Raw genomic sequence first — 111,986 nt, forward strand, 5'->3', positions numbered from 1 at the left:
GGAACGGGGAGGGACCGGGCGGCGGGCGCCCGATCCCTCCCCGGAGGCGGAGGCTAGGCCTCCTGATCCTCGCGGCGACGGCTGCGGGCGATCAGGAGCGAGCCGAGGCCGAGGGCGACAGCACCTCCCGAGAGCAGCAGCCAGGAGCCGGTCTCCACTCCGGTGGAGGGGAGGCCGCCGGGGCCGGTCGGTGCGGTGATCGGCGCGGCCGTGGCGGTCGGTCCGGCCGTCGGCACGACGGTGGGCTCCGGGGTCGACGTGGGCTCCGGGGTCGACGTGGGCTCGGGGGTCGACGTGGGCTCGGGGCTCACGGTCGGCTCGGGCGTCGCGGTGGGCTCGGGCGTCGCCGTCGGCTCGGGAGTCGCCGTCGGCTCGGGAGTCGCGGTCGGCTCAGGCGAGCCGGTCGGCTCCGGCGTCGGCGTGGGCTCCGGGGTCCCCGGCAGCTCGACGGCGGCGCCCTCCGGCGCCACGGCGAGCAGCGCCCGGGCGACGTCGCTGAACGCTCCGACCGGGTGGTTGCGGAACACCGGCGAGGTGCCGAAGAGGAAGCCCTCGGTGCCCGACTCCGTCGAGAACGAGACGGCCGAGGCCTGCCCGGCCGCGTCGCTCCGGGACTGCCCGTCGGAGTCGACCCAGTGCCCGGCGACGAACGTGCCGTCCTCCGAGTAGCTCTGCTCGACCGCGACCGACTCGTCGAAGCCGGCGAACCACAGTGCCGGCGAGACGAACGCGGTGTCCTGCGGGTAGTCGCCGAGGACTCCGCCGCCGGGCGTCTCGACCGAGACGATGCCGTTGGAGCCGCTCGTGCCGGTCTGCGCAGTCAGCTCGGCCAGGCCGAAGTCGGACACGAAGGCCGCTCCAGCGCCACCGCGGCCGACGACGTCGCCGCCCGCCGCGAGGAACTCCTCGACCACGGTGCGGCCTGCGGCCTGCTCCGGGGTGAAGGAGAGGGCGCGTCCCACGTAGAGCACGTCGGCGCTCTCGAGGGTCGCGGTGCCCGCGGTGAGCGCGGCCGCGTCGACGGCGACCGCGTCGGCGAAGCCGAGCTTGGCCAGCGCGTCGCGGTCCTCGTTCGTGCCGGAGTAGGCGACGCGGAGGGCGTCGAGCGCCTTCCCGTCCTCGGCGCGCACGCGGTCGGCGGTGGTCGCCGTGAAGTCGACGCCGAAGGCGGCGGCGGCTCCCTCGGCGGCCGCGAGCCCGGCGGCGTCTGCACGGAGGGCGATCGTGCCGTCCTCGAACTGCTCGAGGGCGACGCCGTCGGCCAGCAGCGCGTTGACGGCCTGGTACTCCAGGACGCCGCGCGGCTCGAAGGCGAGGTAGTCGGCGCCTGCCGGGACGGAGCCGACCGGAGCCACGGCGGTCACCGGCTCCAGGCCGACGGCCGGGAGGGCGTCGGTGGTGGAGCCGATCGCCTGCACGTCGGCGCCCCAGAGGAGCGAGAGGCTCCAGGCCGAGACGTCGTACATCTCGGGCACGCGGCTCGAGATGTCGCTGCCGTCGGCGAGGAGGACGTTGGCGAGGCCGCGGACCGACTGGTGCATGTCGACCAGGTAGGTGCCCGCGGGGTAGGAGACTCCTCCGACGCTCGTGGCGGCCGTGGTCCGCGACACCTCGACGCCGTGGGCGAGCAGCTGCGCGACGAGGGTCTCTGCGTCCGAGACGGAGCGCTGCGTGCCGTCGACGGGGATGACGTAGGCGCGCGGGTACTCGGTCGTGTAGACGTCGGTCTCGTCCCAGATCTCGGTCCACTCGGTCGGCACGCCCGCGGGCAGGTCGGCCGCGGAGACGTCGGCGGGGATCTCGATGGCGGGGGCGCCGGTGACGCCGCGCTCGAAGATGGCGACCTGGTTGCTCAGGAGCGCGTCGCGGTTGGCCTCGATGTAGTCGACGGAGGCGTCCATGACGATCCCGGCGACCTCGACGTCGATGTCCGCGTTGGCCTGGCCCTGGGCGATCTCCTCCGGAGTGCTGTTGGCCGTGCGGCCGAGCGGAAGCTCCACCGTGTTGGTGATCGCGCCCTGGAAGGCGACGTACTGCGGGGCGAAGATGGGGGGCCAGTCGTCCCAGCCCGCGCGGATGTCGCGGTAGGGGATGAGGATCTTCCCGGTGTTGTCCGTGGTGGCGCTGCCGTCCTCGGCGAGGTAGGTGTTGCCGGGCACGTCGGCCTCGACGACGCGGCGCTCGATCTCGAGCGCGGTCGCGTAGGCGTGCGGGAGGAAGAGGTCGTACTCGTAGTTCTCGCCGTGCGGCGGGCCGCAGGGCTCGACCTGGAGGATCCCGGTGTAGCCGTGGATGTCGATGAAGTACGTGGGCTGGAGCACGCTCGAGAGGTCGCGGATCACGGCCGCCTCGCTGGTGGCTCCGGTGATCATGTCGCGGTTCGGGTCGTAGCCCGCGGCGACGGCGCGCTGGCCGAGGGCGCGGCCGTCGGGGTTGTTGGTGACGGTGAAGTAGAGGCGGTTGCCCTCGAGCAGCGCCTCGGTCTCCGCGTCCTCGGCGGTGGCGACGCCCTCGATGTACTCGAGGATCGCGTCGCTGCCCTCCCACTCGTTGCCGTGGATGTTGCCGTTGAACCAGACCGGCACCTTGTAGCCGTCCATCAGGTCGGCGTCGGCGGCCGCGGCGGCGGGCTCGTACTTGAGCTGGTCGCGCCACTCGGCCTGCTGCGCCGTCTCGGCCTCGGTCTCGGGGGCGGTGACGGTGACCAGGTAGATGTCGCGGCCGAGGCCGGACTTCCCGACCACCTGGGTCGAGACCCGGTCGGAGCGGGCGGCGAGCGCGTTCAGCTGCGGCGCGATGGCGTCGTAGGGGGTGACTCCGCGCAGGAGCGAGGCGTCGGTCGGGTCGACGGGCACCTCGGTCAGCGGGGTCTGCTGCGGGTAGCTGGTCGGCACCGCGATCGGAGCGGACGGCGGACGCACGATGTCCACGCGGGTGTAGTCGGCGGGTGCTGCGGTCGTGGCGGTCGCCGGCGGGGCGACCAGGAGGCCGCCAGCGGCGAGCGCGAGCGCGGCGCATCCGGAGGCGAGGGCGGTTCGAGATCTCAAGCGGAGTTCTTCCCTTGTCGAGGCGTGACGGAACGGATCGGGCCCCCGTCGGCGTCTGGATCTCCGAATCGGATGTGAACCCTCTCAGGAAGATAGAGGCTCCATGTTTCCGTCACGTGTCGGCCGGGTCAGCTCCGCGAGATGCCTCTTCGGTACGCCTCGCCCGGCGACTCGAGTGCCCGAGTGGCATCCGGCGAGAGGAGGAAGGAGGGCCCGGTCAGAGGAAGAGGGAGAGGACGAGCGTGGCGCCGAGCGCGAGGACGGAGGCGAGGGAGACGCCGACGGTCACGGACTTGAGGGCGCCGCGGACCGACTGGCCGAGGAAGCTCTGCAGCAGCCAGAAGGTGTTCGAGGTGACGTGGATGCAGAACAGCGCGCCGGAGCCCGCAGCGAGTGCGATCAGCAGCGGGTCGAGGCCGAGTGTCGCGGCGACCGGCGCGACGACTCCGGCCGCCGTGATCGCCGAGAGGGTGACCGAGCCGACCGCGATGTGCAGCACGGCCGCCATCACCCAGACGAGCAGCAGCGGCGCGGTCGCCGAGGTCGAGAAGTAGCCCTTCAGGATCTCGCCGAGGTCGCCCTGCGCGATCACCGCGGCGAGCGCCCCGCCGACGCCGGTGAGCAGGAAGATCTGCCCGCCGTCCTGGAAGCCCTTGGCGACCGCCTTCTCCATCCGCGCGGTTCCCACGGTCGACCGGCCGACCACTCCGGTGCCGATCACGGCGAGGAGGAGCGCGATGACGGGGTTCCCGAGGAACTGCAGCACCGGCAGCTCGATCCCGGAGACGGTGAGCACCGCCTGCGCGGCGATGAGCAGGAGGGCGAGGAGCATGGGCGCGAAGAGGAGCAGGAGCGGGCGCTCGCGGGCGGCGTGGGCGTCCTGCGCCTCGGCGGGACCCGCCGCGTCCTCGACGGACGAGCCGGACGAGCCGCCCGATGCCGCTCCGGCTCCGCTCGAGGACGCCCCGCCGCTCCCCCGCGCTCCGAACGACGGCAGCCGTCCGCCGTCCGCGGCGGGCGACGCCCCCACCGTCGCGAGCCCGGTCGTGTCGTCGCGCACGACCAGCTGCTCGTCGCGCGCCGGGTCCCAGAAGCCGAGGCGGAACGCGAGCGACATCAGCAGGATCGTGACCACGACCGTCGGCGCCACCACCGCGAATCCGCCGAGCATCATCACGCCCAGCGGCACTCCGAGCAGCCCCGCGAGCGCGACCGCGGCGAAGCCGGGCACCATCATCACGATGCCCGTCTCGAGCCCGACGGCGAAGGTCACGGCGACGATGCCGGTGCCCGCGCGCCCCAGCCGCGGCGCGATCCGGCGCGCGAGCGGGGCCGCGATCACGATCAGCGCGTCGACGAAGATCGTCTGCAGGTAGGTGGCGAAGGAGAGGCCCAGCGCGTAGGGGATCCCGCGGCGGCCGAAGACGCGCAGCAGGCCCTCGACGAGCCGGACGACGGCGCCCATCTCGTTGAGCATCGCGCCGATGAGCACGCCCCAGCCGATCAGGAGGCCCGCCTCCATCATCACCTCGCCGAAGCCGGTGGTCATCGTGGAGACGGTGTCGACGGGGCCGAGCCCGGTGAGCAGGCCGATCGCGGCGGCTCCGACGGCCAGCGCCAGCACCGGGTTGAATCGGAAGCGCACGATCGCGACGACCACCACGACGATCACGAGGGCGACGACGCCCAGGGTGTACCACTCGGGCATGACGTCCTCCTCCGCCCGCGACTGCGCGTGCCGTCACACCTTAGGGGACCGCCGCGCACCCCCTCGCCCCCGCCGGGCACGGGGCCCTAGCGTGGACGCATGGCACTGACGCTCCCCGAGCCCCGACTCCCCTCCCTCCTCGACTCCCCCGTCCTGCGCTGGGGGGTGATCGCGCCCGGCTCGATCGCAGGCTCGTTCGTCGAGGCGCTGCAGAAGCACACCCGGCAGCGCGTGGTCTCGGTGGGCTCCCGCTCGCTGGAGCGCGCGGAGCGGTTCGCGAGCCGGTTCGGGATCGAGCGGGCCTCGGCCGGCTACGAGGCCGTGGTCGAGGATCCGGAGGTCGACGTGGTCTACATCGCCTCCCCGCACTCGGAGCACGCCCGCCAGGCACTGCTCGCCATCGCCGCGGGCAAGCACATCCTGGTCGAGAAGCCGTTCGCGCCGACCCCGGGCGAGGCCGAGATGATCGTGCACGCCGCGCGCGACGCCGGAGTCTTCGCGATGGAGGCGATGTGGATGCGCTACCTGCCGCACATGGACGTCGTACGGCAGCTGCTCGCCGACGGGGCGGTCGGCGCGCCGGCCGTCGTCTCGGCCGACTTCGGCGCCGCCTTCGACTTCGACCCCTCCAGCCGCATCTTCGACCCGGCGCTCGCGGGCGGCGGCCTGCTGGACGTCGGCGTCTACGCCTCCTCCTTCGTCTCGATGGTGGCGGGCACCCCGCAGAGCACCGTCGTCGCCGGCAGCATGACCTCGACGGGCGTCGACGCGACCGCGACGATCGTCGGCAGCCACGCGCACGGGGTGCAGTCGGTGGCCACCTCGACCGTGCTGGCCGACACCCGCCACGCGGCGAGCGTCGCGGGGCGGGCGGGGCGGATCGACGTGCACCCGTCGTTCTGGACGCCGGGCGGCGTGACGCTCACCCGCGGCTCCGAGAGCGGGTTGTGGATCGACGAGACGCCGCTCCAGGGCGGCGAGGGCCTCGCCTGGGAGGCGCTGCACGTCGCGCAGTACGTGACGGAGGGGCGCACCGAGTCGCCGCTGCACCCGCTCGACGAGGTGGTCGCCGTGGTGCGGACCCTCGACGACGCGCGCCGCCGGCTGGGCGTCTCGGTGTAGGGCGGGCGGCGGGAGACCGCCGCCCCGGCCCTCAGCCCGCCAGCAGCTCGACGCGGAAGCTCGTGCGCCCCGGCTCGGACGCGACGAGGACGCGCCCGCCGTGGGCGTCGACGACCGCCGCCACGATCGCCAGGCCCAGCCCCGTCGATCCGGTCGTGCGCGCTCGGGAGGAGTCGCCGCGGGCGAAGCGCTCGAACAGCACCGGCACCAGCTCCGGCGCGATGCCCGGGCCGGAATCGGTGACCGTCACGACCGCGATCGGCCGCCCCTCCGACACCTCCTCGGCGAGCGCCGCCACGACCCGGGTGCCGGGGGGCGTGTGCACGGTCGCGTTCCGCAGCAGATTGGCGACCACCTGGTGCAGCCGGAAGCCGTCGCCGCGGATCTCGATCGGCTCCTCGGGGAGCTCGAGGTCCCACTCGTGGTCGGGGCCCGCGGCGTGCGCGTCCGACAGCGCCTCGATCACGAGCAGCGTCAGGTCGACGGGCTCCTTCTCGAGGTCGCGGCCCTCGTCGAGGCGGGCGAGCAGGAGGAGGTCCTCGACCAGCGAGGTCATCCGGGTGGCGGCGGACTCGATCCGATCGAGGGAGTAGGCCGCCGACTCCGGCAGCTCGGTCCCGCCGCGCCGGGGCAGCTCCGCGTAGCCGCGGATCGCCGCGAGGGGGGTCCGCAGCTCGTGCGAGGCGTCGGCGACGAACTGCCGCACCTTGTCCTCGCTCGCCTGCCGCGACTCCAGAGCACCGGTGACGTGGTCGAGCATGCGGTTGAAGGCGGCGCCGACGCGGCCGACCTCGGTGCGGGTGTCGGCGTCCTCCTCCGGGACCCGCTCGACCAGCTCGACGGCGCCGCGGTCCAGCGGCAGCTCGGCCACGCGGGTCGCCGTCGCCTCCACCCGCTCCAGGGGCCGCAGGGCCACGCGGATGATCGCGGTGGCGACGAGGGCGACCAGCAGCATCGCCAGCAGCACCACCACGACGACCACCCAGGTGAGGGAGGCGAGCGTCTCGGCGACCTCGCCCAGGGGGACGCCGACGACGACGACGGAGCCCTCGACCGCCGCCGCGCGCACGCGGTAGGTCCCGAGGCTCCCGGGCAGCTCGATGGTCGCCTCCTCGCCCCCTGCGGCGACGGCTGCCGCGAGCACCGAGTCGGCCGGGTCCGAGAACTGCCGGCAGACCCCGTCGGCGTCGACGTAGGCGCCGATGAAGGAGCCGTCCGAGCCCTGGACGGCGGTGATGGTGCTGAGGTTCTGGCTCGGGCCGCCGCCGAAGGATCCGCTCGGGCAGGTCGTGGCCTGCTCGATCGCGCTCGACCCGCCGAAGCGGCTCGGCCCGTCGAAGTCCTGGAGGCGCGTGACCGACTGGCTGAGCGACGCGTCCGTGCTGCCGTAGAGGATCGAGCGGGCGGAGAGCACGCTGACCGCTCCCACGACGCCCGCCGTCACCGCGACGAGCGCGACCACGGCGACGACCATCCGCCGCCGCAGAGTCCACGGCGCGCGCCGGCCGCGGCGGGAGCTGCGGAGGGCGGAGCGGGTCGCGAAGTCGCCGAGCGACGGGCGGCCGGTGCGGCTCACTGGTCGGCGGGCTTCAGGAGGTAGCCGGCGCCGCGCACGGTGTGGATCATCGGCGAGCGGCCGGCGTCGATCTTCTTGCGCAGGTACGAGATGTAGATCTCGACCACGCTCGACTTGCCGCCGAAGTCGTACGACCAGACCCGGTCGAGGATCTGGGCCTTGCTGAGCACGCGGCGCGGATTGCGCATCAGGAAGCGCAGCAGCTCGAACTCGGTGGCGGTCAGCTCGATCTCGTCGCCGCCCCGGCGGACCTCGTGGCTGTCCTCGTTCAGCACCAGGTCCCCCACGACGACCTCGGGGTCGTCCGCGTCGTTGGCGAGCAGGGTGCTGCGGCGGATGAGTCCGCGCATCCGGGCGACCAGCTCCTCGAGGGAGAAGGGCTTGGTGACGTAGTCGTCGCCGCCGGCGGTGAGCCCGGCGATCCGGTCGTCGAGCGCGTCCTTCGCGGTGAGGAAGAGGACCGGGGTCTCGCTGCCGTCCGCGCGGACCCGCTGCAGGACCTGGAGGCCGTCGATGTCGGGGAGCATCACGTCGAGCACGATCACGTCCGGTCGGAACTCGCGGGTGATCGTGATCGCGGCGCGGCCCTCGGCGGCGGTGCGCACCTCCCAGCCCTCGTAGCGCAGAGCCATCTGGAGCAGGTCGGTGAGGGTGCTCTCGTCGTCGACGACGAGGACGCGGATCGGCGTCCCGTCGGCCCGCTTCAGGCGGGTGCGCTGCGCGGGGGCGAGGTGCTTCGAGGGGGCCGGGGTGCTCATGACTCCAGTATCGGGAGTTCCCTATGGATCGGCTATGACCGGCCGATGCCGTCGCTGTGCGCTCCCGATGCGTCCTCCGCGGGATCGGCGTCGAGCTCCTCCGGAGCGATCGCCGCGGTGCGCGCGTAGCCGCGGACCCGCCGGTCGATGAAGGTCGCCACCCAGAGCAGGACGCCGATCACGAGCAGCACCCCCGCGATGCCGTACTGGGCGGTGTCGCGTCCCGAGGTGATCGGCAGCACCAGGTAGACGCAGGCGATCGTGCCCAGCACCGGCAGCACGGTGGGGGTCCGGAAGTGACGGTGCTCGACCGGCTGCCGCCGCAGCACCAGCACGGAGACGTTGACGACGGCGAAGACCGCCAGCAGGAGGAGCGACGTGGTCCCGCCCAGGAGCACCGCGATGGGGTCGGAGGGGTCGCGCGACACGTAGGCGGTGAGGAGCAGGGCGATCACCGTCGTGAAGAGGATCGCGGCCCACGGCGTGCGCCGTCCGCGCAGCACGTTCTGCAGGAACGGCGGCAGCACGCCCTGGCGGCTCATCCCGTAGAGCAGGCGGCTGGCCATCATCATGTTGATCAGCGCGCTGTTGGCCACGGCGAAGAGCGAGATGAAGGGCAGGAGCGTCGAGATCGGGAAGTCGGGCGCCGCGGCCTCGACGACCGTGACGAGCGGAGTGTCGTTGCCGGCCAGCTCCCCCACGGGGACGATCGCGACGGCGAGCGTGGATACGAGCACGTAGACCACGGCGGTGATGCCGAGACCCGTGAGCATCACGCGCGGGAAGATGCGGCTGGGCTCCTTCGTCTCCTCCGCCATGTTCACGGAGTCCTCGAATCCGACCATCGCGAAGAACGCCAGCGAGGTCGCGGTGCTCACCGCGAGCAGCAGCGACTTGTCCTCCGGCGCCTCGAACGCGACCACCCGCGAGAAGTCGGCCTGCCCGCCGAACACCGCGAAGAAGCACACGAAGATCACCAGCAGCAGGCCCGAGAGCTCGATCAGGGTGAGCACCACGTTCAGCCCGACGCTCTCGGCGACACCGCGCAGGTTCACCAGGGCGATGCAGACCATGAACACCAGCGCGATGCTCAGCCGCGTCCCCGCGCCGTCCCCGAGCCCGAAGCCGATCGCGAAGTTGCTCGCGAAGGCGCCCGAGGCGGCGGAGGCCGAGGTGATCCCGCTCGCCATCACGGTGAAGCAGACGAGGAACGTGACGAAGTGGATCCCGAACGCCTTGTGCGCGTAGAGCGCGGCGCCCGCCGCCTGCGGGTACTTCGTCACCAGCTCCAGGTAGGAGCAGGCGGTGAGCGTGGCGACGACGAACGCGATCACGAAGGGGAGCCACGCGGCCCCGCCCACCTCGGCCGCGACCTGCCCGGTGAGGGCGTAGATCCCGGTCCCGAGGATGTCGCCGACCACGAACAGCAGCAGCAGCTTGGGGCCGAGCACCCGCTTGAGCTCGGGCGGGGCGGACGTCTCTCTCGTGGCGGTCATCGTCGGCCCCTCCCGTTGCGGATGAGCGCGAGCCTACGACCGCGGGCACCGCCCCGGGAAGAGCGGGCTCCCGGGGAGCAGGAGCCGACGACACCCACCACTCCGCTGTCGCGCCGTGCGCAGCGCAGCCTCCACCTCGCCGGCGGGAGGCTGCGCGAGGCCGGCTGACCGGATGCTGCCACGGCCGGAGCCTGTCCGGACGTCCCGTGGGCCCCCGACCCTCCGCCCCGCGCGGAGCCGGGGGTCCGCCGCATGTCCGGATGCTGCCGTGCCCGGATGCTGATCTGGTTCCGCCGACGGGCCTCCGCGAGGCTCTGAGGACCACGACGAGAGGACGCACCATGACCGCCACTGCACCCGCCGCCACCCCGCACCTCGGCCCCGTCGCCGCCGGAGGCGCCCTCGCCTGGGCCGCGCTGGCCGCGCTGCTCCTGCTCGGGGAGCCGCACCCCGCGGCTGTCCTCGTGCTCGTGCTCGCGGCCGCCGCCGCGACCTCGCTGAGCGTCGTCGCCGTCGCCCGCCGGCAGCCCCCCGCCCGCCGCACCGGCGTCGTGATCGGTCTCCTCGCCCCCCTCCTCGCGAACGCCGGTCTCACTCCGCTCGCCGCGCTGGTCGGCCCGGCCGTGTTCGGAGCGGTGGCGCTGGTCCTCGCCGGTGAGCTCGCCGTCATCGCGGTTCTCGCGCGGCGGCGCTGAGTGCGCGCCTCCTACACTCGGGAGGGTCGGGAGAACGGGGGGCCGCCGGTGCTGAGCGAGAACGCGATCGCGCTGTACCTGCACGCGTCCGTGCGCGGAGACTGGTCGCTCGAGAGCGCGTCGGACGAGCTCGGCGTCACCGTCGACGGCCTCCGCGAGGCGCGCGACGAGCTGATCGGGCTCCGGCTGCTCGCTCCGCTGCACGCGGGGGCGGAGTCGCTCGCCACGGCCGCGCCGGACATCGCCCTGGCCGAGCTGATCGCCGACGACGAGCGGCGCCTCCTTGAGCTGCAGACCGGGATCACCCGCCGCCGCAGCGAGCTGATGGCCCTCGTCCCCGCCTACCGGAGCGCCCGCAGCGCCCTCGCCGCCGCGGAGCAGGTGGAGGTGATCGAGGACCCGGCGACCGTCCTCCGGCTGCTCCTCGACCTGCAGCGCGGAGCCTCGGAGGAGGTGCTGATCGCCGCTCCCGGCACCAGCAGCGTGGAGCGGCACGAGGCGAGCGACGCCGTCGACCGCGAGCTGCTCGGGCGCGGCATCGCGAGGCGGACGCTGTACCACGACCGCCGCCGCGACAACGCGGCTCTCCGGCGCTCGGTCGCGGAGCTCGAGCCGCTGGGCGCGCGGTTCCGGACCCTCCCGACGCTGCCCTTCCGGCTGGTGGTCTTCGACCGCTCCCTCGCGATCGTCGCCCGCTCCCGCGACGAGGACGACCGCGCCGCCCTGGTCGTCCGCTCCCCCGAGCTCGCGGCGACCCTGGCGCGCGTGTTCGACGCGGCGTGGGAGTTCGCAGCGCCCCTGCACGCGGCAGGTGCCGAGGAGGAGCCCTCCCTCTCCGCGGTGCAGCGGTCGATCCTGCAGGGCCTCGCCGCCGGGCTCACCGACGAGGCGCTCGCGGCACGGCTGGACCTCAGCGTGCGCACCTGCCGTCGGCACATCGCCGGTCTCTTCGAGCTGCTCGGCGCCGAGAGCCGCTTCCAGGCGGGCGTGCTCGCGGCCCGGCGGGGCTGGCTGCCGGTCCGACCGCGCTGACGCCGGCCGTCGGCGAGCTCAGCGCCGCGGAGCCGCAGTGTCGGAACGGGGTGTCCGCTAGCGGACACGTCCTCTTCCGGCTCTTGTCCCGGCACTCTCCCAGGTCGAACATGGGGACCGCCGCCGACATCCCCGATGACGGGCGGCCTCCGCACCGCGACCCCGTACCCGACGGGACCGCGGCCCCGACGCCCGCGCCGTACCCGACGGACCGCGGCGCATCAGCGACCTGAGCCGAACGCGCGCACAGGCGCTCCTCCGGCGCGCCGTCCGGCACCCCCGACCGACGACGCTCCGGGCCCCCGCTTCCACCTACCCGAAGAGCTCACCCGTGAACCCCAGCACCCCCGCCCGCCCTGGTCCTCCCGCTCCACCCGAGATCCGCCCGCTCCTGACGCGCCAGCAACGCGTCGCCAGCCCCCGTGCCGTCACCAGCCGCGCCAAGCAGCAGTCGCCCTCGCTCATCATGATCGTGCTCCTCTCCGGCGCCGGCGCTCTGCTCTACGGCGCCTTCCTGCTCAACCCGCGCAACATCGGCGACCCCCTCCCGTTCGCCATCGTCATCATCTGCGAGCTGTACCTGATCGGCCAGGCCGCGCTCACGATGTGGACCGCCCTGTCGAGCACCTACGACCCGCGCGACTCCGCCTTCCACTCCGTTCGAGCGACGCTCTACGGGAGCCCGGTCGACGGCATCCCGATCGGCGAGGACCTCTACCTCGGCCGCCGCCGCATCACCGTCGACGTCTTCATCACGACCTACAGGGAGGACCCCGCGATCATCGAGGAGACGGCCCGTGCGGCCCGCGACATGCGCGGCACCCACGTGACGTGGCTCCTCGACGACGGGGACGACCCGCAGGTCGCCGCGATCGCCGAGCGCCTGGGCGTCCGCTACGTGGTGCGCGAGGACCGCGCGGGTGCCAAGGCCGGCAACGTGAACCACGCGCTCCGTCTGACCGACTCGGACTTCGCCGTGATGATCGACGCCGACTTCGTGACCGTGCCGGAGTTCCTGGAGGAGACTCTCCCCTTCTTCGCCCACGACGACGTCGCCTTCGTGCAGGCCCCGCAGGTCTACGGGAACGCGCACAACTTCATCTCGCGCGGCTCCGCCTACATGCAGATCGTCTTCTACGCCCTCACCCAGCCGGGCAAGAACAAGTACAACTCCGCCTTCTGCGTGGGCACCAACGCCGTCTTCCGCCGCAAGGCCCTCGACGACATCGGCGGGATGTACGAGGGCTCGCAGTCCGAGGACATCTGGACGTCGATCTTCGTGCACGAGCGCGGCTGGCGCTCGATCTTCGTGCCGATGACCCTCGCGGTCGGGCGCACGCCCGAGACGATCGAGGCCTTCGTCCGACAGCAGGTCCGCTGGGCCGTCGGCGGGTTCGAGATCCTGCTCAAGCACAACCCGTTCTCGCCGAAGCGCCGGCTCACGACCGACCAGCGCGTGCAGTACTTCATGACCGTCACGTTCTACTTCACCGGGATCGTGCCGCTGGGCCTGATCGTGCTGCCCCCGCTGCAGATCTACCTGAACATCACGCCGGTCAGCCTGGAGGTGCCGCTCGTCGAGTGGATCCTCTTCTACTGCGGGTTCTACGTGCTGCAGATCGGGCTCGCGCTGTTCATCATCGGCTCGTTCCGGTGGGAGACGCTGCTGCTGTCGACCGTCACCTTCCCGATGTACACGAAGGCGTTCTTCCTCGCTCTCGCGGGCCGGAAGCCGGCCTGGACCTCGACGGGCGCGACCGGGCAGGCCGCCTCGCCCTTCAACTTCATCAAGGTGCAGATGGTCTTCCTGGTGTTCCTGGCCGCGACCTCCGTCGTCGGCTTCCTCAAGGCGGAGTGGACCGCGGAGTACTCGGTGGCGCTCGCCTGGAACGTCCTGAACACCCTCACGCTCGGAGCGTTCGCGGTGATCGCGGCGCGCGAGCACGTCCTCCTGAAGCGCGCCGCCCGGGCCGAGGTGGTCGCTCCGAGCGGCCCCGCCGCCGCGGGACGCCACGGACTCGCCGTGGGTGCGGCATGACCGCGCTGCGCTGGCTCGGCTTCCTCGCCTCGTGCGCCCTCGCGCTCGGCGTCGCCGCCGCCGGCCTGGTCTACGCGAACAACTCCTCGCTCACCGTGCGGGCGGCGAGCGCTCAGCTCGTCACCGACGAGTACTCGCTGGGGACGCCCTACGCGGGCACGATCCAGGACCTCACGATCTCCCGCGGCGACGCGGTGGAGAAGGGCGACGTGCTCTTCAGCCTGCAGAGCACCGTCCTCGAGTCCGACATGCAGACGAAGACGTTCACCAGCGCCGATGTCGGCTACCGGATCGAGGAGGGCGGCCTGATGGTCTTCACGGCGGCGCTGGACGGCGTGGTCACATCGGTCGACGCCGAGATCGGCTCCTTCGTCGAGGAGGACCAGATGATCGCGGTCGTCGCGATCTCGGACTCGATCCACCTCGAGAGCGAGTTCGTGCTCGGCGCCCGGGACTACTCGCGGGTCCCGATCGGCGGCACCGTCGCCGTGGCGATGCCGGACGGGACGACCGTCGACGCCGAGATCTACGACGTCGAGGTGGAGCGGTTCCACGAGGGGCGGGCGACGACCGTCATCCGCGCGCGCACCGACGAGATCACGACGCAGGACTACACCGTGGTCGGAGCTCCCGTCGCGGCGGAGGTGCGGCTCCGCGACGACGGCGACGGCTTCGGCGGCTGGCTGGTCGCCCAGCTCGGCAGGCTCTTCACGCCGGGCGGATTCGCGCGGTGAGGCGCGGGGCGGGGGCGGCCCTCGCTCTCGCCCTCGCGATCGCAGGCCTCACCGGATGCACGTCCGACGGCTCCGCGTCCGACTGGGCCGTGGCAGCGTCCGTGCACGCGCGGGAGCTGCCGCAGGTCCCCGGCCCCTACGCGGGGACGGCGCGGCTTGCCGAAGGGGTGCGGCCGCCGACGAACTCGTGGGTGTCCGGACCGGTGTTCGGGGAGGATCTCCCGCTCTACTCAGGGATCCTCACCGTCACGCCGCGCGCCGACGGCTTCACCGTGGGCCTCCCGATCGTGGAGGCGGCTCCGCGGACCGTCTACGCCCTCGCCCGGGACGATCTCACCGTGACGGTCCCCTCGAGCGCGGTGGCGCTCTCCGCGTTCGACGACCTCGTCGCGCACTGGAGCCTCGCGGGTGCCGGTGAGCTCGTCGCAGCCGAGGGCTGGCCCTACGCCTCCTACCGGACCGAGAGCGCCCAGACGGTGCTGATCGGAGGCGCCACCGCTCCCGAGCGCGCGGCCGGCGGCCTGCTCCTGGTCACCGCGGGCGGACAGCGGTACGGGCTGGTGGCGCCCGCCGCCGCCCTCGATACGTTCCCCCGGATGACGCTGGACGGCACGCTGCTCCTCTTCGCGGTGCCTCCGGGAGCGAGCAGGGCGCGGATCGACGAGCTTCGGCGTCGTGCAGTGCCCCTCGAGGGCGCGAGCGTCTCCCACGACGTCACGGCGAGCACCACCACCACGACCTACGCGCTGCGGACCGAGGGCGGCGCCGAGACGTTCTTCGGCCTCGGGGCCGAGGGGGCGATCGGCTACGACACGCTCTACGGCCGGGTGGGGCTCCGTGCGGGAACGTCGTTCTCCCGCACCGCCCCCACTATCGTCGAGTCGGGGGCGCTCGATCTCGGCTCCCTCACGGCCGAGGAGAAGACGACGCTCCGGACGCAGGTGCCACTCGACGCCGCGGCCACCCGCTTCGCCGCGCCCGACACCTACGGAGCCGGCAAGGAGCTCTACCGCGCCGCTGCTCTGCACCGTCTCGCCGTCGACCTCGGCCTGGAGGAGGTGGCGGCCGACCTGCACGACCGGATCGCCGCCGAGCTCGACCAGTGGCTCGACCCGCGCGGCTGCGCACCGGGTGCCGTGAAGTGCGTCGTCTACGACCCCGTGCTCGGAGGCGTCGTCGGCTCCGCGCCGTCGTTCGGGTCCGACGCGTTCAACGACCACCACTTCCACTACGGCTACCTGCTCTCCGCCGTCGGGATGCTGGCCGCCGAGGACCCGTCCCTCCTCGAGCGGTACCGGACCGTCGCGGACCTGCTCGCCCTGGATCTCGCCTCTCCCGTCGACACCGCCGAGTTCCCGCGGCTGCGCGTGTTCGACGCGTACCGCGGCCACTCCTGGGCCTCGGGGCTCGCGCCGGCCCGGGACGGCAACGACCAGGAGTCGGTGTCCGAGGCGGTCAACGCCTGGAACGGCCTCGCCCTCTGGGCCGCCGCCTCCGGGAACGCGCCGCTGCTCGAGGAGGCGCGCTGGCTGCTCTCCCTCGAGACGCAGGCGGCCGCAGACCTCTGGCTGAGCCCGGAGACGCCGGTCGGCTTCGAAGCGCCGTTCGTCGCGATCAACTGGGGCGGCAAGCGCGACTACGCCACCTTCTTCGACGCGACACCCTCGGCGCTGCTGGGGATCGAGCTGATCCCGATGCCGCCGTCGACCGCGTTCCTCCCCGACCCCTCGCGGGTCGACGAGCTCGTGGCCGGAGCCCCAGGCGCGCCGCTCACCGACTACGTGCTGATGCTGCAGGCGACCAGCGACCCGGCCGCGGCTCTCGCGCGGGCGGAGCGCCTGCCGGACTCCTCGATCGACAGCGCCGACTCGCGCAGCTACCTGGTGGCGTGGATCCTCACCCGCTGATCCCGCACAGCCCGCTCAGCCCGCGTGCGCTCCGAGGAAGGCGAGCGCCCGCGGCCAGGCGTCGGTCGCCGCCTCGGCCTGGTAGGTCTGCTCGTTCGCGTCGTTGAAGAAGGCGTGGCCCGCTCCCGGGTAGACGACGACCTCGACGTCCTTGCCCTCGGTCGCCTCGCGGATGCGCGGCACCTGTTCGACGAGGGGAGCGTCCTGATCGCCCAGGAACGCCAGCACCGGCACCTGCAGCGCGCCGAGCTCCTCGGCGGACGCGGTGACGTGCCCGTAGAACGGCACGGCCGCCGCCAGCCGCGGCTCGGCCAGCGCGAGCGCCCACGAGAAGGTGCCGCCGTAGCAGAACCCGGTGACGGAGACGCTGGTCGCGCCCTCCTGGCGCAGGAGCCGCTCGACGAGGGCGCGGAGGATCGCGACGGTGCGCGTCGCGTGCTCCGGAGTGAAGACGGGGGCGAAGAAGGTGCGCAACTCGACCTGGCGCGGCAGGCGCCGCACCGGGTGGTCGTAGTCGGCGCGCTGCTCCTCGTCGAGCTGCTCGAGCAGGCCGCTGTCGGCCAGGAGCTCGGGGGCGACGACGCTGTAGCCCTCGGCCGCGTAGCGGTCGGCGACCGAGCGGATGTGCCCGTCGACCCCCCAGACCTCGTGGATCAGGATCAGCGCGCGGCCGCCCTCACCGCTGCGGTACACCGGTACGTCGTGCTCGGCCAGGGTCCAGGTCTCATCGCTCGTGGGCATGCTCGCACCCTAGCCCCGGACCCCGGGAGCACGCGTCGTCAGAAGTCGTACTCGCAGTTGCGGAGGTTCGCCACGTCCTCGGTGAGCGTCGGCTCCCCGCCGAGCAGGAACGCGTAGTTCTTCGAGTTGGAGGCCAGGAAGCGCAGCGTCGAGTCGTGCACGCAGTCGCGCTCGGTCAGCAGCACGGACGAGCCCAGGGCCGCCGCCGTCGTCGCTCCCGAGAGGGCGTCGGCGAAGGAGGACCCCGCGGCGAGGAAGACGCTGTCCTGCAGCAGCGACTGGGGGTAGGCGCTGTTCAGCTCGACGCTGGTCTCGTAGCGGTCGCGGCCGGCGATCCTCGAGACCGAGGGGGCGAGGCCGCGACGCTCGAAGTCCGCCACGTACGCGTCCCGGATCGAGGGGTCGCCGCCGAGGAACTCCACGTGCTCCGGCGCCAGATCGCGCACCGCGGTCGCGGTCGCGGAGTCGGCGCCCGAGGTCGCACCGTCGACCAGCAGCACGGGCTGCGCACGCCAGCCGGCGATCGGCGCGGCCGACAGGGCGTCGGGGAAGTTCGTGCCGGTCGCGACGAACATGTTCGAGTAGGGGCCGCTGCCGAAGGCGTCTGCGACGATCCGGCGGGAGGTGTCGTAGCGGTCCGTCCCGCCGATGCGCTCGGTGCCGCCGACGATCGAGCGGATCGCGGACAGGACCCCGGGGCTCACGCTCAGCTCGCTGCCGACGACCACGACCCGCTCCGGGCGGAGGCGGCGGATCTCGTCGGAGACGACCCGAGGCAGGCGGTCGGGATCGGTGAGCAGGAGCGCGCCTCCGAGGGCGGCGGCGGCCGGGCCGGCGCTCAGCGCATCCGGCCAGTTCGCCCCGCTGGCCACGTAGAGCACCGGGATGCCCGGGGAGAAGTAGCCCGTCGCCTCCACCGAGGTCGCGTAGCGGTCCGATCCGGCGAGGCGGCCGGTGTACTGCTGGTAGTCGCTGCTCAGCGAGAGGTCGATCCCGGCGGCCGATCCGCCCACCGGGACGCGCACGTCGCCCGCGTCGCCCGAGCGGAGGACGTGGTCCCAGTAGCTGTCGTCGATCACGTCGTCGCGGCTCGACGCCCGGACGAGGTAGTCGCCGGGGACGACCTGCTGGAACGAGTACGGGTTGTCGCCGCCCGTGATCAGGTCGAGCTCGCCGGTGCGGAAGTAGCCGTCGGTTCCCGGGTCGCGGTACCAGATGTCGACGCGCTGGTCGCCCGCGACGCCGCTCAGGCGTCCCTCGAGCGACCCCAGCCGTGCGGTGCGCAGCTGCACGCCGGCCGCCGGGGCCTGAAGCGGCTCGGCGCTGCGGGCGACGGCGCTGCCGCCGGACCAGAGGTCGGCGTACAGGTCGGCGTTGTCCTTGATCAGCAGGTAGTAGGTCTGCCCGGCGGTGAGCCCGTCGATGCTGAAGGTGAGGTCGCCGGCGACGGAGTGGTTCCCGAGGAGCCCCGCCTCGCTCGACCAGACCTCGACGTTCAGGAGGGCGCCGCGGGGAGTGGTGGTCGCGATCGAGCCGTCGGCCTCCTCGACCACGACACGGCCGCTGATCGACGCCGCAGCGCTCGCACGGGCGGCGCTCGGCGCCTCGTCCGGCACGGCGGGCAGGGGGGACTCGGCGCTGGGCTGCCAGAGAGGCTGCCCCTCGGGGAGCACGATCGAGCGGGGCGCGTCGGAGGCGGCGCCGAATGCGGCGACGGGGGCGGCCGATGGCGCGGCCGCCGATGCGGCGGAGGCGAGCGGGCTGGAGGTGATCGCCAGGGCGGCGACGAGGACCGCGGAGGCGGCGGACCTCAGAACGAGCGGGGACACGGCGGAGTGCCTGCTTCCAGGAGGAGGTCGCCCTGCGGCCGACCCGGCGGAGGGGATCGCGCTCATGCTAGCGGCGGCCCGCGCCCCGTCGTCCTCCCCGATCAGGGGTCAGGAGACAGGCGGCGCGACGAGGATGTCGTCCCACTCCAGAGCACGCTCGAACAGGAAGCCGTGCCGCTCGTAGAGGCGGCGGGCGTCGCTGCGCTTCAGCACGTCGAGCCGGAAGGGCAGACCCGGCCGCGCCTCCTCCGCCATCACCCGGCGCAGGACGGCGCCGCCGACTCCGCGTCCCTGTGCGTGCGGCGCCAGGTAGAAGTGCTCGATCCAGACCGCGTCCGGCTCGACCCGCGCGGCGATGCTCCCGGCGAAGGCGCCGTCGAGCTCGATCACCCGGGTGAGCTCGGGCCGGTAGCCGTCGAGGAAGCGGTGCCGCACGCGGTGCTCGTCGTAGCGGTCGAGCGTCTCGAGCGACGGGCGCATGACGACCGCGCGCAGCTCGGCGATCGCCGCGGCGTCCTCCGCGGTGGCGGGGCGGAGCGACCAGCCGGCGTCGTCGGCCACGGTCAGCGGCCGCGGGGCTTGCGGGTGCGCCGCACCGCCGGCGCCGACGCCTTGGCGCGGGCCGGCTTCTTCTTGCCGCCGCCGGCCCTCTCCGCCTTCTCGCGCGCCTCCCGCGCCTTCGCCTTGGCGGCCTTCGCCCGCGACTCGACCTTCGGCGTCGCGGCGGTGCCGCGCGTGGTGTTCGCGCTGCGGCCGCGGACGACTCCGATGAAGTCCTCGACGTCGTCGCCCTTGTCGTCCGTCACCCAGGCGAGGCGGACGGAGGAGGGAGCGACGCCGGTCACCGGCACCGCGGTGACGTCCTTGCGGCTGTGCACGCGCGCCACCGACTGCGGCACGATCAGCACGCCCACGCCGGCCGCGACCTGCTCGACCGCGTCGTCGAGGCCGGCCATGCGCGGCAGCGGGCGCCGCGAGCCGTCCGCGAGCTCCTCGGCGACCGCGGCCCACTCCGGCACGTCCTCCGGATCCTGGAGGAGGTGCTCGCCGGCCAGCTCGGCGACGTCGAGCTCGTCCGCGGCGGCCAGGGCGTGCTCGCGGCCGACGACGGCGACGGGCTGCTCGTCATAGAGATGGATGGAGCTGAGGGCGGAGGAGGAGACGTCGCCGCGGACGAACGACAGCTGCGCGCGGCCGTCGAGCAGCGCCTGCTCCTGATCGCGCTCGGCGACGACGGTGATGCGCAGCGGGAGATCGGAGCGGCGCTGGCCCCAGACGCGGGTCCACTTGGTGGGGGTGACGCCGGGCACGAGGGCGACGGCGAGCACGGGGCCGGCGGGGACGGCGTCCTCGGCGTCGGAGTCGGCGTCGTCGACATCGCTGTCCCCGGCGTCGCTGTCCTCGGAGTCGAGGTCGTCGGAGTCGCCGTCCTCGGAGGCGCCGTCCGTGTCGTCCGACTCGGTTCCGGCTCCGGCGCCGACCGCGCCCGATCCGGCCGACGCGTCGACAGCCGCCGCGTCCGCCCCGCCCTCCGGACGCCCCTTCGCCTCGGGAGCGGCCTGCGGGTCGACGGTCTCGGGCTGCTCGCTCATCCCCTCAGGGTAGGTGGTCCGCGCCGCGCCGGTAGGGTTGCCGCATGGCCAAGGCGACACAGACGATGAAGGCTGCGACCGCGGCGAAGAAGCTGCAGGTCTACCTGCCCGCGACCCCGGAGGAGTTCCAGGAGTCGGCGATCACGCGCGAGCAGTACGACGAGCTCGCCGCGAACCCGCCCGCCTGGCTCGTGCAGCTGCGCGAGGAGGGGCCGCACCCCCGCTCCGTCATCGCCTCCCGGCTGAACGTCTCCATCTCGGGGCTCGCCCGCGGCGGCGTCACCGAGGCGCTGACCACTCCCGAGATCCAGGCCCTGCTCGACGAGGTCCCCGAGTGGCTGCGCGTCGAGCAGAACCGCTACGCGGAGGTCCGCCGCGAGCAGGCCCGCATCAAGTCCGAGCGCGCCGCCAAGGCCGCCGACTGACCCCACCCCCGCCTGCGGGACCCCTATCCGGCGCGCGCGACGTGCGCTGCGGGCCGGAGCGGGATCCCGCCGAGGAGAGCCGCGCGGCTACTGGTTCGAGAACGCGGCGTCGAACGACGCGGTCGGGGTCCTCCAGAGCAGCGAGCGGATGAAGCCGACGGCCTCCTTCGCGCCGTGGAGGCGGTCCATCCCGGCGTCCTCCCACTCGATGGAGATCGGGCCGGAGTAGCCGATCGACTCCAGCGCGCGGAACGCGTCCTCCCACGGGACGTCGCCGTGCCCCGTCGAGACGAAGTCCCAGCCGCGGCGCGGGTCGCCCCACGGCAGGTGCGAGCCGAGCACGCCGGCGCGGCCGTTCTTCGGGCGCAGGCGGGTGTCCTTGCAGTCGACGTGGTAGATCCGGTCCTTGAAGTCGACGATGAAGCCGACCGGGTCGATGTCCTGCCACATCATGTGCGACGGGTCCCAGTTGAAGCCGAAGGCCGGGCGGTGCCCGATCGCCTCGAGGGTGCGCACGCTCGACCAGTAGTCGTAGGCGATCTCGGACGGGTGCACCTCGTGCGCGTAGACCACGCCGTTCGCGTCGAACTCGTCGAGGATCGGGTTCCAGCGGGTCGCGAAGTCCTCGTACCCCTCGTCGATCACGGAGGCCGGCACCGGCGGGAACTGCGCCACGTAGGGCCAGATCTTCGAGCCGGTGAAGCCGACGACCACGTCCACGCCGAGCTTGCGGGCGACCCGCGCCGAGCGCTTCATGTCCTCGGCGGCGCGCTGACGCACCCCCTCCGCGTCGCCGTCGCCCCAGGTGTAGTCGCGCACGAGTGCCTTGTGGCGGAAGTCGATCGGGTCGTCGCAGACGGCCTGGCCGGTGAGGTGGTTCGAGATGGCGAAGACCTCGAGGCCGTAGCGGTCGAGGATCTCCAGGCGCGAGGCTGCGTAGGCGTCGTCCTCGTCCGCGCGCTTGAGGTCGAGATGGTCGCCCGAGGCCGCGATCTCGAGTCCGTCGTAGCCCCACTCGGCGGCGAGTCGGGCGACCTCCTCGAAGGGCAGATCGGCCCACTGGCCGGTGAACAGCGTCACGGGGTGGGTGGCGGGGTAGGTCTTCTCGTCGCTCATGCGGCGATCTCCGTCCGGTCGTCGGCGGCGGGCACGGTCACCCAGGCGCCTGTCTCGGCCGCGTCGAGCACGGCCTCGGTGATGCGCGCCGCGCGGAGGCCGTCGGCGAAGGTCGGCAGACCCTCCACGTCGGCGCCCGCCACGGCGGCGTAGGTGTCGCGGGCGAACGCCGTGAAGGCGTCCTGGTAGCCCATCGGATGACCGCTCGGCACGATCGAGAGCCGGGCCGCATCGGGCGCGAGGATCGAGGCGTCGCGCGGCACCAGCAGGGCGCTGTCGCGCCGGCCGACCCACAGCGTCTCGGGGAGCTCCTGCTCGAAGCGCAGCGACTCCTCCAGCCCGGACACCTCGAGCACCAGCTCGTTGCGGTGGCCCGCGGTGACCTGCGAGACGAGGAGCGTGCCGACGGCGCCGCCCTCGAGCCGGACGATCAGGCCGGCCACGTCCTCGGTGCTCACCGGGCGGCCGCCGCGCTCGGCGTGGACGGTGCTCGTGATCGCGGCGAGCGAGTCGATCCGGTCGCCGGTGACGAACTCCAGCAGGTCGACCAGGTGCGAGCCGATGTCGCCGAAGGCGCGCGAGCGGCCGCCGGCGGCCGGGTCGACGCGCCAGTTGTCGTCGGAGGCGCCCAGCAGCCAGTCCTGGAGGTAGCTCCCGCGGACGGTGACCAGGCGGCCGGTCTCGCCGGAGGCGACGCGGGCACGGGCCTCGCGCACCATCGGGTGGAAGCGGTAGGCGAACGGGACGGTCGCCACCACGCCGGCGGAGGACGCGGCCGCAGCGAGCGACTCCGCCTCCCGCAGCGTCGCGGCGAGCGGCTTCTCGCACACCACGTGCTTGCCCGCCTCGATCGCCGCGAGCGCGAGTGCGGCGTGCGTGGCGTTCGGGGTGCAGACGTGCACGAGGTCGATGCTCTCGTCCTCGATCAGGGCCCGGGCGTCCGGGTAGGCGCGCTCGACGCCGAGCTCGGCCGCCGCCCGCTCGCCCTTCTCCGGGGTGGAGGAGGCGACTCCGGCGAGCACCGCTCCGGCGCTGCGAGCCGCGCGGCTGTGCACGGCCGCCATGAAGCCGCCGCCGAGCACGCCGACGCGCAGGGGCGCGGGCATCAGGAGAGGGTCGCTTCGGTCGGGTCCCAGCTCTCGGGCAGTGCGGGGCGGGGCGTCACGGAGCTCGTGACGAGGACCTTCTCGCCGGTCTCGGCGGCCTCGAGGAGCGAGAGCATCACGTCGGTGACGTGGTACGCGAGGTCTCCGGAGGCGGCCTCGGGGCGGTCGGCCCGGATCGCACGGGCGAGCTCGAGCACGCCGGTGCCGCGGGAGGCGGTCGAGCCGACCGCCTCGATGACCTCCGGCTCGGCGGACCCGCGGCGGTGCAGGGTGATCTCTCCGTCGTGCTGGTTCGGGTCGGGGAGGACGAGGGTGCCCTCGGAGCCGTTGATCTCGACGAAGCCGGTGCGCGGCAGGCTCGACTCGAAGCTCCACACGCCCTGGGCCGAGGCCCCGGACTCGAAGCGGAGCAGCCCGCCGATGTGCGTCGGGATGGTCACCGGGAACTCGGTGCCCTCCTTCGGGCCGGAGCCCACGACGCGGGTGGCGCGGGCCTGGGACGAGACGGCGGTGACGCTCTCGACGGGGCCGAGGTTCTGCACGAGGGTGGTGATGTAGTACGGGCCCATGTCCAGCAGCGGTCCGCCGCCCTCGGCGAAGAAGAACTCCGGGTTCGGGTGCCACGACTCGGGGCCGGGGCCCTGGAAGAGGGTGAGGGCGGAGAGCGGCGTGCCGATGGCTCCGCTCTCGATCACGCGCTGCGCCGTCTGGAGGCCCGCGCCCAGGAAGGTGTCGGGAGCGGTCGCGACGCGCAGCCCCTTGTCCTTCGCCAGCGCGAGCAGCTCGATCCCGCTGTCGCGGTCGAGCGAGAAGGGCTTCTCGGTCCACACGTGCTTGCCCGCCTCGACCGCGCGGCGCGCGACCTCGACGTGCGCGGCCGGGATCGTGAGGTTCACGACGATCTCGATGCCCTCGTGCGCGAGGAGCTCCTCGACGGTGCCGGAGGCGGGGACGCCGAAGGCCTCGGCCTGGGTCCTCGCCCGCTCGAGGTCGATGTCGGCGACGAAGAGCACCTCGAGGTCGGGGAAGACGGTGAGGTTGGTCAGGTACTGGGTGCTGATGTTGCCGGCGCCGATGACGCCGACGCCCACGCGGCCGGCGCCGCTCATGCGCCGAGCCCCGAGACGTAGCGGTGGGCCGACTCCAGGCCCTCGAAGATGTCGCCGGCGTAGGCGTCGAACTCCAGCACGGGCAGGGCCTGCGGAGCGGCGGCGAGGATCGACGGGACGTCCATCGCGCCCTCGCCCGCGGGCAGCTGCTCCTGGGTGTCGGCCGAGATCGGGCCGTCCTTCACGTGCAGGAAGCGCACCTGGTCGCCGAGGCGTCCGAGCACCTCGACCGGGTCGTCGCCGCCGACGGCCGCCCAGTAGGTGTCGAGCTCGAGGACCATGCGCGGGTCGAGCAGGCCCGCGAGGTGCTCGAAGGCGCTGCGGCCGTCGACGCGGTTCTCGAACTCGAAGGCGCTGCGGCCGTCGACGCGGTTCTCGAACTCGAAGGCGTGGTTGTGGTAGCCGAGCACCAGGCCGCGGGCGGCGGCGGAGTCGACCAGCGCGTTCAGCTCGTCGGCGATGCGGGCGACGTCGTCCGCGGTGGTCCAGCGGGTCGGGTCGACGAAGGGGTCGATCACGGTCTCGACGCCGAGCGAGGCGGCCGTGTCGAGGATCTCGTCGACGGTGGCGTCGCCCTGCGGGCCGAGGAGGCGCGCGTGGGCGCTGGGAGCGCGCAGTCCGCTGGCCGGGAGCGCCGCGCGGTAGGCGTCGGCCAGGTCGACGAACCCGAAGAGCTCGACCGTGGTGAAGCCGATCGCCGCGAGGCGGTCGAGGGTGGCGGGCAGATCGGCCGCGAGCGGCTCGCGCACCGAGTACAGCTGGACAGAGAGGTCTGGGGGTGTGGCCACCGGTGGGGCTCCTGATCGCATCGGAAGGTGTGCCTCGAACCCTACGCGGACTTTTGCTCACGGACAAGCAAAACTAGCCCTGCGCGCCCGCCAAGTCGGGCACCCGCCGCACAGAAGCACGGGCGCTGTGGTTGACTCTGGCCATGTCCCCGCGCCGCCGCATCACCGTCAGCGCGGTCGGCGAGCTGCTGCTCCTGCTGGCCGACGGGGCGCCCCGGACGCGGGCCGACGTGGTCGCCGAGACGGGCCTGCCGCGTGCGGCCGTCTCCGCCCAGCTCGACGTCCTCACCGCCTCCGGCCTGGTCGCCCGGCAGGACGACGCCCCCTCCTCCGGCGGCCGTCCCGCCGCCCGCGTGGCCTTCGACCCCCGGGCGCGCAGCCTCCTCGCCGTCGACCTGGGCGCCGCGCACGCCGTCGTCGCCCTGACCGACCTCGACGGCACGGTCCTCGCCCGCCGCCGCGAGAGCATCGCCATCGCCGACGGCCCCCTCGCCGTCCTCGGCCACGCCCTCGACGTCGCCGCGGCCCTGCTCGGCCGGACTCCGGCGGCCGGCCCGCTCGCGGGAGTCGGCGTCGGCGTCCCCGGACCCGTCGAGCACGCGACGGGCCGCCCGGTGAAGCCGCCGATCATGCCCGGCTGGGACCGCTTCGACATCCCGGAGTTCGTCGGCCGCCGCCTCCCCGTGCCCGTCCTCGTCGACAACGACGTGAACCTGCTGGCGCTCGGCGAGCACGCCGACCACTACGCCGACGTCGACGACCTCCTCTACGTGAAGGTCTCCACCGGCATCGGAGCCGGGATCGTCAGCGGCGGGGCCCTGCAGCGCGGAGCCCTCGGAGCCGCGGGCGACCTGGGCCACGTGCAGGTCCCCGGCGACCGCGGCGAGGCCGACCTCGAGGCGATCGCGAGCGGCTCGGCGATCGCCCGCCGCCTGACCGAGTCCGGGATCGACGCCGCCAGCACCTCCGACGTCGTCACCCTGCTGACCGGCGGGGACCCCACCACCGTCGAGCTCACGCGCGCCGCGGGCCGCGACATCGGCGAGGTGCTCGCCACCTGCGTGAACCTCCTGAACCCGTCCGTCATCGTCGTCGGCGGCAGCATCGCCCAGGCCAGCCACGAGGTCCTCGCCGGGGTCCGCGAGGTCGTCTACCGCCGCTCCCTCCCCCTGGCGACCCGCGCGCTCGACATCGTGCAGGCCGCGGCCCAGGGCGGAGGCGTCCGCGGTGCCGCCCTGATGGTCCGGCGCCACCTCCTCTCCCCCGCGCACGTCGACGCCTTCCTCGACGCCTGAGCCGCCGGCGCGAGCCGTCCCGCCCCGGTGAGACGCCGCGGGTCGGCGTGCCGATTCGACCGGGCGCCGCAGGGGGCAGAGAATGAATCGGTGCCCGACCTGCAGCTCTCCTTCCCCTGGGAGACGCAGCCCGTCTTCACGGACGCCGAGCCCCCGCACCTCCGGAGGGTCGTCGCCGACTCCTCGGACCGCGTCGCCTGGCTCCGCGCCCGCTCGCGCGGCATCACGGCGACCGACGTCGCCCGCCTCTCCTCCCCCGCCGCGATCGGCAAGGCAGCGCTCGACAAGCTCTACGGCACCGGCTTCGGCGGCAACGCCTTCACCGACCACGGCCGCGCCCGCGAGCCCGAGATCGCCGCCTGGGTGCGGAGCGAGCACGCGATCGAGCCCAGCAGCACCCTCTTCCACGCGAGCCAGGAGCGGCGGCACCTCGCCACGCCCGACGGCATCGGCCTCCGCGAGGACGGCCGGCTCGAGCTCTGCGAGATCAAGACCACGACGAAGCCGTGGCGGAGCATCCCGCGCCACTACCTGCGGCAGGTCTTCTGGCAGCAGTACGTCCTCGGCGCCGAGCGCACGCTCGTCGTCTGGGAGCAGCACCGCGACTTCGTGCCGATCGAGGGCGAGCCGAACTCCCGCTGGGTCGACCGCGACGAGGACGAGATCCACATCCTCGTGCGGCTGGCGGGGATGCTGATGGCCGAGCTGCACGAGCGGACGCGCGCCCGGTGACGGTCCTCCTCCTGCACGGCCTGGGCGGCGACCGCTCCCAGCCGCTGGGGCTGCTGCGCTCCGCCCTCCCCGCCGGCAGCGAGGTCATCGCTCCGGACGTCCGCGCCCACGGCGCCTCCGAGCTGCTCGGCGCGCCCGGCGACTTCGCCCTCGAGGCGCTCGCCGACGAGGTGACGGAGGAGATCGTGCGCTCCGGAGCCGCGCACAAGCCGCTCACGGTGCTCGGCATCTCGATGGGCGCGGCGATCGCCCTGCGCCTCGCCGTCCGACGCGTGCTGCCGATCGACCGCGCCGTCTTCGTGCGTCCCGCCTTCACCGCCGAGCCGCTGCCCGAGAACCTCACCGTGTTCCCCGTCATCGCGCAGCTGCTGCACGACCACGGCGCGAAGCGCGGCGAGCGGATGTTCCGCGCCTCGGGCCTGTTCGCGCGCGCCGCTGAGGTGTCCCCCGCGTCGGCGGAGGCGCTGACGCTGCAGTTCCGCTCCCCGCGCGCGGCCGAGCGCGCCGTCCGGCTCGCCCAGATCCCGCGGAACGCCGCCTACCGCGATTCCGGAGAGCTGGGCGAGGTCATCGCGCGCACCCTGGTGATCGCGGCCGAGCGCGACCCCGTGCACCCGGTCGAGGTCGCGGAGGCGTGGGCTAGGGCTCTTCCGGATGCGGACTGCGAGCGGGTGCCGTCGCGGGACGAGGGGTTCGCCGCTCAGCAGGACCGGATCCGCGGGCACGTCCGCGGCTGGCTCGCTCGGCGCTGAGGTCCTCGAGCGCGAGCACCAGGCCGACGAACGCGAGCCAGAGCACTGCGATCGCCGTCGCCACGAACTCGAGCGTGCCGCCGAGCCGCAGCCACACGCGCAGGAGCGACAGGATCCCACCCGTCCCGGCGACGACCGCCACCGAGATCCCGGCGGCGAGCGAGAGCCGCGCGACCGCAGGGCGCCCCCGCACGGTCGCCAGCTGGAGCATCGCGGCGCAGGCAGCCCCGAAGCCGAGCACGGCGGCCGAGGTGTGGATGAGGTCCTGCCAGCGGAAGGCCGGCCCGACCGGCAGCGGGCAGCCCGCCGTGCAGGTCACCTGCGAGGCGAGCGCGAAGCAGGCGGCCGCCAGGAGGATCGCGCCCGCCGGGCGGAGGGCGGGGAGCAGGCGGGCGCGCACCGGCCAGGCGCCCGCGGCGATCAGCGCGCCGCCGGCCGCCACGAGCAGAAGAGCGGCCTCGAAGGCGCCCGCCGTCGGCAGGTCCGGCGCGCCCATCTCGCTGACGTAGACCCAGCGGCTGGTGCCGATGCTGATCCGGGCGGCCAGGAGGACCACGAGCCCGGCCAGGACCAGGAGGGCACCGCCGACCAGCAGGGTACGTCGGCGTCGCATCCCCTCATCGTGCCAGACCGGGCGCCCGCGGCTCCGCGCGCCAATCTTCTCCCGAGGGTGACACCCCCGTAACAGCGCCGACTCATTGCCTCGATTGACTGGTCGCGGCGTCGGATGCGGGGATCGGGGGCGACGTCCTCGGCACGCTCCACCCGCACGCCTCAGCGACAGGAAAGGCGACGATGCACACCAGCGCGCTCGGGCACGGCCTCGCGATCGGCGAGATCCCGGAGGAGGTCGTCCTCCCCGACACGATGACGGCGGCGGTGATCGACGCGCCGGGCGACGCCTCCGCCCTGCACCTGGCGACCGTGCCGACACCCTCCGCCATCAACGCCGAGTTCACCGTGAAGGTGGTCGCGGCCGGCGTGAACCCGCTCGACGCGAAGACGCGCGCGGGCCAGGGGGTCGCCTCGCAGATCGCCTCCTACCCTGCGGTCCTCGGCCACGACTTCTCGGGCGTCGTCGTCTCGAGCCCCTACCCGGCGCATCCGCTGCGGCCGGGCGACGAGGTCTACGGCTTCGTCATGGTGCCGCGCTACTCGGGCTCCTACGCGGAGTACGTCAGCGTGCCGAGCGTCTCCATCGCGCGGAAGCCGTCGACGCTCTCGCACGTCGAAGCGGCCGGCGTCCCGCTCGCGGCGCTCACCGCCTGGGGCATGGTCGTCGAACTCGCCAAGGCGCACGAGGGTCAGCGGATCCTCATCCACGCCGGGTCGGGCGGAGTCGGCCACTTCGCGGTGCAGTTCGCCGCCTACTTCGGCGCCTCGGTGATCGCGACCGGCTCGACCCGCAACCTGCAGTGGCTGCACGAGCTCGGCGCCGCGCAGGTGATCGACCACACCGCCGAGCGCTTCGACGAGCTGCTGTCCGGCGTCGACGTGGTCATCGATCTGGTCGGCAACGTCCACGACGACACGGGCTCGCGCTCGCTGAGGGTCCTCCGCCCCGGGGGCCTGATCGTGAACGCGCCCACCGGGAGCTGGCCCGGGTTCTTCGAGGAGGGGGCCGCTGCGGGCGTGCGCGCCTCCACCTACCGCGTCGCTCCCGACGGGGCGACCCTCGGCGTGGTCTCGCGCCTTCTCGAGTCGGGCGACGTCCGCGTCTTCATCGACGGCATCTTCCCCCTCGCCCGCGCCTGCGAGGCGCACGAGCAGCTCGAGACGGGCCACACCCGCGGCAAGATCGTCCTCACCGTCTCCGAGGGCTGACCTCGGCGAGAGGCCACTCGGATACGCCGCGCGGAGCGGGTCGCGTACCCGGGTGGCGTCTCGCGGGGAGGGTCAGGCGAGAGAGCGCTCGAGGACGAAGTCGTCCTCCCAGCGGTCGCCGACGAGGAAGCGCTTGCGGCCGACGACCGCGAAGCCGTGCTTGGAGTAGAACCGTTGAGCACGCGCGTTCTGCTCGTTGACGCCGAGCCAGACGCCCGCGGCACCGTGATCCAGCGCCTCCTCGAGGGTCGCGGCCATCAGCGCGGCCGCCGCTCCGGAGCCGTGCCGGCCGGGCAGGAGGTAGAACTTGCTGAGCTCGACGGTCGGACGCAGCCGGATCACCGCGACGACTTCGGCGTCGGCGGGCTCCCCGCGCACGAGCATCGCGTAGCCGGTCAGCGCGCCGGAGTCGTCGTCGACCAGGAGCGAGCGGAGCGGATCGGCGAGGTGGTCGCGGAAGCGCTCGACCGAGAGCACGGTGCGCACGAATTCGGCCTTCGCCTCCGCGGTGGTGTGCGGCGGGCAGGCCAGTGGGAAGGTCGCGGCGGCCAGCTCGGCCAGGGCGTCGGCGTCGGCGGGGGACGCCCGGCGGACGGTCACGGGAGGCGCGACGGAGCGGAGCGGCGGATCACCGGTCCAGTATGCCGGGACGACGAAGGAGGGGGCCCGCCGAAGCGGACCCCCTCCTCACGTCAGTGCGTGCTCGGCTCAGGCCAGGACGTTGACGTCCAGCGGGATGCCGGGGCCGAAGGTCGTCGAGACGGCGGCCTTCTGGATGTAGCGGCCCTTCGAGGAGGACGGCTTGAGGCGGAGGATCTCGTCGAGCGCGGTCTTGAAGTTCTCCTGGAGCTGCTCCTCGGTGAACGCGGCCTTGCCCACGACGAGGTGCACGTTGGCGTGCTTGTCGACGCGGAACTCGATCTTTCCGCCCTTGATCTCGGTCACGGCCTTCGCCACGTCCGGGGTCACGGTGCCGGTCTTCGGGTTGGGCATGAGGCCGCGGGGGCCGAGCACCTTTCCGAGACGGCCGACCTGGCCCATGAGCTCCGGGGTCGAGACGGCGGAGTCGAACGAGGTGTACCCGCCCGCGACCTTCTCGATGAGCTCGGCGCCGCCGACCTCATCGGCACCGGCGGCCAGCGCGGCCTCGGCGGCCGGACCGGTCGCGAACACGATGACGCGGGCGGTCTTGCCCGTGCCGTGGGGCAGGATGACCGTGCCGCGGACCATCTGGTCGGCCTTGCGGGGGTCGACACCGAGCTTGAGGGCGACCTCGACGGTGCTGTTGAACTTGGCGGAACCGGTCTCGCGGGCGAGCGCGACGGCCTCGTCGGCCGTGTAGAACTTGCCCTCTTCGAGCTTGGCCGCGGCGGCCCGGTAGGCCTTCGACTTCTGTGCCATGTTGTTTCTCCTTGAAACGAGAATGTGGTTCTAGAGCCTGGCGGGCTCTCCCACGGGGGTGATGGAGTTCTGGTGGTGCCGCGATCGCGGCCGTGACTGCTGCTCGCGGGAGGCGGAGAGGTCGTGCGGAGGCGTTTCCGGACCGGGCGTGCGACCCCGCTGAGGGGCCGCCGTCGGGTTCTCGAGGCTTCCGCGGTGGGTCCGCGCCGGTGGGCGCGTCGCTCCCGCCGTCGAGCAGCGCGTCGCGCTACTCGACCGTGATGCCCATCGAGCGGGCGGTGCCGGCGATGATCTTCGCGGCGGCGTCGATGTCGTTGGCGTTCAGGTCGACCTGCTTCGCCTCGGCGATCTCGCGGACCTGCGCCTGGGTGAGCTTCGCGACCTTCACGGTGTGCGGGGTCGAGGAGCCCTTGGCGACGCCGGCGGCCTTCTTGATGAGCTCCGCCGCGGGCGGGGTCTTCAGCACGAAGGTGAACGAGCGGTCCTCGTAGACGGTGATCTCGACGGGGATGACGTTGCCGCGCTGCGACTCGGTCTGCGCGTTGTACGCCTTGCAGAACTCCATGATGTTGACGCCGTGCTGACCGAGCGCCGGACCGATCGGGGGCGCGGGGTTGGCCGCGCCGGCCTTGATCTGGAGCTTGATCAGGCCGGTGACCTTCTTCTTGGGGGCCATTCTGATTCCTTTTCTCAGGGTTCGAGCGGTCGGGGGCTCCCGGCCGCTCTCCCGCGCATCCGACGGTGCCGGATCGCGGTGGAGGAGGGTCGTCCGGCGCGCACAGAGGCGGGCGCCGACACGAAAACCCGTACGAGCTTACACGAGCGGGGCCACCCCCGACAGGGCGGAGGAGGGGCCGACGCTCGGGGGCGCGTGGGGCGGTGCCGGAGGGGGCGCCGCCCGGAACGGCGAACGCCCCCTCCGACGTGCGGAGGGGGCGTTCACGCGGCGCGGAGGCGACGCGTCAGAGCTTGGTGACCTGGTCGAACGACAGCTCGACCGGGGTCTCGCGCTCGAAGAGCGAGACGAGCACGGTGAGCTTGCCGCTCTCGGGCTTGATCTCGCTGATCGAGCCGGGAAGACCCGCGAACGAGCCCTCCTTGATGGTGATGGTCTCGCCGATCTCGAAGTCGACCTCGGCGGGCAGCACGCGCTGGGCCTGCTTCTGGCCCTTGGCACCGGAGGTCTTCGAGGGGGCGACATCCTTGATCTCGACGAGGCTCTTCAGCATCGTGAAGGCCTCCTCGAAGCGCAGCGGGGTCGGGTTGTGGGCGTTGCCCACGAAGCCGGTGACGCCCGGGGTGTGGCGGACGACCGACCACGAGTCCTCGTTGAGGTCCATGCGCACCAGCACGTAGCCGGGGATGCGCACCCGGGTGACCATCTTGCGCTGGCCGTTCTTGATCTCGACCACGTCCTCCATCGGGACCTGGACCTCGAAGATGTAGTCCTCGGCCTCGAGCGAGACCTTGCGGTTCTCGATGTTCGACTTCACGCGCTTCTCGAAGCCGGCGTAGGAGTGGATGACGTACCACTTGCCCGGCTTGCCGCGCAGCTCGGTGCGGAAGGCCTCGTACGGGTCGATGTCGGCGAGGTCCTCACCGGCGGACTCGGCGTCCTCGGCGGCGACCTCGGCCTCGTCCTCGACGGCCTCGAGGGCCGCTTCGGCCTCCTCGACGGTGTCGATGTGCGCGGCCTCGTCGACGGCGGAGTCGGCCTCGGGGTCATCGACGGAGCCGATGGCGTCCAGCGCTGCCTCGAGGTCGGAGGCGAGGTCGTCCTCGGACTCGTTCTCGTCGATGATGCTCAGCGCACCCTGCTCGGCGGGCTCGACGGCGTCCTCAGCCTGCGACTGGACGTCGCCCTCCTGCTCCTCCTCGACCTCCGACGACTGCTCGGCAGCCGTCGCCCAGTCGACGTCGTCGCGGTTTCTGTCAGACACTCGTCACAACTCTCTCTCGATCGATCGGTCGCGCCCCTCGGGGCGCGTCCCGCTGTCGCCGGCACCCTCCGCTCGCGCGGCCCGGATGCTCTCGGGTCAGGCGGCGGGTGTGCCGAACACGTACGTCACGGCCAGGGCGAAGACCCAGTCGAGGAAGGACACCAGCGCCATCATGATGACGACGAAGATCAGCACGACCACGACGTAGTTGCCCAGCTCCTTGCGGGTGGGCGTCACGACCTTCTTCAGCTCGGCGATGACCTGCCGGATGAAGAGGGCGATGCGCGCGAACGGGTTGCGCCGCGCGGCTCGCTGCTGATTGGCGATCGCGACGACGTCCTCGCTCGGCTCGTCGACTGCTTTCCCGGCCACCTGCACGCACCTTTCCCGCACCGGAACCTCCGGTGTGGCCGACCGCCCGTCATGGGCGGCCCTGGACCGATGACCGCAGCGTCGCGGGGACCGCGTGCGACGGGCATCGATGTGCAGGGCGGACAGGGCTCGAACCTGCAACCTGCGGTTTTGGAGACCGCTGCTCTACCAATTGAGCCACCGCCCTATGGATGCCGTTGCGAGCATCCGAGGAGGAGACCGACCCGCCGCCCCACCGCCGCGACCCTCGCGGGCGCTGCGGATGAGGGCAGAGATCGACTACCTCGGACGAGTGTACGTGGACCCGAAGGGCGTGTCCAGCCGAGCGGCGGGGGGCCTCGGAGCCCCGTGTGCGCGCAGGATACGCTGGCCGTCGTGTCCTCCACCACGCGCATCTCCGCCCGCATCGCCGCCATCGCCGAGTCCGCCACTCTGAAGGTCGACGCCAAGGCGAAGGCCCTCCAGGCCCAGGGCCGCCCGGTCGTCTCCTACGCCGCCGGCGAGCCCGACTTCCTCACTCCCGAGCACATCGTCGAGGCCGCCTCGGCCGCCGTGCTCGACCCGAGGAACTACCGCTACACCCCCGCGGCGGGCCTCCCCGACCTCCGCGCGGCCATCGCGGAGAAGACGGCGCGCGACTCCGGATGGGCCGTCGACCCCTCGCAGGTCGTGGTCACCAACGGCGGCAAGCAGGCCGTCTACCAGGCCTTCCAGACCCTCCTCGACGACGGCGACGAGGTGCTGGTGCCGACCCCGTACTGGACCACCTACCCCGAGGCGATCAAGCTCGCCGGCGGCGTGCAGGTGGACGTGTTCGCGGGCGCCGACCAGGGCTACCTGGTCACGGTCGAGCAGCTGGAGGCCGCGCGCACCGAGCGCACCAAGGTGCTCCTGTTCGTCTCCCCCTCCAACCCCACCGGCGCCGTCTACTCGGCCGAGCAGACCCGCGAGATCGGCGAGTGGGCCGAGGAGCACGGCCTCTGGATCATCGCCGACGAGATCTACCAGAACCTCGTCTACTCCACCGGCGACCAGGACGACGCGAGCCCGCTCGAGCACGCGACCTCGATCGTCGAGGCGGTGCCGGCCCTGCGCGACCGGACGATCCTCGTCAACGGCGTCGCGAAGACCTACGCGATGACCGGCTGGCGCGTCGGATGGATGGTCGGCCCGGCCGACGCGATCAAGGGCGCCTCGAACCTCCAGTCGCACCTCTCGAGCAACGTCTCGAACATCTCGCAGCGCGCCGCGATCGCCGCCCTCACCGGTCCGCAGGAGCCGGCCGAGGAGATGCGCCTGGCCTTCGACCGCCGCCGCCGCACCATCGTCGCCGAGCTGAACGCGATCGACGGGATCGAGTGCCCCACCCCCGGCGGCGCGTTCTACGTCTACCCCGACGTGAACGGGCTGCTGAACCGCGAGTGGAACGGCACCACCCCGACGACCTCCCTCGAGCTCGCCGACCTCATCCTCGAGCAGGCCGAGGTCGCCACCGTCCCCGGCGAGGCCTTCGGACCGAGCGGCTACCTCCGCCTGTCCTACGCCCTCGGCGACGACGCGCTCCTCGAGGGCGTGCGCCGCTTGCAGCGGCTCTTCGGCACCGTTTAGCCCTCCTCCGCCTGCGCCGTCGATCGGCAGCGGCGGCTCGACGACGGGGGTGCGTCGCAGAGAGCGGGGTGCGCAGCGCGGACGACGATCCGTGACACGCGGACCGCCGATCGCCGCTCGACCGTGCCGCACGGTGACGGCGGGTACTGCGACGGGCCTGTCCGACAGGTGAGGGGTGCCTGGCATCTCGGGGCGGGGAGGGCAAGAGGGAGGCGGAAATCGGGGATCACTGTCGCCGGAGGGGTGCGACAGGGCACGCTGTGACGATGAGCGAAGACCACGCCGTCCGAGTCCGCGACCTGCGGAAGGACTACGGGGGCGCTCCGGCGGTCGCGGGAGTCTCCTTCGACATCCACCGGGGCGAGACCTTCGCGCTCCTCGGCCCGAACGGCGCCGGGAAGTCGACGACCATCGAGATCCTCGAGGGCTACCGCGACCGCTCCGGCGGCGAGGTGTCGGTGCTCGGGGTCGACCCGCGCCACGGCGACCTGGCGTGGAAGGCGCGTCTGGGGATCGTCCTGCAGTCCAGCGGCGAGTCCGGCAACGCGACGGTCCGCGAGCAGATCGCGCACTTCGCCAGCCTCTATCCGCGACCGCGCGACGTCGACGAGACCATCGAGGCCGTCGGGCTGACGTCCAAGGCCCGCTCGCGCATCGGGCGCCTCTCGGGCGGCCAGCGCCGCCGCGTCGACGTCGCCCTCGGCATCATCGGCCGTCCCGAGCTGGTGTTCCTCGACGAGCCCACCACGGGATTCGACCCCGAGGCCCGCCACTCCTTCTGGGACCTGATCGCCCTGCTCAAGAGCGAGGGCACGACCATCCTCCTCACCACCCACTACCTCGACGAGGCCGCCCGCCTCGGCGACCGCGCCGCCGTGATCTCCGGCGGGCGGCTCCTGGCCATCGGCCCGATGAGCGCGATCGGAGGGGACGAGGCGCGCGTCCCGATCGTGCAGTGGCGCGAGGACGGCGTGCTGCACCGGCTGCGCACCACCGAGCCCGCCCGGACCGTCGCCGAGCTGCACTCCCGGATCGGTGAGCCGACGGCCCTCGAGGTCGTCCGCCCCAGCCTCGAGGACATCTACCTCGACCTCATCCGCGAGGACCGCGACGCGGTCGACCTGATCGGAGAGCCCGCGTGACCGCCGTCGCCACCCGCCCCCGCACTCTCTCCACCGGCCCGGGACGCACCGTCCGCCTCGGACTCGCCCGGGCCCGCTACGAGATCCGCTCGTACTTCCGCGCTCCGGACCAGGTGTTCTTCACCTTCCTCTTCCCGGTGCTGCTCCTGACGATCTTCTCGGTCGCGTTCGGCGACACCGCGGTGATGCAGGCGAACCCGCAGGACCCGGGCATCCCGATGGCGGAGTACTACGTGCCGGGCCTGGCCGCGGCCGGGATCCTGCTCTCGGGCGTCCAGAACCTGGGCGTCGACATCGCGGTCGAGCGCGGCGACGGCACGCTCAAGCGCCTCGCGGGAGCACCGCTGCCGGTCTTCAGCTACTTCATCGGCAAGTTCGGCCAGGTGCTCGTGACGAGCCTCGCGCAGACGGCCCTGCTGCTCCTCGTCGCGGCGACGGTGTTCTCGGTCGAGCTGCCCACCGACAGCGGACGCTGGGCGACCTTCGCCTGGGTCTACCTGGCAGGAGTCGCGACGTCGGCCATCCTCGGCATCGCCGTCTCCGCGCTGCCCCGCTCGGGCAAGAGCGCGACCGCCGTGATCGTGCCGCCGCTGCTCGTGCTGCAGTTCATCTCGGGGTCGTACCTGTCGTTCACGACGCTGCCGGACTGGCTGCAGAACACGGCGAGCGTCTTCCCGCTCAAGTGGATCGCGCAGGGCATGCGCGCCGTGTTCCTGCCGAGCGGGTTCGAGGAGGCGGAGGTGAACGGGTCGTGGGACCTCGGCGGCGTCGCGCTGGTGCTCGGTATCTGGCTCGTCGTGGGGCTCGTCGCCTGCCGCTTCGGCTTCCGCTGGATCCGCCGCGACAGCTGAGCCGGAGGAGGCCGCGGCCGGAGGGCGCGCGTCCCCGCGAGCGCGGGGCCTGCGCGCGCAGACCGCGCGGACTCAGACCGCGGTGCCGACCACGACGGGCTCGGGGTGCAGCAGCACGCCGAACTCCGCCAGGACGCGGCCCTGGACGTACCGGGCGAGCTCGGCGACCTGTTCGGCCGTCGCTCCTCCGCGGTTGGTCAGGGCGAGGGTGTGCTTGCTCGACACGGCGGCCCGCGAGCCGGGCAGGGCGAAACCGCGCGAGACGCCGGCGTGCTCGATCAGCCACGCGGCGCTGAGCTTCACCAGGCCGTCGGCGCGGGGAGGCACGGGCAGCCCGACGGGCGCTCCTGCCTCGACCGCGGCGAGCGGGGTGATGACGGGCGCCTCCGCCGTCGGCTCGACCGGCCAGCGCGGCGCCTCGGGCGGCAGGGAGTCGGCGAACGCGCTCGTGACGAGGGGGTTGGTGAAGAAGGAGCCGGCGCTCGCGGTGTCCGGGTCCTCCGGATCGAGGACCATGCCCTTGCCCGCACGCAGCGCCAGCACGGTCTCGCGCACCCGCGCGAGCGGTACGCGGTCGCCGAGCGCGACTCCGAGCGCCGACGCCAGCTGACCGTAGGCGACGGGAGTGCCGTCGCCCTCGGCGCCGACCTCCTCGAGCGCGAACTCGACGGCCAGCACCGCGCCCCGGCGGCCCTGCTTGATCACGGAGGTGCGGTAGGCGAACTGCAGCTCCTCCGCCGTCAGCCGGACGGGCTCGCGGGCGCCCTCGTCGAGGAAGTCGACCGCGACCAGCGTGTCCGAGAGCTCCTGGCCGTAGGCGCCGATGTTCTGCACGGGCGACGCACCGACCGTGCCGGGGATGCCGCTGAGGGCCTCGAGGCCCGCCCAGCCGCGCTCCACGGTCGTCGCGACGAGGCCGTCCCACGACTCGCCCGCCTGGACCCGCAGGAGCACGCGCCCCGGCTCGTCGGAGGGGAGCCGCTCGACGCCGGTGGTGCGCACGCGCACGACCGTGCCCTCGACCCCGTCGTCGCCCACGAGGAGGTTGGAGCCGCCGCCGAGCAGCAGCCACGGCTCGTCGTCCGACCACAGGCCGATGAGCGTCTCGACCAGCTCCGCCTCGGTGGCGGGCTCGACGAGGCGCTCGGCGGGTCCGCCGACGCGGAGGGTGGTCAGGGCGGAGAGCAGCGGCGCGGAGGTCACGCGAGTCGGACCCGTGCCTGGGCCTTGCCGAGGACGGACTGGCCCTCGACCGAGACGGCGAGGTCGACGCGGACCCAGCCCTCCTCGGCGTTCACAGCACCGATCCTGGCGACCACGTCGATCGCGGCGCCGTCGCGCGGGTCCACCACGACGGGGCGGGTGAAGCGCACCTGGTAGTCGACCACGCGTCCGGGGTCGCCGACCCAGTCGACGACGACCTGCACCGCGGTGCCCATCGTGAGCATGCCGTGCGCGAGTACGCCGGGCAGGCCGACCTCGGCGGCGACGTCGTCGCGGTAGTGGATGGGGTTGAAGTCGCCCGAGGCGCCCGCATAGCGCACCAGGGTGCCGCGGTCGATCGGGAAGCGGCTCTCGGCGACGACCTGGCCGACGCTCAGCTCGGCGAGAGCGGGCAGTGCGGTGCTCATTCGTCTCCCCTGACCACGAGGGTCGAGATCGCGGTGACGACGTGCTCGCCGCTCGCGTCGACCATGCGGGACTCGGTGGTGACCATCGAGTGGGCGCCGAGCTTCTTGATGGCGGCGACCGAGAGGGTCGCGGTCAGCTCGTCGCCGGCCACGACCGGACGGGACAGCACGAAGCGCTGGTCTCCGTGCACGACGCGGCTGAAGTCGATCCCGCCGTCGGGCTCGGCGAGCAGCTGCTGGAGCGTGAACTCCTGCACGACGACGGCGAAGGTGGGCGGAGCGACGAGGTCGGGGTGCCCGGCGGCGCGGGCGGCTTCGACGTCGTGGTGCAGGGGGGAGGTCGCGGAGACGGCGCGGGCGAACTCGCGCACCTTCTCGCGCCCCACCTGATAGGGCTCCGTGGGCGCGAAGACGCGCCCGACGAGTTCGGGGTTCACTGGCACCCGGCCATACTAGGCGCTGCCGTCGCGGGGCCCTCGGGGCTCCGGAGGCGCCGCCTGTGGTCACCCGGGTATGACCACCGGGAATTTCCCATCCGTGTATGGCTGACCCGCGGCCGAACTTCTCCGAAGCTGGCGGGCATGTCGACACCCACTCCCGAGCGCGACTGGGCGACCTACGCCCGCGAGCTCGGCACCAACATGCACCGGGCCCGCATCGCCAAGGGCGCCAGCCAGGAGCGGATCGCCCACGCGGCCGGGCTCGCGGGCTACACCTACCAGAAGTTCGAGAAGGGCGAGTCGAAGCCCGGCTCGCCCGCGAACCCCACGCTGCACACCCTCCTCGCGCTCTGCGAGGCGCTCGAGATCGAGCTGACGGACCTCCTGCCGCCCGATCCGCCGCGCACCTCACGCGGCGCCGAGTAGCCGGAGCACCGCGCCGGCCAGCCGCGACCCCGAGCTGAGATCGAGGTCGACCTCGCCGAGCCCGTCGGCCTCCAGGCGGAGCCTGTCCTCCCCCGACTCCCCCGGGCGGCACAGGGAGACGTGCACCGTCGCGCCCGCGGCCCCGTCTCGGCCCGCCCAGAGCACCACCGGGAGCGAGCTCGCCGCGGAGCGGTGCAGCCGCTCCCCCGCCGCGACCAGCTCGTCGTGCTCGCCCGCGCACCAGCGCGGGCACCCCTCGTCGTTCCTGCCGTCCATCCGCTCCTCCACGTTCCGCACCCCTCGGTCGAGGAGACCAGCCCACCAGGCGGTACCGACACCGAGGGCCCGCCGCGCCCCGATCCCGACCGGGGTGTGGACAGGAGACGGTCGTCCGCCCGTTGTGGAGGAGCGAGGACCAGGGTCCCATACGCAGGTGGTGCCGCCAGGGGTCCGGCACGAAGCACCGGCGCGGTGTCAGCGGTGGACGATCAGCCAGGTCGCGATCGCCGTGGTCGAGCCCGTGTTGACCATGCGGTGCGGCCGCTCGCACGGGAACGTGATGGCGTCGCCCGGCCCGAGGACGACCGACTCGTCCTCGAACTCGACCGTCAGCTCTCCGAGCGTCACCGTCCCCATCTCGAACCCGTCGTGGCGGAGCAGCTGCCGGTGCGCCGTCGAGGTCGAGCCCGGCGGGTAGGTCGACTCGAAGAAGTCGACGGCGTCCAGCGGACGCGGCGCCAGACGGCGGAACAGCACTCCGCCCTCGAGCGCCACGGGCGCCGACTCGCGCGCCCGGACGACCGCGGTCTCGACCGGCGCCGACGCGCCCTGGTCGAACACGGCGGACAGCGGGACCCCCAGCGCGTCCACGAGGGCGATCAGCCGGCCGACCGAGGGCTGCATGGCTCCGCGCTCGATCTGCGAGACGGCGCTCACGGAGATGCCGAGTCGCCCGGCGAGTGCCTTCAGCGACAGGCCCGCCGAGAGCCGCAGCTCCCGCAGCCGGGCGCCGAGTCCGGCCCCGTCCGCGATCGCCCGGGCGGCCGCCTCGTCGGGCGCGGTGTCGTCGGAGGGCATGGCCCGTCCCCTCTCGCGGATCGTCACACAGCCGTAACGGAGCCGAAACGAGCGGCGGCCTCCCGACTCGTAGCGTGGCCCGCGTGAAGTGATCACTTCACTCGGAACGCTCTCCGCGACGCCCAGCCTCCTCGGCCGGACGTCCCGACCACCCTGACACATCCGCTCCGTGCCGCTCTGCGCACGACCGCCCGAGAGGTGGATCCACCCATGTCCGACCGCGTCACCGCACCCCGAGTCACCGCTCCCCCCGTCGATCCGGATCCCGCCGCCGCGGCGAGCGCCGGCTACGACGACCGCCTCTCCAACGAGGACCTCGCCCCGCTCCGGAAGCAGCGCTGGTCGAGCTACAACATCTTCGCGTTCTGGATGTCGGACGTGCACAGCGTCGGCGGGTACGTGACCGCGGGCTCGCTCTTCGCGCTGGGCCTGGCCGGCTGGCAGGTGCTCGTCGCCCTGGTGGTGGGCATCGTGATCGTGCAGGTCTTCTGCAACCTCGTCGCCAAGCCCAGCCAGGTCACCGGCGTGCCCTACCCCGTCATCAACCGCGCGATCTTCGGCATCCGCGGCGCGAACATCCCGGCGATCATCCGCGGACTGATCGCGATCGCCTGGTACGGCGTGCAGACCTACCTGGCGGCGCAGTCGCTGAACATCGTCTTCCTCAAGTTCTTCCCGGGCATGGCCGCCCTGAACACGCCCGAGGCGTCGTTCCTCGGCCTCTCGGCCCTGGGCTACCTCTCCTACGCGATCCTCTGGGTCGCGCAGGCCGCGCTGTTCTGGCGGGGCATGGAGTCGATCCGCCGCTTCATCGACTGGGCGGGACCGGCGGTCTACGTGGTGATGCTCGTGCTGGCCGTCTACCTGGTGTCGCAGGCGGGCTGGGAGAACATCTCGCTCACCCTCGGCTCCGGCGAGCCGCTCGACCTCGCCGCCGCGGTGCCGGTGATGATCTCGGCCGTCGCCCTGGTCGTCTCCTACTTCTCGGGCCCGATGCTCAACTTCGGCGACTTCTCCCGGTACGCCCGCAGCTACGGCGCCGTGAAGCGCGGCAACCTGCTCGGCCTCCCGATCAACTTCCTCTTCTTCTCCCTCCTCACCGTGATCACCGCCTCGGCGACCGTGCCGGTCTTCGGCGAGCTGATCACCGACCCGATCGAGACCGTCGAGCGGATCGACACCTGGTTCGCCGTGCTCCTCGGCGGGCTCACCTTCGTCATCGCGACGATCGGCATCAACATCGTCGCCAACTTCATCTCCCCCGCGTTCGACTTCTCGAACGTCAACCCGAAGAAGATCAGCTGGCGGATGGGCGGCATGATCGCCGCCGTCGGCTCGGTGCTGCTCACCCCGTGGAACTGGTACTCGAACGACACCGCCATCCACTACACGCTCGGCATCCTCGGCGCGCTGATCGGACCGCTGTTCGGCGTCCTCATCGCGGGCTACTACCTGATCAGCCGCCAGCGCGTCTGGGTGGACGACCTCTACACGATGAGCGAGAAGGGCCGCTACTGGTTCTCGCGCGGCTTCAACCCCAACGCCGTCTGGGCGACCGTGATCGGCGGAGTCCCCTCCGTCGCCTCGGTGCTCGTGCCGCGCTGGATCGCGGAGGCGGGAGGCGCGGAGTTCACCTGGCTCGGCGACTACAGCTGGTTCCTCGGCTGCGGGCTCGGGTTCGTCGCGATGGCCGTGCTCGAGCGGCGCGCGCCGCGGATCGGGCGCCTCGACGAGGACCTCGAGCACGTCAGCGACGGCTCGACCGTCTGATCCGGCCGGCACGGAGGAGGGATCCGCCCCGGCCGCTCCGCATCCCGCGGACCGGCGGCCGGGCGGGTCCCTCCCCCTCCCGGCACCCGAACCGAGGAACCACCATGCGCATCACCGTCGTCAACCCGAACACCAGCACTGCGATGACCGCGGCGATCGGCCGGGCCGCCCGCTCCGTCGCCTCGCTCGGCACCGAGATCACGGCCGTCACCCCGCCGATGGGTCCGGCGTCGATCGAGAGCCACTACGACGAGGCGCTCGCCGTGCCCGGCGTCCTGCACGAGATCGCCCGGGCGGAGGCGGCCGGCTGCGACGGCGCGGTCATCGCGTGCTTCGGCGACCCGGGCGTCGACGCCGCGCGCGAGATCGCGAGCGGCCCGGTCGTGGGGATCGCCGAGGCCGCCATGCACATGGCCGCGCTCGTCGGCCGGGGCTTCAGCGTGGTCACCACGCTCTCGCGCACGAGCGGCCGCGCCTGGGACATCGCCCGCCGCGCCGGGTTCGGCGACGCCTGCCGCCAGGTGCGCGCCTGCGACATCCCGGTGCTCGAGCTCGACGACCCCCGCTCCGACGCCCGCCGCGCGATCCTGGCGGAGTGCGCCGAGGCGCTGACCGTGGACGGATCCGACTCGATCGTGCTGGGCTGCGCGGGCATGGCCGACCTGTGCCGCGACCTCTCACAGGAGCTGGGCGTGCCCGTGATCGACGGCGTCGCCTCGGCGGTGCGCCTCGTGGAGGGGCTCGTCGCGATGGGCGTCAGCACCTCGCGGCGCGACGAGTACGCCGCGCCGCGGACGAAGGCGATGGCGGGGCTGCTCGCTCCGTTCGAGCGGGTCTGAGGCTCCGCACCCCGCACGGTCGGGTGTTCTACCGGACCGCCGGGCCGGACCCACCTGCGAGGATCGGGGGATGAGCGTCCTCCGCGATCTCGGCCTCGGTGCCCGGCTCTTCCTCCGCGGCTTCCGCACCTGGGTCCGCTCGCCGCGGGCGATGCTCCTCGGCGCGATCCCGCCCCTGATCGTCGGCCTGGTCTTCGTCGGCGTGCTGGTCCTGGTGCTCACGCGGGTGCAGGACGCGGTGACCGCGCTCACCCCGTTCGCCGGCGGCTGGGACGAGGGCACGGCCGCCACCGTCCGCCTGGTGCTCTCGATCGCGGTGGTCGGCGCCGTGCTCGCCCTCGGCGTGGTCCTCTTCGCCGCGGTGACCCTGCTGGTCGGCGACCCCTTCTACGAGCGGATCTGGCGGCGGGTCGAGGACGACCTCGGCGGCGTGCCCGACGAGCGCGAGAGCACCTTCTGGCAGGGGGTCGGCCGCGGCCTCCGCGACTCCGCCGTGCTGGTCGCCACCTCCCTCGGGATCGGCGTGGTCCTGGTGCTGCTGGGCCTGGTGCCGCTGGTCGGCTCGATCGTCGGCCTCGTCGCCGGCGCCCTGGTCGGCGGGAGGGCCCTCGCGCTCGAGCTGACCGGGTTCGCGGGCGACGCCCGGGGGCTCTCCCTCCGCGACCGCCGCCGCCTCCTCGGCGAGCACCGCGCGGTCTCGCTCGGCTTCGGCATCGCCGTCTACCTGGCGTTCCTCGTCCCCGGGGGCGCGGTCGTCGCCACCCCCGCCGCGACGGCCGGCGCGACCCTCCTGCTCCGGACCCTGCGGGGCGAGCCGACCGAGCGGCCGGCCGCCTGACACCGCTTGGCCGCCGCCCGGCTCTCCCCTAGACTCGCCGCGTGCGCACGTCGATCCGAAGCCCCTGGTGGCCCGCCTCCTAGGCGGACCGACGCGCAGACCCCTCGCACGCGACCGCCTCCTCCGGGCGGTCGTTCTGCATGTCAGGGCCCGGGTGGGGCACGACCCGATTCAAGGACCACGATGACCTCGCTCCTCTCCCGCATCCTCGCCTCCGACGGGACGCTGCCGTTCGCGGTGGTCCTCCGCCAGGGCCGCGACGCCGTCGACGTGTTCACGGGCGACGTGCTCGACGTCGAGGGCCTGGCCGACATCCCGCTCGACGGCGACGACGTGCTGACCCTCGTGCCCTACCGGCAGGTGCGCGAGCGCGGCTTCGCGGCGAAGGACGACGGAGCCCCGCTGCGCAACCTCGTGGTGCGCGAGCGCGAGAGCGTCCCCCTGGCGGAGGTGCTGCGGCTCCTGCCCGAGCGGGAGATCCCGGTCGAGGAGCGCGGCTTCGACGTGCCGGACGACGAGTACGCCGACATCGTCCGCCGGGTGATCGAGGACGAGATCGGCCGCGGCGAGGGCGCCAACTTCGTCATCAACCGCGCCTTCGTCGCGCAGACCGACGCGCCGCCCGTCGAGGCGGTCCTGGCCTGGTTCCGCCGCCTGCTCACCGACGAGTCCGGCGCGTACTGGACCTTCGCGATCCACACCCCCGGCGTCGACGGCGCGCAGACGGTCACCGCCGTCGGCGCGACCCCCGAGCGCCACGTCTCGGTGCGCGACGGCGTCGCGATGATGAACCCGATCAGCGGCACCTTCCGCCACCCCGCGGCCGGACCCACCGGGGAGGAGGTGCTCGCGTTCCTCGCCGACGTCAAGGAGAGCGAGGAGCTCTTCATGGTCGTGGACGAGGAGATGAAGATGATGAGCGCGGTCTGCCCGGACGGCGGCCGCATCCTCGGGCCGTTCCTCAAGCAGATGTCGCGGCTCAGCCACACCGAGTACCTGCTCGAGGGCCGCACCGGACTCGACGTGCGCGAGGTCCTGCGGCTGACGATGTTCGCGCCCACGGTCACCGGCTCGCCGATGGAGAACGCGTGCGCCGTGATCGCCGAGTACGAGAAGGAGCCGCGCGGCTACTACTCCGGCGTGCTCGCCCTCTTCGAGCCGGAGGAGCACGGCTACACGGTCGACGCCCCCATCCTCATCCGCACCGCCTACCTCCGCGCGGACGGCCGCCTCACCGTGCCGGCCGGCGCGACGCTCGTGCGCCACTCCACCCCCGAGGGCGAGGTCGCCGAGACGCGGGCGAAGGCGTCGGGCGTCCTCTCCGCCCTGGGCCTGCTGCCGCACCGCGAGGTGCCGCCGGCCATCGACCTGAACGCGCAGCCGGGCGTGCAGGAGGCGCTCGAGGCGCGCAACGAGCGGCTCGCCTCGTTCTGGCTCCGGCCCCAGGCGCCCGAGCACATCGCCGGCCTCGCCGGGCACACCGCGCTGATCGTCGACAACGAGGACCAGTTCACGACGATGCTCGCCCACCAGCTGCGCCACCTCGGGATGGACGCCCGGGTCGAGCGCTGGTCGGAGGTCGCCGACGTGCTGAGCGACGACCTCGTCGTCTTCGGCCCCGGCCCGGGCGACCCCCGCGACGACTCCGACCCGCGGATCGCGCACCTGCGCTCGCTGATGACCACCCGCCTCGAGGCGGAGCGGCCGATGCTCGCCGTCTGCCTCAGCCACCAGATGCTCTCACTGCTGGCGGGCCTCCCGGTCGAGCCGCTGCCCGCGCCCCGCCAGGGCGTGCGCCTGGCGGTGGACGTGTTCGGCGAGGACGCCGCGATCGGCTTCTACAACACCTTCTCCTCCGTCGCCCCCGGCGTCGCGCGCACGCCCCGGCTGGGGCTCGAGGTCTCGGTCGACCCGGAGACGGGAGTGGTCAACGCCCTCCGCGGCGAGCACGTCGCGTCGGTGCAGGGGCACCTGGAGTCGGTGCTCTCCTCCGACGGCCTGCGCACCCTGGAGCGGCTGGTCCGCACCGCGACCGCTCAGCCCGCGCGCGCATGAGCGGCCTGCGGCTGATCGCGTCGCCCGCCTACCCGGCCGAGCTGCAGGAGGCGGTGGCCGCCGCCGTGCGCGCGGCGGCCGAGGCGGCGCGCGGCTGGTACGGGCGCGGCGACAAGATCGCGGCGGACGAGGCGTCGGTCGCGGCGATGCGCGCCGTGCTGGCCGACGCTCCGTTCGACGGCGTCGTCGTGATCGGCGAGGGCGAGAAGGACGAGGCCCCGATGCTCGCGAACGGCGAGCGCCTCGGCCGCGCCTCCGCTCCCTCCTGCGACGTGGCGGTCGATCCGCTCGACGGCACCCGGCTCACGGCGGAGGGGCTCCCCGGCTCGGTGAGCGTGATCGCGCTCGCCCCGCGCGGCACGCTGTTCGACCCGCGCGACGTGTTCTACATGGACAAGCTGGTCTGCTCTGCAGCGGGCCGGGGCGCCGTCTCGCTCGACCTCCCTCCCGCCGAGAACGCCGCACGGCTGGCGGCGGCGCTCGGGAAGCCCGTCGCGGAGCTGGTCGTCGTCGTGCTCGACAAGCCGCGTCACTCCGGGCTGATCGCGGCCCTGCGCGCGGTCGGGGTCGCGCTCGAGCTGCGCGGCGAGGGCGACGTGTCGGTCGCGATCGAGGCGGCCGATCCCGCGGGCCGCGTCGACCTCGTCCTCGGCATCGGCGGCACCCCGGAGGGAGTGGTCGCCGCCTGCGCCGTCCGCGCCCTCGGCGGGGTCATGGAGGGGCGCCTCGCCCCCCAGACCGCACCGGAGCGCGCCAACGCCCTGGCCGCCGGCCACGACCTCGACCGCCTGCTGACCCTGGAGGACCTGGTCTCCTCGGACGACGTGCTCTTCGCGGGCTGCGCGGTCTGAGACCTCTCCCACGGGCAGGACCTCGCCCGGGAAAGCCGAAGGCCCCGGCTCGACGCGCGAACCGGGGCCTTCTCGCTGTAGCGGGAGCGGGACTTGAACCCGCGACACCACGATTATGAGCCGTGTGCTCTAACCACCTGAGCTACCCCGCCGCGCGTTCTTCGCAGGTCTGGCCTGCGGGGAACGGAGCCCCCTGTGGGAATCGGACCCACTACCTCTTCCTTACCAAGGAAGTGCTCTACCAATGAGCTAAGGGGGCGCACCTGCGGGTCTGACAGCCCCTCTCGGGGCGTGCCCGCGATTTGGCACCGTTAGACGATAGCACCTCCGCGGAGCGTCGATGACCGCGGGGGACGCGCCCCCGCGGCCGCCCGTCTGCGGCTACGCCCGGCTCGCCTCGTCGAGCGCGGCGAGCTCCTCGGCGCTCAGCTCGAGGGAGGCCGAGGCGATCAGCGCCGGCAGCTGCTCCATCACGCGGGCGCTGGCGATCGGCGCGACCACTCCGGGCTGCGAGCGGAGCCACGCGAGGGCCACCGTCGCCACCTCGGCGCCGTGCGCCTCCGCCGCCGCGTCGAGCGCCGCCAGCACCCGGCGGCCGCGGCCGTCGAGGTAGCGGGAGGCGCCGTCGGCGCGCGGACCCTCGGGCGTCGATCCGTCGCGGTACTTGCCGGTCAGGAATCCTGACGCCAGGGCGGAGTAGGGGACGACGGCCAGCCCCGCCTCGCGGGCGAGGGGCAGCAGGTCGGCCTCGATCCCGCGCTCCACGAGGTTGTAGTGCGGCTGCAGCGCGACGGGCGCGTGCAGGCCCTCCTCGCCCGCGATGCGCAGCCACTCCGCGACGCGATCGGCGCTGAAGTTCGACACTCCGATCGCGCGGACCAGGCCCTGGTCCACGAGCTCCGAGAACACGGCGGCGATGTCGGCCATCGGCACGGCCTCGTCGTCGAAGTGGGCGTAGTAGAGGTCGATCCGGTCGGTCGCGAGGCGCTCGAGGGAGGCGCGGGCGGCCGCGCGCACGGTGTCGGGCGCGAGGCCGGTGAACTGCGGGTGGCGGCCCGCCTTCGTCGCGATCACCACGTCGTCCCGGTCCCCCGAGCGATGCGCGAGCCACTCGCCGATGATCGTCTCGGACTCGCCGCCCGTGTTGCCCGGGACCCAGGCGGAGTAGGCGTCGGCGGTGTCGATGAAGTCGCCGCCCGCGGCCGTGTAGCCGTCGAGGACGTCGAAGGAGGTCTGCCGCCCCGCGGTCCAGCCGAAGACGTTGCCGCCGAGCGAGAGCGGGAAGACGTCGATGCCGGAGTCGCCGAGCGGCGAGCGGGTGACGGAGGAGGATGCTGCGCTGTCGATGCTCATCCCCCGATTCAAGACCCGCTCCCCGCCGTGATCGATCCCCCTCCCGCGCATGCGCGGCAAGGACTCAGGCTCTCAGCGCCGCGGGTAGTCGGCGTAGGCGAAGCGCGTCGAGTCCGGCGCCCAGCCGGAGACGTTGATCGTCCCCTGCCCGCCGTGGAGGCGCTCCAGCACGCGGCCGGGCTCGAGCGTCGCGCGCCCGGGGAGGTCGAGCAGCCGCAGCTCGACGTCGACGTTCTCGGGGTGCCCGGCTGTCCCCTCCGGATAGGCGAGGTAGAGCAGGTGCGCGCCGTCGGGCGACTCGTGCGGGAACCAGTCGACCGTGTCCGACTCGACCAGGCGGGAGAGCGCGGAGCCGTCGAGACCGATGCGGAACAGCTGCGCCCCGCCTCCGGCCCGCTCGGAGTTGAAGACGAGGGTGCGGCCGTCGGCCGAGACGTCGACGCCGTCGTCGGCCGGCTCGTCGTCGGTCAGGGCGGTGAGCGCGCCTCCTCCGGCTGGCATCGTGTAGACGTCGGTCCGCCACCGCCCGGAGGCGTCGCCGCCGCCGATCAGCGCGAGGGTCGCGCCGTCGGGCGAGACGCCGTGCAGGTAGTGCTTGAAGCGCGCGCCCTCGCGCTCGGCGGTCAGGCGGCGGGCGGGGGCGGAGCCGTCGAGCTCGACCGCGTAGAGGTGCCCGTCGCGCGCCGAGACGTAGGCGAGCCCGCCGGACGGGGCGAGCACGTGGTCGTTGTTGAGCTCGGCCGGCACCCCGTCGAGCGGGATCGGCTCGAGCACGGCCGCCCCCTCGAGCGGCAGCCGGAAGAGGCCGCCGTCGCCGTTCACGATCAGGGCGGAGCCGTCCGGAGTCCAGTTCGGCGCCTCCACGAGGACGGAGTCGGACTCGAAGACGGTCGTCGACTCCCCCGTCGCGAGGTCGTGGACGCGGAGTCGGCAGAGCTGGTCGGGGAGGAGCGAGCGGGCCATGCTCCCCACGGTAGGGCCCTGGCGGATCACGACGGGGCCGTCAAGCCTCTCCGCACTCAGGTTGCGCGGGAGGGCGCTCCGATATTCTTGACCGACTTATGCGCTGGGTACACCTTGGGAGGAACATGTGATGCTCCTCATCCTCGTGATCTCGTTCGCGATCGCCGTGGTGACCCCCTGGCTGGTGGACCGGTTCGGGCCGAAGACGTTCTACGCGCTGGCGCTGATCCCGGCCGCGAGCTTCGTCGCCACCGCGACCGCCCTGCCGACGATCCTCGACGGCGGCGAGATCCGCGAGTCCGTGCCGTGGATCCCCGCGCTCGACATCGCCCTCTCCTTCCGCCTGGACGCGCTCTCGATCGTCCTCGCCCTCGTGGTCAGCGGAGTCGGCGCCCTGGTCCTCGCCTACTGCGCGACGTACTTCAGCCGCGACGAGCCCTCGCTGGGCCGGTTCGCAGCGCTCCTGTCCGCGTTCGCCGGAGTGATGTACGGGCTGGTCACGGCCGACGACGTGATCATCCTCTTCGTCTTCTGGGAGGCGACGAGCGTCCTCTCCTACCTCCTCATCGGCCACTACAGCGGGCGCAAGGAGAGCCGGGGTGCCGGTCTCCAGGCGCTCCTGGTCACGACTCTCGGCGGGCTGGCGATGCTGGTCGGGGTCATCGTCCTAATCGTGCAGGCCGGCACCACCAGCCTCTCCGGGATCGTCGCCGCCGCCCCCTCCGGCCCGATCGTGTCGACGGCCCTGGTGCTGGTGCTGCTCGGCGCGTTCTCGAAGTCGGCCCTGGTGCCGTTCCACTTCTGGCTGCCGGCCGCGATGGCCGCTCCCACGCCGGTCAGCGCCTACCTGCACGCCGCCGCGATGGTGAAGGCCGGCATCTACCTCGTCGCGCGCCTCGCGCCGGGCTTCGCCGACGACTCCGTCTGGCTGCCCGTGGTGGTGAGCGTCGGAGTCTGGACCATGCTCGTCGGCGGCTGGCGCTCGCTCCGGCAGTACGACCTCAAGCTCGTGCTGGCCTACGGCACCGTCAGCCAGCTCGGCTTCCTGACCGTCGCCGTCGGCTTCGGCTCGCGCGACGCCGCGCTGGCCGGACTGACCCTGCTCGTCGCCCACGCTCTCTTCAAGGCGCTGCTCTTCCTCACCGTCGGCATCGTCGACCACCGCGCCGGCACGCGCGACCTCCGCAAGCTCAGCGGCCTGGGACGGCAGGCGCCGGTGCTCGCGAGCGCCGCCCTCGTCGGCGTGCTGTCGATGGCGGGCATCCCGCCGCTGCTGGGCTTCGTCGCCAAGGAGGCCGTGTTCACGAGCCTGATCTCGGCGATCGAGCAGGGCTCGTTCTGGGCCTGGGTCGCGCTGGTCGGCCTCGTCCTCGGCTCGATCCTCACCGTGGCCTACTCCGCGCGCTTCTTCTGGGGCGCCTTCGCCCGGAAGAAGGGGCTCGAGGACACGCACCTGCACGCCGAGCCGTGGACCTTCACCGTCGCCCCGGTACTGCTGGCCGCCGCCAGCGTGATCGGCGGGATCGCCGCCTCCGTGCTCGACCCGCTCGTCGCCGTCTACGCGGACACCCTCCCCTACGCCGCTCCGGACGCCGACCCGGAGCTCGCCGCCGCCGCGGAGGCCTCCGACCACGGCGGCTACCACCTCGCGCTCTGGCACGGCTTCGAGCCCGCGCTGGCACTCAGCGCCCTCGTGATCGCCGTCGGACTCCTGCTCTTCGCCAAGCGCGTCGCCGTCGCGCGCGCCCAGTCGATGCTGCCCAACCGGATCGACTCGGCCGAGGGCTACTGGGCCACCGTCCGCTGGCTCGACCGAGTCGCCAGCACGGTCACCGAGTCCGTCCAGCGCGGCTCGCTCCCCCGCTACCTGACGGTGATCTTCGCGGTCTTCGTCCTCGGCGTCGGCGGTGCGGCCGCCCTCAACCGCACCTGGCCGGGCGATCTCGTCTTCTGGGACAGCCCGGGCCAGCTCGCGGTCGCGGCCGTGATGATCCTCGCGGCGGTGCTGTGCGCGATCGCCCGCAACCGGGTCGCCGCCGTGCTGCTGGCCGGCGCCACCGGCTACGGGATGGTGGCCCTCTTCGCCCTGCAGGGCGCACCGGACCTCGCCCTCACCCAGGCGCTGATCGAGACGGTGACCCTCGTGGTCTTCGTCCTGGTGCTGCGCCGCCTCCCGACCCGCATCGCTGCGAAGCACCAGCCGATGCGCAAGCGCCTGCGCGCCGTCATCGGCATCGCGGTCGGAGCGGTCATGGCCCTCGCCGCCACCATCGCCCTCGGCGCCCGGACCGCGACGCCGATCTCGGCCGAGCTGCCCCGCCTCGCCTACGAGGAGGGCAAGGGCCGCAACATCGTCAACGTCCTGCTCGTCGACATCCGCGCCTGGGACACGATGGGCGAGATCTCGGTCCTCGTCGTGGTCGCCACCGGCGTCGCGAGCCTGATCTTCCTCTCCAGCCGGGCCGGAGGCGCTCCCCGCCTCGAGTCGCAGAGCGCCGACGACCGCCGCGAGCGCGCGATGGACCTGACCACCTCCTCCGCCGACGCCGAGCGCGACGGCGACCGGGGCTCCTGGCTCGTCGCCGGGCGCACGCTCCGGCCGGAGAACCGCTCGATCGTGCTCGAGGTGCTGGTGCGCCTGCTCTTCCACCCCGCGATGATCGTGTCGGTCTACCTGCTCTTCACCGGACACAACACCCCGGGCGGAGGCTTCGCGGGCGGCCTGCTCGCCGGTCTCGCCCTCGTCGCGCGCTACCTCGCCGGCGGCCGCTTCGAGCTCGGCGAGGCCGCGCCGATCGACGCGGGCAAGGTCCTCGGACTCGGCCTCTTCTTCGCCGTCGGCACCGCCGTCTCCTCCCTCGCCTTCGGCCTCGAGGTCCTCGAATCGAGCTGGCTCGACCTCGAGGTGCCGGTGCTGGGCGAGCTCCACCTGGGCACGTCCACCCTCTTCGACATCGGGGTGTACCTGATCGTGATCGGCCTCGCCCTCGACATCCTCCGCAGCCTCGGCGGCGAGGTCGACCGCCACGGCGAGGAGGCCGAGCAGGGCTCCCCCTCGGGCGACGGCGTCACGCACTCGACCGACAGCACCCCCGGCCCCGGCCAGGGCACGGTCGACGGGCTCGAGACCTCGCTCCCCACCGGCTCCACGGTCGTCGGCGGACCGGGCAGGGGGGACGGCGCATGAGCATCACCCTCGTCCTCGTCGTCGTGATGGCGGTGATGTACGCGGCGGGCGTCTACCAGATGCTCGAGCGCAGCCTCACCCGCATCCTGATCGGGTTCCTGCTCGTCGGGAACGCGACCAACATCCTCATCCTGCTGATGGCCGGCCGCTCGGGCATCGCGCCGTTCGTCACCGACGACGGGCGCTCCTACGAGCAGATCGCCGCCGAGATGGCCGACCCGCTGCCGCAGGCGCTGATCCTCACCGCGATCGTGATCACCTTCGGGGTGTCCGCCTTCCTCCTCGCGATGATCTACCGGCGCTGGCGCCTCGCCAACGCCGACCAGGTGGAGGACGACGAGACCGACGCCTCCGTCCGCGAGGACGCGGCGGGCATCTCGGCCCAGACCACCGCCGACGACCGGGCGCTCGACGTCCTGCTCGAGTCCAGCGACGAGGGCACCGCCGCCAAGCACGGGGAGAGCGCCATGACCGACGACAGGAAGGAGGACCGATGAACGCCCTGATCCCGCTCGTCGTCACCCTCCCCCTCCTGGGAGCGGCCGTCGCGCTGATCCTCGGACGCCACCGGCGCGCGCAGATCACCGTGAACATCGTGACGCTCTCGAGCGTTCTGGTGATCTCCTCGGTGATGCTCGTGCTGGTCCTCACCGGCGACGGAGGCGGCAGCGCCGTCTACGTGGGCGGCTGGGAGCCGCCGTGGGGCATCGTGCTGGTCGTCGATCCGCTCGCCGCGCTGATGCTCGTGATCACCTCGATCACCCTGCTGGGCGTCCTGCTGTTCTCGGTCGGCCAGGGCCTCGTCGACGGCAACCGCGAGACGCCGGTCACGATCTTCCACCCGACCTACCTGATCCTCTCGGCGGGCATCCTCAACGCCTTCGTCGCGGGCGACCTCTTCAACCTCTACGTCGGCTTCGAGATCCTGCTGGCCGCGAGCTACGTGCTGATCACCCTGGGCGGCACCGCGCCGCGGATCCGCGCCGGCACGACCTACGTGGTCGTCAGCCTGGTCTCGAGCGTGTTCTTCCTCTCGGCCATCGGTCTGCTCTACGGCGCCACCGGCACGGTCAACATGGCGCAGCTCTCGATCCGCATCGCCGAGCTCCCCGCCGACGTGCAGCTGGTGCTCCACGTGGTGCTGCTGCTCGGTTTCGGCATCAAGGCGGCCGTCTTCCCCCTGTCGTTCTGGCTCCCGGACTCCTACCCCACGGCTCCGGCGCCGGTGACCGCCGTCTTCGCCGGACTCCTCACCAAGGTCGGCGTGTACGCACTGATCCGCACCGAGACCCTGCTCTTCCCCGGAGGGAGGCTGAGCGAGGTGCTGCTGGTGGTGGCGCTGCTGACGCTGATCGTCGGCATCCTCGGCGCCGTCGCGCAGGCAGACATCAAGCGGATGCTGTCCTTCACGCTGGTCTCGCACATCGGCTACATGGTCTTCGGGATCGCCGTGGGCACCCCGGCCGGCTACGCGGCGACGATCTTCTACGTCATCCACCACATCACGGTGCAGACGACGCTCTTCCTCGCGACCGGCCTGATCGAGCGCGTCGGCGGTACCACCTCGATCCTGCGCCTCGGCGGGCTGCTCAAGGCCTCGCCGCTGCTGGCGCTGCTCTACTTCATCCCCGCGATGAACCTCGGCGGGATCCCGCCGTTCACCGGCTTCCTCGGCAAGGTGGGGCTCTTCGTCGCCGGCACGGAGTCGGCCGTCGACCAGCCGTCGTGGCTGATCTGGGCCGTCATCGCCGCCGGGGCCGTCACCTCGCTCCTGACCCTCTACGCCGTCGCGCGCGTCTGGAACATGGTCTTCTGGCGCCGGCAGGAGGAGGTGCCCGGCTACGAGTCGCCCCTGATCGACCAGCTGCAGGAGGACCCCCACGACACGGGCAGCATCCGCACCCGCCACTCGCCGCCGATGATGGTGCTCGCCACCGCGGGGATGGTCGTCGTCGGCGTCGTGCTGACCGTCGGCGCCGGTCCCCTCTACGACGCGAGCGAGCGAGCGGCGAGCGCGGTCGCCGACCCCGCGACCTACATCGCGACCGTCTACCGCGACTCGTCCTTCGGAGAGGAGGGGCCGCGATGAGCCCCCGCCGCCGCGTCGACATCTGGAACCGCGTCGCGATGTTCGTGACCCTCGTCGGGATCTGGGTGCTGCTCTGGGACGACGTCTCGGTGCTGTCGATCGTCACCGGCTTCCTGGTCGCCCTGCTGATCACCCGGGTGTTCTACCTGCCGCCGGTCGAGTTCTCGAACCGCATCAACCCGTGGTTCGTGCTCCTCTTCCTCCTGCGCCTGCTGGCCGACATCGCGGTGGCCTCGGTGCGGGTGTCCTGGCAGATCCTGACCCTGCCGGTCCCGGTGCACAACGCCATCGTCGCCGTGCACCTGCGCAGCCGCTCCGAGGGGATGCTCGTCTGGACGACGGAGGCCGTCTCGCTCGTCCCCGGCTCCCTGGTGATCGACGTGGACCCGCAGCTGAACGTCCTCTACCTGCACGTGCTCGGCGTGACCCACGACGAGGGCGAGCGGATCGACGAGGTGCGCCGGACGGTCCTCCGGACGGAAGCGCGCATCGTCCGGGCCATCGGCTCCCGCGAGGACGTGCAGCGCGTGAATCGGCCGATCGAGGCCGGATCGGGGGTGGTCCGGTGATCGACTGGCTGATCTGGATCCTGGTGCCGGTCTTCGGCGCCGCCTGCCTGCTCGCGCTCGCGCGGATCCTCCGCGGTCCATCCGTGCTCGATCGGGTCGTCGCGGCCGACGTGCTCGTCGCGACGATCATCTGCGGGATCGGCGCCGAGATGGCGGTCAACCACCACGCGCGGACCCTGCCCGTCGCGCTCGGGCTCGCGCTGTTCGCCGTCTTCGGATCGATCAGCGTCGCCAAGTTCATGGCCAACCGCGAGGAGGACTGACATGGACCTGTTCTTCGACGTGCTCACCGCTGTGCTGCTGCTGGTCGGCGCCCTGCTCTCGCTGCTGGCCGCGATCGGCTTGATGCGGTTCGACGACCTGCTCTCCCGGATGCACGCGGGCACGAAGCCGCAGGTGCTCGGACTGATCTGCGTGATGCTCGCGGTCGCCATCCGGAACCCCGGCTTCGCCGCCGCGGGGACCATCGTGCTGGTGATCGGCTTCCAGCTGCTGACCGTGCCCGTCTCGGCGCACATGGTCGGCCGGGCGGCCTACCGGGCCGAGGCCGTCTCTCCCGGGTACCTCGTCGCCGACGAGCTCGCGGAGGCGGTCACCCGCGCCGACGAGCAGGCCCGCGCGACCGGGCCCGAGACCGCGCACGCGTCCGAGGAGCGGGCGCGCACCTCCTCCGCGCCCCCGCCCGAGGACGAGGACGGCCCGGCCGCGACCGCCTAGGCGACGAGGACGAGCTGCACGGCGGAGGCGCCGGTCATGCTGCGCAGCGCGAATCCGCCGATCGCGAGGGTGACGGCGACCAGGCCGCCGACCAGCAGCACCAGCAGCGGCACCACCCACAGCAGCGCCCGTCGGCGTCGGGCTCGGGCCTCGTCCGGCGTCTCTTCGATCACCCGTCGACTGTACGGGACGGCGGGGGGCGTGCCCCCGGCGCCCCTGAGCCGCCCGATAAACTCGACCCCATGACCCTGGACTCCGCTCTCTCCGGCGCGCCCGAGAACTCCCCCGGCCCCGACTCCGAGGCCGAGCACCGCCGGGGAGCCGAGTGGTGGCGCACCGCCGTCATCTACCAGATCTACCCGCGCTCCTTCGCGGACGCGGACGGCGACGGCATCGGCGACCTGCCCGGCATCGCCTCGCGCCTCGAGAGCCTCGCCGAGCTCGGCGTCGACGCGATCTGGCTCTCGCCCTTCATGACCTCGCCGCAGAAGGACGCGGGCTACGACGTCGCCGACTACTGCGACGTCGATCCGCTCTTCGGCACCCTCGCCGACTTCGACGCGATGCTCGCCCGCGCTCACGCCCTGGGCATCCGCATCATCGTCGACCTCGTCCCCAACCACTCCTCCAGCGCCCACCGCTGGTTCCAGGAGGCGCTCGCCGCTCCCGCGGGCAGCGCCGAGCGGGCGCGCTACCTGTTCCGCGACGGCCGGGGCGAGTCGGGCGAACTGCCCCCGAACAACTGGGAATCGGTCTTCGGCGGCCCCGCGTGGACCCGCGTCATGGAGCCCGACGGCTCGGCCGGCCAGTGGTACCTGCACCTCTTCGACACCTCGCAGCCCGACTTCGACTGGACGAACGAGTGGGTGCGCGAGCGCTTCCGGGAGGTCCTCCGCTTCTGGCTCGACCGCGGCGTCGACGGCTTCCGCGTCGACGTCGCGCACGGGATGATCAAGGCCGAGGGGCTGCCCGACTACACGCCGCCCGCCGACAGCGGGTCGATGGGCGGAGTCGCTCCCGCCGACGGCGAGGAGCCCGCCACCGCCCCCTACTGGGCGCAGGACGGCGTCCACGAGATCTACCGCGACTGGCACTCCCTGCTCGCCGAGTACCCGGACGACCGCGTGCTCTGCGCCGAGGCGTGGGTGCAGCCCCTCTCCAAGCTCGCCCGCTGGGTCCGCCCCGACGAGATGCACCAGGCCTTCAACTTCGCCTACCTCGAGACCCCGTGGAGCGCACCCGCCCTCCGCGACATCATCGACTCCTCCGTCGAGGCCTTCGCCGCCGTCGGCGCCCCGTCGACGTGGGTGCTGTCGAACCACGACGTCGTGCGCCACGCGAGCCGCCTGGCCCTGACGTCCGACAACCCGCAGGGCTACGGCATCGGCCCGCGCACGCCCGGACTCCCCGACCCCGTCCTGGGGCTGCGCCGCGCTCGTGCCGCGACCGCCCTCATGCTCGCGCTCCCCGGCTCCGCCTACGTCTACCAGGGCGAGGAGCTCGGGCTCCCCGAGGCGATCGACCTGCCGGACTCGGCGCGTCAGGACCCGACCTGGTTCCGCACGGGCGGCGAGCGCTACGGCCGTGACGGCTGCCGGGTGCCGATCCCGTGGGAGGCGGACGCACCCGCGTACGGCTTCAGCGGCACCGGCGACTCCTGGCTGCCGCAGCCCGGCGACTGGACGCCGCTCGCGCGCGACCGCCAGCGCGGTGTCGCGGGCTCGACGCTCGAGCTGTACCGGTCCCTGCTCGCGGTGCGCCGCGCCGAGGACCTGGGCTCCGGCGCCGTCGAATGGCTCGAGGGCTACCCGGAGGACGTCGTGGCGTTCCGCAACGGAGCCGTCACGGTGATCGCGAACCTCGGCGAGGCTCCGGTCGAGCTGCCCGTCGGCTCCGTGGTGCTGTCCTCGGAGGAGCTGCACGAGCCGGCGCTGCCCGCCGACACCACGGTCTGGCTGCACGCGGAGTAGCGGGCCGCGGGGTCCGCCCGGCGGCTCCCGCGTCCCGCCGCCGGGTCAGCGCCCGGCGTTGGCCTTGAGCCAGAGGTAGGAGTCGACCTTCGTCACGCCGTCGAGGCGGATCTCGAAGTGCAGGTGCGGGCCGGTCGACATGCCGGTCGTGCCCACCAGGCCGAGGAGCTGACCGACCTTCACCGGGTCGCCCTCGGACACGGCCGCCGAGCCGTGCTGCATGTGCGCGTACACGCTCGAGACGAGCTGCCCGTCGATCTCGTGGTCGACGATCACGTGCACGCCGAGCGAGCCCTCGCCGTCGATGACCGTGCGCACGACGCCGTCGGCGATCGCCTGGATGGGCGAGCCGTCGCCCGGGTTGAAGTCGGTGCCGCCGTGGTTCACCGAGCAGCCCGCGCAGTTGCGGTAGCCGAAGCGGTCGCCCACCGGCACGCCGACGGCGAAGGGCCACTGGATCGACGCGTTCGGGTCGTTCGTGAAGCCGGTGTCGGAGGTGCGGACGATGTCGGCGACGTTGGTCTGCGTCTTGCGCTCCTGCACGCCGAACCCGTCGCGGGCGACCGTCTCGGCGCTGACCTCGCCGGCGACGAACGACTGCGCGCCGCGGCGGGCGTCGGCCCCGAAGGGGGTCGAGAGGCTCTGCGCCTGCACGTCCTCCGCGGTCAGGAGCGATGTGGCCGGCAGAGAGGTCGCCGCCACGATGGCCGCGACGAAGGAGAGGGCGACGAGTCCGCCGACCCGGGCCCGGCGCACGGGCCGGAGCGGCGTCACGCGCGGAGCGGGGACGGGCGCCGGGGCGCTGCGGACCGAGGCGACGCGGCGCTCCGCCTCGCGCAGCTGCTCCGCCGTGGGAGCCGCGAGGAGGTCGTCGGAGCCGCTCGCCAGCGAGACGTCGGAGGCGAGGGCCAGAGCGCGCTCGCGCTCGCGGAGCTCGCGACGGGAGAGGGGTGGAGTCGATTCGCCGGGGGTCGATGCAGGGGCAGCGGGGGCGGGCGAATCGGGGCTCACGAAATCGATGTCTTCCGTCGGGGGCAGGGGACGAGCGGGCCTCCAGGGAGAGGCACCGCTCGGCTCCGTGAGCGCAGCCTGTGCGAACATCACGAATTCATAAAGGATAACCACGGCCGGCGGGATCCGGCCAGAGGCCGCCGCGCACAGGCGCGATCGGGGCACGACGCGCGGCGAGCCCCGGCGGGATCCTGCGCCGATCCGCCTCTCGGCGCATGGAATCCTTGTCGGCTCGGCCTGGGAGAGCGGTTACACCTCGTCCGCGCGCAGGCGGCGCAGCAGATCCTCCAGCTCGGCGAAGAGAGGATCCGGTGCCGCGATGAGCAGCCCGGAGCCGAAGGGTGCGCCGTCGAGTCCCGCGACCCGCGCACCCGCCTCCTCGGCGATGAGGGCGCCCGCAGCGAGGTCCCACGAGTTCAGGCCCCGCTCGTAGTACGCGTTCAGCTGCCCGGTGGCCACCGAGCACAGGTCGAGCGCCGCCGAGCCGATGCGGCGGATGTCGCGGACCGAGCCCAGGAGCTCCTGCACCACGGCGCCCTGACGCATCCGGCGGCCCGCGTCGTAGCCGAAGCCGGTGCCGACCAGCGCGAGCGAGAGGGAGGAGGGAGCCGAGACCTGCAGCGCGACTCCGTCCCGCTCGGCTCCCCCGCCTCGGCTGGCCGTGGTCACCTCGCCCGTCGCTCCGTTCACGACCGCGCCGGCGAGCGCGGTCCAGGTCGCGGGATCCGGCTCCCCCTCCACCACAGCGATGCTGACCGCGTAGGAGGGGATGCCGTAGAGGTAGTTGACGGTCCCGTCGATCGGATCGACGACCCAGGTCAGCCCGCTCGTGCCGCCCCCCGACCCCGACTCCTCGCCGAGGAAGCCGTCGTCCGGACGCGCCTCGGCCAGGCGCCGGCGGATCAGCTCCTCGACCTCCCGGTCCGCGGCCGTCACCACGTCCTCCGGAGACGACTTCGACGCGGCGATCTCGACACCGTCCTCCCGCCGCTGGCGGGCGAGGTGCGCCGCCTCGACGGCGATCGAGCGGGCGATGGCGAGGAGGGGGGCGTTGTCGCTCATGGTCCCAGCCTAGGGATCGGGCCCATCATGGGGGGATGAGCACCCCTATCGCCCTCACCGGAGCCACCGGAGCCGTGGGCGGTCGCGTCGCGCGCGAGCTCGCCGACGCCGGTCACGCCCTCCGCCTGCTGGTCCGCGACCCGTCCCGCGCGCCCGAGCTCACCGGGGCCGAGGTGGTGCGCTCCTCCTTCGCCGACGCGGGCGACTCGCTCGAGGGCGTGCGCCTCCTCCTGATGGTCTCCGCCTCCGAGAACGAGGAGCGCCGCGCCGAGCACCTCGCGTTCGTCGGTGCAGCCGCCGCCGCGGGTGTCGAGCACGTCGTCTACACCTCCTTCGCCGGAGCCGCACCCGACGCGGTCTTCACCCTCGCCCGAGACCACGCGGCCACCGAGGACGCGATCCGCCGCTCGGGCATGGGCTGGACGTTACTCCGCGACAACCTCTACCTCGACTTCCTGCCCGCGATGCTCGGCGAGGACGGCGCGATCCGCGGACCCGCGGGAACGGGCCGGGCCGCCGTCGTCGCGCGCGAGGATGTGGCCCGCTCGGCCGCGGCTGTCCTCCGCTCCCCCTCCGAGCACCGCGGAGCCGCCTACGAGCTGACCGGGCCCGAGGCCCTCACCCTCGACGAGGTCGCGGCGACCCTGACGGCGGCGGGCCGCCCCGCCGTGTACGTCGACGAGACCCTCGAGGAGGCGTACGCGTCACGCCGCCGCTGGAACGCACCGGGCTGGCAGCTGGACGCCTGGGTCAGCACCTACTCCGCGATCGCCGCCGGACAGCTGGAGCACGTCTCGTCCGACGTCGAGCGGCTGACCGGACGGCCGCCGCTCTCCCTCGCAGCGTTCCTGGAGCAGGAGGCGCGGGGCTGAGGCGACGGGGCGGGCCGGAAAGGCGCTCCCCCGGAAAGGCGCTCCGCCGGAAGGGCGATCCCCCGACATGCGGAACGCCCCGCGCATCTCGTGATGCCGGGGCGTCTGCTGGGTGTTCCTGCTCGGTGGCGAGTGAGGGATTCGAACCCCCGAAGGCTACGCCGTCTGATTTACAGTCAGATCCCTTTGGCCGCTAGGGTAACTCGCCGTGGCGCACCCGACCACGTGTTCACAACCGGAGGCGCTCAGCAAGGATACCCACGCGACCGGCGGATCGGAAATCGGTGCCGCGAGGCCTCAGTCCGCCTCCGCCGCGTAGCGGGACGCCGCCTCCGCGACCTTCCCCGCGTAGCTCCCGGCCGGGTTGTAGGCCGCGATCGCCGCCCGCCATCCCGACTCCGTCGAGAGGTCGCCGCCGGCGTCGCAGAGGTACCGGGCGGCGGTCGCCGCCTGCTGGTCCACGTTCTGCGGATCCCATCCGCTCGACGCCCACGCCATCCACGTCGCCGGGATGATCTGCAGCGGACCCATCGCCCGGTCGACCTCGGCGTCGCCGTCCAGAGCCCCGCCGTCGTTGTCGGGGACCCGGTCGAAGCGCGTTCCGTCCAGGCGCGGACCGTAGATCGGCTCCGTCGGCCGCCCGTCCTCGCCCAGCTCGCCGCCGTCGATCGTGCCGTGCCTGCTCTCGACGTAGCCGATGCCGGCCAGGGTCGCCCAGTCCAACCGGCAGTCGGGGTCGACCGACGCCGTGAGGAGGGCCGTGCCCGCGTAGGCGGTGAGCGCACGCAGCGGGATGCCGCTCCCCTCGGACGCCGTGCCCAGCCACGCCTCGTCGGCGAGCAGTCGCACCGGCGTCGCCGCGGCCTGCTCGGGATCCTCCAGCACGACGGGGTCGGCCGCGACGGGAGCGGTCGCCGCGGGAGGGACGGTGGACAGGCCCTCCTCGACCGTCAGCGCGGGCGGCCGCTGGCCGCAGCCGGCCAGGAGGAGGCCGGCGAGCGGGACGAGGACGAGAACGGGGAGGCGGCGCACCCCTCAGAGGTACCAGCCGCGCCTGGGGCCGGGCTCCGCCACGCCTGAAAGCTAAACTCGGAGCCATGGCAGATTCAACGTTCGACGTCGTCAGCAAGATCGACAAGATGGAGGCGGACAACGCCCTGAACCAGGCCCACAAGGAGGTCGAGCAGCGCTACGACTTCAAGAACGTCGGCGCCTCGATCGCCTGGAGCGGCGAGAAGATCCTGATCAAGGCCAACACCGAGGAGCGGGCGAACGCCATCCTCGACGTCTTCCAGTCGAAGCTGATCAAGCGCGGCATCAGCCTCAAGAGCCTCGACGCGGGCGAGCCCTTCGCGTCCGGCAAGGAGTACCGGATCGAGGCCACCCTCAAGGAGGGCATCGACCAGGAGCACGCGAAGAAGATCAACAAGCTCATCCGCGACGAGGCGCCGAAGTCGGTCAAGTCGCAGATCCAGGGCGACGAGCTCCGCGTCTCCTCGAAGAGCCGCGACGACCTCCAGGCGACCATGGCGCTCCTGCGCGGAGCCGACCTTGAGCTCGACCTCCAGTTCGTCAACTTCCGCTGAGGAATGACGCACACGGGAGCACGCGCGTGACCGCCGGAATCGACGACCCCGACCGGCGGGGCCGCACCGGACTCGACAGGGACGGGCTCGACCTCGTCGGGAACCCCGACGTCGTCGTGAAGGAGGTCACCCTCCTCTCGAGCGACTGGTACGTCCTCCGCACCACCCGCTTCGACTACCGGCACCGCGACGGCAGCTGGACGAGCGAGCAGCGCGAGACGTACGACCGGGGGAACGGCGCGGCGGTCCTGCTCTACGACGCCGACGCGCGCACCGTCGTCCTGATCCGGCAGTTCCGCTACCCCGCGTACGTGAACGGCGACCTCGACGGGATGCTCCTCGAAGTGCCCGCCGGTCTCCTGGACGAGGACGGGCCCGAGGAGGGCGCCCGCCGCGAGGCGTCCGAGGAGACCGGACTCGAGGTCGGCCGGCTCGAGCACGTGTTCGACGCGTTCATGAGCCCCGGCTCGGTCACCGAGAAGCTGCACTTCTACGCCGGGCGCTACCGCGCGGGCACCCGCAGCGGAGCATTCGCGGGACTCGCCGACGAGGGCGAGGACATCGAGGTCCTCGAGCTCTCGTTCGACGAGGCGCTGACCCAGATCGGCGTGCAGATCGTCGACGCGAAGACGATCATGCTCCTGCAGTGGGCGGCCCTGTCCGGCCCGTTCTCGCGCTGACGCGCGAGCGTCGCGGCTGCGGACGCGTCAGCGCGCGTACTCGGCGAGGGCGCGTCCGGTCAGCGTGTCCGCCGCCGCGAGCCCGACCGGAGTCCCCTCGAAGACGATCGTCCCTCCGTCGTGCCCGGCTCCGGGCCCCACGTCGATGATCCAGTCCGCGTGCGCCATCAGGGCGCGGTGGTGCTCGATCACCACGACCGAGTTCCCGGAGTCGACCAGCCGGTCGAGCAGTCCGAGCAGCGTGTCGACGTCCGCGAGGTGCAGGCCCGTGGTCGGCTCGTCGAGCAGGTAGACGGATCCGGACGAGGCCATGTTGATCGCGAGCTTGAGGCGCTGACGCTCGCCCCCGGACAGCGTGTTCAGCGGCTGTCCGAGCGTGAGGTAGCCGAGACCGACGTCGACGAGACGGGCGAGCACCGTGTGCGCCGGTCCGCTCGCGAAGAACTCCGCGGCGTCGACGATCGGCATCGAGAGCACCTCGTGGATGTTCCTCCCGCGGAGGCGGTACTCGAGCACCTCAGCGGTGAACCGCTTGCCGTCGCACTCCTCGCAGACCGACGAGACCGTCGCGGCGGGGCCCAGCTCGGTGAAGATCATCCCGGCCCCCTTGCAGACGGGGCAGGCGCCTGCCGAGTTCGCGCTGAAGAGCGCCGGTCTCACACCGTTCGCCTTCGCGAAGGCCGCCCGGATCGCGTCGAGAACCCCGGTGTAGGTCGCCGGATTGCTGCGCCGCGAGCCGCGGATCGGCGACTGGTCGGCCACCACCACGCCGGGCCGACCCGCGAGCGAGCCGTGCAGGAGCGACGACTTCCCCGACCCTGCGACTCCGGTGACGACGGTCAGCACGCCCAGCGGGACGTCCACGTCGACGCCGCGGAGGTTGTGCGTGGAGGCCCCGCGGATCTCCACCGCCCCGGTCGGACGGCGCACGGCCTCCTTCAGCGGGACGCGGTGACCGAGATGACGGCCCGTCAGGGTGTCGGACGTGCGCAGCTGCGCCACCGTCCCCTCGAACCGCAGCTCGCCGCCGTGCGCACCGGCCCTCGGACCGAGGTCGACCACGTGATCGGCGATCTCGATGATCTCCGGCTTGTGCTCGACCACCAGGACGGTGTTGCCCTTGTCCCGCAGGCGGCGCAGCAGCTCGATCATCCGCGAGACGTCGTGCGGATGCAGACCCGCCGTCGGCTCGTCGAAGACGTACGTGACGTCCGTGAGGCTCGATCCCAGATGCCGCACCATCTTGACCCGCTGCGCCTCACCGCCCGAGAGGGTGCCCGACTCCCGATCGAGCGACAGGTAGCCCAGCCCGACCTGGACGAGGGCGTCGAGCGTCCCGAGGAGGGTCTCGACGATAGGAGCGACGGACGGCGCCTGCAGCCCGCGGAGCCACGCGGCGAGGTCGGTCGCCTGCAGCGCGGCGCACTCGGCGATGTTCCGGCCCCCGATGCGCGACTCCAGTGCCGCGCGGGTGAGCCGGCCGCCTCCGCACTCGGGACAGGCGGCGAAGGTGGCCACCCGCTCGGCGAAGGCGCGGATGTGCGGCTGCGCCGCCTCCTTCGCCAGGTAGAGGCGGGTGACCTTCACCAGGAGGCCCTCGTAGGTCATCGTCATCCCGGCGATGGCCATCTTCGTGGCCGGACGGTGGAGGAACGCGTCCATCTGCTCGGGCGTGAAGTCGGCGATCGGCACATCGGCCGGATAGAGGCCCGACTCGGCGAGGCCCTTCCAGTACCAGCCGCCGACGACGAAGTTGGGGATCGCGTCGAGAGCGCCGCCCTCGAGCGACTTCGAGCGGTCGATCAGCGCGTCGAGGTCGATGCTCGACACCCGGCCCGTCCCCTCGCACCGCGGGCACATCCCCTCCGGCAGGTTGAAGGAGAACGCACCGCTCGTGCCCGCGTGCGGATCGCCGATCCGGCTGAAGAGGATCCGCAGCATCGTGTACGCGTCGGTCGCCGTGCCGACCGTGGACCGGCCGTTCGACCCCATCCGCTCCTGGTCGACGACGATCGTGGCCGACAGTCCGTCGAGCGACTCCACGTCCGGGCGGGCCGGCGACCCCATGAACTGCTGCACGAAGGCGGAGTAGGTCTCGTTGATGAGGCGCTGGGACTCGGCCGCGATGGTGCCGAAGACGAGCGACGACTTGCCGGAGCCCGAGACCCCGGTGAACACGGTGATCCTCCGCTTCGGGATGTCGACGTCGATCCCCCGGAGGTTGTTCTGGCGCGCACCGCGCACCCGGATGACGTCGTGGGGCGAGGCCGTGGTCATGCTGTCTCCGTCCAGAGCGGTGCCCGAATCCTAGAGGAGGTGCGCGGCGTCCGCGCCGGAACGACGAACGGCCCCCCGGAGTGCACCGGAGGGCCGTTCGGAGAGCACGCGTCAGAGCGCGACCGGCTCCGCCCGCGAGATCGCGATCATGTCCTCGCGAGGAACGACCTTCACGCGCGCACGGCCCTCGGGCTCGCCGAGCGCCATCTCGTGCTCGTCCAGCCGGTGCCAGCCGTCGAGATCCGTGTAGGCGATCTCCCGCTCCTCGAGCAGGGCGACCACGGCCGCCTCCTCGGGGTGCTCGGGCGTCCACCAGGACGCCTGGTCGTTGAGCACGTGCGCGACGGTCTCCATGGCGTCGGACTTGGTATGCCCGATGAGGCCCACCGGTCCGCGCTTGATCCAGCCGGTCGCGTACACGCCGTGGACCTGCTGGTCCTCGTCGTCCAGGACCTGGCCCTCGCGGTTCGGGATCACGCCGCGCATCTCGTCGAACGGGAGGCCGTCGAGCGGCGAGCCGAAGTAGCCGACCGCGCGGTACACGGCCTGGACCGGGACCTCGCGGATCTCACCCGTGCCGCGCACTCCGCCCTCGCCGTCCGGCTCGGTGCGCTCGTACCGGATCGCGCCGACCCGACCGGATCCGTCGTCCACGAACTCGAGCGGCTTCGCCCAGAAGTGCAGGTGGAGACGACGCGAGGCGCTCCCGACCTCGCGGGTGCGCCACTGGTTGAGCACCCGGTTGATGACCATGACCTGCTTGTTGGTCGCGATGGCGGCCTCCGAAGCGGGATCGAGGTCGAAGTCCTCGTCGGCGACGATCATGTCGACGTCGCGCAGCTCGCCCAGCTCGCGCAGCTCCAGCGGCGTGAACTTCACCTGAGCGGGACCGCGGCGCCCGAAGACGTGCACGTCGGTGACAGGAGACGCCTTCAGCCCCTCGTAGACGTTCGGCGGGACCTCGGTGGGCAGGAGGTCCTCGGCGTGCTTCGCCAGCATCCGCGAGACGTCGAGCGCCACGTTGCCGTTGCCGATGACGGCGACGGAGGACGCCTCCAGCGGCCAGGTGCGCGACACGTCGGGGTGGCCGTCGAACCAGCTGACGAAGTCGGCCGCACCGTAGGAGCCCTGGAGCTCGACACCCGGGACGTCGAGCGGAGCGTCGCGGACGGCGCCGGTCGCGAAGATCACGGCGTGGTAGTGCCGCTTGAGATCCTCGAGCGTGATGTCGGTCCCGAAGTGCACGTTGCCGAAGATGCGGATGTCGCCCCGGTCGAGCACCTCCCGCAGCGCGGTGATGATCCCCTTGATGCGCGGGTGATCGGGCGCGACGCCGTAGCGGACCAGGCCGTAGGGCGCGGGCAGGTGCTCGAACAGATCGATCGAGACGTCGTACTTCTTCTCGGCCTTGATCATGAGGTCGGCGGCGTAGATGCCCGCGGGACCCGCGCCGACGATGGCCAGCCTGAGCTTGGTCATTGCGTTCCTCCTGCCGGGGCGCCGCAGCGCACAACCGGTCTCATTCCTGCGGCGCAGGGCGCGCCGCGACGATCGGGGTCAGCCGTTGCGCTCGACGACGGTGTCGGCGAAGCGCGTCAGCGCCTTGCGGACGGAGCCGTCGGGCAGCGGAGCGAGGGCAGCGACGGCCTCGTCGGCCCACCGGTGGGCCTCGGCGAGGGTCTGCGCGGTGACGTCGTGATCGCGCAGCTGAGCGATGGCGTCCGAGATGTCGGCGCTCTGCTCCTCCGTGTGCGCGATGGCGTCGTTCGAGCGGCTCACATAGCTCTCGATGCGGGCGAGGAGAGCCGCGGCGTCCCTGTCCGAGGAGGCGCGCTCGCGCAGGCGCAGGATCGGCAGCGTCGACACGCCGGCGCGGATGTCCGTGCCGGGGTTCTTGCCGGTCTCCTCCGGCTGGGGAGAGAGGTCGATGACGTCGTCGACGATCTGGAACGCGACGCCGATCTTCTCGCCGAAGACGCGCATGGCCTCCTCGTACTCCTCCGGAGCCTCCGAGAACGCGACTCCCGTGCGGCCCGCCGCGGCGATCAGGGACCCGGTCTTGTCGGCCAGGACGGACAGGTAGTGCTCGACCGGGTCCTCGCCGTCGGTCGGGCCGACCGTCTCGTGCAGCTGCCCGAGGACGAGCCGCTCGAACGTGTCGGCCTGGAGCCGGATCGCCTTGTCGCCGAGCTCGACCATCAGCTGGTTCGCGCGGGCGAAGAGCAGATCGCCCGTCAGGATGGCCACGTTGTTGCCCCACACGGTCTGCGCCGACGGGACGCCGCGGCGCTTCTCCGCCTCGTCCATGACGTCGTCGTGGTAGAGCGATGCGAGATGCGTGATCTCGATCGCCTGCGCACCGAGCAGGACCTGCGGCGTGTTGCCGCGGCCCAGCGACGCGGCCAGGAGGGTGAGCATCGGGCGCACGCGCTTGCCGCCCGCCTCGAGGAGGTACCGGGTGGAGACGTCGGCCACAGCGTCCGCGAAGGACAGCTGCCGGACGAGACCCTCCTCGACCTGCTCCAGACCCGCGTCGATCGTGCGGGCGAGAGCCCGGTCCGACGAGGAGGAGAAGATGCGCTCGGAGAGGCCGAGCTGCGCCGTCAGAGACGGGCTGCGACGGGCGACGGGCGCAGTGGCGTTCACAGGGAAACCCTAACGTCTCGGCCTGTGCGGACCCCGGTCGTCATCGGGTCGCCGCGATCGGCTTGACGCCGCGGTGCAGCGCCACGATGCCAGCGGTCAGATCGCGGTAGGCCACGCGCTCGAAGCCCGCCGCGCGGAGCCAGGCGGCGACGACGCTCTGCTCCGGCCAGGCCCGGATGGAATCGCCGAGATAGTCGTACGCAGGATTGTTCGACGACGCGAGGCGCACGACGGCGGGCATGACCGTCGACAGGTAGAAGTCGTACGCGGCGGCCAGCGGAGCGATCGGCGGAGTCGAGAACTCGCAGATCACGACCCGGCCGCCGGGCTTCAGCACACGCAGGAACTCGGCGAGCGCCGTCCTCGGCTCGGCCACGTTGCGCAGACCGAACGAGATGGTCACGGCGTCGAACGACTCGTCCTCGAACGGGAGGTCCATCGCGTCGGCCTGGACGAACTCGATCCGGTCGTTGCCCGCCTGACGGCGACGGCCGACGGCGATCATCCCCGGGGAGAAGTCGGCTGCGACGACCTGGGCGCCCGACCGCGCCAGCGACGCGCTCGACGTTCCGGTGCCGGCCGCGATGTCGAGAATGCGCTCACCGGGAGCAGGGTTGACGGCGCGAGTCGTCGCGATCCGCCAGAGCCGGTCGTTCCCCACCGAGAGGAGTCCGTTCACCAGGTCGTAGGCGGGAGCCACGGTGTCGAACATCGAGGCGACCTCGTCGGGCCGTTTGGTGAGGTCTGCCTTCGTCACGATCCGCAAGTCTACGGCGAGACGAGGGACGGCGGCTGTGCATCCGCCGTCCCGCGCCCGGTCGGCGCGCTCCCCCCTGGGGAAGCGCCGGGACCGCCCCGCTCCGCCTCGCGCGGCGGCCCCGGACCGGATCACGGTAGCAACGGAGCCCTGCGCCCCGAGCCCCGCGGCATGGGACGTCCCATCCTCTGGCGCGGGCGTACCCTGCTGAGGTGACGCTCATCGGCGCTGGAACCCCCCTGCTGCGTGCGGAGACGACTCCACTGGACTCTCCGCCGTCGCTCCTCTCCCACTCCGACCCGAGGCGGCCCCTCCTCTGGCAGCGCGACGGCGCCGGGCTCAGCGGACGCGGGGAGGCCCTGCGCCTCGAGTTCTCGGGCCCGGAACGGCTGCGGGAGGCGGCGGCGGCCTGGCGGCGGCTCTGCGACGCGGCGACGGTGGAGGACCGGGTCGGACTGCCCGGGACGGGGCTGGTCGCGTTCGGGACCTTCGCTTTCTCGAGCCGATCCGAGGCGACGAGCGTGCTGATCGTGCCGCGCACCGTGATCGGGACGCGCGACGGCCGGTCATGGCTGACGCGGATCACGATCGGCGAGGCGGAGAGACCGTATACGCCGAGCGAGGAGCCGCTGGGGGCGGAGTACCACGTGCCGCTCTCGCCGGGTGCGCTGCCGCCGGACGGGTACCGCGCGGCGGTCGCTGCCGCGGTGGAGACGATCCGGGCGGGTGAGCTGTCCAAGGTCGTGATCGCGCGCGATCTGCAGGGGCGGCTCCCGCCGGGGGCGGACCTGCGTCGGATGCTGGGTGCGCTCACCGAGCGGTACCCGGACTGCTGGGGCTTCGCCGTGGACGGATTCCTCGGCGCCAGTCCGGAGACGCTGGTCGCGGTCGATCGGGGCGAGATCTCGGCGAGGGTGTTGGCCGGCACGGCCGCACGAGGCGAGGATCCCCTCGCCGACGCGGACGTGGAGGCCGCTCTGCTCGAGAGTCCGAAGGACCGCTCGGAGCACGCTTTCGCTCTCGCCAGTCTGGTCCGGGAACTCGAGCCCCACACACGGGAGCTGACGGCGGGCGCCGCCCCGTTCACGCTCCGCCTGCCGAATCTCTGGCACCTCGCGACGGACGTGCGAGGAATTCTGGACGACTCCTCCAGCGCGCTCGATCTCGTCGATGCTCTTCACCCGACCGCCGCAGTGGCCGGCACTCCGACCGCCGACGCCCTTGCGCTCATCGAGCACCTGGAGCCCTTCGACCGCGGTCGGTACGCAGGACCCGTCGGCTGGATCGACGGCAACGGCGACGGCGAGTGGGCCGTCGGACTCCGCAGCGCCGAGGTCACGGCCGAGGGCGCGGTCACGGCCTGGGCGGGCGCCGGCATCGTGGCCGACAGCGTTCCCGAGTCCGAGCTCGCCGAGACCCGCATGAAGTTCCGCCCGATCACCGACGCGCTGGCCTGACGCACGTCGGGAGTCGCTGAAGCCGTCGGCTACCCCGCCGGGTCCCCGTCGAGCCGGGGAGCACCCGGCCGTTGTCCTGCGCCCACCGGCGGACGCCCGGGCAGTGCCGGCGGCCGGGTCGTCACGCGACGGCCGGTCGGTGTGGTCCAGTCCGCTGTGCCGTCCGGATGGAGCAGATACGTCCAGCGGTCGCCGTGGCGCACGTGGTGGTGGGCGACGCACAGGGAGGCGAGGTTGTCGGGAGTCGTCTCTCCCCCGTTCCGCCATTCGACGCTGTGGTCGGTCTCCGTCGAGGACGCCGGCCGGGTGCAGCCCGGGAAGCGGCAGGTCTGGTCGCGGAGGCGGACCAGCAGCCTCATCCTCGGCGGCGGGAGGCGGTGGCGGCGCCCGACGGAGACGACCGCGCCGGTCTCCTCGTCGATCAGCACGGGAGTGAAGGCGGCGGCGTCGTCGATGAGCGCTCGCACCGCCTCGGCGGGGATCGGCCCGTAGCCGTCGAGCTCGGCGGCCGCCTCGTCGTCACCTGCGGCGGTGCTCGCCGCCACGGTGACTCTCACCTCGGCCCGCGGCCCGGTCGAGGGCGCCGCGGCTCCCTCCGGAGTGGTCCACGCCACGTCCCCGTGGCAGAGCAGGTCGGCCCACGCGTCGGCGCGGAGCTGCGCCAGCGTCCGCAGATCGCGGTCCCCTTCGGCGCCGTTTCGCAGATCCCTCGCGATGCGGTCGAGCCGGGCGAGCGCTCCGACGGCCTCGGGCGCGGGGACGTGCGCGCACACCGTCGCCATGCCGTCGATCCCGGCTGTCATCCACACCCGGCGGTCCTCGCGGGCGCGAGCGTGCCGCTCGGCGAGGGGCTCGTCGTGCAGCTCCTCCCGCACCCGCGCGAGGGCGTGGCGCAGCTGCCCCGGGGTCAGCGTCTCCGCGAGGTCGACGGCCCGGTCGTCGTAGGCCGCGCGCGCCGCTGCCGGGAGGGTCGCCGCGACGGAGCAGACGAGCTGGCCGGCCTCCCAGCGCATCCTGGCGTCGGCGAGCGCGGAGCGGGTCCGCGGCAGCTCCTCCATCAGGAGCGAGGCGTGCAGCAGCTCCCTGGCGGCGGTGCGCTCGGAGACCCCGAGGGCGACGGCGAACTCCGCTCGGATCGACCGTTCGACGAGGTCCGTCGCATCCTTGCTGTCCGTCGAGGAGCCTCGGGCGAACGCGTCGGGACAGGTCAGCGCCGCGCGGTGTCCCGCGTGCAGCGCCTCCGCCGCGGTCAGGAGCACCGGGGAGGCGCTCCTCGCGAGCGCCGCCGCCCGGTCGCCGAGGGCGAGGACCTCTCCTCGCACCGTCTCCGCATCAGCCATGCCTCCAGCGAAGCAGCAGCAGACGAGCTGCGGAGCTCGAACGAGGCGTCCCCGGGAGAACAGCGTCCGACGACGACCTGTGGAGGACCGACCGACCGGACCCGTGCGGACTCAGCGCTCGAGCCGGATCTCCACGATGCCCGGCCCGTCACCCGGCGAGGTCAGCGCCTGCTCCAGCTCGCCGCGCGTCGCCGCACGACGGTGGCCCCACCCGTAGCCGCGCGCGAGAGCCTCCAGATCGGCGTTCTGCGGGGTGAACTGCACGCGGTCGAACGCATCAGGATGCGAGCTCGACGCGACCTCGAGTCCGTCGAAGATCGTGCCGCCCCCGTCGTTCACGACGACGAGCTGCACGCGCGGGCGTCGCTCTCCGGGCGGGAGGAGGAGGCCGCCGGCCTCGTGGAGCAGAGTGAGATCGCCGAGGACCGCCCGGGTGACTCCGCCGGCTCCCTGCTCGGTCGCCTGCGAAGCCACCGCGATCCCGAGAGCCGTCGAGATCGTGCCGTCGATGCCGGCGAGGCCGCGGTTCGCCAGGACGGATATCCGCTTGCCCGGCAGGGTCCCGTCGGCGACGCGGATCAGCCGCGACGCTCCGAACAGCAGCCGGTCGTGCGGCCAGGTGACCTTCCAGACCGCGGCGACGACGAAGTCGCGGGTGAGCGGTGCCCTGATCGCGGCGAGGGCGTTGCGCGCGTAGCCGCGGCGGTCCTCGACCGACATCGACCCCGCGTCGGGGACCTCGTCCAGCTCGTCGGGGTCGACCGTCAGGGCGCGGCTCGCGGACACCCAGGATCCGGCCCAGGCGCGCTCGCCGCGCTCAGGACGCGGCGACCCCTCGGGGCGGACCACGTCGACGCCTCCGACGCGGCGGGCGCGCCGGCCGGGGTTGTAGAACTGATCGCGCACGGCGTCCACGACGATCACCTCGACGTCCTCGCGGCGCAGCAGTTCGGGGACCTCGCGGGAGAGCGTCGGGTGTCCGAGCACGATCGCCCGGCGGATGCGTCCGCCGAAGTCGGGCTCGCCGAGCAGGCGCCGCCAGGCGACGACGAGCTGCGGTCCGAAGCGGGCGCCGGAGGAGACCTCGGCCAGCAGCGGCCAGTCGCCGGCGCGAGCGATCTCCTCGGCCGCGGCGCCCGCCTTGTCCCCGGCGATGACGACCGTGAGCGGCTCACCGGGACCGGCGGTCACGACGGCACGCGGGATCCCGGATCGGACAGCGGGCGACGAGACCGGTTCGATCCCCTCCATGTCGGGCAGAGCGGAGGAGAGCGGGTCGCGGAAGGAGAGGTTCAGGTGGACCGGCCCGCGGCGCGCCGCGGTGACGGCACGATCGGCGAGCGCACGCGCGTCCTCGGGCCGGGAGGCGTCGTCCGGAGCAGCGACGTCCTCGAACAGCCGCACGGCACGCCCGTACAGCTCGCGCTGCTCGGCCGTCTGGTTCGAGCGGATGCCGCGCAGCTCGTCGGGCCGGTCGGCGGTCAGCACGATCATCGGCACGTCCGAGGCGTCCGCCTCGAGCACGGCCGGGTGCAGGTTCGCGGTCGCCGTGCCGGAGGTCGTGATCACGAGCGCCGGCATCCCGGATTCGAGGGCCAGGCCCAGCGCCAGGAACCCCGCGGAGCGCTCGTCGATCCGCACGTGCAGCCGGACGTCGCCGCGGGTCTCGAGCTCGGCCGCCACCAGGGCGAGCGCCTGCGAGCGGGAGCCCGGAGCGACGACGACGTCGCGGACGCCGAGCGCGACGAAGCGGGTGAGGAGGTCGACCGCGAATCGGGTGGAGGGGGCGACCGGCCGGTGCTCAGGCATCCCGGCGGCCGGGGCCGTCGGCCTCGCCCTGCTCGTCCATGTCGGCGAGGTCGCGCTCGAGCTGGGCGATGCGCTCTGCCTGCAGGCGCTCCTCCTCGGGGTCGCGCTCGGTGCGGAGGGTGCCGAGGAAGTCGGGGTCGTCGTCCGGAGCGGTGTAGCGGCGGCCGGCGGCGCGCTGCTTGCGGGGACGGCCGATCCAGAACCACAGTCCCGCACCGATGACCGGGAGGATCAGCACCACCAGGAGCCAGGACCACTTCGGGATCGCCCGCACGGCGTGACGGTTGCTCATCGCGACGTCGATCACGGTGTAGACCGTGAAGACGGCGAGGGCCACGAGCAGGCCGATGACGAGGCGGATCATGGACACGAGTCTACGTCCGGCACCTCCGTCGGGGAGGGTCCGCACGGACGCTGGACAGGAGGCTCCCACGGTGCTCACGGAAGCGCGTGCAGGGGCCGACGTACACTGTCCCGGTGAAACTGAGCCGCGCGGTCGTCGTCTACTCGCTCCTGCGCCTGGCGATGTTCGCCGGCGTCTTCGTGCTGGTGTACCTGCCGGCGCGCACCTTCGTCGACTCGGAGCTGACGGCCGCGGTCACCGCGGGCTTCGTCGCCGCGATCGCGAGCCTGTCCCTCTCGTACATCCTGCTGAGGAAGCCCCGCGAGCGCATCGCGGAGGCGATCTACGAGCGCCGCAAGGACGTCCCGCGCGCTCCGACCGACGACGACGTCGAGGACGCCGCGGTCGACGCGGCCCGCGACGACCGCTGAGCCGGGCGCTCCCGCCGGCGAGGGCTCCCCTCGGACGCGCGCCCGCTCGCACCAGGCCCGGCGCGCATCAGCCGGTCTCCTCCGAACCCGCCCCACCCGAGCCCGCCTCGTGCGAGCCGCCGCTCTAGAACGCCAGCGCCGCCCCGAGGATGACCGCGTAGGCGAGCCCGCCCAGGCTGGTCAGCTGCAGCGCCAGGATGAGCTCCTTCGCCGTCTTCGCCGTCAGGGTGATCAGGATGGCCGGCAGGATCATCAGAAGCACGAAGAGCGTCAGCCATGCCAGCGGGTAGAACAGCGCGAGGATCACCGCGATGCCGAACGGGATCAGCACGAAGCCCGTGTAGATCGCGCGGGACACGGCCGGTCCCGCGAGGACCGCGAGGGTCCGCTTGCCCGAGAGGCGGTCGGTCGGGATGTCGCGGATGTTGTTGACCATGAGCACGGCGCAGGCGAACAGGCCCGCCGCCACGGCGCCGAGCCACGACTCCTGGTTGGTGCGGCCGATCTGCACGAACGTGGTGCCGACGGTGGCGACCAGGCCGAAGAACACGAAGACGAAGAGCTCGCCGAGCCCGAGGTAGCCGTAGGGGCGGCGTCCGCCGGTGTAGAACCACCCGGCCGCGATCGCCGCCGCGCCGACGATCAGGAACCACCACTGCCCCGAGAGGGCGGTGAGCACGAGGCCGGCGACGGCCGCGATCCCGAAGAAGACCAGGGCGACGGTGAGCACCTGGCGGGGCTTCGCCGCTCCGGAGCCGGTCAGCCGCGAGGGTCCGACGCGGTTGGCGTCGGTGCCGCGCACGCCGTCGGAGTAGTCGTTGGCGTAGTTGACGGCGATCTGCAGGGCGAGCGAGACGGCCAGGCAGAGCAGGGCGCGCACCCAGTGCCAGCCCTCGTCGACGACCTGGGTCGCTCCGGTGCCGATGAGCACGGGGGCGACGGCCAGCGGGAGGGTGCGGAGGCGGGCGCCGGCGATCCACTCGCGGGGACCGGCGGGCTTCACGACGACCGCTCGCGGGCTGCCCCCGGGGCGGCCGCTGGAGGACTTCTTCTTGCGACTCGTACTCGACACGGAGGGAATCCTACCCACCGGCCCGTCGACGCTCGGAGCCGGTCAGGCCTGCTCGGCGAGCACCTCGAGGGCGCGGCGGTCGGGCTTCCCGGAGGCGAGGAGGGGGATGCGGCCGACCGGCAGCACGGCCGCGGGAGCGGCGGCGCGCCCGAGGCGGTCGGCGATCAGGGTGCGCAGGCCGGTGAGCGCGGGAGCCTCCTCCGCCGTGACGACGACCGGGACCTCGCCCCACTGCTCGTCCGCCCGCCGCACGACGACCGCGTCGGGGACGGGCCCCTCGCGGAGCACGGCCTCGACGGCGTCGAGCGACACCTTCTCCCCGCCCGACACGATCACGCGGTCGAGCCGACCGGTCACCCGGAGGCGCCCGTCGACGATCGACCCCGCGTCGCCCGTGCGGTACCAGCGCTCCCCGTCGAGCTCGAGGAAGGCGGAGGCGCTGCGCTCGTGGTCGATCGCGCCGTCGGCGTCGAGGTAGCCCTCCGCGAGGGTCGGGCCGCCGAGCAGCACCTGCCCGTCCTCGACGCGCATCCGCACGTCGTGGAGCGGGACGCCGTCGTAGACGCAGCCGCCGGACGTCTCGCTCGATCCGTAGGTCAGGCGGATGCGCGCACCGAGGGCGGCGGCGCGGTCCCGCAACGGCTGCGGCGTCGCCTGGCCGCCGATCAGGAGCGCGTCGAACGAGCGGAGCGCCTCGGCCGCGGCCGGATCGCGCTCGGCGAGGTCCAGCAGCCGCGCGAGCTGCACGGGGACCAGCGAGGAGTACCGCCGCTCCCCCGCCGGCATCGTCCGAGCGAGAGCGAGGAAGGCCGCCGCGTCGAAGCCGCCGGCCGGGAGGACGACCGGGTCGGCCTCCGCGGTCAGCGAGCGGACGAGCACCTGCAGTCCCGCGACGTAGTGCGTCGGCAGGCAGAGCAGCCAGCGTCCCGGCCCGCCGAGCTCGGCGAGGGTCGTGGAGGCGCTGGTGAGCAGGGCCGCTGTCGAGAGCGCGACCCGCTTGGGCGGCCCCGACGAGCCCGAGGTCTCGACGACGGCGGCGACGCGCTGCGGCACGACGGCATCCTCGGAGGCGGTCGCAGCGCCGGGGGCGGAGACGCGGATCGCCGGGCCGCTGCCGTCCAGGGCCGCGCGAAGAGCGAGGAGGACGGCCTCGACCGTCGCGTCGACACCGGCGAGCGGGCGGGTCACCTGCGTGCCCTCCGGCTCAGAACTGCCACGGGAACGGCGACCAGTCGGGCTCGCGCTTCTCGAGGAAGGAGTCGCGTCCCTCGACGGCCTCGTCGGTGCCGTAGGCGAGGCGCGTGGTCTCGCCCGCGAAGAGCTGCTGGCCCACGAGGCCGTCGTCCACGGCGTTGAACGCGTACTTCAGCATCCGGATGGCCGTGGGCGACTTGGTGAGGATCGTCTCGGCCCACTCCACCGCGGTCGTCTCGAGCTCGGCGTGCGGGACGACCGCGTTCACGGCGCCCATCTCGTAGGCGCGCTGCGCGGAGTACTCCCGCGCGAGGAAGAACACCTCGCGCGCGGCCTTCTGCCCGATCTGGCGGGCGAAGTACGCGGAGCCGTAGCCCGCGTCGAAGGAGCCGACGTCGGCGTCCGTCTGCTTGAAGCGCCCGTGCTCGGCGGAGGCGAGGGTGAGGTCGCAGACCACGTGGAGCGAGTGCCCGCCTCCTGCGGCCCAGCCGGGGACGGCCGCGATGACGACCTTCGGCATGAAGCGGATGAGGCGCTGCACCTCGAGGATGTGCAGGCGGCCGTTCCGCGCGGAGTCGATGCCCTCGGCGGTCTCGCCGTCGGAGTACCGGTAGCCGTCGCGGCCGCGGATCCGCTGGTCTCCTCCCGAGCAGAACGCCCAGCCTCCGTCGCGCGGGCTCGGGCCGTTGCCGGTGAGGATGACGACGCCGATGCGCGGGTTCGTCCGGGCGTCCTCGAGGGCGCGGAACAGCTCGTCGACCGTGCGCGGCCGGAACGCGTTGCGGACCTCGGGCCGGTCGAACGCGACGCGCGCGATGCGGCCGGAGCGGTCGTGGTGGTAGGTGATGTCCTCGAGTGCGTCGAAGCCGTCGACGGCCGCCCAGCGGTGGGCGTCGAACAGTTCGGAGACCTGCGTGCTCATGCCACGACCCTACTGATCTGGACTGCACGGCGACTCGACACCGCCCGGGCAGACGGAAGGGGACCCCGCTGACGCGGAGTCCCCTTCCGGTGCTCGCCCCTACTTGGCGGCGGAGGTGGTGCGGTTCTCGGCCGACACCATCCAGGCGTACTGCTCGAGGCTCTGGATGATCGCGTGGAGGAGATCCGCGCTGGTCGGGTCCTCCTCGTCCACCTGGTCGTGGACCTCGCGCATGGTGGCGGCGGTGTTCTCGAGGCGGATCGTGACCAGGTCGACGGTCTCGGCCGTGTCGATCTCGCCGTGCGGGTACTCGGGGAGGGTGGTGGTCGCGGCGACGGTGTCGCTGCGGCCGTCCGGGATCCCGTGGAGGGCGCGCATGCGCTCGGCGATGTCGTCGCTGAACTCGCGCGCGGCCTCGATGATCTCGTCGAGCTGCAGGTGGAGGTCGCGGAAGTTCTTGCCGACGACGTTCCAGTGGGCCTGCTTGCCCTGGACGTGGAGCTCGATCAGGTCGACGAGGACGATCTGGAGGCTGTCGAGCAGCTCCTTGGAGGCCTTGAAGCCCTTCTCGGCGTTCTGACGGCGGCTGGTCTTGGCACCGGAGCCCGCGGGGGCTTCGACGTGGCGTTCGAGGGTGGTGGTCATGGACCGTTCCTTTCTCTTGCAGTGCCGGGTGCGGTGTCCCGCCCCGAGTCTGGCTTCTTCGGCTGGACGGCGCCCGCACGCGCGGGGTGCGCGCGCTGGACGGGGCCCGTGGTTGCGGGGATCAGATCGTGGCGACGGATCCGGCGTCGACGCGGTAGTTCGAGCCGTTCACGAACGAGGCGCGGTCGGAGCAGAGGAAGGCGATCACGGCTGCGACCTCCTCGGCCTCGCCCCGGCGCTTCAGCTCCATGTACGGGCGCTCCTCGTCGAGGAAGGACGAGATCGCCTCGTCGACCGAGGTGCCCCTCTGCTCGGCGCGCTTGGACATCATCGCGTCGGTCATCGGAGTGCGGATGAACGCGGGCGAGACCGTGTTCACGAGCAGGCCCTCCTGCGCGTAGGAGCGCGAGAGGCCCTTGGCGAAGGCGAGGACGCCCGCCTTCGCGGCGCAGTAGGGCAGTTCGTCGTCGTAGGGCTGCACGGCGTCCTCGGAGGCGGTGAGCACGAGCCGGCCCCAGCCTCCGGTGCGGAGGTCGGGGAGGAACTCGCGCACGAGCCGCACAGGCCCGAGCAGGTCGACCTCGAGCGTGCTGGTCCAGCCCTCGTCGTCGATCTCGTGGAACAGGCCCTGCGCCCCCGTGACTCCGGCGCACTGCACGAGGATGTCGATCGCGCCGACCGCTCCGGCCACGCGGCGGTGCAGCTCGGCGAGCTGCTCCGTGCTGGTGACGTCGGCGGCGAAGGCGTGCAGGCGGCCCTCCGGAGCGTCGAGCCCGGCCGCGGCCCGGTCCAGCTCCGCCTGGTCCTTGTCGGTGATCACGACGGTCGCGCCCTCGGCGAGGAGGAGCTGCGCCGTGGCCAGGCCGATGCCGGAGTCGCCTCCGGTGACGAGGGCGGTGCGGCCGGTGATCCCGAGATCCATGCTGAGGTGCTCCTTGTGGGTGCGGTGCGAGGGGGTGGTACCGGTCTACGCCCCTCGGAGCCGGCCCTCAACGGGTTGCGCGGACGCCGTCGGCGGGGTTACGCGCGGCCGACCTTCTCCGGCGCCAGCTCCTCGATGGTGATGGCCGCGTTGATCAACGCGAGGTGGCTGAGCCCCTGCGGCAGGTTGCCCCAGAAGGCCAGGTCGTCGACCGCGATCATCTCGGACATGATCCCGACGTCGTTCGGGACCGTGGCGACGAGCTCGTCCATCAGGGCGACCGACTCGTCGTGCCGACCGACGCAGGCCAGGGCGGAGGCGAGCCAGAACGAGCAGGCCACGAACGGGTGCTCCTCGCCCTCCATGCCGGAGTAGCGGAACAGCAGCGCGCCGCGGCCGAGCTCCTTCACCAGGGCGTCGATGGTGGAGATCATCCGCTCGCCGCGCTCGTAGCCGCTGGGCGCGTGCAGGAGCACCGAGGCGTCCAGCTCCTCGCTGCCCGGGTACATCACGTAGGAGCCGAGCTCCTCGGACCAGCAGTGCTCCTCGATCCACTCCCGGATGCGGTCGCGCTCGAAGCGCCATCGGTCGGGGCTGCCCGCGACCTGGCCGAGCTCCGCCAGGTGCACGGCCGCGTCGAGCGCCTGCCAGCAGCCCATCTTCGAGGAGGTGTAGTGCTGCTCCTCCTCCAGCTCCCACATTCCTGCATCGCGGTTCCGCCACAGGTCGCAGGTGGTGTCGGCGACGCGGGCGAGGAGCCGACCGGTCTGGATGTCGAGGACGTTGCCCTCGTCGACGTAGATGCGGCAGATGTCGAAGAGGTCGCCGAAGACGCCCAGCTGCAGCTGGCTCTGCGCTGCGTTGCCGGCGACGACCGGGCCGATGCCGGCGTAGCCCGGGACGTCGAACTCCTCCAGGACGGTCGGCATGGAGCCGTCGAGTCCGTAGAAGATGTGCAGGTCCGGCCCGTGCTCCTTGATCGTGCGGAGGAGCCAGGACAGCGCGGCGTGCGTCTCCTCGCGCAGGCCGAATCGCACCAGCGCGTGCATCGTGTACGCGGCGTCGCGCACCCAGGCGAAGCGGTAGTCCCAGTTCTTGCCGCCGTTGGGCGACTCCGGGAGCGACGTGGTCGCGGCCGCGGCGATGGCTCCTGTGGGCGAGTAGATCAGCAGCTTGAGCGCGAGGGCGCTGCGCTGGACGGCCTCGGACCACGGGCCGTCGTAGGAGAACTCCTCCGACCAGTCCTGCCAGCTGCGGATGGTGCGGTCGATGCCGCGGTCGACGTTCTTCGCGACCGGGAAGTGCAGCGGCTCGTCGTGCGTGGCCGACACGACCAGGACGTGCCGCACGGCGTCCTTGCCCGCGGTGACGACGAAGGAGCCCGTCAGCTCGTCGCCGGCGCCGGAGGGCGCGTCGTCGCCGTCGGGCCCGTGCTCCTGGCCGGTGACGCCGATGGTGATGTCGCCGGCGCGGATGAGCGAGCGGCCGTCGGCGTTCTGGATCCACGGGGAGAACCGGCCGAGTCCCGTTCCGGGACGCACGGCCCACCGCATCCGCACCTCGCCGTCGACACCGTCCACGCGGCGCGCGAGCTCGGCCCACGGGAGGCGGCCCGCGATCCCGGTGACGAGCGCGTCCGTCACGCGGACGGTGCCCGACTCGGTGGTGAAGGTGGTCTCGAGGACGTTCGTGTCGCGGATGTAGGCGCGCGAGACCTCGGCGGGCTCCTCGGGGGCGAGCTCGACGCAGCCGCCGGACTCGGCGTCGATCAGGGCGGCGAAGGCGGGGGTGGAGCCGAGGTCCGGGACGGGCATCCAGTCGACGCTGCCGTCCTTCGCGATCAGGGCGACCGTGCGACCGTCTCCGATCGCGGCGTAGTCGCGCAGGGGCCTGGTCGAGCGGGGTGCAGCCATCCCCTCACCGTAGGGCGCGGGCGGTGCGCCGATTCGGGCTTGCGGGCGGACGGGCTTGCTTGTAGCGCCCGGTCAGGTCGCGGCGACTCCGCCGTACTCCTCGAGGCGGTCGGTGAACTCGCCGCGGTCCTCGTCCTGCAGGACCCCGTTCGCGTACCCGGCGAGGAACGCGCCCTGCGGGTCCGGCGAGAGGCCGACTCCGTCGAGCATGTCGGCGACCAGGCCGGTCGGATCGGCGTCGAGGTCGACGAGGCCCAGCTCGATCGCGGGCACGAGGTCGGCGGAGGAGCGGGCGGTGACGATCCAGAGCGCGGCCGAGGCCTCCTCGTCCGAGAGGTCGCCGTCGAGCTCGTAGCCCGCCTCCGACCACTCCTCGGGGGTGTCGGCCACCTCGACGTCGTCGAAGCCGAGGGGCGAGAGCGCTGCGGTGAAGCGGTCGACCGCCGCCTGCCTGTCGGCGTCGGTCGAGACGTCGGCGGCGGCGTACTCGGTCGCCGAGATGTAGTCGTAGAGGAGGGAGGGCCCGCCGTAGGCGTTCTGCGACTGCTCGTAGTACTCGTCGTCGGCCGAGGTCCACTCCTCGGGGACGGCGCCCTCGACGGCCGCGACGGCCTGCTCGGCACTCGCGCGCACGTCCTCCGCGGACGGCTGGCCGAGGATCGTCGCGGCGTCGCCGTCCTGGTAGCCGGGGTAGTCGTAGAGCGGATCGGACGGGTCCCCGCTGCCGAACGGGTCGTCCGTCGGGTCGCCGAACGGCTCGGACGGAGCGCTCGTCGACGCGGTGCCGGCGGCGGAGTCGAGCGCGCCGCCCACTCCGACGGCGACGAGCGTGCCGAGCACGCCGGTGTAGACGACGCCCACGAGGAGGCTCGTGCCCAGCGCGATCCAGGCGCCCCTGCCGAGCGGGCGGCGGGAGGGGACGGAGCCCTGCGTCGGGCCCGGGGCGGGCGCGGGCGGCGGGCTCATCGGCATCTGGCTCATCGCACTCCTCCGGACTCCAACGGCAGCCTCGTCAGTCTGGCACCTCGGCGGGCGCTCGGAGGAGGGACCCCGGGGGCTTGCGCGCGCGTCGCCGACCTCCTGCGCCCGGGTGGCCGCCGCGTGGCCCCGGCCGGTGGACAATGGCCGGATGGACGACGTCGTGCCCGCCTCCCCGCTCCCCTCCCTCGGCGAGATCGACGCGGGACTCCGCGTCGTCGCTCTGCCGCTGCGCACCCGCTTCCGCGGTGTGGACCACCGCGAGATCGCGCTCGTGCGCGGCCCCGAGGGCTGGACCGAGTTCTCGCCCTTCCTCGAGTACGGCGCAGAGGAGTCGGCGGCGTGGCTCCGGGCGGCGATCGACTACGGCTGGAGCGAGCAGCCGGCACCGCTGCGCGACCGCATCCCGGTGAACGCGACCATCCCGGCCGTCGCACCGCACGAGGTCGCCGCCGTGCTCGCGAGCTACCACGGCTGCCGCACGGCGAAGGTGAAGGTCGCCGAGCGCGGCCAGACGCTGGCCGACGACGTGGCCCGGGTCGTCGAGGTCCGCCGCCTGCTCGGTCCGGAGGGCCGGATCCGCGTGGACGCGAACGGCGGCTGGAACCTCGACGAGGCCGAGCACGCCGTCCACGCCCTCGCGGAGTCCGACCTCGAGTACGTCGAGCAGCCGTGCGCGAGCGTCGACGAGCTGGCGGAGCTGCGCTACCGGGTGAAGTACATGGGCATCCCGATCGCCGCCGACGAGAGCGTCCGCAAGGCCGCCGATCCGCTCGCCGTCGCCCGGTCCGGAGCCGCGGACCTGCTGGTCGTGAAGGCCCAGCCGCTCGGCGGGACGCGCCGGGCGCTGGCGCTCGTCGCCGAGGCGGGGCTGCCGGCGGTGGTCTCGAGCGCGATCGACAGCTCGGTCGGACTCGCCATGGGCGCCGCCCTGGCCGCGGCGCTCCCCGAGCTGCCCTTCGACTGCGGACTCGGCACCGCGTCCCTCCTCGCCGCGGACGTCACGGAGCGGCCGCTGCGGCCGGTCGACGGCAGCATCCCCGTCGGCCGCGTGGAGGTCTCGGAGGAGCTCCTCTCCCGTCACGCCGTGTCGCCGGAGCGGCTCGCCTGGTGGCGGGCGCGGCTCCGCGACTCCTACGCGCTGCTCTGATCGTCGGCGGCGGGCGCCGCGTCCGAGGAGCGGCAGAATGGGAGCGTCGGCCGCCGGTGCCCGACGCATCCCCCACCCTCGAGCATCGGAGCACCGTGAGCGCATCGACCGTCCCCGTCTTCCTCGACTGCGACACCGGCATCGACGACTCGCTCGCCCTGGCGTACCTCCTCCGCTCGCCCCGGGCCCGCCTCGTCGGGATCAGCACGGTCAGCGGCAACACCGACGCCCGCCGGGCCGCCGTCAACAGCCTCGGCCTGCTCGCGCTGGCAGGCCGCGACGACGTGCCGGTCGCCGTGGGGGCGCACCACTTCCTCGAGGAGGACTACGCCGGCGGATCTCCGCACGTGCACGGCGACGACGGCATCGGCGGGGTCGCGCTGCCCGAGGGCGGCGAGCCGGTCGACGAGGATCCGGCCGACCTCCTCCTCCGTCTCGCTCGTGAGCACGAGGGCGAGCTGCGGCTGGTCGCGATCGGCCCGCTGACGAATCTCGCGCTCGCCCTCCGTGCACACCCGGAGATCGCGTCCCTCGTCCACTCGGTGACCGTGATGGGCGGAGCCGCGCTGGTCCCCGGCAACGTGACCGCCGTGGCGGAGGCCAACATCTGGCACGACCCTGCGGCCGCCGCCGAGGTCGTCGCGGCCGACTGGGATCTGACGCTCGTGCCCCTGGACGTGACCATGCGGCACCTGCTGACGGAGGAGGACCGCGCCGTCCTGCTCGCGTCGCCCGATCCCCTCGCGCAGGCCATCGGGCAGGCGCTCGACTTCTACTTCGACTTCTACGTCGGCCACTTCGGCGAGCGCACCGCTGCCATGCACGACCCCATGGCCGCCGCGATCGCCGTCGACGCCGTCGCCCTCACCTCCGCCCCGCGCGTCCACGTCACTGTCGACGCCACCCACGGCCCCGGCCGCGGCCAGACCGTCGCCGACCTCCGCGGCATCTACCGCGGCGTCCATCCCTCCGACGCCCGCACCCGCATCGTCCTCGCCCTCGACGCCCCTTTCGCCCCCCACCTCATCGACGTCGTCACCGCCGTCTGACCCGCGCGGGGCCACCCGAAGCCCGTCCGTGCCCCCGGCCCCGACACGCCCGTTCCTCGATCAGCACGCACCGACCCGGCGCTTCCGTACGCGGGAACTCGACAGGCTCGCTCCGAGCGTTCGTGTCAGGGGATCTCGATACTCGCGCTGCTCACTACTCGATCAGCATGTCCCGTCGACCGCCGTCCCCCCGTCCTCCCGCGAAGCGCAGCTCCCCAGAACCCGACCGCGCAGCGGAGCGCTCCCCCACGGCGACCGCACCCCCACGGCGATCGCGAAGCGGAGCCCACCCACCTCGGCGACCGCGGAGCCCACGCTGACCCGACCGCGAAGCGGAGTCCACCCACCACCGCGACCGCGAAGCGGAGCACTCCCCCGCGGCGAACGCGAAGCGGAGCCGTCCCCAGTGCGCGTCCTGGTGGGCGGTCGGCGGGGCCTGGTGGGGTCGATCGCAAGGCGGAGGGGTCGGGCGTAGCGGAGCTACGTTCGTCGCCGACAACGCCGCGAGGGGCCCCACCAGGCCCCGCCGACCCGATTACATGCCGGTGTCGAGGCCGGAGTAGGCATGGAGTCCCTTGAAGAACACGTTGACGACGCCGAAGTTGAACATGACGGCGGCGAAGCCGACGATGGCGAGCCAGGCGGAGGGGGTGCCGCGCCAGCCGCGGGTGGCGCGGGCGTGGATGTAGCCGGCGTAGATGGTCCAGATGATGAAGGTCCAGACCTCCTTGGTGTCCCAGCCCCAGTAGCGGCCCCAGGCCTTCTCGGCCCAGACGGCGCCGGCGATGAGCGTGAAGGTCCAGAGGATGAAGCCGAGGATCGTGACGCGGTAGGCGAGGTTCTCGAGGGTGAGGGAGCTGGGCAGGGTGCGCAGGAAGCGGAGGACCGAGCGGGGGCTGTCGCCGGAGGATTCGCGGCGGGCCTGGAGGAGCTGGGTGACCGAGAGCGCGAAGCCGAGGGCGAAGAACGCGGTGCCGAGGATCGCGACGAGCACGTGGATGACCAGCCAGTAGGACTGGAGTGCCGGCGGGAGCGGGACGACGGCGACGTAGTAGTTGACGGTCGCGATGCCGAGGAGCACCAGGACGAGGCCGGTGATGAACGCTCCGAGGAAGCGGAGGTCCCAGCGCAGCTGGACGGCGAGGAAGACGCCGATGATGATGAGCGTCCCGGTCATCGAGAACTCGTACATGTTCGCCCAGGGGACGCGGCCGGCGGCGACGCCGCGGAGGACGGTCGCGCCGAGGTGGAGCACGAAGCCGAGGAGCGTGAGCGAGAACCCGATGCGCATGGTCTTCGAGCGGGCGGGGGCGCGGTAGACCTCGTCCTCGACGCGGCTGCCGATGCGGGAGAGCGTCGCGGTGCGTCCGGAGCCTGCGGCGGCGACGGTGGCCTTGCCGCTGGCCGCGCGGTCGGCGGCGGCCGCGGAGGCGACGCGCTCCGCCTCCTGCACGACCTCGATCGACTCGCCGTCGGCCAGGGAGGCGCGGCGGGCGAGGTCGATCGCGAAGAAGACGAACGCCATGGCGTAGATGCCCATGGCGGAGGAGAGGCACAGCACCGAGTACTGCGAGAGGGTCGCGATCACCTCCTCAGGGTAATCGCTCGCCGCCCCGCCCGCCCCTTCGCGCTTGCACAGACTCGGCCCCTGCCCAGCCGGGCGGCGCCTGTGGAGGGGCCTCCGGCGCGTCCGGGAGCCGGGTCAGTCGAGCGGGGCGTGCCGGTCGGCGATCGTCCGAACGGCGCGCACCAGCTGCGGGTCCTCGCCGCGGGCGAGTCCCGCGTACTCGAGGAGCAGGCCGCCGTCGTCCTGAGCGGTCGCCTTCACCCATACGCGGCGCCGCGGAACGAACAGCGAGGTGAGGAGTCCGGCGAGCACGAGGATCGCGAAGAGCAGCACCCAGCCCTGGGTCGCGTCGTGGTGGATGTCGAACGAGGCGAAGCGCTTGACGCTGTCGGTGCCGATCCGCGTGGGGTCGGCGCCCGTGTTGTCGAAGGTCACGCTGCCGAGCCCGTTCGGGAGCTCGGCCGTGTCACCGGGCTTGAGGGTGATCGGCGCGACGCCGGTGGTGCCGCCGGTGAGCCGGGTCAGCGAGTCGGTGTTGAGCGCGTAGACGGACGTGGGCACTCCCCCGTCGAGGCCGAGGTCGCCCGAGAAGACGTTCAGCGAGAGCACGGGGTACTGCAGGTCGGGGAAGATCGAGGTCGAGGCCCCGGAGGCCAGCGTGTCCTGCGTCGGGTAGAAGAAGCCGGTGAGGCCCAGCTGCTCCGAGAGCCCGTCCGGCACCTTGACGACGCCGACGGAGGTCAGGTTCGCGTCCTGCGGGAGGAACGGCACCGAGTCGGTGAAGATCGCCCGGCCGGAGGGGTCGCGGACCGTGATCGTCGGGGCGTAGCCGTTGCCGAGGAGGTAGACGTTCGTGCCGCCGATCGCCAGCGGGTCGTTGACCTTGATCGTGCGGTCCTCGGTGCGCCCGCCGCGCTCGGAGGTCGTGACGTTCGCGGTGAAGTCGACGGGCTGGCCGAGCGCCGACTGGTTCTGCTCCTCGTACTTCACGTCGAGGCTGTCGAGGGTCAGCTGGTACGGGTCGAGCTGGCTGCTGTCGAAGAAGCGGCCGGGGTTGAAGGAGTCGTAGGCCGCGAGGTTGTTCGCGAACCCCTGGGAGCCCTCGACCAGCACGCGCTGCCCGCTGTAGCCGAATCCGCCGCCCACTCCGACGGCGACGAGGATGCCGACCAGGGCGGAGTGGAAGACCAGGTTGCCGGTCTCGCGGAGGTAGCCGCGCTCGGCCGAGACGCTCGACCAGCGGCCGCGCGGGTCGTCGTAGCGCTCGACGCGGTAGCCCGCCCGGCGCAGGACGGAGTGGGCGGAGGCGACGGCCTCCTCCTCCGTCGCGCCCTCGACCTCGCGGACGGTGTAGCCGGCGAGGCGCTGCAGGCGCGCGGGGGTGCGCGGCGGGCGCGACCGCATCGCCTGGAAGTGGTGGCGCGTGCGCGGGACGATGCAGCCGATCAGGGAGATGAACAGCAGCAGGTAGATGCTCGAGAACCAGGCGGAGGTGTAGGTGTCGAACGCCTGCACCCTGTCGAGCAGGGGCGCGAGGTCGGGGTTGTCGACGAAGTACTGGGTCACGCCGTTGGGGTCGGAGGAGCGCTGCGGCACGAGCGATCCGGGGACCGCCGCGATCGCCAGCAGCAGCAGCAGGAACAGCGCCGTGCGCATGCTGGTGAGCTGGCGCCACATCCAGCGGAGCCAGCCGGTGAACCCGAGCGCCGGCTGCGTGACGGTGCCGTCGGAGTCGTAGTGGTCGGCGGGGCGGAAGGAGGCGTCCGTCCTCCGCTGCGCGGCCTCGTCGGGGCGGCGCGTGCTCTCCTCGGGCTCAGATCGCCGGCTGGAAGCCATCGATCACCGCCGAGAGGGATCCGTAGACGAGGGTGTTCCAGATGCCCGTGACCATCAGGACTCCGATCAGGACGAGGGCGGCGCCGCCGAGGATGTTGACCACGCGGATGTGGCGCTTCACGAAGGCGAGCGTGCTGGTCACCCAGCTGAAGCCGAAGGCGACGAGGAGGAAGGGGATGCCGAGTCCGAGGCAGTAGACCAGGGCGAGGAGGGCGCCGCGCCAGGGCGAGCCCACGCCGTAGCTGAGGGCGAGGATCGAGCTCAGCGTCGGGCCGAGGCAGGGCGTCCAGCCGACGCCGAAGACGATGCCGAGCAGCGGCGCTCCGATCAGCCCGGTGGCGGGACGGATCCCGGGCCGGAGCGTGCGCTGGAGGAACGAGAACTGGCCGATGAAGACGAGCCCCATCGCGATCACGACGAGCCCGAGGACGCGGGTGATCAGGTCGGTGTACTGGCGCAGCCAGAAGCCGACCGTGCCCGCCGCCGCACCGTAGAGGACGAACACCAGCGAGAATCCGAGCACGAAGAGGAGGACGCCCAGCACGACCCGGCGGCGTCCGCGTGCCGCGCGCTCGTCGGCGTCGGTGAATCCGCCGACGTAGGCGAGGTAGCCGGGCACCAGCGGGAGCACGCAGGGCGACGCGAAGGACACGAGCCCGGCCAGGAGCGCGATCGGCACGGCCAGCAGGAGCTGACCGCTGACGACGATGTCGCCCACGCCGCTACTCCCCCTCGGCGAGCGTGTCGCCCACGAGGGTCGAGAGGATCGACGCCTCCTGGAGCTGGCCGAGGATGCGCGACGCGACGCGCCCCTCCCTGTCGAGGACGAGCGTCGTGGGCACGGCGTTCGGCGGGACGGTGCCGGTGAAGGCGAGCTGCACCGACGAGTCGGTGTCGACGATGGAGGGGTAGCCGAGCCCGAAGGTCTCGGCGAAGGCGGCCGCGGTGGGGGCCTGGTCGCGCACGTTGACGCCGACGAACGACACGCCCTTGTCGGCGAACTCCGTGTTCACCGTCTCGAGGTCAGCGGCCTCGGCGCGGCACGGGGCGCAGCTGGCGTACCAGAAGTTGACGACGACGACCTGCCCGGCGAGGTCGGCGGAGTCGATGGTGGCGCCGGTCTCGTCGGTGCCGGAGAAGACGATGGGGTCGTCCCGGTCGGCGGCGGCGATCTCGGTGACGGTGCCGTCCCCCGAGATGTAGCCCTTGTTGCTCCCGTTGCGGTACTGGTCGGCGAGCGGATCCTCGGAGCAGCCCGTCAGCGCGAGCGCGGCGGCCAGCGCGAGGACGCCCGCTGCGCGGAGCCGCCCCGTCCGGCGCATCAGACCGCTCCCACGTCGGTGGCCAGGCCCTGCAGGCCGGCGGCCGGGTCGGAGTAGCCGACCTCGACGAAGCCGTCCCCGCGCCGCTCGAGGGTCGTGATGCTCGAGAGGGCGCAGCGGCGCTTGCGCGGATCGTGGAAGAGGCGCTCTCCGGCGAGGGCGCGGTGGACCGTCCAGATGGGGAGCTGGTGGCTGACGATCGCGGCGTCGCCCTCCTCCGTGCTCTCCCACGCCGACTCGATCGCCGCGTACATCCGCGCCGAGATGGAGAGGTACGGCTCGCCCCAGCTGGGCTCGAAGGGGTTGCGGAGCCAGGGCCAGTGCTTGGGGTTCCGCAGGGCGGAGCTGCGCGCGGCGAGGGACTTCCCCTCGAAGCGGTTGCTCGGCTCGATCACCCTTTCATCGGTGCGGATCTCGAGCTCGAACGCCTGCGAGATGGGCTGCGCGGACTCCTGCGTGCGCTGGAGCGGCGACGCGATCAGCGCCGTGACGTGGCGCCGGCGCTCGAGCAGGTCGTCGGCGGCGGAGCGGGCCATGCGGTGGCCCAGATCCGAGAGCCGGAAGTTCGGGAGTCGTCCGTAGAGGACCCGGTCGGGGTTGAACACCTCGCCGTGCCGCACGAGATGGATCTGATCGGCAACCACGAGCGTCAAGTGTACGGAACGCGGCGTGGGGGAACGCCGGGAAAGGGTCGCCTGAGCCGGACCTGAGCGGAGCCTCAGCGGCGCGCCGAGACCGCCGCCGACAGCCGCCGCACGAGCGGTCCGGGCAGGTGCCGTACCACGGCCATCGGGACCCCGAAGCGCACCGACGGCACCGAGACGACGGAGCCGCGCGCGACGTCGCGGAGGAACTCCTCCACCACCGCGTCCGCATCGAGCCAGAGGAAGGAGGGGATGGAGGAGGTGTCCATCGCCGCCCGCTCGTGGAACTCGGTGCGCACCCAGCCCGGGCAGAGCGCGGCCGAGCGGACGCCGGTGCCGCGCAGCTCGACGGCCAGCGACTGCGCGAAGGCGGTCGCCCACGCCTTCACCGCGGAGTAGGGACCGAGGTGCACGAAGCCCGCGACGCTCGAGACCGTGAGGATCGCGCCGCGGCCGCGGGTGGTCATCGCCTCGGCCGCCGCGCCCGAGAGCACGGCGACCGAGCGCACCATCACCTCGAAGGCGCGGTCCTGGGCGGCGACGTCCGGCTCGGCGAAGGTCCCGTCGATCCCGAAGCCGGCGTTGTTGACGAGGACGCGGACCGGACGGGCCGGATCGACGAGCCGCGCGCGCACGCGCTCGACCTGCTCGCGGTCGCCGAGGTCCGCGGGCAGGACCTCGACCGCCGCGGCGCCGAGGCCGCGCAGTCCGGCCGCCGCCTCCTGGAGGCGCTGCTCGCTGCGGGCGACGAGGACGAGGCTCCAGCCGCGGCGCGCGAACGCCCGGGCGAAGGCGAGGCCGATGCCGGAGGACGCGCCGGTGATCAGTGCGGTGCTCATGCTCCGACGCTACCCGTCGCCGCCCGGCGGCCCCCGAGTAGACTCCCCTACCGTGACCGACGAGACCCGCCTCCCCCGAACCACTGTCAAGAAGCTCGCCGCGCTCGAGGACGGACCCGTCCGCGTGTCCGGCTGGGTCGAGACCGTGCGCGACCAGAAGAAGGTGCAGTTCGTCGTCCTGCGCGACGAGTCCGGTGCCGTGCAGCTGGTGAACCCGGCCGTGCGCGAGGCCGTCGAGGGCGACGACGCGTCGGCTGCGCGCCTCGCGATCACCGAGGAGATCTCCGGCCTCGCCCAGGGCTCCTTCATCACCGTCACCGGCGCGCTCAAGCACGACGAGCGCGTGAAGCTCGGCGGCATCGAGGTCAAGCTCGAGACGCTCGAGGTCGTCGCCGCGTCGATCCCGGAGGCGCCGATCGCGCCCGACTCCGGCATCGACAAGCGCATGGACTGGCGCTTCCTCGACCTGCGCCGTCCCGAGCAGAACCTCATCGCCCGTGTGCAGACCACGTTCGAGCACGCGCTGCGCACGTACTGGATCGAGCACGACTTCATCGAGATCCACACCCCGAAGCTCATGGCGAGCGCCTCGGAGTCGCGGGCCGAGCTCTTCGAGGTCGAGTACTTCGAGACGAAGGCCTACCTGGCGCAGAGCCCCCAGTTCTTCAAGCAGATGGCGCAGCCCGCCGGCTTCGGCAAGGTCTTCGAGGTCGGCCCCGCCTTCCGCGCCGACCCCAGCTTCACCTCGCGTCACGCGACCGAGTTCACGAGCGTCGACGCCGAGGTCTCCTGGATCGACTCGCACGAGGACGTCATGGAGCTGCACGAGCAGCTGATGGTCGCCGGCCTCACCGCCGTCGTCGAGAAGCACGGCGCCGAGGTCAAGGCGCTCTTCGACATCGACCTGACCGTCCCGACCACGCCGTTCCCGCGCATCCCGCTCGCCGAGGCCAAGCGCATCGTCGCCGAGCGCGGCTACGAGGTGCCCCGCGCCGACGACGACATGGACCCCGAGGGCGAGCGCCGCATCGCGGCCTACGTGCAGGAGGAGTTCGGGCACGACTTCGTGTTCCTCACCGACTACGCGTCGAGCATCCGGCCGTTCTACCACATGCGCCGCGAGGGCGACGGGACGATCACCAACAGCTACGACCTCATCTACAACGGCGTCGAGATCTCGACCGGAGCGCAGCGCGAGCACCGCGTCGACGTCCTCGTCGAGCAGGCCCGCGAGAAGGGCCTGGACCCGGAGGAGCTCGAGTTCTACCTCGACTTCTTCCGCTACGGCGTCCCGCCGCACGGCGGCTTCGGCATGGGCCTCTCGCGCGTGATCATGCTGATGCTGAACCAGGCGAACCTCCGCGAGGTCACCTACCTGTTCCGCGGCCCGACCCGCCTGCTGCCCTAGGCGCGCACCACGGTCGCGGGAACCCCGGACCATCGAGACCGCCGCGGACGGCGGGTCCGCTCGACGGGCCGGGGTTCCCTCGCGCCAGCGGCTAGGGAGCCGGCAGCACCACGAGGTCGAGGTAGTCGGCCAGGCACGCCACCATGTCCACCGCGTCGCGCTCGAGCAGCCACTGCAGCTGCACGCCGTCCCAGAGCGCGATGATCGACGCCGCCACCCGCTCCGGATCGGACCCCTCGCGCAGGCGCCCGGCGGCCTGGAGCTCGCGCAGCTCGGCCGCGTACTCGCTGCGGAGCCGGCGGAACCGCGCGGCGAAGAAGTCGCGCCCCGGGTGCTCCTGCGTCGTCGACTCGCCGCAGAGCACGGCGTACAGCTCGATCACTCCGGGCGCCGTCTCGTTGTAGCGGGTCTGCCGCAGGATGCCGGCGACCAGCCCCTCCTCCGGGTCCGGCGGCGAGGAACCGTCGCCCGTGATCAGGTCGCGGTGCTCGAGGACCGCGAAGAGCAGGTCGGTCTTCGACGGGAAGTAGTGCAGGAGGCTCGTCTGGCTGAGCCCGACGCGGTCGGCGACCTCCTGGAGGGAGCCGCGGGCGTAGCCCCGCGCGGCGAAGACCTGGTGGGCGGCCTCGATGATGGCGCGGCGGCGCTCGGCCGACTTCGCGTACGGGCCGCGTCGCCTCGTCGCCTCCGCCATCGACCCCTCCTCCGCACTGGAGGCGCCTCGCCGTGCCCCTCGAACGGCCAGCGTAGCGGCGGCGGAGGAGCAGTGCCGCCAATTTCGAGTACCTACTCGAATTCGTGGTAGCGTCCCGATCATCGCCGGGTGAGACTCCCCGGCTCTCCACCACGACGAAGTGAGGGAAGATGCATCCGTTCACCCGGAGACAGCTCATCGCCGCCGGTCTCGGCACCGCGGCACTCGGGAGCCTGACGGCCTGCGCGACACCGGGCACCGTCTCGGTCAACACGGCGCCGACGATCGCCCCGGCCACCGGCCCGGTCCGCCTGCAGTACTGGGGCTGGCTGAAGGACCTGCAGAAGGTCTGCGACGTCTGGAACGCCTCGCACCCCGAGATCCAGGTCGAGGCCGTCTGGATCCCCGGCGGCAACGCGGGCGGGTACCAGAAGCTCTACTCGGCCCTCGCCGCGGGCGGCGGGCCCGACCTCGGCCAGGTCGAGATCCGCTCCGTCCCCGAGTTCATGCTCGTCAACGGCCTCGTCGACCTCACCCGGTACGGCGTCGAGCAGTACCGCGACCTGTACGACCCCACGCTCTGGGGCCAGGTCAGCTACACCGGCGGCGTCTACGGCATCCCGCAGGACAGCGGCCCGATGGCGCTCTTCTACCAGCCCGAGGTGTTCGGGAAGGTGGGTGCGGAGCCGCCGACGACCTGGGACGACTGGGCAGCGGTGGCGACGGAGCTGCGCGGAGCCGGCTCCTACATCGACTGCTTCCCCCTCGCCGACGCCTCGGTCTTCGCCGCGTTCGCGACGCAGGCCGGTGCGCAGTGGCTGCGCCCGGAGGAGGACGGCTGGGTCATCGACATGACCGACGACGCCACGACGCGCGTCGCCTCCTTCTTCGACACGGCCATCGACCAGGACCTGGTGCAGACCGGCTACGGCGCCTACTCCCCCGCGTGGTTCGCGGCCGCGGCGAAGGGCGGCATCGCCTCCTGCGCCACCGGCAGCTGGGGCGACGCCCTGATCGAGGGGGTCAGCGGAGGCGCGGGCAAATGGCGCGCGGCTCCCATGCCCGTCTGGGGCGACACCGGCTTCGGCTCGAGCTTCCTCGGCGGATCGACCGCCGCGGTGTTCTCGAGCAGCAAGCACCCGGAGGAGGCGATCGAGTTCGCCGTCTGGATGACCACCACGCAGGAGGGCATCGACGCGATGATCGCCAACAGCGGCATCGGCTGGTCTCCCGCGGTCGGCGAGATCGGCACGGCCCGCAAAGGTCCGAGCGACTTCTTCAGCGGGCAGAACTACAACGAGGACGTCCTCGTGCCCGCATCGAAGGAGCAGAACCCGGACTGGTCCTGGTGGCCCGTCACGCAGCAGTCCTTCAACATCCTCAGCGACGGCTTCCGGAAGAAGGCGTCCGGGCTCTCGCTCGTGGACGCGGTCGCCGAGGCGGAGCAGCAGATCATCACGGTCTTCGAGAACAAGGGCCTGAGCATCAGGAGGGCCTCCGCATGACCACCACGACTTCCCCCGCCGCCGCCGCGGTCGCGGCCACCACGCGGACGCCGGGCGCGCCCCGGCGCAGCCGCGCGGTCGCCCGCGCCCCGTGGATCCTCCTCGGACCCTTCCTGGCCCTGTTCGTCCTCACGTTCATCGTCCCGATCGTCGTCGCCGTCGGCTCCAGCTTCACGAAGGTGACGCGCTCCGGCCTCTTCGGCGAGGCCGGGGTCACCAGCGGGTTCGCGGGCTTCGACAACTACGCGCAGGCCCTCGCCGACGGCAACTTCATCGCCTCCATCGGGCGGATGTTCCTCTTCGGCATCGTCCAGGTGCCGGTGATGATCGCCCTCTGCACCGTCCTCGCGCTGATGCTCGAGTCGGCGTCGGCGAAGTTCCCCGGCTTCTTCCGGGCGGCCTACTTCCTCCCTTACGGAGTGCCCGGAGTGATCGCGACGATCCTGTGGTCGTTCCTCTACGTGCCCGGCCTCAGCCCGCTCATCGACGCGGCGAACGTGGTCGGGCTCCAGCCCGACTTCCTCGGTGCGGACACGGTGCTCTGGTCGATCGCGAACATTTCGCTCTGGAGCTACACCGGCTACAACATGCTGATCATCGTCGCCCAGCTCAAGGCGATCCCGGTCGAGCTCTACGAGGCGGCGAAGGTCGACGGCGCCTCCACCTGGCGCGTCGCCCGCAGCATCCAGCTGCCGCTCATCCGCCCCGCGCTGGTGCTGACGACGATCTTCTCGATCATCGGAACGCTCCAGCTGTTCGCCGAGGCGCAGGTGCTGAAGACGGTCGCTCCGGCGATCGACAGCCAGTACACGCCGAACCTCAGCGCGTACACCACGGCCTTCGCCTACAACGACTACAACGTCGCCGCCGCCCAGGCCGTCCTGATCGCGCTGGTCGCGTTCCTGCTCTCCTTCACGTTCCTCTCGATCTCGAACAGGAGGTCGTCATGAGCCGCACCGAGACCCCGCCGACCACGACCACCGGAGTCGTCACCGCCGACCGCCCCGTGAAGGCCGGACGCGGGCCCGACCGCTCGGCCGGCCGCAACCGCGCCTCGACCATCATCGTCACCGCGATCCTCGTCGTCGTGGCGGTCTACTTCCTCATCCCCGTCTACTGGGTCGTCGTCGCGGCGACCAAGACGACCGAGGACCTCTTCGCCACCTACGGCTTCTGGTTCGCCCCGACGTTCGCGCTCTGGGACAACCTGACGCAAGTGCTGACCTACGGCGACGGCATCTTCGTCCGCTGGTTCCTCAACTCCGTCCTCTACGCCGGAGTGGGCGCCCTGCTCGCGACCTACCTCGCCGCGGCGGGCGGCTACGCGCTGGCCAAGTACGAGTTCCGCGGCAGCAGGCTCGTGTTCGGGACGATCCTCGCGGGCGTCCTGGTGCCGGGCACCGCGACCGCTCTGCCGCTGTTCCTGCTCTTCAGCCAGATGGGCATCGCGAACACCTACTGGAGCGTGCTGATCCCCTCGCTCGTCTCGCCGTTCGGGCTGTTCCTCTGCCGGATCTACGCTCAGGCGACCGTGGACACCGCGATCATCGAGGCGGCGCGCATCGACGGCGCCGGGGAGCTGCGGATCTTCCACACGCTCGGGCTGCGCATCCTGACTCCCGCGCTGGTCACCGTGTTCCTCTTCCAGCTGGTCGGGATCTGGAACAACTACTTCCTGCCCCTGGTGATGCTCTCGGACACGAACCTGTTCCCGATCACACTGGGACTGAACAACTGGCTCGGACAGGTCGACCGCCTGCCCGAGTTCTACGAGCTGACGACCGGCGGCGTCCTGCTGTCGATCATCCCGCTCGCCATCGCCATGATCGTGCTGCAGCGCTTCTGGCGCGGCGGCCTGACGGAAGGCTCCGTGAAGTGACGACTCCCCCGACGACCTCCCACTACCTGACGGACACCGGACCGGGCTCCGGCCGCCGCCGGGCCCCCCGCTCGTGGCTGCACACCGACGCCCCGGCGCTCCCGCTGGACGGGGAGTGGCGCTTCCGCCTGCTCCCCGCCGCTCCGGGGACCCCGGGCGGCGCCGGCGTGCTGCCGGAGGGCGAGGGCGTGGACGCCGTCGGGGACGAGTCGTTCGACGACTCCGGCTGGGACCTGATGCCGGTGCCCTCGCACTGGGTGCTGCAGGGCGACGGGCGCTACGGACTGCCGGCTTACACGAACGTGCAGTTCCCGTTCCCGACCGAGCCGCCGTTCGTTCCGGACGCGAACCCGACGGGCGACTACCGCCGCACCGTCGTGGTCCCGGAGGAGTGGGACTCCGCCGAGGCGGTCGTCCTGCGCTTCGACGGGGTCGAGTCGCGGTACCGCGTCTGGGTCAACGGCGTCGAGATCGGCATCGGGTCCGGCAGCCGGCTCGCGCAGGAGTTCGACGTCACCGGCGTCGTCCGCCCGGGCGAGAACCTCGTCGTGGTCCGCGTGCACCAGTGGTCGGCCTCGAGCTACGTGGAGGACCAGGACCAGTGGTGGCTGCCGGGGATCTTCCGCTCGGTGCACCTGCTCGCGCGCCCCGTCGGCGGGATCGAGGACGTGTGGCTGCGCTCCTCCTTCGCCGGCGGCGCGGGCCGGATCGAGGCGGAGGTGACCGCCGCGGCCGACGCGTTCCCGCTGACGCTGCGCGTGCCCGGGCTCGGGATCGAGACGGTCTGGGCCTCGGCGGAGGAGATCGCCGCGATCGAGGTCCCCGAGGTCGAGCCGTGGTCGGCGGAGGCTCCGCGCCTCTACGACGCGACGCTCGCCTCCGCCGGCGAGACGGTCTCGCTGCGGCTCGGCTTCCGCACGGTCGAGATCCGCGGCGACCGCTTCCTGGTCAACGGCGAGCGCGTCGTCTTCCACGGAGTCAACCGCCACGAGACGCACCCCGACCGCGGTCGAGCGTTCGACGAGGACTCCGCCCGCGAGGACCTCGCGATGATGAAGCGCTTCAACGTGAACGCCATCCGCACCAGCCACTACCCGCCGCATCCCCGTCTGCTCGATCTCGCCGACGAGCTCGGCTTCTGGGTGGTCCTCGAGTGCGATCTCGAGACCCACGGCTTCGAGCGGGTCGGCTGGGCGGGCAACCCCAGCGACGACCCCGCCTGGCGCGAGGCCTACCTCGACCGCATCGAGCGGACCGTCGAGCGCGACAAGAACCACCCGAGCATCGTGCTCTGGTCCCTCGGCAACGAGGCGGGCACCGGCGCGAACCTCGCCGCGATGTCCGCCTGGGTGCACGGCCGCGACCCCGAGCGCCCCGTCCACTACGAGGGCGACTACACCGGCGCGTACACCGACGTGTACTCGCGGATGTACTCCTCGATCCCCGAGACCGAGCGGATCGGCACCGACGGCTCGCTCACTCCGCTGCTCGGCTGCTCCCCCGGCGAGTCCGCTCGGCAGCGCTCCAAGCCCTTCCTGCTCTGCGAGTACGTGCACGCGATGGGCAACGGCCCGGGAGCGATCGACCAGTACGAGGACCTCGTCGACCGCTTCCCGCGGCTGCACGGCGGCTTCGTCTGGGAGTGGCGCGACCACGGCCTGCGGGCGCGCACGCCGGAGGGCGTCGAGTACTACGCGTACGGCGGCGACTTCGGCGAGGTGGTGCACGACGGCAACTTCGTGATGGACGGCATGGTGCTCTCCGACGGCACGCCCAGCCCGGGCCTGTTCGAGTGGAAGCAGATCGTCGCTCCGGTGCGCCTCACGGTCCGCGGCGACGGCGTCGTCATCGAGAACCGCCGGCACGACGCCTCCACCGCCGATCTGCGCTTCGCGTGGCGGGTCGAGCGGGACGGGCGGGTCACCGCAGAGGGAGTGCTCGACGCCCCGGTGGTCGCGGCCGGCGACGCCGTGCACGTGGAGCTCCCCCCGCTCGACGTGCGCCCCGGCGGCGAGACCTGGCTCACCGTCGACGCGGTCCTCGACGCCTCGACCGCCTGGGCGGAGGAGGGCCACGTGCTCTCCACCGGTCAGCACCTCCTCGCCGTGCCGTCGGCGGTGCCCGCGTGGACCCGCGCCGTCCGCGCCGCTCCGCCCCTCGAGGGCGGCGCGCTCGGAGTCGCGCGGTTCCGCGACGGCCGGCTCGCCTCCCTCGCCGGCCTGCCCGTCGACGGACCGCGCGCCGAGCTCTGGCGCGCCCCGACCGACAACGACGAGGGCGCGGGCTTCCCCGGCTACGTCTCCGGCGACCCGTACGACGGCGACGGCCGCGGGACCCCTGCCCCGTCCTCCGCCGCCCGCTGGCGCGAGGCCGGACTCGACCGCCTGGTCGGCCGCGTGCAGGAGGTGGACGCCTCCGCCGGGCTCCGCCGCGTGACCCGCTTCTCGGCCGCGGACTTCGACGCGGGACTCCTGATGGAGGAGCGCTGGAGCGTCGACGGGGAGAGCACGGTCCTCCGCGTCGACCTCGTGCCGACCCGGGGCTGGGACTCCGTCTGGCCGCGGCTGGGCATCCGGATCGACCTGCCCGCGTCGATCGACGGCGCGGAGTGGTTCGGCACCGGCCCGCTCGAGTCCTACCCCGACAGCCTCCGGGCCGCGCGGGTGGGGCGCTTCACGGCGGAGATGGACCGGCTGACGACTCCGTACGCCCGCCCGCAGGAGAGCGGTCACCGCAGCAGGGTGCGCGAGCTGACGCTGACGGAGGCGGGCTCGCCCCGCCTCCGCATCGAAGCCGCGCGCGACCTGCACGGGCGCCTCCCCGGCTTCACCCTGGCGCGGCACACGCCGCAGGAGATCACGGCCGCCGCGCACCCGCACGAGCTGCCGGAATCGGAGCGCGCGGTCCTCGTGATCGACGCCGCCCAGCACGGCCTGGGCTCCCGCGCGTGCGGTCCGGACGTGTGGCCCGACTTCCAGCTGCGGCCGGAGGCGCGGACGATCCTCCTCCGCTTCACCGCGGCCGACTGAGCGCCGGGAGAGGACGAGGGAAGGCCCGCGGGATCGCGTCCCGCGGGCCTTCCCTCGTCCTCCGGACGCGTCAGTCGCTCTGCGTGCGCGGCAGCGGTCCGCCGATGAAGAGGTCCGTGTTCATGCGCCGGCGGCGCATCACGACCAGGACGGCCGCGCAGGCGACGAGCGACGCGGCGACCGCGCCGCCGCCGATCATCAGCGCGGTGGTCGGTGTGATGCCGGCCGGTCCCGCCGAGGCGGCCGTGCTGAGGAAGGCGGTGCGCGCGGCGCTGATCGCGGTGCCGCAGACCTGCTGCGCCTCCCACGGTGCGGCCGTGGTGTCGCTGTCACGGTAGGAGACGGTCACAGCTGCCGTGCGGTGCGACTCGCGGCCGAAGGCGACGACGCAGTAGACGGAGGGGTCGGGGTCGGCGATGACCGCGTCGCCCAGCGCCAGCTCGGCCCAGCCGATGGAGTCGGACTGCACGGCGACGTCGCCGGCGGCCAGGTCGGCGCGGGACCCGGAGGTCTCGAAGGCGCCCACGGCGACCTCCTCGTCGGCGTCGAAGCCCCAGACGGCGCCGCGGGGCGCCTCGGTGCTGCCGTCGCCGAACTCGCGCGGCTCGAGCAGGAGGCCGTTGCCGGTGGAGGGCGCGAGCCGGAAGACGACCTTGGCGGCGGAGCCCTGGTCGCCCGTGAGGTCGACCGTGAAGGCGCCCGACTTGGTGATCAGCGCGGTCGGCACGGTCGCGGTGCCGCTGCCCGCCTCGAGGGTCAGCGGGGTCTTGGTGCCGTTCGGGTCGCGGAGGACCGCGGAGACGGCCTCGCCGCTGGCGAAGCCGGTGTACGAGAAGCCGACGCCGTAGAAGCGGGCGAGCTCGACGGTGAGCGCCTCCGGCTGCACGGCGAGCTCGCGGGTGAGGAAGACGTCCGCGGTCGCGGCACCGGCCGCCGGCTTCGCGCCCTCGGTCGAGGTGCCGAGCTCGGTGCGTCCGGGGGCCGACGCCGCCGGAGTGACGGCGCCCGCACCGGAGGAGCCGGCGCTGCCGGACGTGGTGGTGCCGGTTGTGGTGCCGCCGCCGGAGGTGCCGCCGGACGTCGCTCCGCCGGTGGTGCCGCCGCCGGAGCCGGAGCCGCCGGAGGACGATCCGCCGCCGGTGGAGGGCTGACCGCCGCCGGAGCCGCCCTGCTGGCCGCCGCCGGTCGAGCCGCCGCCGGTCGAGCCGCCGCCGGTCGAGCCGCCGCCGGTGGATCCGCCGCCGGTGGAGGGCTGGCTCGGCTGCTGGGGCGCGGGGTCGACCGGTGCCGGATCGACCGGCGCGGGGTCCACGGGCGCGGGGTCGACGGGCGCGGGGTCGACGGGCGCGGGCTGCTCGGGTTCTGCCGGCTCCTCGGGCACTCCGGGAACGGACGGCTCCTCGGGGACGCCGGGAACGGGGTCGGAGCCGCCGTCGCCCGGCTGCTCGGGATCCTCCGGCACGCCGGGGATGGTCGTCGCGGCCGGCTGCTCGACCGTGGTCGAGACCGTCGAGGCGGAGGGTGCCGCGACGGCCGCTCCGGGGAGGGCCAGGCCGAGCACGAGCGCCGCGAGAGCGGCGGCGGGCAGGGCGAGTCGGCGGGATGACGGCATGGCGGTTCCTTCCTCCACGGGCGACGATCTGCGTCCGCGCACGGAGGAGCGCACTCCCCCCTCACGAGGGTAAGGGCGAGAGGCGAGCTTTCGCGAGCCGTCCCGTCCCCCGTCAGAGGGACGTCGCGGTCGTGCTTCCGTCCGGACGGCCCGGTCGAAGCTCACCCGCGATCGAGGAGGGCCCGCCGGAGCCGCGCGGGATCGACCCGCCAGAAGGTGTGCACGCGCCCGTCGATCAGTACCACCGGGATCTCCTCGACGAAGCGCTCGTGCAGCTCGGGATCGTCGAGGATCGACACCTCCGAGACGGCGACCGACGCCTCGCCGCCCAGATCGGCGACCACCTGCTCGACCACGGTCCGCGCGTCGTCGCAGAGATGACAGCCCGGCTTGCCCACGAGCGTCAGCTCCACGTCCACCATGCGGTCAGTGTACGGCGGCCCCGGCGACGGGCGCCGAGACGGCGAGCGCCGCCGGGATGATCCGTGAACGCAGACGAGCGCCCGACCCCGGAAGGGCGGACGCTCGAGTGGGAAGAGGCGCGAGCCTACTTCTTGTTGCGACGCTGGTGGCGAGTCTTGCGAAGCAGCTTGCGGTGCTTCTTCTTCGCCATACGCTTGCGACGCTTCTTGATGACAGAACCCACGAAGACCTCACAACGTTCAGGGGGTCGACCGCCCGACGGGCGGCCGCTTACGAAAAACTGGCTCCCGCGAGCTTACACGACCCGGGGCTCCACCGTTTCCGGCTCCTCGGCGCCCCTCACTTGCGGATGCGCAGCGCCTCCGCCACCTTCGTCGCTCCCTCGCTGACGCCCCGCTGGATGTCCTGCACCACGGTGCTGACCTGGTGGGTGCGCTCGGCGAGCGCCCGACCCAGCGACTCCGCCCGGGCCGCGGTCGGAGCGTCGAGCAGGGCGCCGGCCGCCTCGTCCTCGGCGAGGAAGGGCAGCAGCCAGTCCTCGACCTCCGCCAGTGGCGCGTACTCGAGCGCGTAGAAGCGGTGCTGTCCGCTCTCGCGCACCGTGACGAGGCCGGTCTCGCGCAGCACCTTGAGGTGCTTCGAGACGGTCGGCTGGCTCAGCTCGAGGCGCGCCACGATCCGCGACACGCTCATGCCCTCGGCCGAGCCGTCCCGCCGCTGCTCGAGCAGCAGGGCGAGGATGTCCCGGCGGGTCCCGTCCGCGATCACCCCGAAGATGTCAGCCATGCGCCCAGGCTAGTCAGCGCCCCGGGGGCCCGGCACCGAGCGGGTAGCATGGCCGCGATCGAGTGGAGGATCCGCCGTGGTGGTTCGGCAGCAGTTCCGCAGCCCCGTGGGCGTCTCGCCCGTCTCCCCCTGGTCGGGGTTCGAGCGGGCCCGCGACCTCATCGACGACTTCGCCGGACGCTCGCCGTCCCGCTTCGCGATCCTCATCTTCTCGGCGCTCGTGCTCGTCTTCACCCTGCTGTTCTCGCTGCCGGTGTCGAGCACCACGGGCACCGTCACTCCGCTGCACGACGCCTTCTTCACCGCGATGTCGGTGATCTGCGTGACCGGCCTCGCGACGGTCGACATGGCGACGCACTGGTCGGCGTTCGGCCACTCGATCATCTTCGTCGGCGTGAACATCGGCGCTCTGGGAGTGCTGACGCTCGCCTCGATCATGGGCCTGGCGATCTCGCGCCGCCTCGGGCTCCGGGCGAAGCTCATGGTCGCCAGCGACTCGAACCCGCTGCGGATCCACTCCGGCCCCGTCGCCGAGGGCCAGGCCGTGCGCCTGGGCGAGATCGGCGGACTGCTCGCCACCGTCGCGATCAGCGCCGCCGCGATCGAGATCATCGTCGCGCTCCTGCTGTTCCCGCGGATGCTGATCGACGGGATCCCGATCGGCGAAGCCGTCTGGCACTCCTTCTACTACTCCGCGATGGCGTTCACGAACACCGGCTTCGCCCCGAACGCCGCGGGACTCACCCCCTTCGAGGACGACTACTGGTTCCTCGGCATCCTGATGCTCGGCGTCTTCCTCGGCTCGATCGGCTTCCCCGTCATCTACGCCTTCTCCCGCGGCTGGCGGCGCCCGCGCAAGTGGTCGGTGCACGTGAAGCTGACGCTGGTCACCTCCGTGATCCTGCTCGTCGCCGGGGCCGTCCTCTACATCGTGCTCGAGTTCGACAATCCGAGGACCTTCGGCAGCCTCGATGCGGGAGACACCGTCTTCCAGTCCTTCTTCCTCTCGACGATGACGCGGTCGGGCGGCTTCTCGACGATCTCGGTCCCCGACCTCAACGGCTCGAGCCTGCTCGTGACGGACATGCTGATGTTCATCGGCGGAGGATCGGCCTCCACGGCCGGCGGGATCAAGGTCACGACCCTCGCGATCCTGTTCCTGGCCGCCTTCGCCGAGGCCCGCGGCAACAACGACATGGAGGCGTTCGGCCGCCGGATCCCGAACGACGTCCTCCGCCTGGCCGTCTCGGTCGTGCTGTGGGGCGCGACGACGGTCGCCGTGTCGAGCGTCCTGATCCTGCACATCACCAAGGCCTCGCTCGACCACGTGCTCTTCGACGTGATCTCGGCCTTCGCGACCTCCGGGCTCTCGACGGGGCTCACCGCGGAGCTGCCGCCGTCCGGGGTCTACATCCTGGCGCTGACGATGTTCATGGGCCGCGTTGGTACCGTGACTCTCGCCGCCGCGCTCGCCGCGAGCCAGCGGAGGCAGTTGTTCAGACGACCGGAAGAGAGGCCCATCGTTGGTTGACCGCATCAGGTACGACGCCCCGGTGCTGGTGATCGGCCTCGGGCGCTTCGGAGCCGCCACGGCCGGCCAGCTCGACCGCCTCGACCGCGAGGTCCTCGCCATCGACGCCGACGCCGGTCTCGTGCAGAAGTGGTCGGAGCGGGTCACCCACGCGGTGCAGGCCGACGCCCGCTCGCTCGACGCCCTCGCGCAGATCGGCGCGCAGGACTTCCAGGTCGCCGTCGTCGCGGTCGGCTCCTCCATCGAGGCGTCCGTGCTGATCACCGCGAACCTCGTCGACCTCAAGATCCCGCAGATCTGGGCGAAGGCGATCTCGCGCTCGCACGGCAAGATCCTCGAGCGGATCGGCGCGAACCACGTGATCTACCCCGAGGCGGAGGCGGGCGAGCGCGTCGCGCACCTGGTCTCGGGCCGCATGCTCGACTTCATCGAGTTCGACGACGACTTCGTGCTCGCGAAGATGTACCCGCCCAAGCCGATCCGGGGGCTGACGCTCACGGAGTCGGGCGTGCGCCGCAAGCACCGCGTGACCGTCGTCGGCGTCAAGAGCCCGGGCAAGCCCTTCACCTACGCGACCGAGCAGACCGTCGTCTCGAACCACGACCTCATCGTGGTCAGCGGCACCCCCAGCGACATCGAGCGCTTCGCGGCCCTCGGCTCCTGACCCGCGCCCCCTCCCTCCTCCTCCTCTGCGGGATGCCGCTCCGGTACGCCCGCTCCGGGGTGTCGCGTACCCGAGCGGCATCTCGCGGAGAGGAGGGCGGAGTCAGGAGGCGGCGAGCTCGCGGGCGCGGGCCAGCGCGGCGTCGGTCGCCCGCGTGAAGAGGGCGGCGAGGTCGGCCTCCTGCAGGACCGCGACGGCCCGCTCGGTGGTGCCCTTCGGGCTCGTGACCCGCCGGCGCAGCTCCGCCGGCTCCTCGCCGGAGTCCGCGAGCAGCTCGGCCGCGCCGCGGAACGTGCCGACCACCATCGTCGACGCCTGCTCCGGACTGAAGCCCTTCGCGACAGCGGCCGCGATGAGCTCCTCGATCAGCAGGAACACGTAGGCGGGCCCCGAGCCGGAGATCGTCGAGAGCGCGTCGAGCTGCGACTCCGGCACCTCGACCACCTCGCCGACCGTCTCGAACAGGCGGCGCACGAGCGCCAGGTCCTCGTCGCCGGACCGCGTGCCCGCGCTGAGGCCGGTGACGGCGCGGCCCACGACCGCGGGAGTGTTCGGCATCGAGCGGAGCACGGCGACGGACGCGGGCAGGTGCCGCTCGAACGTGGCCGCGGTCACGCCGGCGGCGACGGAGACGACGACCGCGCCCGGGGCGAGCGCGTCGGCGATCTCGTCGAGCAGGTCCGGCACCATGTGCGGCTTGACGGCCACGAGCACGATCGCCGCGCCCTCGACCGCGCGCCGGTTGGCCTCCGGGTCGTCCGCGGTGGCGAAGGCGGTGACCACCGGGTGGCCGTCCCACGCGGCGGCCTTCGCGGAGTCGCGGTTGGTCACCCGCACGCCCCCCTCGACGCGCACGTCGGGAGCCAGCAGGCCCTGGAGGATCGCACCCCCCATCGAGCCGAGGCCGAGGACGGCGATGGACGGGAGCAGGACGGGCGCATCGGTCACGCCGCTCATCCTACGAAGAGCCCGCGGCAAGGGGGTCCGGGTGCGGTCCGGCGCCTCGTAGGATGGCCCGACCATCCAGCGGCGAGCCCGAGGAGACCACGTGAGCGCATCCGGAGGCGGCACCGCGATCATCGCGGCGCTCGCGGCCAACCTCGGCATCGCCCTGACGAAGTTCGTCGCCTGGTTCTTCTCCGGATCCGCCTCCATGCTCGCCGAGGGCGTGCACTCGCTCGCCGACTCCGGCAATCAGCTGCTCCTGCTGCTCGGCGGCCGCAAGTCGCGGAAGGCCGCCGACGAGGAGCACCCGTTCGGCTACGGGCGCGAGCGCTACGTCTACGCCTTCGTGGTGTCGATCATCCTGTTCTCGGTCGGCGGCGTCTTCTCGCTCTACGAGGGCATCGAGAAGATCGCCGAGCCGCACGAGCTCGAGAACGCCTGGCTGCCGATCCTGGTCCTCGTGATCTCGATCTGCCTCGAGGGCTACTCGCTGCGCACGGGAGTGAAGGAGTCGAACCGGGTCCGCGGCTCGCAGTCCTGGTTCCAGTTCATCCGCCGGGCGAAGGCGCCGGAGCTGCCGGTCGTGCTCCTCGAGGACGTCGCCGCGCTCACCGGCCTGACGTTCGCGCTGCTCGGAGTCGGGCTGACCGTGATCACCGGCGACTCGGTCTACGACGCGATCGGAACGATCATGATCGGCACCCTGCTGATCGTGGTGGCGATCGTGCTGGGCGTCGAGACGAAGAGCCTGCTGGTCGGCGAGGGGGCGACCCCCGCCGACGCCGCCTCGATCCGCGCCGCGCTCGAGGCCGGGCGCGACGTCGAGCGCGTCATCCACATGCGCACCCTCTACCTCGGGCCGGACGAGATCCTCGTGGCCGCGAAGCTCGCCTTCCCGGCCGCCGAGACCCTCGAGCACGTGGCCGCCGGGATCGACGCCGCGGAGAAGCGGATCCGCGAGGCCGTCCCGGCCGCCACCACGATCTACCTCGAGCCCGACGTCGACCGTGGACGCGCAGGATCGGCGGCGGCCCGTCCGGCCGTGACGGAGGCGGAAGGGACGGCCGCCGCGGCCGCTCCGGCCGCCTCCGCTCCGCCCGCCGCCTCCCCGCCGGCCGCGCCGCAGGGGAGCGCCTGAGATGCGCCGGGCCCTGGCGATCGTCAACGAGCGCGGTGCCGGGCTCGGCGCGCTCGAGCCGATGCTGACCGAGCGGGGGTTCGCCGTCGACGCCGTCGCAGGGACGGACCTCGACGCGATCGACATCCTCGCCCCCGACCTCGTCGTCACGCTCGGCTCCAGCGCCGGCGTCTACGAGACCTCGCGGCACCCCTTCATCAGCCCCGAGATCGCGCTCCTGCAGGACCGGATGCACCACCGCCGTCCCACGCTCGGCGTCTGCTTCGGAGCGCAGCTGATCGCGACCGCCCTGGGCGAGTCCGTCCATCCCGGATCGGCCCGCGAGGTCGGCTTCCGCCCGGTCGTGCTCACGGAGGAGGGCGCCGGCTCCCCGCTCCGGCACCTCGCCGGCGTCGACGTGATGCAGTGGCACGGCGACACCTTCGCGCTGCCGAGCGGAGCAGCGCTGCTGGCGTCGTCGCCGGCGGGCGAGGTGCAGGCGTTCGCCGTGGAGGACTGGCTCCTCGGCGTGCAGTTCCACCCCGAGCTGACCGGCACGATGGCCGCGCAGTGGCTCGAGGGCGACGGGGAGTGGGCAGGAGCGGCGGGCTACGACGCCGCCGTGCTCGCCGACGACGTCGCGGCGGAGCGCTTCGAGCGGATGCACGCGGCGACGCGGCTCGCGCTGACGGAGTGGCTGGGCGCTCCGAGCTGAGGGTTCGGCGGCGGTCGGCGTCAGCGGCGGTCGGCGTCAGCGGCGGTCGGCGAAGAAGTCGAGCAGGAGCCGCGAGCACTCCGCGGCGCGGACCCCGGGGTACACCTCGACCACGTGGTTGTGCCGGCGGTCGCGGAGGAGGTCGTGCACGGATCCGGAGGCGCCCGCCTTCTCGTCCCACGCACCGAAGACGACGCGGTCGATCCGCGCCGCCAGGATCGCTCCGGCGCAGAGCACGCACGGCTCGAGCGTGACCACCAGCGTGCAGCCCTCGAGATGCCAGTCGCCGCGGGCCTCGGCCGCCGCGCGGATCGCGACCACCTCGGCGTGCGCCGTCGGATCCCGCCGCAGCTCGCGCTCGTTGCGCCCCAGCCCGAGCACCGCACCCTCCGAGTCGAGGACCACCGCGCCCACGGGGACGTCGCCCCAGCCCGCGGCCCGCCGCGCCTCGTCGAGCGCCAGGCCCATCCACTCCTCGGAGCGGCGGGGGACGCGGAGATCGCTGTCGCGCATCGCTCCCCCTCCTGCGGCGGCCCGCTGCGGCCGGTGGGGCGCCGCTCCGGCCAGTAGATTGAGCTTATGCGCGTCCACGTAGCCGACCACCCGCTGATCACCCACAAGCTCACCGTGCTGCGTGACAAGCGCACCCCCTCCCCCACCTTCCGGCAGCTCGCCGAGGAGCTGATGACGCTCCTCGCCTACGAGGCCACCCGCGGCGTCCGCACCCGCACCGTCACCATCGAGACCCCCGTGACGCAGACCACCGGCCTCGCGCTCAGCGACCCGCAGCCGCTGGTCGTCCCGATCCTCCGGGCCGGCCTCGGGATGCTCGAGGGCATGGTCAAGCTCATCCCGACCGCCGAGGTCGGCTTCCTGGGCATGGCACGCAACGAGGAGACGCTCGAGCCGACCACGTACGCGGAGCGCCTGCCCGACGACCTGTCGAACCGCCAGTGCTTCGTCCTCGACCCGATGCTCGCGACCGGCGGCTCGCTCGTCGCGGCCATCCAGTTCCTCTTCGACCGGGGAGCGGTCGACGTCACCGCCGTCTGCCTGCTCGCCGCCCCCGAGGGCCTGGCCGCCGTCGAGAAGGCCTTCGGCGACCGCGACGTGACCATCGTCCTCGGCTCCCTCGACGAGAAGCTCAACGAGCTCGGCTACATCGTCCCCGGCCTCGGCGACGCGGGCGACCGCCTCTACGGCCTCGCGGGCTGAGCCCGCCGGCCCCCGTACGAGCGGGCCTTCCGTCGCGCCCCGGAACAGGAAGCCCCGCTGAGCCGTGCCGGTCGGCCGGCGCAGCGAGGGTCTCGACAGCCCCCACCGCGACCGTCCGGCAAAGCCCATCCTGCGGATCGAGCAGCCCGCGCAGCGGGCGCATCGAGGTCCCCAATCACGGCGCGCGCCTCCTCCCGAGCACCGGAACCACCCCCGACGCGCCGTCCATCCCGACGGAAGTGTTGACGCCGTGCACCGGCCTCCGCTTTACTGGCGGACATGACTGACACCCTGCACGCCCCGACCTCCCTCGAGGCCATCGGGAATGCCGGCATGATGATGGCCGGTGGCCCCGTCATGTGCTGTCGAATGTGTGCATGAGGAACTGACCTCGCCGGATCCCCGCACCGCCTCCGCCCGCTGATCGTCACGATCGGCTGAGCGTCCGAGGCGCGGACGATCCCCTGGATGCCCCGCATCCGTCTCTGCCGCCACCGCGCACCGCGGGCCGGCTCGATCGCGCACACCCGGATCCGCTCCCTCGGACACTCGTCCCGGATCCGACCAGCCAAGGACTCGTCATGACCCTCCTCCACACCCGCACCGCCACCGCCACCACCCCCACCGAGGCGCCCCGCCTCCAGCCGGTCGCCGACGCCGCGCCCGCAGCGCCCCGCCTCCGCGCCGTCCCCCAGGGCACCGAGGCCCGCGGCTTCGCCCTCTACGTCGGCATCGACGAGGCCAAGGCCCGTGCCGCCGGAGTCGACCTCGGCCGCCTGGTCGAGGAGCTCAAGCGCGTCACGGCGCAGCTCGCCCCCGACGCCGAGACCTACGCCTCCGTCGCCCTCGCCCCGCAGGGCGCCGGCGGCCGCGACGTGGACGTGGTCCGCCTCGCGCTGCAGGACCCGGCCGCCGTCGCCAAGCGCCGCTCCGACGCCGAGCCCGATCCCGACCGTGCACCCGGCGGCGTCGTCATCGACATCTCCCGCAAGCGCGTCATCCTCGACGAGGAGACCACCCCCCTCACCTACAAGGAGTTCGAGCTCCTCCAGTACCTCGTGCTCCGCGAGGGCCGCACCATCGAGCGCGCCGAGCTCATCGCCTCGCTCTGGGGCGCCGCGGACGACGACGCGCCGAACGAGCGCACCATCGACGTCCACGTCCGCCGCCTCCGCGCCAAGCTCGGCCGCTACGAGGAGATCGTGCGCACCGTCCGCGGAGTCGGCTACCGCTTCGACCGCCACGCCGACGTCGCCATCCGCTACGCGTCGACGCCGTCGCCGGATCTGTTCTGAATTGCGAGGAGAACGCTTGCGTTCTCCTCGCCGCGGTCGGCTTCACCCGTTGTCGCGATTCGGAGAGCGGATCGCGACCGGCTAGCGGGAAACGCTGACACGCGTTTCCCGCATTCGCCTCGAGGGCGGGACGTCCTCTCGACCTCGACGGATGCGCGCGACCGCTCCTCACACCTGGAGGGCTGCTCGGCGGCCTGCTGTGTGGCCGAGGCCGTGGGGGGCGGGGCGCGCCTCGCGGGGCAGGACGACGGGGCCGGGCCGCGTCGGCGGGGGACGAGGGCAGGGGGTGCTCGTCGTGTCCGTCGACGGTCAGGGATGGGCTGCGGTTCGGTGCGGACGTCGGAGGCAGCAGACGGGGCGTCCTGGGTCAGGAGAGAGTCGTGCGGAGCGCGGGCGGGCGCGGCGACGGGCGGGGCGGGGCGGCTCAGGGAGGATTCAGGAAAGAGAGGGTTGCGTCGTTACCGGGTCGTTATATAGTTCAAGTGCGTCGACCGTTTGCTGTGGCGGGAAGCGCGAGAAGTGATTGCAGGACACTCTTGGTGCAAGGGAATGAAGGCCGGCCGCTCGCCTCAGCGGCCGGCCTTCTGTCGTTCCCCCGGCCCCCTTCCTCCGACTCCCCTCCTCCCAGCACCCCGGCGTAGGCTGTACGGCGTCTGGATGTCAGGGAACCGCTTCCTGAGTGCCGTGAAGGAGGACCAGTGGGGTCGAGAGAGGCCGTCGCCGCCTGGGAGTCGCTCTTCCGCGCCCAGGTCCAGGTGATGCGCACCCTGAGCACCGAGTTCCCCTCGCGGGAGATCTCGATGAACGAGTACGACGTGCTCTTCAACCTCACCCGGCAGCCCGGTCGGCGCGCACGGCTGCGCGACCTGAACCGGCACGTCCTCCTGACGCAGCCCAGCGTCAGCAGGCTGATCGACCGGCTCGCCGCCCGCGGCTGCGTCGAGAAGAGCGAGGATCCGGCGGACGCCCGCGGCACGATCATCGCGATCACCGACGAGGGCTACGCGCTCTTCCGCCGCGTCGCGCTCACCCACATGAGGACCATCTCGGAGCAGGTCGGCGGCGTCCTCGACGAGGACGAGCTGAAGCAGCTGACCGCGCTCTGCGACAAGCTCCGCGACGGCATCGCCTCCGCCTGATCCGTCCCCGCTAGCACGGGCCGCAGCGACCGGCCAGGTCTTCGCCGCGGCGCGGGACTCGCGGATCATGGTGGTCACCATGAGTGACACCTCCCCCACCCTCGTCTGGCTCCGCGACGACCTGCGCCTGGCCGACAACCCCGCTCTGCGCGCCGCGATCGACCGTGGCGGCCCCGTCGCGGTCTGCTACGTGCTCGACGAGGAGTCGGCGGGCATCCGTCCGCTCGGGGGCGCCTCCCGCTGGTGGCTGCACGGCAGCCTCGCAGCCCTCGCCGCCGACCTGCGCGAGCACGGCGCCCCGCTGATCCTGCGCCGCGGGCCGGCCGAGGCCGTCGTCCTCCAGCTCGCCGAGGAGATCGGCGCCGGAGCCGTGCACTGGAACCGCCGCTACGGGAGGGCCGAGCGCACCGTCGACGCGGCGGTGAAGGAATCGCTCCGCAACGGCGGCCTCGAGGCCGAGAGCCACCAGGGCTCGCTGATGTTCGAGCCGTGGACCGTGCAGACCGGCGCGGGCGGCCCCTACTCCGTCTACACGCCCTTCGCCCGCGCCTGCCGCGCCAAGCCGACGCCGCGCGCGCCGCTCCCCCGCCCCCGCTCGCTCGACGGCGTCACGGGAGAGATCGCCTCCGACTCCCTCGACGACTGGGAGCTGCTGCCCACGCGTCCCGACTGGGCGGGAGGGCTGCGCGAGCGCTGGGTCCCCGGCGAGAAGGCGGCGGCCGACCGGCTGCGCGCGTTCCTCGCGGAGCAGCTCGACGACTACGCCGACGGTCGCGACCGGCCGGCGGAGGACGCCACCTCGAACCTCTCCCCGCACCTGAGGTGGGGCGAGATCAGCCCCTTCCAGGTGTGGCACGCCCTGGAGGAGGCGCACGCGAAGGGCCTGCACCGCGGCGACGGCAGCGACCGGTTCCTCTCCGAGGTGCTCTGGCGCGAGTTCTGCTACCACCTGCTGTTCCACTGGCCGGATCTGGCGACCGCGAACTTCGACACCCGGTTCGACTCCTTCCCGTGGGGACGCCCCGGCCAGGAGGCGATCGACGCCTGGCACCAGGGGCGCACCGGCTACCCCCTGGTGGACGCCGGCATGCGCGAGCTCTGGAGCACCGGCTACATGCACAACCGGGTCCGGATGGTGACCGCGTCGTTCCTGATCAAGAACCTGCTGGTCGACTGGCGGGTGGGCGAGGAGTGGTTCTGGGACACCCTGGTGGACGCGGACCCAGCGAGCAACGCCGCGAACTGGCAGTGGGTCGCGGGCTCGGGAGCCGATGCGTCGCCGTTCTTCCGGGTCTTCAACCCGGTCACGCAGTCGAGGAAGTTCGACCCGGCCGGCGAGTACATCCGCCACAACGTGCCGGAGCTCGGCGGAGTCGAGGGCGCCGCCGTGCACGAGCCGTGGACGCTAGGGGACACGCTGACCGGAGGCGCGGACGGCTACCCGGCGCCCCTCGTCGACCTCAAGGAGACGCGGGCGCACGCACTGGACGCCTTCGCGCAGATCAAGAGCGCCCCGCGCGACATCTCGCCGAGGGGCGACGACTGAGCGTCGCCGGCTAGACGCGTCCCGCCGGGCCGGTGGAGCGGCCGGACTCGGCGAGCGGGTCCTCCTCCCCGCCCTGATCGCGCAGATCGCGGGCCGGGATGCCGACGAGCACCGCCCCGTCGGGCGCGTCCTTCACCACGACGGCGTTCGCGCCCACGCTGACGTCGGATCCGAGCACGAGCGGGCCCAGGACGACCGCGCCGGCGCCGACGACCACCCGGTCGCCGAGCGTGGGGTGCCGACGCTCGCGCCGGGCCGACCTCCCGCCCAGCGTGACGGAGTGGTAGAGCATGCAGTCGTCGCCGATCCGCGCGGTCTCGCCGATGACGACGCCCATGCCGTGGTCGATGAACAGACGCCGGCCGATGGTCGCACCGGGGTGGATCTCCACTCCGGTCGCCGCGCGCGCCGCCTGGCTGAGCAGCCGGGCGGGCAGGCGGAGGCCCCGCCGCCACCAGGCGTGCGCGACGCGGTGCACCCAGACCGCATGCACTCCCGGGTAGGAGAGGACGACCTCCACCGCGCTCCGGGCGGCGGGGTCGCGCTCCCGGGCGGTGCGGACGTCCTCGCGGAGCAGGGCGAGGAGCCCGGGACGCTCCGGTCCGGACGGGACGCGGCGCTCCGGCCGACCGTCGCGTCCGGAGCGGG

The 111,986-nt window shown here is 72.7% G+C and carries 105 protein-coding genes and 4 tRNA genes; 47 read left to right on the forward strand and 62 right to left on the reverse strand.

What is annotated here, in order from left to right; translation table 11 throughout:
* Positions 1-53: 53 nt before the first annotated feature.
* Positions 54-3,047: a M14 family zinc carboxypeptidase gene (locus tag C5C50_RS02520; RefSeq protein ID WP_104272775.1), complete on the reverse strand. Its 2,994-nt coding sequence runs from the start codon at positions 3,045-3,047 to the stop codon at positions 54-56.
* Positions 3,048-3,264: 217 nt separating this feature from the next.
* Positions 3,265-4,755, reverse strand: a complete 1,491-nt coding sequence (locus tag C5C50_RS02525; RefSeq protein ID WP_104272776.1) for a GntP family permease — start codon at positions 4,753-4,755, stop codon at positions 3,265-3,267.
* 99 nt (positions 4,756-4,854) lie between these two features.
* Between C5C50_RS02525 and C5C50_RS02530 the strand changes: the two genes are divergently transcribed.
* Complete coding sequence (locus C5C50_RS02530) at positions 4,855-5,877, forward strand: Gfo/Idh/MocA family protein (protein ID WP_104272777.1); 1,023 nt, start codon at positions 4,855-4,857, stop codon at positions 5,875-5,877.
* Between the two features lie 31 nt (positions 5,878-5,908).
* Here C5C50_RS02530 and C5C50_RS02535 read toward each other — a convergent pair whose 3' ends face one another.
* From C5C50_RS02535 to C5C50_RS02545, 3 genes are read right to left on the reverse strand one after another with little or no spacing between them, the layout of a single operon-like run.
* Positions 5,909-7,453, reverse strand: coding sequence for a cell wall metabolism sensor histidine kinase WalK (locus C5C50_RS02535; protein ID WP_219813916.1), 1,545 nt, complete (start codon positions 7,451-7,453; stop codon positions 5,909-5,911).
* A complete protein-coding gene (locus C5C50_RS02540) occupies positions 7,450-8,211 on the reverse strand; it encodes a response regulator transcription factor (RefSeq protein ID WP_104223650.1) in 762 nt (253 codons plus the stop codon). Before C5C50_RS02540 ends, C5C50_RS02535 begins: the two co-directional genes overlap by 4 nt.
* A 32-nt stretch (positions 8,212-8,243) precedes the next feature.
* The gene (locus C5C50_RS02545; protein ID WP_104227060.1) at positions 8,244-9,707 is read right to left on the reverse strand and encodes an APC family permease; all 1,464 of its coding nucleotides are present in this window, start codon (positions 9,705-9,707) and stop codon (positions 8,244-8,246) included.
* A 341-nt stretch (positions 9,708-10,048) separates the two neighbouring features.
* On the opposite strand from C5C50_RS02545, the gene C5C50_RS02550 reads away from it, so the two are divergent.
* From C5C50_RS02550 to C5C50_RS02570, 5 genes are all read left to right on the forward strand, one after another.
* Positions 10,049-10,402, forward strand: a complete 354-nt coding sequence (locus tag C5C50_RS02550) for a hypothetical protein (RefSeq protein WP_104272778.1) — start codon at positions 10,049-10,051, stop codon at positions 10,400-10,402.
* 48 nt (positions 10,403-10,450) lie between these two features.
* The gene (locus tag C5C50_RS02555) at positions 10,451-11,434 is read left to right on the forward strand and encodes a LuxR C-terminal-related transcriptional regulator (RefSeq protein ID WP_104247766.1); all 984 of its coding nucleotides are present in this window, start codon (positions 10,451-10,453) and stop codon (positions 11,432-11,434) included.
* Positions 11,435-11,765: 331 nt separating this feature from the next.
* Positions 11,766-13,472: a glycosyltransferase family 2 protein gene (locus C5C50_RS02560; RefSeq protein WP_104272779.1), complete on the forward strand. Its 1,707-nt coding sequence runs from the start codon at positions 11,766-11,768 to the stop codon at positions 13,470-13,472.
* A complete protein-coding gene (locus C5C50_RS16820) occupies positions 13,469-14,206 on the forward strand; it encodes a biotin/lipoyl-binding protein (protein WP_104247768.1) in 738 nt (245 codons plus the stop codon). Before C5C50_RS02560 ends, C5C50_RS16820 begins: the two co-directional genes overlap by 4 nt.
* Positions 14,203-16,113, forward strand: coding sequence for a glycosyl hydrolase (locus C5C50_RS02570; protein ID WP_104272780.1), 1,911 nt, complete (start codon positions 14,203-14,205; stop codon positions 16,111-16,113). The genes C5C50_RS16820 and C5C50_RS02570 overlap by 4 nt, the downstream gene beginning before the upstream one ends.
* A gap of 15 nt (positions 16,114-16,128) precedes the next feature.
* Here the strand turns inward: C5C50_RS02570 and C5C50_RS02575 are convergent, their stop codons facing one another.
* The 4 genes from C5C50_RS02575 to C5C50_RS02590 form a co-directional block, all read right to left on the reverse strand.
* Positions 16,129-16,854, reverse strand: coding sequence for a dienelactone hydrolase family protein (locus C5C50_RS02575; protein ID WP_104223644.1), 726 nt, complete (start codon positions 16,852-16,854; stop codon positions 16,129-16,131).
* Between the two features lie 38 nt (positions 16,855-16,892).
* Positions 16,893-18,683 carry a cell wall-binding repeat-containing protein gene (locus tag C5C50_RS02580; protein ID WP_104262974.1) on the reverse strand — a complete coding sequence of 597 codons (1,791 nt, stop codon included), beginning with the start codon at positions 18,681-18,683 and terminating at the stop codon, positions 16,893-16,895.
* 108 nt (positions 18,684-18,791) lie between these two features.
* On the reverse strand, positions 18,792-19,244 hold the full coding sequence (locus C5C50_RS02585) for a GNAT family N-acetyltransferase (protein WP_258063585.1): 453 nt from the start codon (positions 19,242-19,244) through the stop codon (positions 18,792-18,794).
* A gap of 2 nt (positions 19,245-19,246) precedes the next feature.
* On the reverse strand, positions 19,247-20,275 hold the full coding sequence (locus C5C50_RS02590) for a LysR substrate-binding domain-containing protein (protein WP_104272781.1): 1,029 nt from the start codon (positions 20,273-20,275) through the stop codon (positions 19,247-19,249).
* 44 nt (positions 20,276-20,319) lie between these two features.
* Between C5C50_RS02590 and C5C50_RS02595 the strand changes: the two genes are divergently transcribed.
* Positions 20,320-20,700, forward strand: coding sequence for a DUF5997 family protein (locus tag C5C50_RS02595; protein ID WP_104223641.1), 381 nt, complete (start codon positions 20,320-20,322; stop codon positions 20,698-20,700).
* Positions 20,701-20,787: 87 nt separating this feature from the next.
* Here C5C50_RS02595 and C5C50_RS02600 read toward each other — a convergent pair whose 3' ends face one another.
* The 4 genes from C5C50_RS02600 to C5C50_RS02615 are packed head-to-tail and all read right to left on the reverse strand — an operon-like array spanning position 20,788 to position 24,819.
* Positions 20,788-21,816: a sugar phosphate isomerase/epimerase gene (locus C5C50_RS02600; RefSeq protein ID WP_167299019.1), complete on the reverse strand. Its 1,029-nt coding sequence runs from the start codon at positions 21,814-21,816 to the stop codon at positions 20,788-20,790.
* Positions 21,813-22,922, reverse strand: coding sequence for a Gfo/Idh/MocA family protein (locus C5C50_RS02605; RefSeq protein ID WP_104223640.1), 1,110 nt, complete (start codon positions 22,920-22,922; stop codon positions 21,813-21,815). Before C5C50_RS02605 ends, C5C50_RS02600 begins: the two co-directional genes overlap by 4 nt.
* A complete protein-coding gene (locus tag C5C50_RS02610; RefSeq protein WP_104272782.1) occupies positions 22,922-24,031 on the reverse strand; it encodes a Gfo/Idh/MocA family protein in 1,110 nt (369 codons plus the stop codon). Before C5C50_RS02610 ends, C5C50_RS02605 begins: the two co-directional genes overlap by 1 nt.
* The gene (locus tag C5C50_RS02615; protein WP_258067612.1) at positions 24,028-24,819 is read right to left on the reverse strand and encodes a sugar phosphate isomerase/epimerase; all 792 of its coding nucleotides are present in this window, start codon (positions 24,817-24,819) and stop codon (positions 24,028-24,030) included. Before C5C50_RS02615 ends, C5C50_RS02610 begins: the two co-directional genes overlap by 4 nt.
* Before the next feature lie 143 nt (positions 24,820-24,962).
* Between C5C50_RS02615 and C5C50_RS02620 the strand changes: the two genes are divergently transcribed.
* The 3 genes from C5C50_RS02620 to C5C50_RS02630 all read left to right on the forward strand — a co-directional run bounded on the left by C5C50_RS02620 (position 24,963) and on the right by C5C50_RS02630 (position 27,598).
* Positions 24,963-26,114, forward strand: a complete 1,152-nt coding sequence (locus C5C50_RS02620) for an ROK family transcriptional regulator (protein WP_104223637.1) — start codon at positions 24,963-24,965, stop codon at positions 26,112-26,114.
* Between the two features lie 99 nt (positions 26,115-26,213).
* Positions 26,214-26,846, forward strand: coding sequence for a YqaJ viral recombinase family protein (locus tag C5C50_RS02625; protein WP_104223661.1), 633 nt, complete (start codon positions 26,214-26,216; stop codon positions 26,844-26,846).
* Positions 26,843-27,598, forward strand: a complete 756-nt coding sequence (locus C5C50_RS02630; RefSeq protein ID WP_181074521.1) for an alpha/beta fold hydrolase — start codon at positions 26,843-26,845, stop codon at positions 27,596-27,598. Before C5C50_RS02625 ends, C5C50_RS02630 begins: the two co-directional genes overlap by 4 nt.
* On the opposite strand, the gene C5C50_RS02635 is transcribed toward C5C50_RS02630, so the two are convergent.
* On the reverse strand, positions 27,486-28,211 hold the full coding sequence (locus tag C5C50_RS02635; RefSeq protein WP_104272784.1) for a DUF998 domain-containing protein: 726 nt from the start codon (positions 28,209-28,211) through the stop codon (positions 27,486-27,488). The genes C5C50_RS02630 and C5C50_RS02635 overlap by 113 nt on opposite strands.
* Positions 28,212-28,393: 182 nt before the next feature.
* On the opposite strand from C5C50_RS02635, the gene C5C50_RS02640 reads away from it, so the two are divergent.
* Positions 28,394-29,422 (forward strand): NADP-dependent oxidoreductase, encoded by a 1,029-nt coding sequence (locus C5C50_RS02640; protein WP_374954489.1) that lies wholly within the window; start codon positions 28,394-28,396, stop codon positions 29,420-29,422.
* 72 nt (positions 29,423-29,494) lie between these two features.
* Here C5C50_RS02640 and C5C50_RS02645 read toward each other — a convergent pair whose 3' ends face one another.
* The 6 genes from C5C50_RS02645 to C5C50_RS02670 all read right to left on the reverse strand — a co-directional run bounded on the left by C5C50_RS02645 (position 29,495) and on the right by C5C50_RS02670 (position 33,322).
* Entirely contained in the window at positions 29,495-30,022 is a 528-nt protein-coding gene (locus C5C50_RS02645) for a GNAT family N-acetyltransferase (RefSeq protein WP_104272785.1), read from the reverse strand.
* A gap of 108 nt (positions 30,023-30,130) precedes the next feature.
* On the reverse strand, positions 30,131-30,823 hold the full coding sequence (gene rplA / locus C5C50_RS02650) for a 50S ribosomal protein L1 (RefSeq protein ID WP_104223633.1): 693 nt from the start codon (positions 30,821-30,823) through the stop codon (positions 30,131-30,133).
* 247 nt (positions 30,824-31,070) lie between these two features.
* Complete coding sequence (gene rplK, locus C5C50_RS02655) at positions 31,071-31,499, reverse strand: 50S ribosomal protein L11 (protein WP_104223632.1); 429 nt, start codon at positions 31,497-31,499, stop codon at positions 31,071-31,073.
* A 286-nt stretch (positions 31,500-31,785) separates the two neighbouring features.
* The gene (gene nusG, locus C5C50_RS02660; RefSeq protein ID WP_104223631.1) at positions 31,786-32,763 is read right to left on the reverse strand and encodes a transcription termination/antitermination protein NusG; all 978 of its coding nucleotides are present in this window, start codon (positions 32,761-32,763) and stop codon (positions 31,786-31,788) included.
* Positions 32,764-32,859: 96 nt separating this feature from the next.
* Positions 32,860-33,135, reverse strand: a complete 276-nt coding sequence (secE, locus tag C5C50_RS02665) for a preprotein translocase subunit SecE (RefSeq protein ID WP_068208793.1) — start codon at positions 33,133-33,135, stop codon at positions 32,860-32,862.
* Between the two features lie 114 nt (positions 33,136-33,249).
* Positions 33,250-33,322 (reverse strand) — tRNA-Trp (locus tag C5C50_RS02670).
* Positions 33,323-33,501: 179 nt separating this feature from the next.
* Here C5C50_RS02670 and C5C50_RS02675 point away from each other — a divergent pair.
* The 3 genes from C5C50_RS02675 (at position 33,502) to C5C50_RS02685 (ending at position 36,736) form a co-directional block, all read left to right on the forward strand.
* Positions 33,502-34,743, forward strand: a complete 1,242-nt coding sequence (locus C5C50_RS02675; protein WP_374953278.1) for a pyridoxal phosphate-dependent aminotransferase — start codon at positions 33,502-33,504, stop codon at positions 34,741-34,743.
* A 266-nt stretch (positions 34,744-35,009) separates the two neighbouring features.
* Entirely contained in the window at positions 35,010-35,885 is an 876-nt protein-coding gene (locus tag C5C50_RS02680) for an ABC transporter ATP-binding protein (RefSeq protein WP_104254889.1), read from the forward strand.
* Positions 35,882-36,736 (forward strand): ABC transporter permease, encoded by an 855-nt coding sequence (locus tag C5C50_RS02685; RefSeq protein ID WP_104223629.1) that lies wholly within the window; start codon positions 35,882-35,884, stop codon positions 36,734-36,736. Before C5C50_RS02680 ends, C5C50_RS02685 begins: the two co-directional genes overlap by 4 nt.
* Before the next feature lie 72 nt (positions 36,737-36,808).
* On the opposite strand, the gene C5C50_RS02690 is transcribed toward C5C50_RS02685, so the two are convergent.
* The 3 genes from C5C50_RS02690 to C5C50_RS02700 are packed head-to-tail and all read right to left on the reverse strand — an operon-like array spanning position 36,809 to position 38,810.
* Positions 36,809-37,939, reverse strand: coding sequence for a UDP-N-acetylmuramate dehydrogenase (locus C5C50_RS02690; RefSeq protein WP_104272786.1), 1,131 nt, complete (start codon positions 37,937-37,939; stop codon positions 36,809-36,811).
* A complete protein-coding gene (locus tag C5C50_RS02695; protein WP_104238284.1) occupies positions 37,936-38,367 on the reverse strand; it encodes a MaoC/PaaZ C-terminal domain-containing protein in 432 nt (143 codons plus the stop codon). The genes C5C50_RS02690 and C5C50_RS02695 overlap by 4 nt, the downstream gene beginning before the upstream one ends.
* Positions 38,364-38,810 (reverse strand): MaoC family dehydratase N-terminal domain-containing protein, encoded by a 447-nt coding sequence (locus C5C50_RS02700; protein WP_104227045.1) that lies wholly within the window; start codon positions 38,808-38,810, stop codon positions 38,364-38,366. The genes C5C50_RS02695 and C5C50_RS02700 overlap by 4 nt, the downstream gene beginning before the upstream one ends.
* Before the next feature lie 138 nt (positions 38,811-38,948).
* Here C5C50_RS02700 and C5C50_RS02705 point away from each other — a divergent pair, with 138 nt between their 5' ends.
* A complete protein-coding gene (locus tag C5C50_RS02705) occupies positions 38,949-39,233 on the forward strand; it encodes a helix-turn-helix domain-containing protein (RefSeq protein ID WP_104223625.1) in 285 nt (94 codons plus the stop codon).
* Here the strand turns inward: C5C50_RS02705 and C5C50_RS02710 are convergent.
* Entirely contained in the window at positions 39,216-39,509 is a 294-nt protein-coding gene (locus tag C5C50_RS02710) for a DUF6907 domain-containing protein (RefSeq protein ID WP_104254833.1), read from the reverse strand. The two genes, C5C50_RS02705 and C5C50_RS02710, sit on opposite strands and share 18 nt — an antisense overlap.
* 198 nt (positions 39,510-39,707) lie before the next feature.
* Positions 39,708-40,310 (reverse strand): helix-turn-helix domain-containing protein, encoded by a 603-nt coding sequence (locus C5C50_RS02715; RefSeq protein WP_104227043.1) that lies wholly within the window; start codon positions 40,308-40,310, stop codon positions 39,708-39,710.
* 210 nt (positions 40,311-40,520) lie between these two features.
* On the opposite strand from C5C50_RS02715, the gene C5C50_RS02720 reads away from it, so the two are divergent.
* The 5 genes from C5C50_RS02720 to C5C50_RS02740 all read left to right on the forward strand — a co-directional run bounded on the left by C5C50_RS02720 (position 40,521) and on the right by C5C50_RS02740 (position 46,663).
* A complete protein-coding gene (locus C5C50_RS02720) occupies positions 40,521-42,080 on the forward strand; it encodes an NCS1 family nucleobase:cation symporter-1 (RefSeq protein WP_104227042.1) in 1,560 nt (519 codons plus the stop codon).
* A 104-nt stretch (positions 42,081-42,184) separates the two neighbouring features.
* Positions 42,185-42,919 (forward strand): aspartate/glutamate racemase family protein, encoded by a 735-nt coding sequence (locus C5C50_RS02725; RefSeq protein WP_104266753.1) that lies wholly within the window; start codon positions 42,185-42,187, stop codon positions 42,917-42,919.
* 70 nt (positions 42,920-42,989) lie between these two features.
* Complete coding sequence (locus tag C5C50_RS02730) at positions 42,990-43,757, forward strand: EI24 domain-containing protein (RefSeq protein WP_104223620.1); 768 nt, start codon at positions 42,990-42,992, stop codon at positions 43,755-43,757.
* Positions 43,758-43,940: 183 nt separating this feature from the next.
* A complete protein-coding gene (locus tag C5C50_RS02735; protein WP_104254835.1) occupies positions 43,941-45,812 on the forward strand; it encodes an anthranilate synthase family protein in 1,872 nt (623 codons plus the stop codon).
* Positions 45,809-46,663 (forward strand): fructose-bisphosphatase class II family protein, encoded by an 855-nt coding sequence (locus C5C50_RS02740; RefSeq protein WP_104260449.1) that lies wholly within the window; start codon positions 45,809-45,811, stop codon positions 46,661-46,663. The genes C5C50_RS02735 and C5C50_RS02740 overlap by 4 nt, the downstream gene beginning before the upstream one ends.
* Positions 46,664-46,741: 78 nt before the next feature.
* On the opposite strand, the gene C5C50_RS02745 is transcribed toward C5C50_RS02740, so the two are convergent.
* From C5C50_RS02745 to C5C50_RS02760, 4 genes are all read right to left on the reverse strand, one after another.
* A tRNA-Met gene (locus C5C50_RS02745) sits at positions 46,742-46,815 on the reverse strand.
* 35 nt (positions 46,816-46,850) lie between these two features.
* Positions 46,851-46,922 (reverse strand) — tRNA-Thr (locus tag C5C50_RS02750).
* Positions 46,923-47,044: 122 nt separating this feature from the next.
* Positions 47,045-48,016, reverse strand: a complete 972-nt coding sequence (locus tag C5C50_RS02755) for an aldo/keto reductase (RefSeq protein WP_104268589.1) — start codon at positions 48,014-48,016, stop codon at positions 47,045-47,047.
* Positions 48,017-48,088: 72 nt separating this feature from the next.
* Positions 48,089-48,979 carry a PD40 domain-containing protein gene (locus C5C50_RS02760; protein WP_104268588.1) on the reverse strand — a complete coding sequence of 297 codons (891 nt, stop codon included), beginning with the start codon at positions 48,977-48,979 and terminating at the stop codon, positions 48,089-48,091.
* 130 nt (positions 48,980-49,109) lie between these two features.
* On the opposite strand from C5C50_RS02760, the gene C5C50_RS02765 reads away from it, so the two are divergent.
* From C5C50_RS02765 to mnhG, 6 genes are read left to right on the forward strand one after another with little or no spacing between them, the layout of a single operon-like run.
* Positions 49,110-52,166, forward strand: coding sequence for a Na+/H+ antiporter subunit A (locus tag C5C50_RS02765; RefSeq protein ID WP_104272787.1), 3,057 nt, complete (start codon positions 49,110-49,112; stop codon positions 52,164-52,166).
* Positions 52,163-52,663 (forward strand): Na(+)/H(+) antiporter subunit C, encoded by a 501-nt coding sequence (locus tag C5C50_RS02770; protein WP_104223614.1) that lies wholly within the window; start codon positions 52,163-52,165, stop codon positions 52,661-52,663. The genes C5C50_RS02765 and C5C50_RS02770 overlap by 4 nt, the downstream gene beginning before the upstream one ends.
* On the forward strand, positions 52,660-54,255 hold the full coding sequence (locus C5C50_RS02775; RefSeq protein ID WP_104223613.1) for a Na+/H+ antiporter subunit D: 1,596 nt from the start codon (positions 52,660-52,662) through the stop codon (positions 54,253-54,255). Before C5C50_RS02770 ends, C5C50_RS02775 begins: the two co-directional genes overlap by 4 nt.
* Positions 54,252-54,824 (forward strand): Na+/H+ antiporter subunit E, encoded by a 573-nt coding sequence (locus C5C50_RS02780; protein ID WP_104234245.1) that lies wholly within the window; start codon positions 54,252-54,254, stop codon positions 54,822-54,824. Before C5C50_RS02775 ends, C5C50_RS02780 begins: the two co-directional genes overlap by 4 nt.
* A complete protein-coding gene (locus C5C50_RS02785; protein WP_308471828.1) occupies positions 54,821-55,087 on the forward strand; it encodes a monovalent cation/H+ antiporter complex subunit F in 267 nt (88 codons plus the stop codon). The genes C5C50_RS02780 and C5C50_RS02785 overlap by 4 nt, the downstream gene beginning before the upstream one ends.
* Before the next feature lies 1 nt (position 55,088).
* Positions 55,089-55,541 (forward strand): monovalent cation/H(+) antiporter subunit G, encoded by a 453-nt coding sequence (gene mnhG / locus C5C50_RS02790; RefSeq protein WP_244229587.1) that lies wholly within the window; start codon positions 55,089-55,091, stop codon positions 55,539-55,541.
* On the opposite strand, the gene C5C50_RS16825 is transcribed toward mnhG, so the two are convergent.
* Positions 55,538-55,714, reverse strand: a complete 177-nt coding sequence (locus C5C50_RS16825; RefSeq protein ID WP_181067860.1) for a hypothetical protein — start codon at positions 55,712-55,714, stop codon at positions 55,538-55,540. The genes mnhG and C5C50_RS16825 overlap by 4 nt on opposite strands.
* Before the next feature lie 69 nt (positions 55,715-55,783).
* On the opposite strand from C5C50_RS16825, the gene C5C50_RS02795 reads away from it, so the two are divergent.
* Complete coding sequence (locus C5C50_RS02795) at positions 55,784-57,511, forward strand: glycoside hydrolase family 13 protein (RefSeq protein WP_104272788.1); 1,728 nt, start codon at positions 55,784-55,786, stop codon at positions 57,509-57,511.
* Positions 57,512-57,556: 45 nt separating this feature from the next.
* Here the strand turns inward: C5C50_RS02795 and C5C50_RS02800 are convergent, their stop codons facing one another.
* Positions 57,557-58,522, reverse strand: coding sequence for a M23 family metallopeptidase (locus C5C50_RS02800; RefSeq protein ID WP_181133878.1), 966 nt, complete (start codon positions 58,520-58,522; stop codon positions 57,557-57,559).
* A 249-nt stretch (positions 58,523-58,771) separates the two neighbouring features.
* Positions 58,772-59,584: an inositol monophosphatase family protein gene (locus C5C50_RS02805; RefSeq protein ID WP_104272790.1), complete on the reverse strand. Its 813-nt coding sequence runs from the start codon at positions 59,582-59,584 to the stop codon at positions 58,772-58,774.
* 35 nt (positions 59,585-59,619) lie between these two features.
* Here C5C50_RS02805 and C5C50_RS02810 point away from each other — a divergent pair, with 35 nt between their 5' ends.
* Positions 59,620-60,456: an SDR family oxidoreductase gene (locus C5C50_RS02810; RefSeq protein WP_104272791.1), complete on the forward strand. Its 837-nt coding sequence runs from the start codon at positions 59,620-59,622 to the stop codon at positions 60,454-60,456.
* 126 nt (positions 60,457-60,582) lie between these two features.
* Here C5C50_RS02810 and C5C50_RS02815 read toward each other — a convergent pair.
* Positions 60,583-60,664: transfer RNA gene (locus C5C50_RS02815), tRNA-Tyr, on the reverse strand.
* Positions 60,665-60,753: 89 nt separating this feature from the next.
* Positions 60,754-61,488 (reverse strand): hypothetical protein, encoded by a 735-nt coding sequence (locus C5C50_RS02820; protein WP_104272792.1) that lies wholly within the window; start codon positions 61,486-61,488, stop codon positions 60,754-60,756.
* Positions 61,489-61,553: 65 nt separating this feature from the next.
* Between C5C50_RS02820 and C5C50_RS02825 the strand changes: the two genes are divergently transcribed.
* Both C5C50_RS02825 and C5C50_RS02830 read left to right on the forward strand, forming a co-directional pair.
* Positions 61,554-62,042: a YajQ family cyclic di-GMP-binding protein gene (locus C5C50_RS02825; protein WP_104223606.1), complete on the forward strand. Its 489-nt coding sequence runs from the start codon at positions 61,554-61,556 to the stop codon at positions 62,040-62,042.
* A gap of 26 nt (positions 62,043-62,068) precedes the next feature.
* Positions 62,069-62,722, forward strand: a complete 654-nt coding sequence (locus C5C50_RS02830) for an NUDIX domain-containing protein (RefSeq protein WP_104233413.1) — start codon at positions 62,069-62,071, stop codon at positions 62,720-62,722.
* Between the two features lie 27 nt (positions 62,723-62,749).
* Here the strand turns inward: C5C50_RS02830 and C5C50_RS02835 are convergent, their stop codons facing one another.
* From C5C50_RS02835 to ubiE, 4 genes are all read right to left on the reverse strand, one after another.
* Complete coding sequence (locus tag C5C50_RS02835) at positions 62,750-64,999, reverse strand: excinuclease ABC subunit UvrA (RefSeq protein ID WP_104262959.1); 2,250 nt, start codon at positions 64,997-64,999, stop codon at positions 62,750-62,752.
* 111 nt (positions 65,000-65,110) lie between these two features.
* Positions 65,111-66,478 carry an FAD-dependent oxidoreductase gene (locus C5C50_RS02840; RefSeq protein ID WP_104257164.1) on the reverse strand — a complete coding sequence of 456 codons (1,368 nt, stop codon included), beginning with the start codon at positions 66,476-66,478 and terminating at the stop codon, positions 65,111-65,113.
* A gap of 78 nt (positions 66,479-66,556) precedes the next feature.
* Positions 66,557-67,645, reverse strand: coding sequence for a polyprenyl synthetase family protein (locus tag C5C50_RS02845; RefSeq protein WP_104233415.1), 1,089 nt, complete (start codon positions 67,643-67,645; stop codon positions 66,557-66,559).
* Positions 67,646-67,685: 40 nt separating this feature from the next.
* Positions 67,686-68,402: a bifunctional demethylmenaquinone methyltransferase/2-methoxy-6-polyprenyl-1,4-benzoquinol methylase UbiE gene (gene ubiE, locus C5C50_RS02850; RefSeq protein WP_104226060.1), complete on the reverse strand. Its 717-nt coding sequence runs from the start codon at positions 68,400-68,402 to the stop codon at positions 67,686-67,688.
* A 212-nt stretch (positions 68,403-68,614) separates the two neighbouring features.
* Here ubiE and C5C50_RS02855 point away from each other — a divergent pair, with 212 nt between their 5' ends.
* Complete coding sequence (locus C5C50_RS02855; RefSeq protein WP_374953719.1) at positions 68,615-69,859, forward strand: isochorismate synthase MenF; 1,245 nt, start codon at positions 68,615-68,617, stop codon at positions 69,857-69,859.
* Between the two features lie 29 nt (positions 69,860-69,888).
* On the opposite strand, the gene C5C50_RS02860 is transcribed toward C5C50_RS02855, so the two are convergent.
* The 3 genes from C5C50_RS02860 to C5C50_RS02870 form a co-directional block, all read right to left on the reverse strand.
* Complete coding sequence (locus C5C50_RS02860; RefSeq protein WP_104272793.1) at positions 69,889-71,199, reverse strand: HNH endonuclease signature motif containing protein; 1,311 nt, start codon at positions 71,197-71,199, stop codon at positions 69,889-69,891.
* A 111-nt stretch (positions 71,200-71,310) separates the two neighbouring features.
* On the reverse strand, positions 71,311-73,008 hold the full coding sequence (gene menD, locus C5C50_RS02865; protein ID WP_104272794.1) for a 2-succinyl-5-enolpyruvyl-6-hydroxy-3-cyclohexene-1-carboxylic-acid synthase: 1,698 nt from the start codon (positions 73,006-73,008) through the stop codon (positions 71,311-71,313).
* Positions 73,001-73,372, reverse strand: a complete 372-nt coding sequence (locus C5C50_RS02870; protein WP_104225908.1) for a PLD nuclease N-terminal domain-containing protein — start codon at positions 73,370-73,372, stop codon at positions 73,001-73,003. The genes menD and C5C50_RS02870 overlap by 8 nt, the downstream gene beginning before the upstream one ends.
* Positions 73,373-73,485: 113 nt before the next feature.
* Here C5C50_RS02870 and C5C50_RS02875 point away from each other — a divergent pair, with 113 nt between their 5' ends.
* Positions 73,486-73,782, forward strand: a complete 297-nt coding sequence (locus C5C50_RS02875; protein WP_104272795.1) for a DUF4229 domain-containing protein — start codon at positions 73,486-73,488, stop codon at positions 73,780-73,782.
* Positions 73,783-73,906: 124 nt separating this feature from the next.
* On the opposite strand, the gene C5C50_RS02880 is transcribed toward C5C50_RS02875, so the two are convergent.
* The 7 genes from C5C50_RS02880 to C5C50_RS02910 all read right to left on the reverse strand — a co-directional run bounded on the left by C5C50_RS02880 (position 73,907) and on the right by C5C50_RS02910 (position 81,431).
* Positions 73,907-74,854: a 1,4-dihydroxy-2-naphthoate polyprenyltransferase gene (locus C5C50_RS02880; protein WP_374953116.1), complete on the reverse strand. Its 948-nt coding sequence runs from the start codon at positions 74,852-74,854 to the stop codon at positions 73,907-73,909.
* Positions 74,855-74,896: 42 nt separating this feature from the next.
* The gene (locus C5C50_RS02885) at positions 74,897-76,042 is read right to left on the reverse strand and encodes an AMP-binding protein (protein ID WP_104262956.1); all 1,146 of its coding nucleotides are present in this window, start codon (positions 76,040-76,042) and stop codon (positions 74,897-74,899) included.
* A gap of 16 nt (positions 76,043-76,058) precedes the next feature.
* Positions 76,059-76,970 (reverse strand): 1,4-dihydroxy-2-naphthoyl-CoA synthase, encoded by a 912-nt coding sequence (locus tag C5C50_RS02890; RefSeq protein ID WP_068255374.1) that lies wholly within the window; start codon positions 76,968-76,970, stop codon positions 76,059-76,061.
* A gap of 99 nt (positions 76,971-77,069) precedes the next feature.
* Positions 77,070-77,615, reverse strand: coding sequence for a Dps family protein (locus C5C50_RS02895; RefSeq protein ID WP_104223596.1), 546 nt, complete (start codon positions 77,613-77,615; stop codon positions 77,070-77,072).
* A gap of 121 nt (positions 77,616-77,736) precedes the next feature.
* A complete protein-coding gene (locus tag C5C50_RS02900; protein ID WP_104272796.1) occupies positions 77,737-78,537 on the reverse strand; it encodes an SDR family NAD(P)-dependent oxidoreductase in 801 nt (266 codons plus the stop codon).
* A gap of 98 nt (positions 78,538-78,635) precedes the next feature.
* A complete protein-coding gene (locus C5C50_RS02905) occupies positions 78,636-80,450 on the reverse strand; it encodes a glycoside hydrolase family 15 protein (protein WP_104247930.1) in 1,815 nt (604 codons plus the stop codon).
* Positions 80,451-80,522: 72 nt separating this feature from the next.
* Positions 80,523-81,431, reverse strand: coding sequence for a hypothetical protein (locus tag C5C50_RS02910; protein ID WP_104260464.1), 909 nt, complete (start codon positions 81,429-81,431; stop codon positions 80,523-80,525).
* A gap of 148 nt (positions 81,432-81,579) precedes the next feature.
* Between C5C50_RS02910 and C5C50_RS02915 the strand changes: the two genes are divergently transcribed.
* Entirely contained in the window at positions 81,580-82,578 is a 999-nt protein-coding gene (locus tag C5C50_RS02915) for an o-succinylbenzoate synthase (RefSeq protein WP_104260465.1), read from the forward strand.
* A 95-nt stretch (positions 82,579-82,673) separates the two neighbouring features.
* The gene (locus C5C50_RS02920) at positions 82,674-83,627 is read left to right on the forward strand and encodes a nucleoside hydrolase (RefSeq protein ID WP_104272828.1); all 954 of its coding nucleotides are present in this window, start codon (positions 82,674-82,676) and stop codon (positions 83,625-83,627) included.
* Positions 83,628-84,162: 535 nt separating this feature from the next.
* On the opposite strand, the gene ccsB is transcribed toward C5C50_RS02920, so the two are convergent.
* From ccsB to C5C50_RS02950, 6 genes are all read right to left on the reverse strand, one after another.
* Positions 84,163-85,167 (reverse strand): c-type cytochrome biogenesis protein CcsB, encoded by a 1,005-nt coding sequence (ccsB, locus tag C5C50_RS02925; RefSeq protein ID WP_104224871.1) that lies wholly within the window; start codon positions 85,165-85,167, stop codon positions 84,163-84,165.
* A 162-nt stretch (positions 85,168-85,329) separates the two neighbouring features.
* Complete coding sequence (locus tag C5C50_RS02930) at positions 85,330-87,030, reverse strand: cytochrome c biogenesis protein ResB (protein WP_104272797.1); 1,701 nt, start codon at positions 87,028-87,030, stop codon at positions 85,330-85,332.
* Positions 87,008-87,748, reverse strand: coding sequence for a cytochrome c biogenesis CcdA family protein (locus C5C50_RS02935; protein WP_244230512.1), 741 nt, complete (start codon positions 87,746-87,748; stop codon positions 87,008-87,010). Before C5C50_RS02935 ends, C5C50_RS02930 begins: the two co-directional genes overlap by 23 nt.
* A gap of 4 nt (positions 87,749-87,752) precedes the next feature.
* Positions 87,753-88,352, reverse strand: a complete 600-nt coding sequence (locus tag C5C50_RS02940; RefSeq protein WP_104249773.1) for a TlpA disulfide reductase family protein — start codon at positions 88,350-88,352, stop codon at positions 87,753-87,755.
* On the reverse strand, positions 88,352-88,996 hold the full coding sequence (locus C5C50_RS02945; RefSeq protein WP_104224864.1) for a histidine phosphatase family protein: 645 nt from the start codon (positions 88,994-88,996) through the stop codon (positions 88,352-88,354). Before C5C50_RS02945 ends, C5C50_RS02940 begins: the two co-directional genes overlap by 1 nt.
* Positions 88,997-89,070: 74 nt before the next feature.
* On the reverse strand, positions 89,071-89,835 hold the full coding sequence (locus C5C50_RS02950) for an SDR family oxidoreductase (RefSeq protein ID WP_104262951.1): 765 nt from the start codon (positions 89,833-89,835) through the stop codon (positions 89,071-89,073).
* 52 nt (positions 89,836-89,887) lie between these two features.
* On the opposite strand from C5C50_RS02950, the gene aspS reads away from it, so the two are divergent.
* The gene (gene aspS / locus C5C50_RS02955) at positions 89,888-91,243 is read left to right on the forward strand and encodes an aspartate--tRNA(Asn) ligase (RefSeq protein ID WP_244229585.1); all 1,356 of its coding nucleotides are present in this window, start codon (positions 89,888-89,890) and stop codon (positions 91,241-91,243) included.
* Between the two features lie 91 nt (positions 91,244-91,334).
* On the opposite strand, the gene C5C50_RS02960 is transcribed toward aspS, so the two are convergent.
* The gene (locus tag C5C50_RS02960) at positions 91,335-91,937 is read right to left on the reverse strand and encodes a TetR/AcrR family transcriptional regulator (protein WP_258059745.1); all 603 of its coding nucleotides are present in this window, start codon (positions 91,935-91,937) and stop codon (positions 91,335-91,337) included.
* A 170-nt stretch (positions 91,938-92,107) separates the two neighbouring features.
* Here C5C50_RS02960 and C5C50_RS02965 point away from each other — a divergent pair, with 170 nt between their 5' ends.
* Genes C5C50_RS02965 through C5C50_RS02980 form a run of 4 tightly spaced genes read left to right on the forward strand, consistent with a single transcriptional unit; the run spans position 92,108 to position 98,350 of the window.
* On the forward strand, positions 92,108-93,442 hold the full coding sequence (locus C5C50_RS02965; RefSeq protein WP_104224859.1) for an ABC transporter substrate-binding protein: 1,335 nt from the start codon (positions 92,108-92,110) through the stop codon (positions 93,440-93,442).
* Positions 93,439-94,392, forward strand: a complete 954-nt coding sequence (locus tag C5C50_RS02970) for a carbohydrate ABC transporter permease (RefSeq protein WP_104225918.1) — start codon at positions 93,439-93,441, stop codon at positions 94,390-94,392. Before C5C50_RS02965 ends, C5C50_RS02970 begins: the two co-directional genes overlap by 4 nt.
* On the forward strand, positions 94,389-95,321 hold the full coding sequence (locus C5C50_RS02975) for a carbohydrate ABC transporter permease (RefSeq protein ID WP_104225919.1): 933 nt from the start codon (positions 94,389-94,391) through the stop codon (positions 95,319-95,321). The genes C5C50_RS02970 and C5C50_RS02975 overlap by 4 nt, the downstream gene beginning before the upstream one ends.
* Positions 95,318-98,350: a glycoside hydrolase family 2 TIM barrel-domain containing protein gene (locus C5C50_RS02980; protein ID WP_219814070.1), complete on the forward strand. Its 3,033-nt coding sequence runs from the start codon at positions 95,318-95,320 to the stop codon at positions 98,348-98,350. The genes C5C50_RS02975 and C5C50_RS02980 overlap by 4 nt, the downstream gene beginning before the upstream one ends.
* Before the next feature lie 70 nt (positions 98,351-98,420).
* On the opposite strand, the gene C5C50_RS16830 is transcribed toward C5C50_RS02980, so the two are convergent.
* From C5C50_RS16830 to C5C50_RS03005, 4 genes are all read right to left on the reverse strand, one after another.
* The gene (locus C5C50_RS16830; RefSeq protein ID WP_181133879.1) at positions 98,421-99,962 is read right to left on the reverse strand and encodes a hypothetical protein; all 1,542 of its coding nucleotides are present in this window, start codon (positions 99,960-99,962) and stop codon (positions 98,421-98,423) included.
* Between the two features lie 161 nt (positions 99,963-100,123).
* Positions 100,124-100,384, reverse strand: a complete 261-nt coding sequence (locus tag C5C50_RS02995) for a glutaredoxin family protein (RefSeq protein ID WP_104224855.1) — start codon at positions 100,382-100,384, stop codon at positions 100,124-100,126.
* A 125-nt stretch (positions 100,385-100,509) separates the two neighbouring features.
* Positions 100,510-100,608, reverse strand: coding sequence for a 30S ribosomal protein bS22 (locus C5C50_RS03000; RefSeq protein WP_003792170.1), 99 nt, complete (start codon positions 100,606-100,608; stop codon positions 100,510-100,512).
* A gap of 116 nt (positions 100,609-100,724) precedes the next feature.
* Positions 100,725-101,171 (reverse strand): helix-turn-helix transcriptional regulator, encoded by a 447-nt coding sequence (locus tag C5C50_RS03005; protein ID WP_104224854.1) that lies wholly within the window; start codon positions 101,169-101,171, stop codon positions 100,725-100,727.
* A gap of 160 nt (positions 101,172-101,331) precedes the next feature.
* On the opposite strand from C5C50_RS03005, the gene C5C50_RS03010 reads away from it, so the two are divergent.
* Both C5C50_RS03010 and C5C50_RS03015 read left to right on the forward strand, forming a co-directional pair.
* A complete protein-coding gene (locus C5C50_RS03010) occupies positions 101,332-102,702 on the forward strand; it encodes a TrkH family potassium uptake protein (RefSeq protein ID WP_244229642.1) in 1,371 nt (456 codons plus the stop codon).
* Complete coding sequence (locus C5C50_RS03015; RefSeq protein ID WP_068255410.1) at positions 102,695-103,366, forward strand: TrkA family potassium uptake protein; 672 nt, start codon at positions 102,695-102,697, stop codon at positions 103,364-103,366. The genes C5C50_RS03010 and C5C50_RS03015 overlap by 8 nt, the downstream gene beginning before the upstream one ends.
* A gap of 102 nt (positions 103,367-103,468) precedes the next feature.
* Here C5C50_RS03015 and proC read toward each other — a convergent pair whose 3' ends face one another.
* Entirely contained in the window at positions 103,469-104,260 is a 792-nt protein-coding gene (gene proC, locus C5C50_RS03020) for a pyrroline-5-carboxylate reductase (RefSeq protein ID WP_374954490.1), read from the reverse strand.
* A 154-nt stretch (positions 104,261-104,414) separates the two neighbouring features.
* Here proC and C5C50_RS03025 point away from each other — a divergent pair, with 154 nt between their 5' ends.
* Both C5C50_RS03025 and C5C50_RS03030 read left to right on the forward strand, forming a co-directional pair.
* Positions 104,415-105,449, forward strand: coding sequence for a cation diffusion facilitator family transporter (locus tag C5C50_RS03025; RefSeq protein WP_104272800.1), 1,035 nt, complete (start codon positions 104,415-104,417; stop codon positions 105,447-105,449).
* A gap of 1 nt (position 105,450) precedes the next feature.
* Positions 105,451-106,143, forward strand: a complete 693-nt coding sequence (locus C5C50_RS03030; RefSeq protein WP_104261460.1) for a gamma-glutamyl-gamma-aminobutyrate hydrolase family protein — start codon at positions 105,451-105,453, stop codon at positions 106,141-106,143.
* 36 nt (positions 106,144-106,179) lie between these two features.
* Here the strand turns inward: C5C50_RS03030 and C5C50_RS03035 are convergent, their stop codons facing one another.
* Positions 106,180-106,656, reverse strand: a complete 477-nt coding sequence (locus C5C50_RS03035; RefSeq protein WP_219812140.1) for a nucleoside deaminase — start codon at positions 106,654-106,656, stop codon at positions 106,180-106,182.
* 66 nt (positions 106,657-106,722) lie between these two features.
* Between C5C50_RS03035 and upp the strand changes: the two genes are divergently transcribed.
* The 4 genes from upp (at position 106,723) to C5C50_RS03055 (ending at position 111,338) form a co-directional block, all read left to right on the forward strand.
* The gene (gene upp / locus C5C50_RS03040) at positions 106,723-107,358 is read left to right on the forward strand and encodes a uracil phosphoribosyltransferase (RefSeq protein WP_104224850.1); all 636 of its coding nucleotides are present in this window, start codon (positions 106,723-106,725) and stop codon (positions 107,356-107,358) included.
* 581 nt (positions 107,359-107,939) lie between these two features.
* Complete coding sequence (locus C5C50_RS03045) at positions 107,940-108,653, forward strand: winged helix-turn-helix domain-containing protein (protein WP_104262947.1); 714 nt, start codon at positions 107,940-107,942, stop codon at positions 108,651-108,653.
* 758 nt (positions 108,654-109,411) lie between these two features.
* A complete protein-coding gene (locus C5C50_RS03050) occupies positions 109,412-109,792 on the forward strand; it encodes a MarR family winged helix-turn-helix transcriptional regulator (RefSeq protein ID WP_104226067.1) in 381 nt (126 codons plus the stop codon).
* Positions 109,793-109,871: 79 nt separating this feature from the next.
* The gene (locus tag C5C50_RS03055; protein WP_104272830.1) at positions 109,872-111,338 is read left to right on the forward strand and encodes a deoxyribodipyrimidine photo-lyase; all 1,467 of its coding nucleotides are present in this window, start codon (positions 109,872-109,874) and stop codon (positions 111,336-111,338) included.
* Positions 111,339-111,348: 10 nt separating this feature from the next.
* Here the strand turns inward: C5C50_RS03055 and epsC are convergent, their stop codons facing one another.
* Positions 111,349-111,915, reverse strand: coding sequence for a serine O-acetyltransferase EpsC (gene epsC / locus C5C50_RS03060; protein WP_104262415.1), 567 nt, complete (start codon positions 111,913-111,915; stop codon positions 111,349-111,351).
* Positions 111,916-111,986 lie beyond the last annotated feature (71 nt).

Source organism: Rathayibacter sp. AY1D9, assembly GCF_002932395.1.
Lineage (GTDB): Bacteria > Actinomycetota > Actinomycetes > Actinomycetales > Microbacteriaceae > Rathayibacter.

What these genes read in the sequence shown, in the direction of transcription:
- C5C50_RS02620 (WP_104223637.1), top strand. Translation starts at nt 24,963, where the DNA reads ATGTCCCCGCGCCGCCGCATCACCGTCAGCGCGGTCGGCGAGCTGCTG.
- ccsB (WP_104224871.1), bottom strand. Translation starts at nt 85,167, where the DNA reads ATGGGCATCTACGCCATGGCGTTCGTCTTCTTCGCGATCGACCTCGCC.
- proC (WP_374954490.1), bottom strand. Translation starts at nt 104,260, where the DNA reads ATGGGGGGTGCGATCCTCCAGGGCCTGCTGGCTCCCGACGTGCGCGTC.
- C5C50_RS02840 (WP_104257164.1), bottom strand. Translation starts at nt 66,478, where the DNA reads ATGACCAAGCTCAGGCTGGCCATCGTCGGCGCGGGTCCCGCGGGCATC.
- C5C50_RS02740 (WP_104260449.1), top strand. Translation starts at nt 45,809, where the DNA reads ATGAGCGGCCTGCGGCTGATCGCGTCGCCCGCCTACCCGGCCGAGCTG.
- C5C50_RS02770 (WP_104223614.1), top strand. Translation starts at nt 52,163, where the DNA reads ATGAGCATCACCCTCGTCCTCGTCGTCGTGATGGCGGTGATGTACGCG.
- C5C50_RS02825 (WP_104223606.1), top strand. Translation starts at nt 61,554, where the DNA reads ATGGCAGATTCAACGTTCGACGTCGTCAGCAAGATCGACAAGATGGAG.
- C5C50_RS02595 (WP_104223641.1), top strand. Translation starts at nt 20,320, where the DNA reads ATGGCCAAGGCGACACAGACGATGAAGGCTGCGACCGCGGCGAAGAAG.
- C5C50_RS02755 (WP_104268589.1), bottom strand. Translation starts at nt 48,016, where the DNA reads ATGAGCATCGACAGCGCAGCATCCTCCTCCGTCACCCGCTCGCCGCTC.
- C5C50_RS02965 (WP_104224859.1), top strand. Translation starts at nt 92,108, where the DNA reads ATGCATCCGTTCACCCGGAGACAGCTCATCGCCGCCGGTCTCGGCACC.
- C5C50_RS03045 (WP_104262947.1), top strand. Translation starts at nt 107,940, where the DNA reads ATGACCCTCCTCCACACCCGCACCGCCACCGCCACCACCCCCACCGAG.
- C5C50_RS03055 (WP_104272830.1), top strand. Translation starts at nt 109,872, where the DNA reads ATGAGTGACACCTCCCCCACCCTCGTCTGGCTCCGCGACGACCTGCGC.
- C5C50_RS02715 (WP_104227043.1), bottom strand. Translation starts at nt 40,310, where the DNA reads ATGCCCTCCGACGACACCGCGCCCGACGAGGCGGCCGCCCGGGCGATC.
- C5C50_RS02695 (WP_104238284.1), bottom strand. Translation starts at nt 38,367, where the DNA reads ATGAGCACCGCACTGCCCGCTCTCGCCGAGCTGAGCGTCGGCCAGGTC.
- C5C50_RS02795 (WP_104272788.1), top strand. Translation starts at nt 55,784, where the DNA reads ATGACCCTGGACTCCGCTCTCTCCGGCGCGCCCGAGAACTCCCCCGGC.
- C5C50_RS02805 (WP_104272790.1), bottom strand. Translation starts at nt 59,584, where the DNA reads ATGAGCGACAACGCCCCCCTCCTCGCCATCGCCCGCTCGATCGCCGTC.
- C5C50_RS02635 (WP_104272784.1), bottom strand. Translation starts at nt 28,211, where the DNA reads ATGCGACGCCGACGTACCCTGCTGGTCGGCGGTGCCCTCCTGGTCCTG.
- C5C50_RS02730 (WP_104223620.1), top strand. Translation starts at nt 42,990, where the DNA reads ATGAGCGTCCTCCGCGATCTCGGCCTCGGTGCCCGGCTCTTCCTCCGC.
- C5C50_RS02720 (WP_104227042.1), top strand. Translation starts at nt 40,521, where the DNA reads ATGTCCGACCGCGTCACCGCACCCCGAGTCACCGCTCCCCCCGTCGAT.
- C5C50_RS02835 (WP_104262959.1), bottom strand. Translation starts at nt 64,999, where the DNA reads ATGACCACGGCCTCGCCCCACGACGTCATCCGGGTGCGCGGTGCGCGC.
- C5C50_RS02895 (WP_104223596.1), bottom strand. Translation starts at nt 77,615, where the DNA reads ATGACCACCACCCTCGAACGCCACGTCGAAGCCCCCGCGGGCTCCGGT.
- menD (WP_104272794.1), bottom strand. Translation starts at nt 73,008, where the DNA reads ATGCCTGAGCACCGGCCGGTCGCCCCCTCCACCCGATTCGCGGTCGAC.
- C5C50_RS03005 (WP_104224854.1), bottom strand. Translation starts at nt 101,171, where the DNA reads ATGGCTGACATCTTCGGGGTGATCGCGGACGGGACCCGCCGGGACATC.
- C5C50_RS02705 (WP_104223625.1), top strand. Translation starts at nt 38,949, where the DNA reads ATGTCGACACCCACTCCCGAGCGCGACTGGGCGACCTACGCCCGCGAG.
- upp (WP_104224850.1), top strand. Translation starts at nt 106,723, where the DNA reads ATGCGCGTCCACGTAGCCGACCACCCGCTGATCACCCACAAGCTCACC.
- C5C50_RS02780 (WP_104234245.1), top strand. Translation starts at nt 54,252, where the DNA reads ATGAGCCCCCGCCGCCGCGTCGACATCTGGAACCGCGTCGCGATGTTC.
- C5C50_RS02940 (WP_104249773.1), bottom strand. Translation starts at nt 88,352, where the DNA reads ATGCGCCGGACGGGGCGGCTCCGCGCAGCGGGCGTCCTCGCGCTGGCC.
- C5C50_RS16830 (WP_181133879.1), bottom strand. Translation starts at nt 99,962, where the DNA reads ATGCCGTCATCCCGCCGACTCGCCCTGCCCGCCGCCGCTCTCGCGGCG.
- C5C50_RS02905 (WP_104247930.1), bottom strand. Translation starts at nt 80,450, where the DNA reads ATGGCTGCACCCCGCTCGACCAGGCCCCTGCGCGACTACGCCGCGATC.
- C5C50_RS02530 (WP_104272777.1), top strand. Translation starts at nt 4,855, where the DNA reads ATGGCACTGACGCTCCCCGAGCCCCGACTCCCCTCCCTCCTCGACTCC.
- C5C50_RS02765 (WP_104272787.1), top strand. Translation starts at nt 49,110, where the DNA reads ATGCTCCTCATCCTCGTGATCTCGTTCGCGATCGCCGTGGTGACCCCC.
- C5C50_RS02600 (WP_167299019.1), bottom strand. Translation starts at nt 21,816, where the DNA reads ATGAGCGACGAGAAGACCTACCCCGCCACCCACCCCGTGACGCTGTTC.
- C5C50_RS02590 (WP_104272781.1), bottom strand. Translation starts at nt 20,275, where the DNA reads ATGAGCGAGCAGCCCGAGACCGTCGACCCGCAGGCCGCTCCCGAGGCG.
- C5C50_RS02870 (WP_104225908.1), bottom strand. Translation starts at nt 73,372, where the DNA reads ATGATCCGCCTCGTCATCGGCCTGCTCGTGGCCCTCGCCGTCTTCACG.
- C5C50_RS02915 (WP_104260465.1), top strand. Translation starts at nt 81,580, where the DNA reads ATGGACGACGTCGTGCCCGCCTCCCCGCTCCCCTCCCTCGGCGAGATC.
- C5C50_RS02545 (WP_104227060.1), bottom strand. Translation starts at nt 9,707, where the DNA reads ATGACCGCCACGAGAGAGACGTCCGCCCCGCCCGAGCTCAAGCGGGTG.
- C5C50_RS02995 (WP_104224855.1), bottom strand. Translation starts at nt 100,384, where the DNA reads ATGGTGGACGTGGAGCTGACGCTCGTGGGCAAGCCGGGCTGTCATCTC.
- C5C50_RS02960 (WP_258059745.1), bottom strand. Translation starts at nt 91,937, where the DNA reads ATGGCGGAGGCGACGAGGCGACGCGGCCCGTACGCGAAGTCGGCCGAG.
- C5C50_RS02900 (WP_104272796.1), bottom strand. Translation starts at nt 78,537, where the DNA reads ATGGATCTCGGGATCACCGGCCGCACCGCCCTCGTCACCGGAGGCGAC.
- C5C50_RS02950 (WP_104262951.1), bottom strand. Translation starts at nt 89,835, where the DNA reads ATGAGCACCGCACTGATCACCGGCGCGTCCTCCGGCATCGGCCTCGCC.
- C5C50_RS02550 (WP_104272778.1), top strand. Translation starts at nt 10,049, where the DNA reads ATGACCGCCACTGCACCCGCCGCCACCCCGCACCTCGGCCCCGTCGCC.
- C5C50_RS02975 (WP_104225919.1), top strand. Translation starts at nt 94,389, where the DNA reads ATGAGCCGCACCGAGACCCCGCCGACCACGACCACCGGAGTCGTCACC.
- C5C50_RS02930 (WP_104272797.1), bottom strand. Translation starts at nt 87,030, where the DNA reads ATGGCTTCCAGCCGGCGATCTGAGCCCGAGGAGAGCACGCGCCGCCCC.
- C5C50_RS02540 (WP_104223650.1), bottom strand. Translation starts at nt 8,211, where the DNA reads ATGAGCACCCCGGCCCCCTCGAAGCACCTCGCCCCCGCGCAGCGCACC.
- C5C50_RS03050 (WP_104226067.1), top strand. Translation starts at nt 109,412, where the DNA reads ATGCGCACCCTGAGCACCGAGTTCCCCTCGCGGGAGATCTCGATGAAC.
- C5C50_RS02680 (WP_104254889.1), top strand. Translation starts at nt 35,010, where the DNA reads ATGAGCGAAGACCACGCCGTCCGAGTCCGCGACCTGCGGAAGGACTAC.
- C5C50_RS02890 (WP_068255374.1), bottom strand. Translation starts at nt 76,970, where the DNA reads ATGAGCACGCAGGTCTCCGAACTGTTCGACGCCCACCGCTGGGCGGCC.
- C5C50_RS02725 (WP_104266753.1), top strand. Translation starts at nt 42,185, where the DNA reads ATGCGCATCACCGTCGTCAACCCGAACACCAGCACTGCGATGACCGCG.
- C5C50_RS02860 (WP_104272793.1), bottom strand. Translation starts at nt 71,199, where the DNA reads ATGGCTGATGCGGAGACGGTGCGAGGAGAGGTCCTCGCCCTCGGCGAC.
- C5C50_RS02605 (WP_104223640.1), bottom strand. Translation starts at nt 22,922, where the DNA reads ATGCCCGCGCCCCTGCGCGTCGGCGTGCTCGGCGGCGGCTTCATGGCG.
- mnhG (WP_244229587.1), top strand. Translation starts at nt 55,089, where the DNA reads ATGGACCTGTTCTTCGACGTGCTCACCGCTGTGCTGCTGCTGGTCGGC.
- rplA (WP_104223633.1), bottom strand. Translation starts at nt 30,823, where the DNA reads ATGGCACAGAAGTCGAAGGCCTACCGGGCCGCCGCGGCCAAGCTCGAA.
- C5C50_RS02775 (WP_104223613.1), top strand. Translation starts at nt 52,660, where the DNA reads ATGAACGCCCTGATCCCGCTCGTCGTCACCCTCCCCCTCCTGGGAGCG.
- C5C50_RS02610 (WP_104272782.1), bottom strand. Translation starts at nt 24,031, where the DNA reads ATGAGCGGCGCCGGCCGCGTGGGCGTCGGCGTCATCGGCGCCGGCAAC.
- rplK (WP_104223632.1), bottom strand. Translation starts at nt 31,499, where the DNA reads ATGGCCCCCAAGAAGAAGGTCACCGGCCTGATCAAGCTCCAGATCAAG.
- C5C50_RS02760 (WP_104268588.1), bottom strand. Translation starts at nt 48,979, where the DNA reads ATGGCCCGCTCGCTCCTCCCCGACCAGCTCTGCCGACTCCGCGTCCAC.
- C5C50_RS02575 (WP_104223644.1), bottom strand. Translation starts at nt 16,854, where the DNA reads ATGCCCACGAGCGATGAGACCTGGACCCTGGCCGAGCACGACGTACCG.
- C5C50_RS03030 (WP_104261460.1), top strand. Translation starts at nt 105,451, where the DNA reads ATGCGCCGGGCCCTGGCGATCGTCAACGAGCGCGGTGCCGGGCTCGGC.
- C5C50_RS16820 (WP_104247768.1), top strand. Translation starts at nt 13,469, where the DNA reads ATGACCGCGCTGCGCTGGCTCGGCTTCCTCGCCTCGTGCGCCCTCGCG.
- C5C50_RS02710 (WP_104254833.1), bottom strand. Translation starts at nt 39,509, where the DNA reads ATGGACGGCAGGAACGACGAGGGGTGCCCGCGCTGGTGCGCGGGCGAG.
- C5C50_RS02525 (WP_104272776.1), bottom strand. Translation starts at nt 4,755, where the DNA reads ATGCCCGAGTGGTACACCCTGGGCGTCGTCGCCCTCGTGATCGTCGTG.
- C5C50_RS03035 (WP_219812140.1), bottom strand. Translation starts at nt 106,656, where the DNA reads ATGCGCGACAGCGATCTCCGCGTCCCCCGCCGCTCCGAGGAGTGGATG.
- C5C50_RS02735 (WP_104254835.1), top strand. Translation starts at nt 43,941, where the DNA reads ATGACCTCGCTCCTCTCCCGCATCCTCGCCTCCGACGGGACGCTGCCG.
- C5C50_RS02810 (WP_104272791.1), top strand. Translation starts at nt 59,620, where the DNA reads ATGAGCACCCCTATCGCCCTCACCGGAGCCACCGGAGCCGTGGGCGGT.
- C5C50_RS02970 (WP_104225918.1), top strand. Translation starts at nt 93,439, where the DNA reads ATGACCACCACGACTTCCCCCGCCGCCGCCGCGGTCGCGGCCACCACG.
- C5C50_RS02640 (WP_374954489.1), top strand. Translation starts at nt 28,394, where the DNA reads ATGCACACCAGCGCGCTCGGGCACGGCCTCGCGATCGGCGAGATCCCG.
- C5C50_RS02910 (WP_104260464.1), bottom strand. Translation starts at nt 81,431, where the DNA reads ATGAGCCAGATGCCGATGAGCCCGCCGCCCGCGCCCGCCCCGGGCCCG.